This window comes from Streptomyces poriticola (genome assembly GCF_036689765.1).
Classification (GTDB): Bacteria; Actinomycetota; Actinomycetes; order Streptomycetales; family Streptomycetaceae; genus Streptomyces; species Streptomyces poriticola.
Map to the genome: position 1 here is coordinate 171983 of NZ_JBAGKH010000001.1, position 113449 is coordinate 285431.

Annotated in this window: 107 protein-coding genes and 2 riboswitches (2 of these 109 cut by a window edge); of the genes, 44 read left to right on the forward strand and 63 right to left on the reverse strand. The window is 72.8% G+C overall.

The genetic code is table 11. The features are described from left to right. The 14 genes from V5O46_RS00730 to rsmH form a co-directional block, all read right to left on the reverse strand. Positions 1 to 382 carry the 5' portion of a cell division protein SepF gene (locus tag V5O46_RS00730; RefSeq protein WP_332882370.1) on the reverse strand. 269 nt of this gene lie to the left of the window's left edge, so the window shows 382 of its 651 coding nt (coding positions 1-382); it begins with the start codon at positions 380 to 382; its stop codon lies beyond the left edge, outside the window. A 129-nt stretch (positions 383 to 511) separates the two neighbouring features. Further along, positions 512 to 1231 (reverse strand): YggS family pyridoxal phosphate-dependent enzyme, encoded by a 720-nt coding sequence (locus V5O46_RS00735; RefSeq protein WP_332882371.1) that lies wholly within the window; start codon positions 1229 to 1231, stop codon positions 512 to 514. Positions 1232 to 1237: 6 nt separating this feature from the next. Continuing rightward, positions 1238 to 1966, reverse strand: a complete 729-nt coding sequence (pgeF, locus tag V5O46_RS00740; RefSeq protein ID WP_332882372.1) for a peptidoglycan editing factor PgeF — start codon at positions 1964 to 1966, stop codon at positions 1238 to 1240. Beyond that, positions 1963 to 3168 (reverse strand): cell division protein FtsZ, encoded by a 1206-nt coding sequence (gene ftsZ / locus V5O46_RS00745; protein ID WP_332882373.1) that lies wholly within the window; start codon positions 3166 to 3168, stop codon positions 1963 to 1965. Before ftsZ ends, pgeF begins: the two co-directional genes overlap by 4 nt. Positions 3169 to 3455: 287 nt before the next feature. Beyond that, positions 3456 to 4253: a cell division protein FtsQ/DivIB gene (locus V5O46_RS00750; protein ID WP_332882374.1), complete on the reverse strand. Its 798-nt coding sequence runs from the start codon at positions 4251 to 4253 to the stop codon at positions 3456 to 3458. Between the two features lie 25 nt (positions 4254 to 4278). Further along, the gene (gene murG, locus V5O46_RS00755) at positions 4279 to 5376 is read right to left on the reverse strand and encodes an undecaprenyldiphospho-muramoylpentapeptide beta-N-acetylglucosaminyltransferase (protein ID WP_332882375.1); all 1098 of its coding nucleotides are present in this window, start codon (positions 5374 to 5376) and stop codon (positions 4279 to 4281) included. 6 nt (positions 5377 to 5382) lie between these two features. Then, a complete protein-coding gene (ftsW, locus tag V5O46_RS00760) occupies positions 5383 to 6744 on the reverse strand; it encodes a putative lipid II flippase FtsW (RefSeq protein WP_332882376.1) in 1362 nt (453 codons plus the stop codon). Positions 6745 to 6813: 69 nt separating this feature from the next. Continuing rightward, positions 6814 to 8253: a UDP-N-acetylmuramoyl-L-alanine--D-glutamate ligase gene (murD, locus tag V5O46_RS00765; protein ID WP_332882377.1), complete on the reverse strand. Its 1440-nt coding sequence runs from the start codon at positions 8251 to 8253 to the stop codon at positions 6814 to 6816. Further along, on the reverse strand, positions 8235 to 9326 hold the full coding sequence (gene mraY, locus V5O46_RS00770; RefSeq protein WP_332882734.1) for a phospho-N-acetylmuramoyl-pentapeptide-transferase: 1092 nt from the start codon (positions 9324 to 9326) through the stop codon (positions 8235 to 8237). The genes murD and mraY overlap by 19 nt, the downstream gene beginning before the upstream one ends. After that, positions 9326 to 10741, reverse strand: a complete 1416-nt coding sequence (locus tag V5O46_RS00775; protein ID WP_332882378.1) for a UDP-N-acetylmuramoyl-tripeptide--D-alanyl-D-alanine ligase — start codon at positions 10739 to 10741, stop codon at positions 9326 to 9328. The genes mraY and V5O46_RS00775 overlap by 1 nt, the downstream gene beginning before the upstream one ends. A gap of 28 nt (positions 10742 to 10769) precedes the next feature. Continuing rightward, complete coding sequence (locus V5O46_RS00780) at positions 10770 to 12290, reverse strand: UDP-N-acetylmuramoyl-L-alanyl-D-glutamate--2,6-diaminopimelate ligase (RefSeq protein ID WP_332882735.1); 1521 nt, start codon at positions 12288 to 12290, stop codon at positions 10770 to 10772. Between the two features lie 183 nt (positions 12291 to 12473). After that, positions 12474 to 14444: a peptidoglycan D,D-transpeptidase FtsI family protein gene (locus tag V5O46_RS00785; protein WP_332882379.1), complete on the reverse strand. Its 1971-nt coding sequence runs from the start codon at positions 14442 to 14444 to the stop codon at positions 12474 to 12476. Then, the gene (locus V5O46_RS00790) at positions 14441 to 15049 is read right to left on the reverse strand and encodes a septum formation initiator family protein (protein ID WP_332882380.1); all 609 of its coding nucleotides are present in this window, start codon (positions 15047 to 15049) and stop codon (positions 14441 to 14443) included. The genes V5O46_RS00785 and V5O46_RS00790 overlap by 4 nt, the downstream gene beginning before the upstream one ends. A gap of 90 nt (positions 15050 to 15139) precedes the next feature. Further along, positions 15140 to 16096 (reverse strand): 16S rRNA (cytosine(1402)-N(4))-methyltransferase RsmH, encoded by a 957-nt coding sequence (rsmH, locus tag V5O46_RS00795; protein ID WP_332882381.1) that lies wholly within the window; start codon positions 16094 to 16096, stop codon positions 15140 to 15142. 479 nt (positions 16097 to 16575) lie between these two features. Between rsmH and V5O46_RS00800 the strand changes: the two genes are divergently transcribed. From V5O46_RS00800 to V5O46_RS00815, 4 genes are all read left to right on the forward strand, one after another. After that, complete coding sequence (locus V5O46_RS00800) at positions 16576 to 17124, forward strand: beta-class carbonic anhydrase (protein ID WP_332882382.1); 549 nt, start codon at positions 16576 to 16578, stop codon at positions 17122 to 17124. 214 nt (positions 17125 to 17338) lie between these two features. Then, positions 17339 to 18409: an AAA family ATPase gene (locus V5O46_RS00805; protein WP_408648846.1), complete on the forward strand. Its 1071-nt coding sequence runs from the start codon at positions 17339 to 17341 to the stop codon at positions 18407 to 18409. After that, positions 18409 to 19776 (forward strand): DUF58 domain-containing protein, encoded by a 1368-nt coding sequence (locus tag V5O46_RS00810; RefSeq protein WP_332882383.1) that lies wholly within the window; start codon positions 18409 to 18411, stop codon positions 19774 to 19776. The genes V5O46_RS00805 and V5O46_RS00810 overlap by 1 nt, the downstream gene beginning before the upstream one ends. Positions 19777 to 19820: 44 nt before the next feature. Beyond that, the gene (locus V5O46_RS00815; RefSeq protein WP_332882737.1) at positions 19821 to 22163 is read left to right on the forward strand and encodes a transglutaminase family protein; all 2343 of its coding nucleotides are present in this window, start codon (positions 19821 to 19823) and stop codon (positions 22161 to 22163) included. Positions 22164 to 22306: 143 nt separating this feature from the next. Here the strand turns inward: V5O46_RS00815 and V5O46_RS00820 are convergent, their stop codons facing one another. The 3 genes from V5O46_RS00820 to V5O46_RS00830 form a co-directional block, all read right to left on the reverse strand. Further along, entirely contained in the window at positions 22307 to 22714 is a 408-nt protein-coding gene (locus tag V5O46_RS00820) for a DUF3040 domain-containing protein (protein ID WP_332882384.1), read from the reverse strand. Between the two features lie 310 nt (positions 22715 to 23024). Further along, entirely contained in the window at positions 23025 to 23843 is an 819-nt protein-coding gene (locus V5O46_RS00825; RefSeq protein WP_332882385.1) for a methyltransferase, read from the reverse strand. A gap of 145 nt (positions 23844 to 23988) precedes the next feature. Then, positions 23989 to 24576 carry an SAV_6107 family HEPN domain-containing protein gene (locus V5O46_RS00830; protein ID WP_332882386.1) on the reverse strand — a complete coding sequence of 196 codons (588 nt, stop codon included), beginning with the start codon at positions 24574 to 24576 and terminating at the stop codon, positions 23989 to 23991. A gap of 181 nt (positions 24577 to 24757) precedes the next feature. On the opposite strand from V5O46_RS00830, the gene V5O46_RS00835 reads away from it, so the two are divergent. The 4 genes from V5O46_RS00835 (at position 24758) to V5O46_RS00850 (ending at position 30348) form a co-directional block, all read left to right on the forward strand. After that, the gene (locus tag V5O46_RS00835) at positions 24758 to 25660 is read left to right on the forward strand and encodes an ATP-binding cassette domain-containing protein (protein ID WP_408648863.1); all 903 of its coding nucleotides are present in this window, start codon (positions 24758 to 24760) and stop codon (positions 25658 to 25660) included. Then, complete coding sequence (locus tag V5O46_RS00840; protein WP_332882388.1) at positions 25632 to 27716, forward strand: YhgE/Pip domain-containing protein; 2085 nt, start codon at positions 25632 to 25634, stop codon at positions 27714 to 27716. The genes V5O46_RS00835 and V5O46_RS00840 overlap by 29 nt, the downstream gene beginning before the upstream one ends. Before the next feature lie 47 nt (positions 27717 to 27763). Beyond that, the gene (locus V5O46_RS00845) at positions 27764 to 28420 is read left to right on the forward strand and encodes a TetR/AcrR family transcriptional regulator (RefSeq protein WP_332882389.1); all 657 of its coding nucleotides are present in this window, start codon (positions 27764 to 27766) and stop codon (positions 28418 to 28420) included. Positions 28421 to 28833: 413 nt separating this feature from the next. Next, positions 28834 to 30348, forward strand: coding sequence for a phytoene desaturase family protein (locus V5O46_RS00850; protein ID WP_332882390.1), 1515 nt, complete (start codon positions 28834 to 28836; stop codon positions 30346 to 30348). A 31-nt stretch (positions 30349 to 30379) separates the two neighbouring features. On the opposite strand, the gene V5O46_RS00855 is transcribed toward V5O46_RS00850, so the two are convergent. The 6 genes from V5O46_RS00855 to V5O46_RS00880 all read right to left on the reverse strand — a co-directional run bounded on the left by V5O46_RS00855 (position 30380) and on the right by V5O46_RS00880 (position 35492). Continuing rightward, entirely contained in the window at positions 30380 to 31345 is a 966-nt protein-coding gene (locus V5O46_RS00855; protein WP_332882391.1) for an SCO2102 family sporulation regulator, read from the reverse strand. A gap of 56 nt (positions 31346 to 31401) precedes the next feature. Beyond that, a complete protein-coding gene (gene metF / locus V5O46_RS00860) occupies positions 31402 to 32325 on the reverse strand; it encodes a methylenetetrahydrofolate reductase [NAD(P)H] (protein WP_332882392.1) in 924 nt (307 codons plus the stop codon). Positions 32326 to 32517: 192 nt separating this feature from the next. Next, positions 32518 to 33174 (reverse strand): thiamine phosphate synthase, encoded by a 657-nt coding sequence (gene thiE / locus V5O46_RS00865; protein ID WP_332882393.1) that lies wholly within the window; start codon positions 33172 to 33174, stop codon positions 32518 to 32520. A gap of 159 nt (positions 33175 to 33333) precedes the next feature. Then, positions 33334 to 33699, reverse strand: coding sequence for an Rv2175c family DNA-binding protein (locus tag V5O46_RS00870; protein ID WP_332882394.1), 366 nt, complete (start codon positions 33697 to 33699; stop codon positions 33334 to 33336). Positions 33700 to 33846: 147 nt separating this feature from the next. Then, positions 33847 to 35097, reverse strand: coding sequence for an NAD(P)/FAD-dependent oxidoreductase (locus V5O46_RS00875; protein WP_408648848.1), 1251 nt, complete (start codon positions 35095 to 35097; stop codon positions 33847 to 33849). A gap of 32 nt (positions 35098 to 35129) precedes the next feature. Then, positions 35130 to 35492, reverse strand: coding sequence for a hypothetical protein (locus tag V5O46_RS00880; protein WP_332882395.1), 363 nt, complete (start codon positions 35490 to 35492; stop codon positions 35130 to 35132). Between the two features lie 52 nt (positions 35493 to 35544). Continuing rightward, positions 35545 to 35656, forward strand: a riboswitch (TPP riboswitch). On the opposite strand from V5O46_RS00880, the gene thiO reads away from it, so the two are divergent. The 5 genes from thiO (at position 35654) to V5O46_RS00905 (ending at position 40820) form a co-directional block, all read left to right on the forward strand. Then, complete coding sequence (gene thiO, locus V5O46_RS00885) at positions 35654 to 36832, forward strand: glycine oxidase ThiO (RefSeq protein ID WP_332882396.1); 1179 nt, start codon at positions 35654 to 35656, stop codon at positions 36830 to 36832. It overlaps the preceding riboswitch by 3 nt. After that, positions 36829 to 37056: a sulfur carrier protein ThiS gene (thiS, locus tag V5O46_RS00890; protein WP_332882397.1), complete on the forward strand. Its 228-nt coding sequence runs from the start codon at positions 36829 to 36831 to the stop codon at positions 37054 to 37056. The genes thiO and thiS overlap by 4 nt, the downstream gene beginning before the upstream one ends. 3 nt (positions 37057 to 37059) lie before the next feature. Further along, entirely contained in the window at positions 37060 to 37854 is a 795-nt protein-coding gene (locus tag V5O46_RS00895; protein ID WP_332882398.1) for a thiazole synthase, read from the forward strand. 115 nt (positions 37855 to 37969) lie between these two features. After that, complete coding sequence (pknB, locus tag V5O46_RS00900) at positions 37970 to 39907, forward strand: Stk1 family PASTA domain-containing Ser/Thr kinase (protein ID WP_332882399.1); 1938 nt, start codon at positions 37970 to 37972, stop codon at positions 39905 to 39907. 34 nt (positions 39908 to 39941) lie between these two features. Next, positions 39942 to 40820, forward strand: coding sequence for a deoxyribonuclease IV (locus tag V5O46_RS00905; RefSeq protein WP_332882400.1), 879 nt, complete (start codon positions 39942 to 39944; stop codon positions 40818 to 40820). Positions 40821 to 40857: 37 nt separating this feature from the next. Here V5O46_RS00905 and V5O46_RS00910 read toward each other — a convergent pair whose 3' ends face one another. Next, positions 40858 to 41505, reverse strand: coding sequence for a sulfite oxidase-like oxidoreductase (locus V5O46_RS00910; protein ID WP_332882401.1), 648 nt, complete (start codon positions 41503 to 41505; stop codon positions 40858 to 40860). A 183-nt stretch (positions 41506 to 41688) separates the two neighbouring features. Between V5O46_RS00910 and bfr the strand changes: the two genes are divergently transcribed. Continuing rightward, entirely contained in the window at positions 41689 to 42168 is a 480-nt protein-coding gene (bfr, locus tag V5O46_RS00915; RefSeq protein WP_332882402.1) for a bacterioferritin, read from the forward strand. Positions 42169 to 42189: 21 nt separating this feature from the next. On the opposite strand, the gene V5O46_RS00920 is transcribed toward bfr, so the two are convergent. Both V5O46_RS00920 and V5O46_RS00925 read right to left on the reverse strand, forming a co-directional pair. Further along, the gene (locus V5O46_RS00920) at positions 42190 to 42423 is read right to left on the reverse strand and encodes a (2Fe-2S)-binding protein (protein WP_332882403.1); all 234 of its coding nucleotides are present in this window, start codon (positions 42421 to 42423) and stop codon (positions 42190 to 42192) included. 146 nt (positions 42424 to 42569) lie between these two features. Beyond that, positions 42570 to 43922, reverse strand: coding sequence for a class II 3-deoxy-7-phosphoheptulonate synthase (locus tag V5O46_RS00925; RefSeq protein WP_332882404.1), 1353 nt, complete (start codon positions 43920 to 43922; stop codon positions 42570 to 42572). 119 nt (positions 43923 to 44041) lie between these two features. Here V5O46_RS00925 and V5O46_RS31790 point away from each other — a divergent pair, with 119 nt between their 5' ends. Together V5O46_RS31790 and V5O46_RS00930 are read left to right on the forward strand one after the other, a co-directional pair. Continuing rightward, the gene (locus V5O46_RS31790; protein WP_362754581.1) at positions 44042 to 44098 is read left to right on the forward strand and encodes a trp operon leader peptide; all 57 of its coding nucleotides are present in this window, start codon (positions 44042 to 44044) and stop codon (positions 44096 to 44098) included. A 103-nt stretch (positions 44099 to 44201) separates the two neighbouring features. Then, positions 44202 to 46169, forward strand: a complete 1968-nt coding sequence (locus V5O46_RS00930) for an anthranilate synthase family protein (RefSeq protein WP_332882405.1) — start codon at positions 44202 to 44204, stop codon at positions 46167 to 46169. Here V5O46_RS00930 and V5O46_RS00935 read toward each other — a convergent pair. The 5 genes from V5O46_RS00935 to V5O46_RS00955 all read right to left on the reverse strand — a co-directional run bounded on the left by V5O46_RS00935 (position 46121) and on the right by V5O46_RS00955 (position 51150). Further along, positions 46121 to 47116, reverse strand: a complete 996-nt coding sequence (locus V5O46_RS00935; RefSeq protein ID WP_332882406.1) for a 2-hydroxyacid dehydrogenase — start codon at positions 47114 to 47116, stop codon at positions 46121 to 46123. The genes V5O46_RS00930 and V5O46_RS00935 overlap by 49 nt on opposite strands. A gap of 123 nt (positions 47117 to 47239) precedes the next feature. Further along, positions 47240 to 48268: a 6-phosphofructokinase gene (locus tag V5O46_RS00940; protein ID WP_332882407.1), complete on the reverse strand. Its 1029-nt coding sequence runs from the start codon at positions 48266 to 48268 to the stop codon at positions 47240 to 47242. 176 nt (positions 48269 to 48444) lie between these two features. Next, complete coding sequence (locus tag V5O46_RS00945) at positions 48445 to 49122, reverse strand: response regulator transcription factor (RefSeq protein WP_332882408.1); 678 nt, start codon at positions 49120 to 49122, stop codon at positions 48445 to 48447. After that, positions 49115 to 50353, reverse strand: a complete 1239-nt coding sequence (macS, locus tag V5O46_RS00950; RefSeq protein WP_332882409.1) for a MacS family sensor histidine kinase — start codon at positions 50351 to 50353, stop codon at positions 49115 to 49117. Before macS ends, V5O46_RS00945 begins: the two co-directional genes overlap by 8 nt. Before the next feature lie 50 nt (positions 50354 to 50403). After that, positions 50404 to 51150, reverse strand: coding sequence for a lysophospholipid acyltransferase family protein (locus tag V5O46_RS00955; protein ID WP_332882739.1), 747 nt, complete (start codon positions 51148 to 51150; stop codon positions 50404 to 50406). A gap of 164 nt (positions 51151 to 51314) precedes the next feature. Here V5O46_RS00955 and V5O46_RS00960 point away from each other — a divergent pair, with 164 nt between their 5' ends. Together V5O46_RS00960 and V5O46_RS00965 are read left to right on the forward strand one after the other, a co-directional pair. Continuing rightward, a complete protein-coding gene (locus V5O46_RS00960; RefSeq protein ID WP_332882410.1) occupies positions 51315 to 52121 on the forward strand; it encodes an alpha/beta hydrolase in 807 nt (268 codons plus the stop codon). Beyond that, on the forward strand, positions 52114 to 52830 hold the full coding sequence (locus V5O46_RS00965; RefSeq protein ID WP_332882411.1) for a hypothetical protein: 717 nt from the start codon (positions 52114 to 52116) through the stop codon (positions 52828 to 52830). Before V5O46_RS00960 ends, V5O46_RS00965 begins: the two co-directional genes overlap by 8 nt. Positions 52831 to 52916: 86 nt before the next feature. Here V5O46_RS00965 and V5O46_RS00970 read toward each other — a convergent pair whose 3' ends face one another. The 6 genes from V5O46_RS00970 to V5O46_RS00995 all read right to left on the reverse strand — a co-directional run bounded on the left by V5O46_RS00970 (position 52917) and on the right by V5O46_RS00995 (position 58243). Next, entirely contained in the window at positions 52917 to 53672 is a 756-nt protein-coding gene (locus V5O46_RS00970) for an endonuclease/exonuclease/phosphatase family protein (protein ID WP_332882412.1), read from the reverse strand. A gap of 170 nt (positions 53673 to 53842) precedes the next feature. Beyond that, positions 53843 to 54796 carry an ROK family glucokinase gene (locus V5O46_RS00975; RefSeq protein ID WP_332882413.1) on the reverse strand — a complete coding sequence of 318 codons (954 nt, stop codon included), beginning with the start codon at positions 54794 to 54796 and terminating at the stop codon, positions 53843 to 53845. A 67-nt stretch (positions 54797 to 54863) separates the two neighbouring features. Further along, entirely contained in the window at positions 54864 to 55421 is a 558-nt protein-coding gene (locus V5O46_RS00980; RefSeq protein WP_332882414.1) for a DUF5304 domain-containing protein, read from the reverse strand. A gap of 57 nt (positions 55422 to 55478) precedes the next feature. Then, positions 55479 to 56651, reverse strand: a complete 1173-nt coding sequence (locus V5O46_RS00985; protein WP_332882415.1) for an ArsA family ATPase — start codon at positions 56649 to 56651, stop codon at positions 55479 to 55481. Between the two features lie 209 nt (positions 56652 to 56860). Then, the gene (locus tag V5O46_RS00990; protein ID WP_332882416.1) at positions 56861 to 57301 is read right to left on the reverse strand and encodes an SRPBCC family protein; all 441 of its coding nucleotides are present in this window, start codon (positions 57299 to 57301) and stop codon (positions 56861 to 56863) included. A gap of 144 nt (positions 57302 to 57445) precedes the next feature. Beyond that, the gene (locus V5O46_RS00995) at positions 57446 to 58243 is read right to left on the reverse strand and encodes a metallophosphoesterase family protein (protein WP_332882417.1); all 798 of its coding nucleotides are present in this window, start codon (positions 58241 to 58243) and stop codon (positions 57446 to 57448) included. 295 nt (positions 58244 to 58538) lie between these two features. Between V5O46_RS00995 and V5O46_RS01000 the strand changes: the two genes are divergently transcribed. After that, on the forward strand, positions 58539 to 60335 hold the full coding sequence (locus tag V5O46_RS01000; protein ID WP_332882418.1) for an AMP-dependent synthetase/ligase: 1797 nt from the start codon (positions 58539 to 58541) through the stop codon (positions 60333 to 60335). Positions 60336 to 60478: 143 nt separating this feature from the next. Here the strand turns inward: V5O46_RS01000 and V5O46_RS01005 are convergent, their stop codons facing one another. Beyond that, entirely contained in the window at positions 60479 to 61621 is a 1143-nt protein-coding gene (locus V5O46_RS01005; RefSeq protein WP_332882419.1) for a glycosyltransferase family 4 protein, read from the reverse strand. Between the two features lie 100 nt (positions 61622 to 61721). Between V5O46_RS01005 and V5O46_RS01010 the strand changes: the two genes are divergently transcribed. Next, the gene (locus V5O46_RS01010; RefSeq protein ID WP_332882420.1) at positions 61722 to 62963 is read left to right on the forward strand and encodes a glycosyltransferase 87 family protein; all 1242 of its coding nucleotides are present in this window, start codon (positions 61722 to 61724) and stop codon (positions 62961 to 62963) included. A gap of 1 nt (position 62964) precedes the next feature. Here the strand turns inward: V5O46_RS01010 and V5O46_RS01015 are convergent, their stop codons facing one another. From V5O46_RS01015 to V5O46_RS01035, 5 genes are all read right to left on the reverse strand, one after another. Further along, positions 62965 to 64155, reverse strand: coding sequence for a hypothetical protein (locus tag V5O46_RS01015; protein ID WP_332882421.1), 1191 nt, complete (start codon positions 64153 to 64155; stop codon positions 62965 to 62967). Positions 64156 to 64185: 30 nt separating this feature from the next. After that, positions 64186 to 65202 (reverse strand): C40 family peptidase, encoded by a 1017-nt coding sequence (locus V5O46_RS01020; RefSeq protein ID WP_332882422.1) that lies wholly within the window; start codon positions 65200 to 65202, stop codon positions 64186 to 64188. A gap of 226 nt (positions 65203 to 65428) precedes the next feature. After that, a complete protein-coding gene (locus V5O46_RS01025; protein ID WP_332882423.1) occupies positions 65429 to 66469 on the reverse strand; it encodes a C40 family peptidase in 1041 nt (346 codons plus the stop codon). 232 nt (positions 66470 to 66701) lie between these two features. Then, entirely contained in the window at positions 66702 to 68045 is a 1344-nt protein-coding gene (locus V5O46_RS01030) for an NYN domain-containing protein (RefSeq protein ID WP_332882424.1), read from the reverse strand. 77 nt (positions 68046 to 68122) lie between these two features. Beyond that, complete coding sequence (locus tag V5O46_RS01035; protein ID WP_030679496.1) at positions 68123 to 68362, reverse strand: hypothetical protein; 240 nt, start codon at positions 68360 to 68362, stop codon at positions 68123 to 68125. 158 nt (positions 68363 to 68520) lie between these two features. Between V5O46_RS01035 and V5O46_RS01040 the strand changes: the two genes are divergently transcribed. From V5O46_RS01040 to V5O46_RS01070, 7 genes are all read left to right on the forward strand, one after another. Next, positions 68521 to 69303, forward strand: coding sequence for a rhomboid family intramembrane serine protease (locus V5O46_RS01040; protein WP_332882425.1), 783 nt, complete (start codon positions 68521 to 68523; stop codon positions 69301 to 69303). After that, on the forward strand, positions 69300 to 69581 hold the full coding sequence (locus tag V5O46_RS01045) for an Lrp/AsnC family transcriptional regulator (protein WP_332882426.1): 282 nt from the start codon (positions 69300 to 69302) through the stop codon (positions 69579 to 69581). Before V5O46_RS01040 ends, V5O46_RS01045 begins: the two co-directional genes overlap by 4 nt. Before the next feature lie 138 nt (positions 69582 to 69719). Then, positions 69720 to 70034: a small secreted hydrophilic protein gene (locus V5O46_RS01050; RefSeq protein WP_332882427.1), complete on the forward strand. Its 315-nt coding sequence runs from the start codon at positions 69720 to 69722 to the stop codon at positions 70032 to 70034. Between the two features lie 70 nt (positions 70035 to 70104). Beyond that, positions 70105 to 71469: a sensor histidine kinase gene (locus V5O46_RS01055; RefSeq protein WP_332882740.1), complete on the forward strand. Its 1365-nt coding sequence runs from the start codon at positions 70105 to 70107 to the stop codon at positions 71467 to 71469. Beyond that, on the forward strand, positions 71466 to 72131 hold the full coding sequence (locus V5O46_RS01060; protein WP_332882428.1) for a response regulator transcription factor: 666 nt from the start codon (positions 71466 to 71468) through the stop codon (positions 72129 to 72131). Before V5O46_RS01055 ends, V5O46_RS01060 begins: the two co-directional genes overlap by 4 nt. A 57-nt stretch (positions 72132 to 72188) precedes the next feature. After that, on the forward strand, positions 72189 to 73604 hold the full coding sequence (locus tag V5O46_RS01065; protein ID WP_332882429.1) for an SLC13 family permease: 1416 nt from the start codon (positions 72189 to 72191) through the stop codon (positions 73602 to 73604). Positions 73605 to 73626: 22 nt separating this feature from the next. Next, a complete protein-coding gene (locus V5O46_RS01070; RefSeq protein ID WP_332882430.1) occupies positions 73627 to 74823 on the forward strand; it encodes a glycerate kinase in 1197 nt (398 codons plus the stop codon). Here V5O46_RS01070 and V5O46_RS01075 read toward each other — a convergent pair. The 6 genes from V5O46_RS01075 to ctaE form a co-directional block, all read right to left on the reverse strand. Further along, positions 74775 to 76145 (reverse strand): aminotransferase class V-fold PLP-dependent enzyme, encoded by a 1371-nt coding sequence (locus V5O46_RS01075; RefSeq protein ID WP_332882431.1) that lies wholly within the window; start codon positions 76143 to 76145, stop codon positions 74775 to 74777. The genes V5O46_RS01070 and V5O46_RS01075 overlap by 49 nt on opposite strands. Positions 76146 to 76330: 185 nt before the next feature. Continuing rightward, positions 76331 to 76447, reverse strand: a riboswitch (SAM riboswitch). A gap of 83 nt (positions 76448 to 76530) precedes the next feature. Then, positions 76531 to 77595 carry an anthranilate phosphoribosyltransferase gene (gene trpD, locus V5O46_RS01080; protein WP_332882432.1) on the reverse strand — a complete coding sequence of 355 codons (1065 nt, stop codon included), beginning with the start codon at positions 77593 to 77595 and terminating at the stop codon, positions 76531 to 76533. A 140-nt stretch (positions 77596 to 77735) separates the two neighbouring features. Continuing rightward, positions 77736 to 79373 carry a cytochrome bc1 complex cytochrome b subunit gene (gene qcrB / locus V5O46_RS01085; RefSeq protein ID WP_332882433.1) on the reverse strand — a complete coding sequence of 546 codons (1638 nt, stop codon included), beginning with the start codon at positions 79371 to 79373 and terminating at the stop codon, positions 77736 to 77738. Further along, the gene (qcrA, locus tag V5O46_RS01090; RefSeq protein ID WP_332882434.1) at positions 79370 to 80443 is read right to left on the reverse strand and encodes a cytochrome bc1 complex Rieske iron-sulfur subunit; all 1074 of its coding nucleotides are present in this window, start codon (positions 80441 to 80443) and stop codon (positions 79370 to 79372) included. The genes qcrB and qcrA overlap by 4 nt, the downstream gene beginning before the upstream one ends. Next, positions 80440 to 81249, reverse strand: coding sequence for a cytochrome bc1 complex diheme cytochrome c subunit (qcrC, locus tag V5O46_RS01095; protein ID WP_332882435.1), 810 nt, complete (start codon positions 81247 to 81249; stop codon positions 80440 to 80442). The genes qcrA and qcrC overlap by 4 nt, the downstream gene beginning before the upstream one ends. 66 nt (positions 81250 to 81315) lie before the next feature. Beyond that, positions 81316 to 81936, reverse strand: coding sequence for an aa3-type cytochrome oxidase subunit III (gene ctaE, locus V5O46_RS01100; RefSeq protein ID WP_332882436.1), 621 nt, complete (start codon positions 81934 to 81936; stop codon positions 81316 to 81318). A 144-nt stretch (positions 81937 to 82080) separates the two neighbouring features. Here ctaE and V5O46_RS01105 point away from each other — a divergent pair, with 144 nt between their 5' ends. Continuing rightward, positions 82081 to 82482: a response regulator gene (locus V5O46_RS01105; RefSeq protein ID WP_332882437.1), complete on the forward strand. Its 402-nt coding sequence runs from the start codon at positions 82081 to 82083 to the stop codon at positions 82480 to 82482. A gap of 34 nt (positions 82483 to 82516) precedes the next feature. On the opposite strand, the gene V5O46_RS01110 is transcribed toward V5O46_RS01105, so the two are convergent. The 4 genes from V5O46_RS01110 to ctaC all read right to left on the reverse strand — a co-directional run bounded on the left by V5O46_RS01110 (position 82517) and on the right by ctaC (position 87022). Next, the gene (locus tag V5O46_RS01110; protein WP_332882438.1) at positions 82517 to 83794 is read right to left on the reverse strand and encodes a L,D-transpeptidase; all 1278 of its coding nucleotides are present in this window, start codon (positions 83792 to 83794) and stop codon (positions 82517 to 82519) included. Between the two features lie 128 nt (positions 83795 to 83922). Then, positions 83923 to 84321 carry a cytochrome c oxidase subunit 4 gene (locus tag V5O46_RS01115; RefSeq protein ID WP_332882439.1) on the reverse strand — a complete coding sequence of 133 codons (399 nt, stop codon included), beginning with the start codon at positions 84319 to 84321 and terminating at the stop codon, positions 83923 to 83925. Next, the gene (gene ctaD, locus V5O46_RS01120; protein ID WP_332882440.1) at positions 84318 to 86066 is read right to left on the reverse strand and encodes an aa3-type cytochrome oxidase subunit I; all 1749 of its coding nucleotides are present in this window, start codon (positions 86064 to 86066) and stop codon (positions 84318 to 84320) included. The genes V5O46_RS01115 and ctaD overlap by 4 nt, the downstream gene beginning before the upstream one ends. After that, positions 86063 to 87022 carry an aa3-type cytochrome oxidase subunit II gene (gene ctaC / locus V5O46_RS01125; protein ID WP_332882441.1) on the reverse strand — a complete coding sequence of 320 codons (960 nt, stop codon included), beginning with the start codon at positions 87020 to 87022 and terminating at the stop codon, positions 86063 to 86065. Before ctaC ends, ctaD begins: the two co-directional genes overlap by 4 nt. Before the next feature lie 259 nt (positions 87023 to 87281). Between ctaC and V5O46_RS01130 the strand changes: the two genes are divergently transcribed. Continuing rightward, positions 87282 to 88661 (forward strand): cysteine desulfurase/sulfurtransferase TusA family protein, encoded by a 1380-nt coding sequence (locus V5O46_RS01130; RefSeq protein ID WP_332882442.1) that lies wholly within the window; start codon positions 87282 to 87284, stop codon positions 88659 to 88661. 34 nt (positions 88662 to 88695) lie between these two features. Here V5O46_RS01130 and V5O46_RS01135 read toward each other — a convergent pair whose 3' ends face one another. Next, complete coding sequence (locus V5O46_RS01135) at positions 88696 to 89670, reverse strand: carbohydrate kinase family protein (RefSeq protein ID WP_332882443.1); 975 nt, start codon at positions 89668 to 89670, stop codon at positions 88696 to 88698. 130 nt (positions 89671 to 89800) lie between these two features. Between V5O46_RS01135 and V5O46_RS01140 the strand changes: the two genes are divergently transcribed. Both V5O46_RS01140 and V5O46_RS01145 read left to right on the forward strand, forming a co-directional pair. Then, positions 89801 to 90010 (forward strand): hypothetical protein, encoded by a 210-nt coding sequence (locus V5O46_RS01140; RefSeq protein ID WP_332882444.1) that lies wholly within the window; start codon positions 89801 to 89803, stop codon positions 90008 to 90010. Between the two features lie 96 nt (positions 90011 to 90106). Continuing rightward, positions 90107 to 91906, forward strand: coding sequence for a hypothetical protein (locus tag V5O46_RS01145; RefSeq protein WP_408648851.1), 1800 nt, complete (start codon positions 90107 to 90109; stop codon positions 91904 to 91906). Between the two features lie 129 nt (positions 91907 to 92035). Here the strand turns inward: V5O46_RS01145 and V5O46_RS01150 are convergent, their stop codons facing one another. Further along, positions 92036 to 92392 carry an iron-sulfur cluster assembly accessory protein gene (locus tag V5O46_RS01150; RefSeq protein WP_332882445.1) on the reverse strand — a complete coding sequence of 119 codons (357 nt, stop codon included), beginning with the start codon at positions 92390 to 92392 and terminating at the stop codon, positions 92036 to 92038. 261 nt (positions 92393 to 92653) lie between these two features. Here V5O46_RS01150 and nadA point away from each other — a divergent pair, with 261 nt between their 5' ends. Continuing rightward, complete coding sequence (gene nadA, locus V5O46_RS01155; protein WP_332882446.1) at positions 92654 to 93850, forward strand: quinolinate synthase NadA; 1197 nt, start codon at positions 92654 to 92656, stop codon at positions 93848 to 93850. Positions 93851 to 93933: 83 nt separating this feature from the next. Here nadA and V5O46_RS01160 read toward each other — a convergent pair whose 3' ends face one another. The 4 genes from V5O46_RS01160 to V5O46_RS01175 all read right to left on the reverse strand — a co-directional run bounded on the left by V5O46_RS01160 (position 93934) and on the right by V5O46_RS01175 (position 97147). Next, positions 93934 to 94617, reverse strand: a complete 684-nt coding sequence (locus tag V5O46_RS01160) for a response regulator transcription factor (RefSeq protein ID WP_332882447.1) — start codon at positions 94615 to 94617, stop codon at positions 93934 to 93936. Then, positions 94614 to 95885, reverse strand: coding sequence for a sensor histidine kinase (locus tag V5O46_RS01165; RefSeq protein ID WP_332882448.1), 1272 nt, complete (start codon positions 95883 to 95885; stop codon positions 94614 to 94616). The genes V5O46_RS01160 and V5O46_RS01165 overlap by 4 nt, the downstream gene beginning before the upstream one ends. A 150-nt stretch (positions 95886 to 96035) precedes the next feature. Continuing rightward, the gene (pspAA, locus tag V5O46_RS01170; protein WP_332882449.1) at positions 96036 to 96317 is read right to left on the reverse strand and encodes a PspA-associated protein PspAA; all 282 of its coding nucleotides are present in this window, start codon (positions 96315 to 96317) and stop codon (positions 96036 to 96038) included. A 20-nt stretch (positions 96318 to 96337) separates the two neighbouring features. Next, entirely contained in the window at positions 96338 to 97147 is an 810-nt protein-coding gene (locus V5O46_RS01175) for a PspA/IM30 family protein (protein WP_332882450.1), read from the reverse strand. 154 nt (positions 97148 to 97301) lie between these two features. Here V5O46_RS01175 and V5O46_RS01180 point away from each other — a divergent pair, with 154 nt between their 5' ends. Then, positions 97302 to 98018 (forward strand): DUF3043 domain-containing protein, encoded by a 717-nt coding sequence (locus V5O46_RS01180; protein ID WP_332882451.1) that lies wholly within the window; start codon positions 97302 to 97304, stop codon positions 98016 to 98018. Between the two features lie 17 nt (positions 98019 to 98035). On the opposite strand, the gene V5O46_RS01185 is transcribed toward V5O46_RS01180, so the two are convergent. After that, a complete protein-coding gene (locus V5O46_RS01185) occupies positions 98036 to 98236 on the reverse strand; it encodes a hypothetical protein (protein ID WP_332882758.1) in 201 nt (66 codons plus the stop codon). On the opposite strand from V5O46_RS01185, the gene V5O46_RS01190 reads away from it, so the two are divergent. Together V5O46_RS01190 and V5O46_RS01195 are read left to right on the forward strand one after the other, a co-directional pair. After that, positions 98141 to 98863, forward strand: a complete 723-nt coding sequence (locus V5O46_RS01190; RefSeq protein ID WP_332882742.1) for a class I SAM-dependent methyltransferase — start codon at positions 98141 to 98143, stop codon at positions 98861 to 98863. The two genes, V5O46_RS01185 and V5O46_RS01190, sit on opposite strands and share 96 nt — an antisense overlap. A gap of 56 nt (positions 98864 to 98919) precedes the next feature. Further along, entirely contained in the window at positions 98920 to 100005 is a 1086-nt protein-coding gene (locus tag V5O46_RS01195) for a S1C family serine protease (protein ID WP_332882452.1), read from the forward strand. Between the two features lie 163 nt (positions 100006 to 100168). Here V5O46_RS01195 and V5O46_RS01200 read toward each other — a convergent pair whose 3' ends face one another. Then, complete coding sequence (locus tag V5O46_RS01200) at positions 100169 to 100381, reverse strand: hypothetical protein (protein ID WP_332882453.1); 213 nt, start codon at positions 100379 to 100381, stop codon at positions 100169 to 100171. Between the two features lie 181 nt (positions 100382 to 100562). On the opposite strand from V5O46_RS01200, the gene V5O46_RS01205 reads away from it, so the two are divergent. Continuing rightward, complete coding sequence (locus tag V5O46_RS01205; protein ID WP_332882454.1) at positions 100563 to 101762, forward strand: bifunctional adenosylcobinamide kinase/adenosylcobinamide-phosphate guanylyltransferase; 1200 nt, start codon at positions 100563 to 100565, stop codon at positions 101760 to 101762. Here the strand turns inward: V5O46_RS01205 and V5O46_RS01210 are convergent. After that, positions 101751 to 102542, reverse strand: coding sequence for a class I SAM-dependent methyltransferase (locus V5O46_RS01210; RefSeq protein ID WP_332882455.1), 792 nt, complete (start codon positions 102540 to 102542; stop codon positions 101751 to 101753). The genes V5O46_RS01205 and V5O46_RS01210 overlap by 12 nt on opposite strands. 200 nt (positions 102543 to 102742) lie before the next feature. Here V5O46_RS01210 and cobT point away from each other — a divergent pair, with 200 nt between their 5' ends. From cobT to V5O46_RS01225, 3 genes are all read left to right on the forward strand, one after another. After that, positions 102743 to 103963 carry a nicotinate-nucleotide--dimethylbenzimidazole phosphoribosyltransferase gene (gene cobT / locus V5O46_RS01215; RefSeq protein ID WP_332882456.1) on the forward strand — a complete coding sequence of 407 codons (1221 nt, stop codon included), beginning with the start codon at positions 102743 to 102745 and terminating at the stop codon, positions 103961 to 103963. A gap of 673 nt (positions 103964 to 104636) precedes the next feature. Further along, positions 104637 to 105473 carry a CAP domain-containing protein gene (locus V5O46_RS01220; protein WP_332882457.1) on the forward strand — a complete coding sequence of 279 codons (837 nt, stop codon included), beginning with the start codon at positions 104637 to 104639 and terminating at the stop codon, positions 105471 to 105473. Positions 105474 to 105611: 138 nt separating this feature from the next. Next, complete coding sequence (locus V5O46_RS01225; RefSeq protein WP_332882458.1) at positions 105612 to 106352, forward strand: hypothetical protein; 741 nt, start codon at positions 105612 to 105614, stop codon at positions 106350 to 106352. On the opposite strand, the gene V5O46_RS01230 is transcribed toward V5O46_RS01225, so the two are convergent. Beyond that, entirely contained in the window at positions 106253 to 107017 is a 765-nt protein-coding gene (locus V5O46_RS01230) for a hypothetical protein (RefSeq protein ID WP_332882459.1), read from the reverse strand. The genes V5O46_RS01225 and V5O46_RS01230 overlap by 100 nt on opposite strands. Before the next feature lie 78 nt (positions 107018 to 107095). Between V5O46_RS01230 and V5O46_RS01235 the strand changes: the two genes are divergently transcribed. From V5O46_RS01235 to V5O46_RS01255, 5 genes are all read left to right on the forward strand, one after another. Then, positions 107096 to 107878: an adenosylcobinamide-GDP ribazoletransferase gene (locus tag V5O46_RS01235; protein WP_332882460.1), complete on the forward strand. Its 783-nt coding sequence runs from the start codon at positions 107096 to 107098 to the stop codon at positions 107876 to 107878. A 259-nt stretch (positions 107879 to 108137) separates the two neighbouring features. Further along, on the forward strand, positions 108138 to 109691 hold the full coding sequence (locus V5O46_RS01240; RefSeq protein ID WP_332882461.1) for a leucyl aminopeptidase: 1554 nt from the start codon (positions 108138 to 108140) through the stop codon (positions 109689 to 109691). A gap of 286 nt (positions 109692 to 109977) precedes the next feature. After that, entirely contained in the window at positions 109978 to 111366 is a 1389-nt protein-coding gene (gene lpdA, locus V5O46_RS01245) for a dihydrolipoyl dehydrogenase (RefSeq protein ID WP_332882462.1), read from the forward strand. A 62-nt stretch (positions 111367 to 111428) separates the two neighbouring features. Then, positions 111429 to 113204 carry a 2-oxoglutarate dehydrogenase, E2 component, dihydrolipoamide succinyltransferase gene (gene sucB / locus V5O46_RS01250; RefSeq protein ID WP_332882463.1) on the forward strand — a complete coding sequence of 592 codons (1776 nt, stop codon included), beginning with the start codon at positions 111429 to 111431 and terminating at the stop codon, positions 113202 to 113204. A gap of 219 nt (positions 113205 to 113423) precedes the next feature. Then, on the forward strand, positions 113424 to 113449 hold the 5' portion of the coding sequence (locus V5O46_RS01255; RefSeq protein WP_332882464.1) for a GntR family transcriptional regulator. It continues 598 nt past the right edge of the window; the window shows 26 of its 624 coding nt (coding positions 1-26); its start codon is at positions 113424 to 113426; the stop codon falls past the right edge of the window.

Here is a 113449-nt window from a genome sequence, read left to right on the forward strand (position 1 = left end):
TCCGGTAGGGCTCTCGTTCGGACACGACCTTGGGCATGATGACCGGTGCGCTCTTTTCCAGGCTTGCGCGTTCTTGTGTGATGGATGCCACGGGTGCGATACGCGCCGGACGCCCGGGTTCCGCGGTCAGCGACGCGGATCGGGACACCGGCTCGCGCGGTGCGTGAGAGGGCATGACCCGTACCTCTTCGTCCCTTTGGGACTGATGTGCACCATGTGCACCGTGGGACTGATGCGGCGGCTCGTGACGGCGGTGGTCCCGCTCGGGCTCCGGGTCCAGCTCCGGTTCGAAGTCGTCGTCGGGGTCGAACCCCCGGCCGTCGTACCCATCGTCCTCCACGAGGCCGAGGTAGACCGCCATCTTGCGCATCGCGCCGGCCATGCTCTGAGTCCTCCGCTCTGTGGTGGATCGGCTGACGACTGCCAACTGCCTGCGATCCACGAGGTCGTTGCGTCCGCCTTTCGACGGTAATGACCATATTTTCTGCTGTGGTCCGACTTCTTGGCGACGTTACCCGAGCCTGGGGCGGACTCCGAGTACCGCGGTGCCGACGCGCACATGTGTCGCTCCGGCCGCCACGGCCTGTTCGAGGTCCGTACTCATCCCTGCAGAGACCATGTTCGCAGCAGGATGGGTTCGGCGCAGGTCGGTCGACAAATCCACGAGGTGCTCGAACGCCGCCTGTTGGCGCCCCGCGTACTCCCCGCTCAGCGGAGCCACTGTCATCAGTCCGCCGAGCCGCAGCCCCGGCGATCCGGCGACGAGGTCGGCCAGCTCTTCGATTCCGCCGGGCGCCACGCCTCCGCGCTCCCCCCGGCCGCTCACCGAGGCGTCGAGGGCGACCTGGATCAGGCAGCCGACCTCGCGTCCGGCCCGCACGGCCTCCTTGGACAGAGTTGTGACAAGCCTGGAACGATCCACGGACTGCACGACATCGGCATAACCGACCACACTGCGCACCTTGTTGGTCTGCAACTGACCGACAAAATGCCAGGAAAGGGGCAGATCCGAGCAGGCTGCGGCTTTGGGGGCGGCGTCCTGGTCCCGGTTCTCGGCGACGTGCCGCACCCCGAGCTCGGCGAGCATCCGCACGTCGTCGGCCGGGTAGGTCTTGGTGACCACGATCAGGGTCACGTCCTCGCGGGCGCGTCCCGCCGCCGCACAGGCGGCGGTGATCCGCTCCTCCACCTTCGCCAGGTTTCCGGCGAGTTCGTCCTTACGGTCCGTCATGCCCCATCAGTCCAGCCAGACATAGCCCGCGAGCCGCCCGGTGGTGCGGTCGCGGCGGTACGAGAAGTGGTCCTCCGACTCCAGCGTGCACACCGGGGAATGCGCCCGGTCGCGCACGCCGAGGCGCATCAGCTGCGCGTGCACCCCGGCGGTCACATCGACCGCGGGTGTGCCCCAGCTCGTCTCCGCGTACGCCGCCGGCTCGACGGCGGCCACCTCGGCGCGCATCCGCTCCGGCACCTCGTAGCACCGGCCGCACACGGCGGGTCCGGTGCGGGCGGTGATCCGGGCGGGGTCGGCGCCGAGTTCCACCATGGTGCGTACGGCGGCGGGGACGACGCCGGCGGCCATGCCGGGCCGGCCCGCGTGGGCCGCCGCGGCGATGCCGGCGACGGGGTCGGCGAGCAGGACGGGTACGCAGTCCGCGGTGAGCACCGCGAGGGCGAGCCCCCGCTCGGCGGTGACGACCGCGTCGACCCGCGGGGCCGGGCGCTCGCCCCAGGGTCCGTCGACCACGGCGGCATCCGCTCCGTGCACCTGGTTCATCCAGACCACCCGGGCCGGGTCGAGACCGAGGGACTTGGCCGTCAGCTCGCGGTTGGTCCGGACGGCCCCGGGGTCGTCGCCGACCGCGCCGCCGAGGTTGAGCTCCTCGTACGGAACGGCGCTCACCCCGCCCCACCGGTCGGTGAAGGCGAAGTGCGCGCCGCTCACGGTGTCGCGCTGTCCTATCACTTCAGGAAGTCCGGCACATCCAGTTCCTCGGCCGCGCTGTCCGAGTAGCTCCGCGACGACGGGACCGGGGGCGGCGGGGCGACCGGCGGCAGATCGGCGGCGGGCTCCGGCGCCGGCGGCTCGGCCTGCTCCTCCTTGGGCTTGACGCTGCCGAGCGAGCCGAAGGACGGGCGGCTCTCGGTCTGGCGGGCCGGGGTGGACTCCTCACGCTTGGCCGAGGAGGCGCCGAGGACGTTGTCCCGCTTGGCCGGCGGCTGGCCCCCGTCGAAGCCGGCCGCGATCACCGTGACCCGGACCTCGTCGCCGAGGGCGTCGTCGATGACCGCGCCGAAGATGATGTTGGCCTCGGGGTGGGCGGCCTCGCTGACCAGCTGGGCGGCCTCGTTGATCTCGAACAGGCCGAGGTCGGAACCGCCGGAGATGGAGAGCAGCACCCCGCGGGCGCCGTCGATGGACGCCTCCAGGAGCGGCGAGGAGATGGCCATCTCGGCCGCGGCCACGGCGCGGTCGTCGCCACGGGCCGAGCCGATGCCCATCAGTGCCGAACCGGCCTCGGACATGACCGACTTGACGTCGGCGAAGTCGAGGTTGATCAGGCCCGGGGTGGTGATCAGGTCGGTGATGCCCTGCACACCCGAGAGCAGCACCTGGTCGGCGGACTTGAACGCGTCCAGCACGCTGACCTGGCGGTCCGAGATGGACAGCAGCCGGTCGTTGGGGATGACGATGAGGGTGTCGACCTCGTCGCGGAGCTCGGCGATGCCGTCCTCGGCCTGGTTCGCGCGGCGCCGCCCCTCGAAGGTGAACGGGCGCGTGACCACGCCGATGGTGAGGGCACCGAGCGAGCGGGCGATGTTGGCCACGACGGGTGCGCCGCCGGTGCCGGTGCCGCCGCCTTCACCGGCTGTCACGAAGACCATGTCGGCCCCCTTGAGGACCTCCTCGATCTCCTCGCGGTGGTCCTCGGCGGCCTTGCGGCCGACGGCCGGGTTGGCTCCGGCGCCGAGTCCGCGGGTGAGTTCGCGGCCGACGTCCAGCTTGACGTCGGCGTCGCTCATCAACAGTGCCTGTGCGTCCGTGTTGATGGCGATGAACTCGACACCCTTGAGACCGACCTCGATCATCCGGTTGATGGCATTGACACCACCGCCGCCGACACCGATGACTTTGATGACTGCGAGGTAGTTCTGCGGTGCTGCCACGTCGAAGGCCTCTCGCCTCGAGTTACGTGTCGCCGGACCGTCGGGGCACTGCTGCCTCGCGAACCGACGACTGATGCCGAATGGGACGGTCCGTAGCGCCGACCCGAACCCTAACGCTGAAGTTTAGGGTTACCAGTGTGTCTGTTCCTTGGAGTCTTCTGAACAGGACACTAAGTCGACACGTGGCGCGCGTTCAACGAACACGCCGAACCTCCCGTTTTTCTTTTCACCCTATGTGATCAGCCGTAGCGCTGCCCAACCAGGGTGCTGGCCTGCGCGGATGTGCGTCAACTCCCCGATGACGCGGGCGCGCTGGGAACGCTGACATCGAAGTGCCGTGCGTCGGGTGCGGCTTTCATCAGCGCGGTGAGCGCACGGGCCTTGGCGGGGCCGTTCTCGCTGCTGCCCCAGGCGACGGTGCGTCCACCGCTCAGCGACAGCGAGATGTCGTCGTACGAACGGACCTTGACGGTCCGCGTGGCCCGGGCGACCGCGGCGGGGATCCGGCCGGCGACCCGGACCGCCTCGAGCACCAGCCGGTCCGCGCCGAAGCGGCGCAGACTGGCGGCGGCCGTGCCCGAACGGGAGGGGGTCAGGTCCAGCACGGGGACACCCTCGGGGGTGCGGGAAACCGTGGCATACCGGATACCTTCGTCGTCCACCTCCACATATTCCCGGCCTTCTCGCATCACCAGAACCGGGGTGCGCTCCGTCACTTCCAGGTCGATTCCCCGGGGCCAGGAACGCACCACGTCGACCGAGTCGATCCGGCGCAGTTCCCTGCGCAGCCGGGCCTCGATGCCGTCGGTGTCGACGGAGACCAGCGGGGCTCCCACGGGGACCTCGGCGGCCTCGCGGACCTGGGCGGGGGTCAGGACGCGGGTCCCGGAGACCGAGACGCGTTCCACCCGCAGCCAGTTCGAGCCGTAGAGGAGCCAGACCGTCCCGGAGGAGAGGAGCACCAGAGCGACGGCCAGGATGACGATCACACGAAGGCGGGGCGGCCGGAACCGCCGGCGGCGGGGCGGGCCGGACGACTCCTGCTGGCGTGCACCGCGCTCGGCGGCGGCGGTCGGTCCGGCCACGCTCCCTGCCTTCCGTCATATGGTCCTAGCGGTGTGCACGCTGGGCGTTGATCGCCTCGTACACCATGCCGACGAGCAGATCGTCGGCGTCCCGGCGGCCGAACTCGGAGGCGGCACGGGACATCTCGTACAGCCGGTGCGGATCGGCGAGCACGGGCAGGACGTTCTGCTGCACCCACTCGGGCGTCAGTTCCGCGTCGTCGACCAGCAGGCCGCCGCCGGCCTTGACCACCGGCTGGGCGTTGAGCCGCTGTTCGCCGTTGCCGATGGGCAGCGGGACGTAGGCGGCCGGGAGTCCGACGGCGGAGAGTTCGGCGACGGTCATCGCGCCGGCGCGGCAGAGCATCATGTCGGCCGCGGCGTACGCGAGATCCATCCGGTCCAGGTAACTTACCGGGATGTACGGGGGCATCCCCGGCATCTGCTGCACCTGCGGCAGTTCGTTCTTCGGGCCGACCGCGTGCAGGATCTGGATGCCGGCCTGCTGGAGCCACGGGGCGACCTGCTGCACGACCTCGTTGAGCCGGCGGGCACCCTGCGAACCGCCGGAGACCAGCAGCGTCGGCAGATTGGGGTCCAGCCCGAACATCGCGCGGGCCTCGGGGCGTGCGGCGGCCCGGTCCAGGGTGGCGATGGCGCGGCGCAGCGGAATGCCGATGTAGCGGGAATTGCGCAGCTTGCTGTCGGGAGTGGAGACGGCGACCTGGCTGGCGTAGCGGGAGCCGATCTTGTTGGCGAGTCCGGGACGGGCGTTGGCCTCGTGGATCACGATCGGCACGCCGAGCCGCTTGGCGGCGAGGTAGCCGGGCAGCGCCACATAGCCGCCGAAGCCGACCACGGCGTCGGCCTTGGTGCGCTCCAGGATCTGCTCGGACGCCTTGATCGTACCGCGCAGCCGGCCCGGGACGGTGATCAGCTCAGGCGTCGGCTTGCGCGGCAGCGGTACGGCGGGGATCAGCGCGAGTTCGTACCCACGCTCGGGTACGAGACGTGTCTCGAGGCCGCGCTCCGTGCCCAGGGCCGTGATGCCCACGGTCGGATCCTGCCTGCGCAGGGCGTCCGCGAGGGCGAGCGCGGGCTCGATGTGGCCCGCGGTTCCTCCGCCGGCAAGTACGACATGCACCGAAATTCACCGCTCTCCGGACGTACGCGCCGCCGAGGCGCGCCGTCGCATCGTGTTCCAACTCCGGGGACGCCGGTCGGACCCGGTGCCCCCGGTCCCCCGCTTTCTACCAAAGCGAGGTTGCCGCATCGCAAGCGCTGCCCGCGCACCGGGCTCGTCGCGCGCGAAGGCGATCAGCAGCCCGATGGCGAACATGGTCGGCAGCAGGGCGGACCCTCCGTAGGAGAACAGCGGGAGCGGGACGCCGGCGATCGGCAGCAGCCCGAGGACCGCACCGATGTTGATCACGGCCTGGGCCGTGATCCAGGTGGTCACGCCTCCCGCGGCATACCTCACGAAGGGGTCCTCCGTGCGTCCGGCCACGCGGATACCCGCATAGCCTAGAGCCGCGAAGAGGGCGAGTACCGACAGCGTCCCCGCCAGGCCCAGTTCCTCACCGGTGACGGCGAAGATGAAGTCGGTGTGCGCTTCGGGGAGTTGGCCCCATTTCTCCACACTGGCACCGAGCCCGGATCCGAAGAGTCCGCCGGAGGCCAGCGCGTAGATCCCGTGCACCGCCTGCCAGCACGCGTCGTCGGGACCGGGGTCGGTGGCGCCGATGCAGGCGAGCCGGGCCATACGGTTGGGGTTGGTCCTGATGAGGACCGCACCGAGCAGCGCGGCGATCCCCAGCACCCCGGCGAACAGCCGGGTGGGCGCGCCCGCCAGCCACAGCAGGCCGAACAGGATCGCGGTCAGGATGATCGCGGTGCCCATGTCCCCGCCGAGCATGATCAGCCCGAGCAGCAGGAAGGCGACCGGCACCAGCGGCACCAGCATGTGCTTCCACTGGGTCAGCAGCCGCTTGTCCTGCTTGCGGGCGAGCAGGTCGGCGCCCCACAGCACCAGGGCGAGCTTGCCGAACTCGCTGGGCTGGAGCTGGAAGGGTCCGCCGACGGAGATCCAGTTCTGGTTGCCGTTGACCGACATCCCTATCCCCGGCACCTGCACCAGGGCCATCAGGAACACGGCACCGGCCAGGATCGGGTAGGCCAGCGCCCGGTGCAGCTTCACCGGCATCCGCATGGCGAGCAGCAGCAGCCCGGCGCCGATCAGGGCGGCCAGAGCCTGCTTGCGGAAGAAGTACGACCCGGGCAGCGACAGCTGCAGCGCGGTGATCTGGGAGGCCGAGTAGACCATCACCAGCCCCAGTACGGTGATCAGCGCGCTGCCGCCGAGGATCAGGTAGTACGCGGTGAGCGGCCGGTCCCAGGCCCGGCGGGCCCGGGTGACCAGGCGCTGGGCGGGGTTCTCGCGCGGGGGCCGCGGGGCGGCGGGACGCCGGGGCGCCCGCTGGGCGGGCGGGCTGCCGGTACGGCTAACGGGCATCGGCGCCTCCGCTGTGACTCGCGCGTCCCACGCGTCCCTCCCGAGGTCGCCCGGCACAGGCGGCCGGGGCTACTGCGCGCCGAGTTCGCGGACGGCCCGGGCGAATGCGTCGCCGCGCTGGTTGTAGTTGGTGAACATGTCCATGGAGGCGCAGGCCGGGGCGAGCAGCACCGTGTCGCCGGGCCGGGCGAGCCGCCGCGCCTCCTGGACGGCCTGGAGCATCGCCCCAGTGTCGGTCCGGTCGAGGTCGACGACGGGTACTTCCGGGGCGTGTCGCGCCAGGGCTTCGCGGATCAGGGCGCGGTCGGCGCCGATGAGCACCACGCCGCGCAGCCGCTTCGCGGCGCCCGCGACCAGGTCGTCGAAGACCGCTCCCTTGGCGAGCCCGCCTGCGATCCAGACGATCGAGTCGTAGGCCGCCAAGGACGCCTCGGTGGCGTGGGTGTTGGTGGCCTTGGAGTCGTCGACATAGGCCACCCCGTCCACGTCGGCGACGTGCGCGATGCGGTGGGCGTCCGGGGTGAAGGCGCGCAGCCCGTCCCGTACGGCCTCGGCCGGCACGCCGAAGGCGCGGGCGAGGGCCGCCGCGGCGAGGGCGTTGGCGATGTTGTGCGGGGCGGGCGGGTCGACGTCGGAGACCTCGGCCAGCTCCTGGGCGTTCTTGTGCCGGTCCGCCACGAAGGCGCGGTCGACCAGGATGCCCTCCACGACCCCGAGTTGGGAGGGGGCCGGCGTGCCGAGGGTGAAGCCGATCGCCCGGCAGCCCTCCTCGACGTCGGCGTCGCGGACCAGGTCCTCGGTGGAAGGCTTGCCGGTTTCATCGGCGTTGTAGACGCAGGCGATGCGGTTGCCCTCGTAGACGCGGCCCTTGTCGCGCGCGTAGGCCTCCATGGAGCCGTGCCAGTCGAGGTGATCGGGGGCGAGGTTGAGCACCGCCGCCGAGTGGGCGCGCAGCGAGGGCGCCCAGTGCAGCTGGTAGCTGGACAGCTCCACGGCGAGGACGTCGTACTGTTCCTCGCCGAGGACGACGTCCAGCAGGGAGACGCCGATGTTCCCCACGGCGGCGGTGCGCAGGCCGGCGGCCTCGAGGATCGACGCCAGCATCCGGACGGTGGTGGTCTTCCCGTTGGTGCCGGTCACGCAGAGCCAGGGAGTCGCTTCCCCGCCGTCCCGGCCGCGCAGCCGCCAGGCCAGTTCGACATCGCCCCAGACCGGCACACCGGCCCGCTCGGCCGCCGCGAACAGCGGCTTGTCCGGCTTCCAGCCGGGCGTGGTGACGATCAGCCCGGTGCCCTCGGGGAGGGTGTCGCCGTCGCCGAGGCGCACGGTGACGCCGAGCGCCTCCAGTTCGGCGGCCTGCGCCCGCGCGCGCTCGTCGGCGCCGTCGTTGACGACGGTGACCCGGGCGCCGAGGCCGTGCAGGACCTTGGCCGCCGGGACGCCGGAGACGCCGAGCCCGGCGACGGTGACGTGCAAGCCCTGCCAGTCGGTCACTTGTCTGCTGCCCATCCCGCGTAGAAGAGTCCCAGTCCGACGATCACACAGATGCCCTGGATGATCCAGAAGCGGACCACGACCAGGACCTCGGACCAGCCCTTGAGTTCGAAGTGATGCTGGAGCGGGGCCATCCGGAAGACCCGCTTCCCGGTGAGCCGGAAGGAGCCGACCTGGATGACCACCGACATGGTGATGAGGACGAACAGACCGCCGAGGATGGCGAGCAGCAGCTCGGTGCGGGAGCAGATCGCCAGACCGGCGAGCACACCGCCGAGCGCCAGCGAACCGGTGTCGCCCATGAAGATCTTGGCCGGCGAGGTGTTCCACCACAGGAAGCCGAGGCAGGCGCCCATCAGCGCGGAGGCGACCACCGCCAGGTCGAGCGGGTCGCGCACCTCGTAGCAGGCGCCCGGGTTGGTCAGGGTCTGCGCGTTGGCGCAGGACTCCTGGAACTGCCAGACGCCGATGAACGTGTAGGCGCCGAAGACCAGGACGGAGGCGCCGGTGGCCAGGCCGTCGAGGCCGTCGGTGAGGTTCACGCCGTTCGACATCGCGAGGATCATGAACAGCGCCCAGACCACGAACAGTACCGGGCCGATCGACCAGCCGAAGTCGGTGATGAAGGACAGCTTGGTGGAGGCCGGGGTGTTGCCGCTGTCGTCCGCGAACTGGAGCGAGAGCACGGCGAAGGCGATGCCGACGATCAGCTGGCCTGCCATCTTCGCCTTGGCCCGCAGACCCAGCGAACGCCGCTTGACGATCTTGATGTAGTCGTCGAGGAAGCCGACCAGGCCCATGCCGACCATCAGGCCGAGCACCAGCAGGCCCGAGAACGTCGGCGTCGCGTCGGCCTCGGAGTCGAGGGAACTGGTGATCACCTTGGCGAGGAAGTAGGCGATGACCGTCGCCAGGATGAAGGCGATACCACCCATGGTCGGCGTACCGCGCTTGCTGGCGTGCTCGCGCGGGCCGTCGTCGCGGATGTACTGGCCGTAGCCCTTGCGGGCCAGCAGCTTGATCAGCAGCGGGGTGCCGATCAGCGTGAGGAAGAGGCCAATGACTCCTGAGAACAGGATCTGCTTCATCATCGGGCGGCAACCTCACCCTCGGCGCCGGTCTCGAGCAGCGCCGAGGCGACGCTCTCCAGCCCCACCGAACGGGACGCCTTCACGAGTACGACGTCACCCGGGCGCAGCTCGCTGCGCAGCAGGTCGACCGCCGCCTGTGCGTCGGACACGTGCACCGACTCCTCACCCCACGAACCCTCGTTATATGCGCCCAGTTGCAGCCAGGCGGCCTCCTGGCCCCCCACCGCGACGAGCTTGCTGACGTTGAGCCGGACGGCGAGCCGTCCGACCGCGTCGTGCTCGGCGAGCGATTCGTCCCCGAGCTCGGCCATCCTGCCGAGCACCGCCCACGTACGGCGCCCCTTGCCGATGGCCGCCAGCGCACGCAGAGCGGCCTTCATGGACTCGGGGTTCGCGTTGTAGGCGTCGTTGACGACCGTCACGCCGTCCGGGCGCTCGGTGACCTCCATCCGCCAGCGGGAGAGGGAGTCCGCCTCGGAGAGCGCGACGGCGATCTCGTCTGCGGACATGCCCAGCTCGTGGGCGACGGCGGCCGCGGCGAGCGCGTTCGACACGTGGTGCTCACCGTACAGGCGCATGGTCACATCGCTTGCACCGGAGGGTGTGTGAAGTCTGAAGGAGGGCTGTCCGGTGTCCGTGAGTCGTACGTTCTCGGCGCGAACGTCCGCTTCGCCGGACTCTCCGAAAAGGACCACCCTCGCCTTCGTACGGGCGGCCATGGCGCGGACATAGGGGTCGTCGGCATTGAGGATCGCGGCGCCGCCGTCTTCGGCGGAGGGCAGGGACTCGACGAGTTCGCCCTTGGCCTGCGCGATCTGCTCCCGGCCGCCGAACTCGCCGATGTGCGCCGAGCCGACGTTGAGCACCAGGCCGATCCGCGGTGGGGTCAGTTCGGTGAGGTAGCGGATGTGGCCGATGCCGCGGGCGCCCATCTCCAGCACCAGGAAGCGGGTCTCCTCGGTGGCGCTGAGCGCGGTGAGCGGGAGCCCGATCTCGTTGTTGAGCGAGCCCGGGGTGAAGACCGTCGGGGCCTTGCGCCGGAGCACCTGGGCGATCAGGTCCTTGGTGCTGGTCTTGCCGGCGGAGCCGGTGAGGGCCACCAGGGTGGCCCCCAGGCGCCGTACGACATGGCGGGCGAGGGCGCCGAGGGCGGCCTGGACGTCGTCCACGACGATCGCGGGCACACCGACGGGGCGGGAGCCGAGCACGGCCGCGGCGCCGGCCCGGACGACCGCCGGGGCGAAGTCGTGGCCGTCCGCGCGCTCGCCGACGAAGGCCACGAAGAGGCTGCCGGGTCCCGCCTCGCGGGAGTCCCGGACGACCGGTCCGGTGACCTCGGCCGACGGATCCGGTATGTCGTGCATCTGCCCGCCGACGACTTCTGCGATCTCGGCGAGAGAGAGGGCGATCACAAGTTCATCCCCTGGGTCTTCCGGGTTTTCATCCCTGGGTCTTCCGGATGGCTTCGAAGAGCACCTGGCGGTCGTCGAAGGGACGGACCACCCCGGCGATGTCCTGGCCCTGCTCATGGCCCTTGCCGGCGACCAGCACGGTGTCGCCGGGTTCGGCGCGGGCGACGGCGGCGGCGATGGCCGCGGCCCGGTCCTCGAAGACCTGCACCTCGCCGCGCTCGTGCGCGGGCACGGAGGCCGCGCCCTGGAGCATGGTGGCGAGGATCGCGAGGGGGTCCTCGGAGCGGGGGTTGTCGGAGGTCAGTACGGCGATGTCGGCGTGCCGGGCCGCGGCGGCGCCCATCGGTTCGCGCTTGGTGGCGTCGCGGTCGCCGCCGCAGCCGAGCACGACGTGCAGCCGGCCCTCGGTGACCTTGCGCAGCGCCTTGAGCACGGACTCGACCGCGTCGGTCTTGTGCGCGTAGTCGACCACCGCGAGGTACTGCTGTCCGGCGTCCACCCGCTCCAGGCGGCCCGGTACACCGGGCACCGCGGCGACGCCGTCGGCGGCGGTCTGCGCATCGAGTCCGGCGGCGGCCAGGGCGACGATCGCGGCGAGGGTGTTCGCCACGTTGAAGGGCCCGGCGAGCGGGGACCTGGCGGCGATGCGCTCGCCCTCGGGGCCGACCGCGGTGAACGTCGAGTCCAGCGGGCCGACCGCGACGTCCTCGGCGCGCCAGTCGGCGTCCGGGTGGCCCTCGGCCGAGTAGGTGACCACCGGGACGGTGGCCTCCTTGGCGAGCCGCCTGCCGTACTCGTCGTCGACGTTGACCACGCCGAGCCTGCTGCGGTCCGGGGTGAACAGCTGCCCCTTGGCCCCGAAGTAGTCCTCCATGTCGGAGTGGAACTCCATGTGCTCCGGGCTGAGGTTGGTGAAGACGGCGATGTCGAAGACGCAGCCGTCGACCCGGCCGAGCACGAGGGCGTGGCTGGAGACCTCCATGGCGACCGCCTCGGTGCCCCGCTCGCGCATCACCGCGAACAGCGCCTGCAGGTCGGTGGCCTCGGGTGTGGTGCGCTCGGACTTGATCCGCTCGTCGCCGATGCGCATCTCCACCGTGCCGATCAGGCCGGTGCTCCTCGCCGTGCGCAGGCCGCCCTCGACCAGGTAGGCGGTGGTGGTCTTGCCTGAGGTGCCGGTGATGCCGATCTGCAGCAGGGCGCGCCCGGGGTGGCCGTAGATGGTGGCGGCCAGTTCGCCCATGTGTCCGCGCGGGCCCTCGACGGCCAGCACCGGGAGCCCGGTGGCGGCGGCGCGCTCCACGCCGGCCGGGTCGGTCAGCACGGCGGCGGCACCGAGTCCGGCGGCCTGGTCGACGAAGTCGGCGCCGTGGGCGCGGGCTCCGGGGAGGGCGGCGTACAGGTCGCCGGGGCGGACGGCGCGCGAGTCATGGGTGATGCCCGTGACGTCGGCGGGGCTGTCCGGCGCGGCGACACCCAGCTGCTCGGCGAGGTCCGCGAGGGGTGTGGCGGAGACCTGCGCCGGCCGGGGCGGTCCCGGATATGTCACGGGGTGGCCCTTCTGGGCGGTTTGGGACTGATCAGGCTGTGGCACGGCGGTGAGCGTACCGGGCGTACCCGCTTCCGAGCGAAGTGAGGTGTGGGAGGAGGGACGGGGGGAGCTCTGGTTCCCGGGGTCGGGGGTGATCGTCGTCACGGGTGGTTCCTGGTGGCTCGGTACGGGAGGAACGGGTCAGGGTTTGAAGGTGACGGGGATGTTCGCGGGGTCGGCCCCGGTGGGCGGGACCTGGAGGGTCTTCAGGGCGAACTCCATGACCTGCTTGTAGATGGGTCCGCAGATCTGGCCGCCGAAGTAGCTGCCCTTCGTCGCGTTCTGGATGGCGCAGTAGACGGTGACGCGGGGCTGGTCGGCAGGGGCGAAGCCGGCAAAGGACGAGGTGTAGCCCTTGTACTTGCCGGTGGCCGGATCCACGCGGTTGGCCGTGCCGGTCTTGCCCGCCACCCGGTAGCCCGGGATGCGGGCCCTGGTGCCGGTGCCCTCCTCGTCGTCCACCACGGACTCCAGCATCCGGGCGAGGGTCTTCGCCGTCCTCTCACTGATCACCCGGCTCTTCTCGGGCTCGGAGGCGGGAGTGAAGCGTCCGTCGGGGCCCTTGGTACCGCGGACCAGCGTGGGTTCGATCCGGACGCCGCCGTTGGCGATCGTGGAGTAGACGGACGCCGCCTGCATCGCGTTGATGGACACGCCCTGGCCGAAAGGGATCGTGTACTGCTGCGAGGTGGACCACTGGTCCGGCGGCGCGAGGATGCCCTTGGTCTCCCCGGGGAAGCCGAGCCCGGTGTGGCTGCCGAGGCCGAACTTGCGCAGGTAGGAGTAGAGCACCCGGTTGGTCTCCCGCTGCGTCTTGCCCAGCTCGCCGGTGGCCAGGATGGTGCCGATGTTGCTGGACTTGGCGAGCACGCCGTTGAGCGTGAGGTACCAGGTGGGGTGGTCGACGTCGTCCTTGAACAGCCGGTCCCCGCGGTGCAGCCGGTTGGGCACGGTGACGTGCGTCGTCGGGGTGGCGGCGTTCTCCTCCAGGACCGCGGCCATCGACATCACCTTGGCGGTGGAGCCGGGCTCGTAGGCGTCCTGCAGGGCCGGATTGCCGAGGGCATCGGGGTCGGCGTGCGCCAGGTCGCCGGGGTCGAAGCCGGGCGAGTTGGCCATGGCGAGGATCTCGCCGGTCCGGGTGTCCTGCACGACGACGTAGCCGCCGTCCGCCTCGGACTTCTCCACCTGCTCGCTGATGGCGTGCTGGGCAGCCCACTGGATGTCGCGGTCGAGGGTCAGCTCCACGTCGCTGCCGGGCACCGCGGGGGTCTCGGTGGAGCCGACGGTGGGCACGCGCAGGCCGCCGGACTGGGCGTAGCGGATCTTGCCGTCCTCGCCGGCCAGCGTCGCGTCCAGCTTGCGCTCCAGGCCGCCGCCGCCCTCGCCCTCCGCATTGACCCAGCCGAGGACGCCGGCGGCCAGGGTGCCGCCCGGGTACACGCGCTTGCTGCTGGGGTCGGCGAAGACCCCGGCCAGCACGTTGACCGTGGACCTGTCCGACTTCGCCTTGGTGGCCAGCGCGGTCCTCAGGTCCTTGATCTGGTTCCAGACCTGCGGGGTGCGGCTGCGGGCGAGCCGGACGTAGCGCAGCTCCTTGTTCTTCGGGCGGAGCTCGCCGACCAGGTCCTCCTGGTCGGCGCCGAGGATCGGGGCGAGCAGGGCGGCGGCCTGCTCGGGGCCGTCGCCGACCCCGAGCTGCTCGCGGGTGAACATCGTGGGGTCGGCCGTGATGTCGTACGCGTCCACGGTGGTCGCCAGCGACACGCCGTTGCGGTCGGTGATGCCGCCGCGTTCGGCGGACAGGGTGTGCACGACGTAGCGGTTCTGTTCGGCCCGGGAGGCATAGGTGCCGGCGTCGACGGCCTGTACCTGGAACAGCCGTACGACGAAGGCGATGAGCACCAGAGTGAGGGCCAGGCCGATCAGGCGCAGCCGGGGCCGTGGGCTGCCCAGCCTCAGCGGGCGGGGCGGGCCGGGGTGGCGCGCCGGGCGGGCGCCGGGGCCGGGCCGCCGGCCGCTGCCGGGGCGGGCGGGCCGGGCGGGTCTCGCGGGACCGGGCACGCGTCGGCGCGGTGGCTGCCTGCCGTGGTCGTCATCCACTTCCGTCACCTGCCGGGGGTCGGGGTGGGCGTGGGCGTGGGCACCGGGGCCGGTGGGGCCTGCGTCCGTGGACCGGGCACGGACGTCCCGGCGGGGGCGGCTGCGGGGCTCGGCGGCGCGGTGGCGGGGGGCAGGGTGGCCCGGTTCTCGGTGGCGGGGGTCCCGATGGCCTGGTCACCGGTGGAGGGGTGGCCGGCCGCCGGGGCCCCGGTGAGCGCCTCGGGGGCGACGACGAGCGGGGTGACCGGGCCGGAGGCGGGGCGCGGGGAGCCCTTGACGGTGCCGTCGGGGACCAGGAAGGCGGGGTCGCCGCCGGGCACCATGCCCAGCTCGCGGGCCCGGCGCTGCAGCGCCTCGGGGGCGGAGTAGGCGTCGACGTCCCGCTGGAGGGCCTGCTCCTGGTCGGTGAGGCTCTTGGTCTCCCGCTTCAGGTCGTCGAGCTGGAACGAGCCCTCGCTGAGCGCGGAGTTCAGCACCAGCAGCCCGATGAGCCCGCCGCCGAGCAGCAGCACGACGAGGAGTATGAACGGCGTCCGGGCGGCCTGCCGGCCGCTCGCCGGGAGGAGCCGGGCGAGCCGGGCGGCCCGCCCCTTCAGTTCGGGATTCCTACCCACACACCCTCCCCGGTGTCCGGGCCGCGGTCCGGTCGGTACGGACCACCGTCCCGTCGGTACGGGCGGCATCGCACCGCCGCCTCGGCCGGCTCACTCGACGTCCTCCCTGATGCGCTGGGCGCCACGCAGCCGGGCCGGCGCCGCCCGCCGGTTCTCGGCGATCTCCTGCTCGGTGGGAAGTTCGGCACCACGGGTGAGCAGCTTGAGCCGGGGCTCGTACCGCTCGGGCACCACCGGGAGTCCGGGCGGCGCGGTGTTGGCGGCACCGGCCGCGAACACCTGCTTGACCAGCCGGTCCTCCAGCGAGTGGTACGACAGCACGGCGATCCGCCCGCCCACCGCGAGCGCCTTGACGGCGGCCGGGACCGCCCGCTCCAGCACCGACAGCTCGCCGTTGACCTCGATGCGCAGCGCCTGGAAGGTGCGCTTGGCCGGGTTGCCGCCGGTGCGCTTGGCGGCCTGCGGCAGCGCGTCCCGGATCAGCTCCACCAGCCGGGCGCTGGTGGTGAACGGCTCCTTCGCACGCTCCCGCACGATCGCGGCCACGATCCGCTTGGCCTGCTTCTCCTCGCCGTACGCCCGCAGGATGCGCACCAGCTCGCCCGGCGGGTAGGTGTTGAGGACCTCGGCCGCGCTGACGCCGGTCGTCTGGTCCATGCGCATGTCGAGCGGCGCGTCCTGGGCGTAGGCGAAGCCGCGGCCGGCCTCGTCGAGCTGCATGGAGGAGACGCCGAGGTCGAACAGGACGCCCTGGACGCGCGGGAGGCCGATCCGGTCCAGGACGTCGGGCAGCTCGTCATAGACGGCGTGCACCAGGGTGGCGCGCTCTCCGTACGGTGCGAGCCGCTCGCCGGACAGGCGCAGGGCCTCCTTGTCCCGGTCGAGGGCGACCAGCCGCGCCTCGGTGAACCGCTCCAGCAGCGCCTCGCTGTGGCCGCCCAGCCCGAGCGTGCAGTCGACGACCACGGACCCCGGCTCCTGAAGGGCGGGCGCCAGCAGGTCCAGACACCGCTGGAGCATCACCGGGACATGTCGACTCTGGCTCACGGGAGAAGGGCCTCTCAGGTGCGGCGCGGCAGCACGCACCGCCGGGTCCCCGCCCTTCCCCGGCAAGCCGGGAACCCCCGGAGGAGGGGAGGCCTGCCGGCGCCGGAAGCGTCAGCCGACCGGGAGCGGGAGGAGGCCGAGCCGTACGTACGCGCCGCGCACGTGAGGAGATCCGGGGTACGGCGCCCAGGTCTCCGGATCGTTCAGTCCAGCAGGGAGATCGCAGGGAGAACCTCGCCTCCCGCTTCGCGTCACTTTAGTCCACGGCGCCTCCCGGTCAATCAACCGGCCTGCGCGTCGCGGGCCGGGGCGGCGCGAAGCGGTACGCGTGGCGGAATCACCCGGACGGGGCCGGTCCGCCACTCCTGTGGGTTAGCTCACAGCCGAGTGCGCCCACGTGCGCGCTCCGGTGCTTTTGTCCCCACTCTTCACCCGTTCCCGGCGGGCCGCGGCCCTCGGTGGCCAGTAACGTCATGGCTATGACGACTTCTGCATCGGTTCCCACAGGCCCGGAGTCCGCCATAGCCGACGGCGGCTCCGTCACCGACCACCTCGTCGCGGCCAACGCACGGTACGCCGCCGAGTTCTCCGACCCGGGGATGGACGCCCGGCCCGTCCGGCAGGTCGCCGTGGTGGCCTGTATGGACGCACGGCTGGATCTGCACGCCGCGCTCGGACTGCGGCTGGGCGACTGCCACACGATCCGCAACGCCGGCGGTGTCGTCACCGACGACGTCATCCGCTCCCTGACCATCAGCCAGCGGGCGCTCGGCACCCGCAGCGTGGTCCTGATCCACCACACCGGCTGCGGCCTGGAGTCCCTCACCGAGGAGTTCCGGCACGAGCTGGAGATGGAGGTCGGACAGCGCCCGTCCTGGGCGGTGGAGTCGTTCCGGGACGTCGACCAGGACGTGCGGCAGTCGATGCGGCGGGTGCGCACCTCGCCGTTCCTGGTGCACACCGATGACGTGCGCGGGTTCGTCTTCGATGTGAAGACCGGCCTGCTGCGGGAGGTCGAGGCGGCCTGACGCCCGACCGGCCGCCGAGCGGCCAGTTGTCCACAGTCGAGTGACACGAATCCGTCACGGCGGCAAGAATGCGGGAGGGGCGTCCCACGGAGTTCTCCCGTGTGGTGTCCGTGTTTTCGGGGAGGGCCGGTCCGCAGTGCTGGGGCATCGGTCCGGAAAGTTGGGGTGAACCCTTGCTGCTCTGCACGCGTGGGGATGGGCCGAGGAGGGCCGGGTGACGACCTATGAGGACCGAGCGAGCCATGGGGGCGCCCCCGCCCGGGCGTATTCGGGGGTGGGGGACGATCTGACCGCCGTCGTCGAGCGCGTGCGGGAGTCGGTGGAGAGCGTGATCGAGGGCAAGCCCGAGGTCGTACGGCTCTCGCTGACCGTACTGCTCGCCGAGGGCCACCTGCTGATCGAGGACGTCCCCGGGGTCGGCAAGACCATGCTGGCCAAGGCGCTGGCCCGGTCGATCGACTGTTCCGTGCGGCGCATCCAGTTCACTCCCGACCTGCTGCCGTCGGACATCACCGGTGTCTCCATCTGGGACCAGCAGCGCCGGGACTTCGAGTTCAAGCCGGGCGCGATCTTCGCCCAGGTGGTGATCGGCGACGAGATCAACCGCGCCTCCCCCAAGACGCAGTCCGCCCTGCTGGAGTCGATGGAGGAGCGTCAGGTCACCATCGACGGCCAGACCCACGAGCTGCCCAGCCCGTTCCTGGTGGTGGCGACGCAGAACCCGGTCGAGATGGAGGGCACCTACCCGCTGCCGGAGGCCCAGCGCGACCGGTTCATGGCCCGGGTCTCCATCGGCTACCCCTCCGCGGAGGCCGAGCTGCAGATGCTCGACGTGCACGGCGGGGTGAGCCCGCTGGACGATCTGCAGCCGGTGGCCCACGCGCACGAGATCGTGAAGCTGATCGAGGCGGTGCGCGGCGTGTACGTGGCCGAGCCGGTCCGGCGGTACGCCGTGGACCTGGTCGCCGCCACCCGCACCCACCCCGATCTCAGACTCGGTGCCTCGCCGCGCGCCACCCTGCATCTGCTGCGCGCGGCGAAGGCGTCCGCCGCTCTGAACGGCCGGGACTACGCGCTGCCGGACGATCTGCAGGCCCTGGCCGTCGCCGTGCTGGCGCACCGTCTGCTGCCCACCGCGCAGGCGCAGCTCAACCGACGCACCGCGGAGCAGGTCGTCCAGGAGATCCTGCAGCGCACGCCGGTGCCCGCCGCGCCCCAGCAGGCGGGGGCCCTCGGGCTGGGCCACGGCCCGGCGTACGGCCAGCAGCCGCCGCGGAGGCTCTGATGGCCGGCGGGGGGACGGGACCGGCGGAGGCCGACGACCGGGGCGACAGCGGCGGCATCCGCACCGCCCTCGCCGGTCTGACCACCCGCGGGCGGTCCTTCCTCGCCGCCGGCATCGCCGCCGGGGTCTGCGCCTACGTCCTGGGCCAGAGCGACCTGCTCCGGGTGGGTCTGCTGCTGGCGGTGCTGCCGCCGGTGTGCGCCACCGTGCTGTACCGCACCCGGCACCGGGTCGCGGGCAGCCGCCGGCTCTCCCCCGGGCGGGTTCCCGCGGGCAGCGAGGCCCGGGTCCATCTGCGCGTCGAGAACATCTCGCGGCTGCCCACGGGTCTGCTGATGCTCCAGGACCGGGTGCCCTACGTGCTCGGGCCGCGCCCCCGCTTCGTCCTCGACCGGGTGGAGGCGGGCGGCCGGCGCGAGGTGTCCTACCGGGTCCGGTCCGATCTGCGCGGCCGCTACCCGCTGGGGCCGCTGCAGCTGCGGCTGACCGACCCGTTCGGCATGTGCGAACTGACCCGGTCCTTCTCCAGCTACGACACCCTCACCGTGATCCCGCGGGTCGAGCCGCTGCCGCCGGTGCGGTTCGGCGGCGAGGCGAAGGGGTACGGCGAGGGGCGGCAGCGCTCGCCGGCCGTGGCGGGCGAGGACGACGTGATCCCGCGCGGCTACCGCCACGGCGACGACCTGCGCCGCGTGCACTGGCGTTCCACCGCGCGCCACGGTGAGCTGATGGTGCGCCGCGAGGAGCAGCCGCAGCGCTCCCGCTGCACGGTGCTGCTGGACACCCGCGGCGTCGCCTTCGCCGGCGCGGGCCCCGGCTCGGCCTTCGAGTGGGCGGTGTCGGGCGCGGCGTCGGTGCTGGTGCACATGCTGGAGCGGGGCTTCTCCGTGCGGCTGCTCACGGACACCGGCAGTGCGGTGCCCGGGGAGGGCGCCGACGGTTTCACCGGCGCCGGCCAGGAGACGGCGGACACGGCCGGACTGCTGATGGACACCCTCGCGGTCATCGACCACTCCGACGGCACGGATCTGTCCCGGGCGTACGACGTGCTGCGCGGCGGCGGCGACGGGCTGCTGGTGGCGTTCTTCGGCGACCTCGACGAGGAACAGGCCGCGGTGGCCGCCAGGATGCGGCGGCGCAGCGGCGGCGCGCTGGCCTTCGTCCTCGGCAGCGATGTCTGGCTGCGGGAACCGACCGATGTGCCCGGCCCGTTGGACGGAGGTGACGAGCGGTTGCAGTTGCTGCGCGAGGCCGGCTGGACGGTCGTGAGCGTGCCGCGCGCCGCCTCCGTGGAGGAGATGTGGCGCCGGGCGGACCGGGAGCGTTCGGGCGTGGTCGCGGCGAGCGGTGGGGAGGGCACGTGGTGAGCGGGCAGGCACGGCTTGCGGTGTCCGCGTGGGCGGCCACGCTGATGGCGGCGTGTGCGCTGCTGCCCCTGGTCGACCCGTTCCTCTGGATCCTGCAGGCGGCGTTCCTGCTGGCCGTCCAGTCCGTGGTGGGGGCGGTGGCCCGGCGGGTGCCGCTGGCCCGGCCGCTGACGGTGGCGGCCCAGGCCCTGGCCGGGCTGGTCCTGCTCACCCTGGTCTTCGCCCGCGGCCAGGCCCTGGCCGGGCTGATACCGGGCCCGGAGGTGTTCGGCCGCTTCGCCGAGCTGCTGCGGCAGGGCGGCGACGACATCGCGCGGTACGCGATCCCGGCGCCGCTGGAGTCCGACGGCATCCGGCTGATGCTGATCGGCGGGGTCCTGGTGATCGGGCTGCTCGTGGACGCCCTCGCGGTGACCTTCCGCAGCGCTGCCCCGGCCGGGCTGCCGCTGCTCGCGCTGTACTCGGTGGCCGCGGGGCTCAACGACGGGTCCGGCGGCTGGGTGTGGTTCCTGATCGCGGCGGCCGGCTATCTGATGCTGCTGCTGGCCGAGGGGCGGGACCGGCTCGCCCAGTGGGGCCGGGTCTTCGGCGGTGCGTCCCGCTCACCGGACGGTGGGCAGAGTGCTGCCGTGGCACCCGCACGCGCCGGGCGGCGGATCGGCGCGCTGGCGCTGGGCGTCGCCCTGGTGGTGCCGCTCGCCCTGCCGGCGATGAACGGCGGGCTGCTGGACGGCACCGGCTCGGGGGTGGGCTCCGGCAGCGGCGGCGGGGGCACGATCTCGGCGGTGAACCCGCTGGTCTCGCTGCGCGACAGCCTGAACGTGGACGAGAACCGCGAGGTGCTCACGCTGCGCACCGACACCGACGACGTGTCCGGTCTGTATCTGCGGATCGTGTCCCTGGACGACTTCGACGGCACCACCTGGAAGCCGTCCAAGCGCAAGATCACCGCGGTGCCGGGGGGCACGTTCCCGGCCCCGGCCGGCCTCGGCCCGGACATCCCGCGCCGGGAGATCTCGACGACCGTCTCGGCGGCCGACTGGTACGCCCAGACCTGGCTGCCGATGCCGTACCCGCCCAGCGGGGTGCGGGTCGAGGGCAACTGGCGGTACGAGCCGGTCGGGATGACGCTGGTCGGCGACCACGGCCAGAACACCCGCGGGCTGACCTACCGGGTGCGCAGCCTGGAGGTGCAGCCGACGCCCGAGCAGCTCGCCTCGGCGCCCCGGCCGGCACCGGCGACGGCCGAGGAGTACACCAAGCTGCCGGACTCCCTCCCGGCGGTGGTGGCGCAGACCGCCCGCGAGGTCACGGCGGGCGCACCGAGCGCCTACGACCAGGCGGTGATGCTCCAGGAGTACTTCGCGGTCAACGGCCGTTTCGAGTACGACACCGAGGTGGCGGTCGGCAGCGGCTCCCAGGCGATCGCCCGCTTCCTGCGGGACAAGGAGGGCTTCTGCATCCACTTCTCCTTCGCGATGGCGGCGATGGCCCGGTCCCTGGACATACCCGCCCGGGTGGCCGTGGGCTTCGCGCCCGGCACTCCGCAGGCGGACGGCACGGTGTCGGTCGGGCTGCGGGACGCGCACGCCTGGCCCGAGCTGTACTTCGAGGGGGTGGGCTGGACCCGCTTCGAGCCGACCCCGACCCGCGGCAGCATCCCGTCCTACACGGTGCCGGACGCGCCCGGCAGCACCACTCCGGACGTGCCGCGACCGTCTCAGGAGGCCTCGCAGGCCCCGTCGGCGCAGCCCTCGGCCGACGAGAGCTGCTCGGCGGAGCGCAGGCAGCTCGGCGGCTGCGCGAGCGAGTCCCCGCAGGCCGCCCTGGCCTCGGACGACGACGGTCCGCGGTGGTACGTGGCGCTGGCCTGGGCGCTGGGCGGGCTCGCGGCCCTCGCGGTTCCGCTGGCCCCGATGCTGTGGCGGATGCGGGTCCGGACGGTGCGGCTGGGGTCGCACGGGCGAGGCGAGGCGGAGGTGGTGCCGGACACCCTGGCGGCCTGGCAGGAGCTGACGGACACTGCCTGGGACTTCGGGATCGCTCCGGACGAGTCGCAGACCCCGCGCAGGGCGGCGGCCCGGATCGCCCGGCTCGGCGGGCTCGATGCGGCGGCCGAGGCCTCGGTGCACCGCGTCGCGGACGCCGTGGAGCGGGCGCTGTACGCACCCCGGCCGCGGCCGGTGGCCGGTCTGGCGGACGATGTCCGCCGGGTGGACTCGGGGCTGCGGGCCGCGGCCGGCCGTGGCCCGCGGCTCCGGGCCCGCTTCGCGCCCCGCTCGACCGTACGAGTGGCCTGGGCGGTGTCGGCCCGGTGGACCGGTGTGCGTACCCGGCTGGCGGCGGCCCGCCCGGCGTGGCGCGGGACCTCGGGGCAGCGCGGCTGAGCCTGTCCCGGGCGCGTCCCGGGCACCGGGCCCGGGCATGTGTGAGGGGTGGCCACCGGCTGGGTGGCCACCCCTCACACATGTCGGATTCTGTTGTCCGTGTCTGCGGTGTCCGTGTCTGCGGATGATCCGCCGGAGCGGCCCTAGTGGCCGCCCTGCTGCTCGTCACGCCGTCGCTGCCAGCGCTCTTCGATGCGCTCCATCATGGAGCGTTTCTGCCGTCCCTGACGGTGTCCGGGGGGTTGGGGTGCGGCCCCGGCGGCGGGCTGCTCGCCCGGCTTGGGGGCCTTGCGCCAGCCGGTCACGGCGAGGACCGCGCAGCCCAGCATGACGAGGAATCCCACGACGCTGAGCCAGACCTGCTGGGCGACCATACCGGCCATGAGGAGCGCAATACCTACGAGGAAGCCCGCGACCGCCTGGTAGACCCGTCGCCGGGTGTACGTACGCAGCCCGCTTCCCTCAAGCGCTGTCGCGAACTTGGGATCTTCGGCGTACAGCGCTCGCTCCATCTGCTCGAGCATGCGCTGCTCGTGCTCCGAGAGCGGCACGGAGTCCTCCTCATCGTGCAGTCGCCGGGGCGACCCGGGGGGTCCCTTCAGGATAGGCAGGGAATCGCCCCCGTGAAACCCGCCCCTCTGCGCCAATTGGCCAACCGGTCTCCGCCATGACGTCCCGGCTCGCTGAGATTCCCATTCCCCAGCGGCCGACCCCTCATGCCGGGCGGTCTCCCTCGATCATACGGCGACGGGCCCCCGTTCGGGGGGCCTGTGGCGTACTCCATGTGCAGCAGCGCTGCTGATCAACGGACGAGTCCGTCGCTGATCAGCGACGGGTCCCGGGTGAACAGCCCGGGCCTCTTCAAACCTCCCGCGTCTCACCGAGCACGTGGAGCTGGGTGGCCACGGAGTGGAAGGCCGCCAGCTCGGCGGCCGCCGCCTCGAGCCGCAGCAGCGCGTCCATGGCTCCGGGCTCGGTGTCCACCAGCACACCGGGTACGAGGTCGGCGAAGACCCGCACACCGTGCACGGCGCCGACCCGCAGGCCGGCGCTCTCGACCAGGGCGGTGAGCTGCTCGGCGGTGAAGCGGCGCGGCATCGGGTCGCCGGTGCCCCAGCGTCCGTCAGGGTCGTCCAAGGCCTGCCGGGCCTCGGTGAAGTGGCCGGCCAGGGCGCGGGCCAGCACGGCGCCGCCCAGCCCGGCGGCGAGCAGGCTGAGCACGCCCCCGCTGCGCAGCGCGGCGACCGCGTTGCGGACGCCCTCGGCAGGGTCGTCGACGTACTCCAGGACGCCGTGGCAGAGCACGGCGTCGTACCCGCCGCGCTCGACCACGTCGAAGAGGCCGTGGGCGTCACCCTGGACGCCCCGCACCCGGTCGGCGACCTCGGCCTCGGCGGCCCGGCGCTCCAGGGCGAACAGCGCGTTGGGGCTGGGGTCGACGACGGTGACGCGGTGGCCGAGGCGGGCCAGGGGCACCGCGAAGTTGCCGCTGCCGCCGCCGGTGTCGAGGACGTCCAGCGCCTGGCGTCCGGTGGCCTTGGCCCGGCGGTCGAGGGCGTCCTGGAGGACCTCCCAGACCACGGCGGTCCGCAGCGCGGCGCGGGGACGGGACGGGTCGGAGCGCAGCGACGTCGGGTGCGGATGGTGGTGGGAGGCGGGCGGGCGCATCGGGTCCGACACGGCAGTTGTCTCCTCGGCGCGGCACCGCCTCTGGCGCGGCGGAGCGAACGGGCTGCCCGGCCCGGCCCGGGTGCGGGCGGGGCGGGCTTCATGCGCTTCCCACCCTATTGCCTCCCGGGCCGGCGGCTTCCGGTGGCCTGCCCGGTCAGCCCGCGTCCGGCAGGGGCCGCTCCCCCGCCTGCCTCACCTCCCGCGCGCCGGTCTGCCGCCCCGGCCGGCCGGCGTCCTGGCGCGGCTGCGGCAGCACCGGCTGGAGCACCAGCATCCGCTCCACCAGGCGCAGGAACACCGCCACGTCCCGTATCAGGTCGTCGGCGTCGCGGCTGCCGACGGCGCCCTGGATGCCCGCCTCGGCGCGGGCGCGGCGCCCGGCACCCGAGGCGAACAGGGCGCTCCACTCGGAGAGCTCGGGTGCGACCTCCCGGAGCACCTCCCAGGCGCTGCGGATGCGGGCCCGGCCCCGCGGGGTGGTCTCCGGGCGGCCCCGGGCGGCGAGCACGGCCGCGGCGGTGCGCAGGGCGGCGAGGTGGGCTCGGGCGTACCGCTCGTTCGGCGAGTCGAGAACGGCGGCCTCGTCCAGGACCGAGCGGGCCCGGGCGAGCAGGTCGAGGGCGGCAGGCGGGGCCGTGGCCCGGCGGAGCACGGGGTGCACATCGCTCGCCGGGCCGGTCAGTGAGGGGGCAGGGCCGGCGGCGCGGCGCCGGCGGGCGGCGGCTGCGGACGGGTGGGCCATGACGAACCTCCTGTCGTCTGCGTGACGGCGCCCTCACACGGGGTGCCGTATGTGTCCATCGTGGGGTATGGCACTGACAATCCGTTCTGACCTGGGCTTTTGCTTCGACCGGGAGTTCGGGCTAACTTTTGAACTGACCAGTCAGTTCAAAACGCTGTATCAAGCTCAGGGGGTGGGAGCCGTGGACGGTCCGTGCGGACTGGACGTCAGGGCCCGCGACTTCGGACTGCGCGGGCCGCGCGGCTGGGCGTTCCGCGGGGTCACCGTGGACGCCGGGCCGGGCTCGCTGATCGCGGTGGAGGGGCCGTCGGGGTCGGGCCGCACCTGCCTGCTGCTCGCCCTGACCGGGCGGATGAAGCCGACGGAGGGGACGGCCGTCGTGGGCGGGCTGGGCCTGCCCCGGCAGATGGCCGCACTGCGCCGGGCCAGCGCACTCGCGCACGTGCCCGGGGTGACCGATCTCGATCCGGCGCTGACCGTCGCCGAGCATCTGCGCGAGCGGGCGCTGCTGCAGCGCCGCTTCGGCGACTCGCTGCGCGGACTGCTGCGGCCGCGCGCCCGGCGGGCGGCGGAGGCGGCGCTGCGCATCGACCGCGCGCTGGCGGCGGCCGGGCTGGACCGTGCGGCCCTGCCCAAGGGTTCCCGCACGGCCGTACGGGACCTGGAGCGTCCGGAGGCGCTGCGGCTGTCCGTCGCGCTGGCCCTGCTGGGTCGGCCACGGCTGCTCGGCGTGGACGACGCCGACCTGAAGCTGTCCGCCGCCGAGCGGGGGGAGCTGTGGTCACTGCTGGGGTCGATCGCCGAGTCCGGCACGACGGTCGTGGCCGTCTGCACCGAGGCTCCGGAGCACGCGGTGACGGTGTCCACCCGCCCCGACGACACCCCCGGCACGGGCTCCCCCGCCCCGGGCTCACCCGACGAGGGCGCACCCGGGACCGGCACCCCCGACGGCACTCCGCCGGACAACGACACCCCGGACGACGACACCCCGGACGACGACACCCCGGACGACCGCCCGCACGGCGGCTCCGACGACGCACCGAAGGAGGCCGGCGATGCGCTCGCCGAGGCTGGCCGCGCTTGAGCTCAGGCGATTCGGGCGCGGACGCCTGCCGCGCGCCGCTCTGGTCGCACTGCTGGTGCTGCCCCTGCTGTACGGCGCGCTGTACCTGTGGTCCTTCTGGGACCCGTACGGGCGTCTGGACCGGATCCCCGTCGCCCTGGTCAACGAGGACCGGGGGGCGACCACCGACGGCCGGAGGCTGACCGCGGGCGACGACATCACCGAGCGGCTGCACGAGAGCGAGACCTTCGACTGGCACGAGGTGAGCGCCGACGAGGCCCGCAGGGGCGTGGAGGACGGCACGTACTACCTGTCGCTGACCATGCCCGGCGACTTCAGCCGGCGCATCGCCTCCAGCGAGGGCGACTCCCCGGAGACCGGCGCACTGCAGGTGCGCACCAACGACGCCAACAACTACATCGTGGGGCAGATCTCCCGGACGGTGTTCGGGGAGGTGCGCCAGGCGGCGTCCACGAAGGCCTCGCGCACCTTCCTGGACCGGATCTTCATCTCGTTCTCCGACATCCACGGCAAGACGGTGGAGGCCGCCGAGGGCGCGGACGACCTCAAGGGCGGCATCGGGAAGGCGAAGAAGGGCTCCGAGGATCTCGCCGACGGCCTGAAGGACGCCCAGGACGGCAGCGGCGACCTGTCCAAGGGCCTGAAGAAGCTGCACAAGGGCGCTCGCGACCTGGACGACGGCGCCCGGCAGGTCTCCGAGGGCACCCAGGAGCTCGCCGACCGGGTCAACGGGGTCTCCGGGAAGGTGTCCCCCTTCCTGAAGGACAACGAGAAGACCATCGGGGACACCGCACAGCTCGTGGCGGACTCCTCCGAGGTGATCCGCAAGCACCTCGGCACCCTGGTGAAGCGCACTCCCGCCGCGGCCGAGGGCGCCCACGCGGCCGAGGACACCCTGAGCGGCATCCACGAGCGGCGCTGCACGGACCCCGTGCTGTCCGACGCCGCCTGCGCCGACCTGGAGAAGGCCAGGGACGCCGCGGCGGACGTGGCGGTCATCGCCGACGACCTCGACACCCTGGTCGCGGACCACGACGGCGACCTGAAGAAGCTGGACGGGAACCTCGCCACGCTGCAGAAGCAGGCCGAGGATCTCGCCGAGCGCGCGCCGCACCTCTCCGAGGACCTCGACGACGCGGTCAAGCGGATCAACAAGCTGAACACGGGCGCCGGGAAGGTCGCTGCAGGCGCCGAGGACCTGCGCAGGGGGCTGGGCACGGCCAGGACCGGTGCCGTGGACCTGGACGAGGGCGTCGGGCGGCTGAAGACCGGCGCGGACGATCTGGACGGCGGCATGTTCAAGCTGGTGGACGGCTCGAGCGAGCTGGCCGGCGGGCTGCACGACGGCGCCGAGCGGATCCCCGACTACGACGAGCCCGAGCGCGACCGGCGCACCGGCGTGATGGCCGACCCGGTCAAGCTGGTCGCCGACAACCTGCACAAGGCACCCAACTACGGCACCGGGTTCGCCCCGTACTTCATCCCGCTGTCCCTGTGGGTGGGCGCCATGGTCGCGTACATGGTGATCGCGCCGATGAACCGGCGCGCCCTCGCCGCAGGCGCCTCGGCCTGGCGTATCGCGCTGGCCGGCTGGCTGCCGGTGGTGGCGATCGGGGTGCTGCAGACGGTGGCGCTGATGTCGGTGCTGCACTGGCTGGTCGGCCTGGAGATGGCCCGGGCGGCCGGGACGGTCGGCTTCCTGTTCCTGGTCACGGCCTGCTTCACCGCGATCATCCAGTGGCTGAACGCCCGGTTCGGCGCGGCCGGCCGGATCCTGGTCCTGGCTCTGCTGATGCTGCAGCTGACGTCGGCGGGCGGCACGTACCCCGTGCAGACCAGTCCGGACTTCTTCAACGCGCTGCACCCGTTCCTGCCGATGAGCCATGTGGTGGAGGCGCTCCGCAGGCTGATCACGGGCGGCGGTCTCGAACCGGTGTGGCTGGCGTGCGGGGTTCTCCTGCTCTTCACGCTGGGCGCGCTGGCCCTGACCGCGCTGTCGGCCCGCCGCCGGCAGGTGTGGACGCTGGACCGCCTGCACCCGGAGCTGACCCTGTGAGCCCATCGGTGCGATCTTCCGGGAGGGTTCCTGTGACAATCAGGGCCATGGAAAGCAGCAGCGCCACCTCCGCGCCTGGAGCGGGCTCCTCGCCCTCCGGCGGCCGGAGCCGCCGCGAGGCCACCCGGCAGAAGCTCTACGAGGCTGCCGTCACCCTCATCGCCGAGCAGGGCTTCTCCGCCACCACGGTGGACGAGATCGCCGAACGCGCGGGGGTGGCCAAGGGCACGGTCTACTACAACTTCGCCAGCAAGTCCGTGCTCTTCGAGGAGTTGCTCCGGCACGGCGTGGGACTCCTGACCGCCTCTCTGAAGGAGGCGGCGGAGGACACCGCGCGCGCGGGCGGCAGCAAGGTCGACGCCCTGGACGCGATGATCCGCGCCGGCCTGGTCTTCATCGACCGCTACCCGGCCTTCACCCAGCTGTACGTGGCCGAGCTGTGGCGCACCAACCGGGCCTGGCAGGCCACGCTGATGGTGGTCCGGCAGCAGGCGGTGGCGGTCGTGGAGGGGGTGCTGCGCGAAGGGGTGGCGGGCGGCGAGCTGAGCGAGGAGATCGACATCCCGCTGACGGCCGCCGCGCTCGTCGGCATGGTGCTGGTGGCCGCGCTGGACTGGAAGTCGTTCCAGCCGGAGCGCTCGCTGGACGACGTCCATGCGGCGTTGTCCCGGCTGCTGCAGGGACGGGTGTCCGGCCGCCCCTGAGCGGGGGCCGGACGGCAGAAGCGCCGGTCCGGGCCGACCGCGTCCCCCGCGGGCCGGCGCCGGACCGGCGCTTCCTTGCGCACCCCCGTACGTCCCCCCTGGGAACCCCCGTTCCTCTCGGTCGTCCCCCGGGTCTCCCCCGTGTCTCGCTCCCGCCGGCCTCGGCCGGCGGAAGGAGCGGATCGCGGGCCGGTCCGTTCCGGCGCCCCGTGCCGCCGGTACCGGGCCCGTGCCCCTTTCCGTGTCTCCACTGTCCCGTCCGGGCCGGTCCGGTCCCATCCGCCCGGGTACTCATCTCGCCGGCTGGGTACGGGTACTCAGTCCTGCGTACCGGGGCCCACGGCGTGTGTGTGCCGGGCCCGCTGCGGCCGTGCCGCCGGGGAGTGTCAGTGCCGGTCGGTAGAGTCCCTGGCATGGCACGGATTGCGGTGATCGGCGCCGGGATGGGCGCGATGGCGGCGGCGGCCCGGCTGTCCGTCGCGGGCCACCGGGTGACGGTGTACGAGCGCACGGAGACGTACGGCGGAGCGGTGCGCCGTGTCGAGCGCGACGGCTTCCGCTTCGACGCCGGCCCCGGTCTGCTGCCGCTGCCCGCGGTCTGGCGCGATCTGTTCGTCAAGACCGGCAAGGAGCCGCTGGAGCGGTGCGTCGAGCTGGTCCAGGTCGACCCGTCCGCGCGGCACGTGTTCGCGGACGGCACCGGGGCCGCCCTGCCGAACGCCTCGCGCGCGGGTGTGGTGGCCGCCCTGGACGCGGCGCTCGGCCCGGCGGCCGGCCGGCGCTGGGGCGACTTCCTGGTGCGGGCCCGCGAGGCCTGGGACCGCACCCGCCGTCCGCTGCTGGAGGAGCCGCTGTGGCCCGACTGGCAGGTGCTCGGCGAGCGCGAGCCCTACCCCGCGGTTCCGCACAAGCGACTGCTGCGCACCCGGCGGGCACAGACGCTCGCCGAGGTGGGCGCCTGGGAGCTGCGCGACGCCCGGCTCACCGCCCTGCTGGAGAGCCACGCCCTGGCCTGGGGCCTGGATCCGCGCAGCACTCCTGCGAGCGCGGCCGTGCTGCCGTACCTGGAGCACGCGTTCGGCACCTGGTACGTGCGCGGGGGGCTGCGCGAGCTGGCCCGTGCGGTGTACGAGCGCTGTCTGGCCCGCAGGGTCGATTTCCGCTTCGGTGCGGAAGTCACGGCGATCCTCGAGAAGGACGGCCGTGCGGCGGGGGTGCAGCTGGCCGACGGCGGCGTGGCCGAGGCCGCGTTCGTGGTGGCAGGAGTCGCGCCGGGGGTTCTGGACCGGATCGCCGGGGGGATGGGTGCGCGCGGGGGCGGCGAGGTCCCGCCGCACGGGCCGGCGGCGAGCAGGATCACCGTGCTGCTGGCGCTGCGGGGCGGTCGCCCGGAGGGCACCGCGCAGCGCACGGTGGTTCATGCCGTGGACCGGGAAGCGGAGCTGGACGCTCTGTTCGGGTCCGCGCCCGGCCCGGCCGCGCGGCCGACGGTGACGGTGCTGCGGCCGGCCGATCCGCAGCTGGTCCCGGACAGCGGCCACGAGGCGGTGACCCTGACCGCGGTGGTGCCCGTCCGGCCCGACCGGGGTCGGGCGGAATCAGAGACGTTCGGTCTGCACACGCAGAACCTGATCACTGCCGCCGAGCGCGCGATACCCGACCTGCGCGAGCGCCTCCTGTGGCACGAGGCGCGCACCCCGGCCGATGTCGCCGAGGCGACCGGTGCGGAGGGCGGGGCGGTGCCGGCACCCGCGCTGGCCGCGGCGGGGGGCCGGCTGCTGCATCCGTCCAACAGCACGCGCACCGGCGGCCTGTTCACCGTGGGCGGCTGGTCACATCCCGGCGGCGGGCTGCCGCACGCGGGCATGTCGGGCGCGCTGGTCGCCGGTCTGATCGTGGAGGGGCCGGAGTTCCGGGGCTCTCAGTGAGCCCCTTCGCGCCGTCTCCGGCCGTCCGCCGTCAGAATCGGTACTGCTCGTCGAACCCCTGCTGCTGCCCCTGCGGTTGACCGTTGCCCTGGTAGGGGTAGGCCTGCTCGGGCGGGAGTTCGCCGCCGTAGGGGTCGTCGGTGCTGCGCTGCTGGGGGACCCACACCCCGCCGGCCGGGGTCTCGCCGCCGTAGCCGCCGGTGGCGTAGGGGTCCTGACCATAGGTCTGCTGGCCGGTGGTGTCGTAGCCGGTGTCGTACCCGGCACCGCCGTAGGTGTGGGTGCCGATGTACGGGTCGGAGTAGGCGGCGTACTGCTGTTCGCCGCCGGTGTCGTAGCCGTAGCCCTGCTGGCCGTAGCCGGAGTAGTCGTAGGCGTAGGACGCGTCGGCGGTCTGGGTGGCCGCCGCGGCATGCTGGTCCTGGCCGTAGCCGGCGTCCCGGTAGACGCCGTAGGAGCCGGTGTCGTCCGGCATGGGCTGCGGCTCGTAGACGGCGGTGGTCTCCGCGGCCGTGGGGTCGACCGGGCGCGCGGGCGCGAAGACGTCGTCACGGTCGTGGTCGTCACGGTCGTGGCCGTTGTGGCCGTAGCCGTCGGGTCCGTAGCCGTAGGCGACGCCGTCGCGGTCGTGAGTGCCGTCGTCGTCGCCGTAGTCGGCCCCGGTCGGCTCCAGTCCGGAGACCTCCAGCGTCGGGTCCCGGTGGACCGGCTCGGGCCGGCCGCGCCGGCCGGCCAGGGCAGCCGGGGCGGAGACCGCCCACCCGGCCGCGAAGCCGCGGCGGAACGACAGGGTCACATAGGTCTGGCCGACCGCGAAGGCGGCCGCACCCAGCCCGATGACGATCACCGACGGGATCAGGACGCCGACCACCACGCCGAGGAAGCCGGCGAACGCGAGCAACCGCCAGCGCAACCGCGCCTTGTACTGCAGCAGCACCTCTCCGAGCAGCCACAACGCGACGATGCCGAACGCGATGTAGAGGACCGTCCAGCCCATGTACGCCCCTCTCCCAGTGACCGCTACGCAGTGTGTCGTATGTACGTGCGGCCGGTCTAGGCCTGCGGGGGGTGGTGCAGGCCCAGGTTCTCGTAGATTTCCAGCGTCGCCGTGGAGTTGTTGAGCGTGATGAAGTGCAGTCCGGGCACACCCTCGGCCAGCAGCCGCGCGCAGAACTCCGTGGCGAACTCGATCCCAAGGGAGCGTACAGCCGCCGGATCGTCCTTGGCTGTGAGGAGTCGCTCTTTCAGCTCGGCAGGGAACGAGGCGTTACTGAGCTTTGGCAACCGTTCCAGCATCTTCACGCTGGTCACCGGCATGACCTCGGGGATGACGGGGGTCTCGCAGCCGGCCGCGGCGACCTTGTCGCGCAGACGCAGGTACGACTCGGGGTGGAAGAACATCTGGGTGATCGCGTAGTCGGCGCCGGCCCGGCACTTGTCGACGAAGTGCGCCACGTCCGTGTCCCAGTCGCTGGAGCGCGGGTGCATCTCCGGGAAGGCCGCCACACCGACGCAGAAGTCGCCCGACTCCTTGATGAGCCGGACCAGCTCTGCGGCGTAGGTCAGGCCCTGCGGGTGCGGGACCCAGTCGGCCAGCGGGTCGCCGGGCGGGTCGCCGCGCACGGCGAGCATGTTGCGGATCCCGGCGTCGGCGTACTGGCCGATGATGTTGCGCAGCTCGGCGATGGAGTGGTTGACGGCGGTGAGGTGGGCGACGGGGGTGAGGGTGGTGTCGGCGGCGATCTGCTCGGTCGCGCGGACCGTGCCGGAGCGGGTGGAGCCGCCCGCTCCGTACGTCACGGAGACGAAGCTGGGGGCCACCGCCTCGACCCTGCGGAGCGCGTTCCACAGGTTCCGCTCGCCCTTCTCCGTCTTGGGCGCCCAGAACTCGAAGGAATACGTAGTGCGTCCGGCGGTGAGCATGTCGCGGACGGTGCGCGCGCGATCAGTCCTGGTGGATGCGGTTCCGAGGGCCATACGGGCAGGTTAGCCAGGGGCGGGCGGTCCCCCAACCGGAGGCAGATCTTTTGTCCGAATTGTCGGTTTACTGTCCACGTTTTGGACATACATGGACGCCAAGGGGTCTGCAGACGGCCGGACTGTCCGCATCCTGGACATCGCCGGGTCCATCGGCCCGATGACGGCCCTCCATCGCCCGCCCCGGTCCTCCTACGCCGCGCGGAGCCGCCCGGCGAGCTCCGCCGCCGCCGCGCCGGGATCGTCCGCCTCGGTGATCGCGCGGACCACGACGGCCCGCCGGGCACCCGCTTCGAGGATCTGGTCGAGGTTGCCGAGATCGATGCCGCCGATGGCGAACCACGGCCGGTCCGTACCCAGCGCGGCGGTGTACCGCACCAGGTCGAGGCCGGGGGCGTGCCGGCCGGGCTTGGTGGGGGTCGGCCAGCAGGGGCCGGTGCAGAAGTAGTCCACGCCGTCCTGGGCGACCGCCGCGGCTGCCTCGGACTCGGCGTGCGTGGACCGGCCGATCAGCACACCGGCGCCGAGAACGGCGCGTGCGGCGGGCACGGGCAGGTCGCCCTGGCCCAGATGCAGCACGTCGGCACGGGCGGCGTGGGCCACGTCCGCGCGGTCGTTGACCGCGAGGAGCTTGCCGTGCCGGGCGCAGGCCTCGGCGAAGACCTCCAGGTGGGCCAGCTCCGCGGCCGCCTCCATGCCCTTGTCGCGCAGCTGGACGATGTCGACGCCCCCGGCCAGCACTGCATCCAGGAACTCGGGCAGGTCACCCTGGCGCTCGCGCGCGTCCGTGCAGAGGTAGAGCCGGGCGTCGGCGAGCCGGGCGCGGGCGGTGACTGCGGTGTCGGCCATGCGTGGGGATCCCCCTGGTGTCGGTTCCGGTGTCGGCGGGGCGCCCCCGCCGTCGCTCTCGGGCGGGATGCGACCCCGCCGTTCGGCGGCGTGCGGCCGCGGCTCACCCGGGCCGCGGCTGCGGCCTGCCGCGGCCCGCACGGTGGGCGGTGGGTCCGGTCAGACGGCCAGCGCCTGGGCGCGGCGCTTCACCTCCGTGCCGCGATTCTCGCTCAGGGCCTGCGCGGGGGTGCCGGGCAGGGTGTCGTCGGGCGTGAAGAGCCACTCCAGCATCTCTTCCACCGTGAAGCCGTCGTCCCGCAGCAGTGTCAGGGTGCCGGACAGGCCCTTGACCACCTTGTCCCCGTCGATGAAGGCCGCGGGGACGTGCAGCGCGCGGTTCTCACCACGGCGTACGGCGATGAGCTGGCCCTCCTTGACCAGCTGCCGCACGCGGGTCACCTCGACGCCGAGCATCTCGGCGATGTCGGGGAGGGTGAGCCAGGCAGGGACGAGAGCATCGATCTTCGTGTCAATCTCGGTCACCCTTCCAGCCTGCCATCCGGCACTGACAGCCGGAAGCCGGGCCCGTCCGCCGGGCCGCGTCCGACCCTCGCCCGGCCCCGTCCGGGACCCCTCCGGACCCGTCCGGGACCCGTCCGGCCCGGACCCCTCCGGCCCGGGGCGGCCGGATCACGCCGTGGCCGCCTTCAGCGGCCTCGCCGGGTCGGCGAGCAGCCGCGGGTCCATCAGGGCGCCGGACTCGATCAGCCGCCTGCCCTGGGTCAGGTCCCGGGGACGGCCCACGGCCAGCAGGGCGATCAGCCGGTCCTCGCGCAGCCAGCACACCGTCCATGCGGGGCCGGACGGATCGCCGCGCCACAGGGTGGTGTCGGCGGACGTGTGGTGACCGGCGTACTGCACGAAACGGCCGAACTGCTCGGACCAGAAGTACGGCACCGGGTCGTACACCGGCCCGGACTCACCGGCGGCCGCCCCGAGAATGCCCGCGGCCACGGTGCGCGGCCCCTGGAGGGCGTTGTCCCAGTGATGCACCAGCAGCCGCTCGCCGTAGCGGCCGGAGGGGAAGGAGGCGCAGTCGCCGACCGCGTACACGTCCGGGGCGGAGGTGCGCAGCCGGTCGTCGGCGAGCACCTCGCCGTGCTCGCCCAGCGCGATCCCGGATCCGGCGAGCCAGGCGGTGGCGGGCCGGGCGCCGATGCCGACGACGACCGCGCCGGCCGGCACACGCGTGCCGTCCTCGAGCACCACGGCGCCGGGCTCGACGCGCTCCACACGCGCGTGGGTACGCAGTACGGCTCCGGCGTCGGCGTACCAGGCGGCCATCGGCGCGGCCACCTCGGCGGGCAACGCGCCCGTGAGCGGCCGGTCGGCGGCCTCCACGACGGTCACCGCGCAGCCCGCCTCGCGCGCGGCGGTGGCGAACTCGGCGCCGATCCAGCCGGCGCCGACCACCACGATGTCGTGCTGCCGGGCGAGCACCGGGCGCAGCCGCTCGGCGTCGTCCAGGGTGCGCAGCAGATGGACGCCGGGAACGCCCTCGGCGCCGGGCAGCGAGACCGGTTCGGCGCCGGTGGCGAGGACCAGGACGTCGTACGGGACGGGCCCCGCGGAGGTGTCCAGGGTGTGCTCGCCGGGCCGGACGCCGAGCGCCTCGCAGCCCAGCCGGAGCTCGATGCCGAGCCCCTCGAAGTCGACGTCGAAGGCGGACCCCTCGGCGGTGCCCAGCAGGACGGCCTTGGACAGCGGGGGCCGGTCGTAGGGCTGGTGCGGCTCCGCGCCGATCAGTGTCAGGGCGCCGGTGAAGCCCTGCTCGCGGAGGGTCACCGCGGTCTGTACACCGGCCATGCCCGCGCCGGCCACGACCACGCGGTCCGGAGGTCCACCGCGTCCGGGCGTCCCTTGCTGCGTCTGCTCGCTCACCTGATCACCTTAGACACCTGACATCGCGTCAGTCAGTGGCCGTGCGCCGTGACCTGCTCCACCAGGCTCTCGACCACGCTCGTCCCGCTGCCCGGCCGCGACTCCCACTCCCAGGTCTCCTCCAGGCGCACCCGCCCGTCCGGCAGGTCGCGGACCGTCGACACGCAGTGCCCGGACGCCGTGGTGCCGTCGGTCCCGAGCTGTACGTAGCGGAAGTCGAGCCGGTCGCCGTCCCGGGTGCCCACCAGGTGGCCGCGCACGACGTCGCCACCGGCGTACTCGGCCCAGACCGCGCCGTCCTGCTCGTGGTACGCGAACCGGGTGCGGGTGCCCACCTGACCGGCGGCCTGGTCGGCCACGGGGGCGAGGACGAGTCCGTCGAGCGAACGGGCCACGGCGGGATGCTCCCTTACAGACGCGCGGAACCAAGAGCTAGGGTGGCCACCGTAGAGCACTCGCGGGAGCCCGGACGCACCGGGCTGAGAGGGAGGCTGGCGGCCTCCGACCGTACGAACCTGATCCGGGTCATGCCGGCGAAGGGAGGGGCTGGACGCCCATGTCGTCCACAGGTACCTCGGGTACGTCAGACGTCCTCGTGATCGGGGGCGGGATCATCGGTCTGGTCACGGCCTGGCGGGCCGCGCAGCGCGGACTGGCCACCACCGTGGTCGACCCCGAGCCGGGCGGCGGGGCCGCCCGGGTGGCGGCGGGGATGCTGGCCGCCGTCACCGAACTGCACTACGGCGAGCAGACCCTGCTCGCCCTGAACCTCGCGTCGGCCCGCCGCTATCCGGAGTTCACGACCGAGCTGACCGACGCCACCGGCGAGGATCTCGGTTACCGCCGGTGCGGCACCCTGGCCGTCGCCCTCGACGCCGACGACCGGGCCCACCTGCGAGAACTGCACGCCTTCCAGGAGCAGTGCGGACTGCGGTCGGAGTGGCTCTCGGGGCGCGACTGCCGGCGCCTCGAGCCGATGCTCGCACCGGGCGTGCGGGGCGGGCTCCGGGTGGACGGCGATCACCAGGTCGACCCGCGGCGCCTCGCGCGTGCGCTGGTGACCGCCTGTGAGCGGGCGGGGGTGGTCCTCCGCCGACAGCGGGCGGAGCGGATCACGCTCGCCGGGGACCGGGCCACCGGGGTCGTCACGGCCGACGGCACCCGGCTCGCGGCCGGGCAGACCGTCCTGGCCGCGGGCAGCCTCTGCGGGCGGCTGGCGGGGATCCCGGACGACGTCCTGCCGCCGGTGCGGCCGGTGAAGGGGCAGGTGGTCCGGCTGACCATGCCGGGGGACCGGCCTCCGCTGCTGCACCGGAACGTGCGCGCGGTGGTCCGCGGCAACCACGTCTACCTGGTCCCCCGGGAGAACGGCGAGCTGGTGATCGGCGCGACCAGCGAGGAGACGGGCTGGGACACGACCGTCACCGCGGGCGGTGTGTACGAGCTGCTGCGCGACGCCCACGAACTGGTTCCGGGCGTCACGGAACTGGCCCTGGCGGAGACCGGCGCGGGGCTGCGGCCCGGCTCCCCGGACAACGCGCCGATGCTCGGCCCGAGCACCCTGGACGGCCTGCTGCTGGCCACCGGGCACTACCGCAACGGCGTGCTGCTCACGCCCCTCACCGGTGACGCCATGGCGCACGTGCTGACCACGGGCGACCTCCCTCAGGAGGTCCGCCCCTTCACCCCGCGGCGCTTCGCCGCCGTCCCCGCCCTCACGGAGCCGTCCGCATGAACACCCCGGTCACGAAGCCCCCGGTCACCGTCTCGGTCAACGGGGAGCCGCGCCAGGTGGCTCCCGGCACCGCGCTGGACACGCTGGTGGGCACGCTCACCGAGGCGCCGTCCGGTGTCGCCGCCGCCCTCAACGAAACCGTCGTTCCGCGCGCACAGTGGCCGTCGACCCTGCTGGCCCAGGGCGACCGCGTCGAAGTCCTCACCGCCGTCCAAGGAGGCTGACCCATGGCCGACGATCCCTTCGTCCTCGGCGGTACGTCGTTCACGTCCCGTCTGATCATGGGCACGGGCGGGGCACCCAGCCTCGACGTGCTGGAGCGGTCGCTGGTGGCGTCCGGGACCGAGCTGACCACGGTCGCCATGCGGCGCGTGGACCCCACCGTGCACGGTTCGGTGCTGTCGGTGCTGGAGCGGCTGGGCATCCGGGTGCTGCCGAACACGGCGGGCTGCTACACCGCCGGGGAGGCCGTGCTCACCGCCCGCCTCGCGCGCGAGGCCCTCGGCACCGACCTGGTCAAACTGGAGGTCATCGCCGACGAGCGGACACTGCTGCCGGATCCGATCGAGTTGCTGGAGGCCGCGGAGACGCTGGTCGACGACGGGTTCACGGTGCTGCCGTACACCAACGACGACCCGGTTCTGGCGCGGAAGCTGGAGGATGCCGGGTGTGCCGCGGTCATGCCGCTGGGCTCGCCGATCGGGTCCGGGCTCGGGATCCGCAACCCGCACAACTTCCAGCTGATCGTGGAGCACGCGCGCGTGCCGGTGATCCTGGACGCGGGCGCCGGGACGGCGTCGGACGCGGCGCTGGCGATGGAGCTGGGCTGCGCGGGCGTGATGCTCGCCTCCGCGGTCACCCGGGCCCAGGAGCCGGTGCTGATGGCCGAGGCGATGCGGCACGCGGTGGAGGCGGGGCGGCTGGCCCGGCTGGCGGGCCGGATCCCGCGGCGGCATTTCGCGGCGGCCTCCTCGCCGGAGGAGGGGCTCGCGGCGCTGGATCCCGAGCGCCCCGCGTTCTGACCGGCGCCCCTCCCGCGGGGCTCCTGCGTGGAGTGCGTCACAGGTCCGCTGCAGTACCGGCACCGATCGTCGGCGAGGCGGCGGGGTGTCGGTGTCGGCTCGTACACTCACCTGCGTGGACACGACCCTTCAGGACCCTCTGGTCGGGCAGGTGCTCGACGGCCGGTACCGCATCGACGCGCGGATCGCGGTCGGCGGGATGGCCACGGTCTACCGGGCCGTGGACACCCGTCTGGACCGGGTGCTCGCGCTCAAGGTGATGCATCCGGCGCTCGCGGCCGACGCCTCCTTCGTCGAGCGGTTCATCCGTGAGGCGAAGTCGGTGGCCCGGCTCGCCCACCCCAATGTCGTCCAGGTCTTCGACCAGGGCACCGACGGGGCGTACGTCTATCTGGCGATGGAGTACGTCTCCGGCTGCACCCTGCGCGACGTGCTGCGCGAGCGCGGCGCGCTGCAGCCCAGGGCCGCGCTGGACATCCTGGAGCCGGTGCTGGCAGCCCTGGGCGCCGCGCACCGCGCGGGGTTCGTGCACCGGGACATGAAGCCGGAGAACGTCCTCATCGGGGACGACGGCCGGGTCAAGGTCGCCGACTTCGGTCTGGTCCGCGCCGTGGACACGGTCACCAGCACCACAGGTGCCGTTCTGGGCACCGTCTCGTACCTGGCCCCCGAGCAGATCGAGCACGGCACCGCGGACCCGCGCGTCGACGTCTACGCATGCGGCGTGGTCCTGTACGAGATGCTGACCGGCGGCAAGCCGCACGGCGGCGACTCCCCCGCCCAGGTGCTCTACCGGCATCTGCACGAGGACGTGCCGCCGCCGTCGGCCGCCGTGCCGGGGACGGCGTACGAGCTGGACGAGCTGGTCGCCTCGGCGACCGCCCGCACCGCCGGGATCCGCCCGCACGACGCGGTGGCCATGCTCGCGCGGGTCCGTGAGGCCCGCGCGCGGCTCACCGCGGAGCAGCTGGACGCGGTGCCGCCGCAGGCGCTGACGGAGGAGCACGACAACGCCCGGGACCGCACCAGCGTGATCCCGCGCGCGCTGGGCCTGCCCCGGCCGCTGCCGGTCGACGACGAAGAGCCGGGCGGCGGGCACGGCGACGACGGGATCAGCCGCACCAGCCGCTTCCGGACCCCGCCGCCGCTGCCGCCCCGCCGGAGGGGCATCCGGCGCGGCCCGATGGCGGTCGTGGTCGCCGTGCTGCTGGTGTTCGGCGTCGGCGCGGGCGTCTGGTACATCAACTCGGGCCAGTTCACCAAGGTCCCGCCGCTGCTGGGGAAGACCGAGGCCGAGGCCCGGGACCGGCTGGCCGGCGCGGGGCTGAAGGTCGGCGGCGTGGAGCAGGCCCACAGCGACACGGTGCAGCGCGGCGACGTGATGCGCACCGACCCGGCCGTGGGCACCCGGATCCGCAGCAGCGGCTCGGTGTCGCTCACCGTCTCCGCGGGCCCGGAGACGGTGAAGCTGGCCGACCTGGGGGGCTACAAGCTGGACCGGGCCAGATCCGTCCTGAAGGAGGACGGGCTGGAGCCGGGCATGGTCACCCGGGCGTTCAGCGAGGACGTCCCCAAGGGCTTCGTGATCTCCACCGACCCGAGGGCGGGTACCGAGGTGCGCGGGGGCACGGCGATCGCGCTCACCGTCAGCAAGGGCCGGCCGATCGACGTGCCCGATGTCACCGGCGACGACCTCGACGACGCCAGGGCCGAGCTGACCGAGGCCGGCCTGAAGGTGGAGGTCGCTCCCGAGCGGGTCAACTCCGAGCACGACGCGGGCCGGGTGGCCCGGCAGACCCCGGACAGCGGCGGCCGGGCCGCCGAGGGCGACACCGTGACGCTGACGGTGTCCAAGGGCCCGCAGCTGATCGAGGTCCCGGACGTGGTCGGCGACAGCGTCGACGACGCCCGGCGGAAGCTGGAGGACGCCGGGTTCCGGGTCGAGGAGGACCGCGGGCTGCTCGGGCTGTTCGGCGACACCGTCAGGAAGCAGTCCGTGCCGGGCGGCGACACCGCGCCCGAGGGCTCGACGATCACCCTCACGATCCGCTGACCGGACGGGGCCGTTCGCATGACACCCTGAACGGGTGAAGACCGAGCAGCCCGGCCCCGTCCGCAACCCCGTCGGCGCCCATGTCCCCGTCGCCGGCGGCCTGCATTCCGTGGGGCTGTCCTACGCCCGTGAGCTGAAGGCGGAGGCCGTGCAGGTCTTCGTCGCCAACCCGCGCGGCTGGGCCACTCCGGCGGGCAGTCCGAGGCAGGACGAGGCGTTCCGCGCGGCCTGCGCCGCCGAGTCCCTCCCGGCGTACGTCCACGCCCCGTACCTGATCAACTTCGGCTCGCACACCGAGGCGACCGTGGAGCGCTCGGTGGAGTCGCTGCGGCACTCGCTGCGGCGGGCCCGGGCGATCGGTGCGCTCGGTGTGGTGGTGCACACCGGCAGCGCCACCGGCGGCCGGGAGCGTGCGGTGGCGCTGCGGCAGGTCCGGGAGCACATGCTGCCGCTGCTGGACGAGCTGACTCACGACGACGACCCGTATCTGCTGCTGGAGTCCACCGCCGGGCAGGGCTCCTCCCTCTGCTCGCGCACCTGGGACTTCGGGCCGTACTTCGAGGCGCTGGACGCCCATCCGATGCTCGGCGTCTGCCTGGACACCTGCCATGTCTTCGCCGCCGGGCACGACCTGACCGGCCCCGTCGGCATGCATCAGACGCTGGACCTGCTGGTGGACACCGTCGGCCCCGGCCGCCTGAAGCTGATCCACGCCAACGACTCCGAGGACGTGGCCGGGGCGCACAAGGACCGGCACGCGAACATCGGTGCCGGCCACATCGGCGAGGACCCGTTCCGGGAGCTGATGACGCACCCGGCGACCGCGGGCGTACCGCTGGTCATCGAGACGCCGGGCGGCAAGGAGGGGCACGCGGGGGACGTGGAGCGGCTGAAGAAGCTCCGCGAGGGCTGACGACGCCGGCCGACGAACCGGCGGGCGGCAGCGCGGCTCAGAGCTCGGGGCCGTCCCCGGGCTCCTCCTGGTACGAGTAGCGCTGCTCCCGCCAGGGGTCGCCGATGTTGTGGTAGCCGCGCTCCTCCCAGAAGCCGCGGCGGTCGGCCGTCATGTACTCGACGCCGCGGACCCACTTGGGGCCCTTCCACGCGTACAGGTGCGGCACGATCAGCCGGAGCGGGAAGCCGTGCTCGGCGGTGAGCAGCTCGCCGTCCTTGTGGGTGGCGAACAGGGTGCGCGCGGCGGCGAAGTCGGACAGCCGGAGGTTGGAGCTGAACCCGTACTCGGCCCACACCATCACATGGGTGACGGCGGGCTCGGGCGGGGCGAGGTCGAGGACGGTGGTGGCGGGGATCCCGCCCCACTCGGAACCGAGCATGCTGAACTTGGTGACGCAGTGCAGGTCGGCCACGACGGTGGCGTACGGCAGGGCCGTGAACTCCTCGTGGGTCCAGCTGTGCTTCTCGCCGTCGGCGGTGGCGCCGAAGACCCGGAACTCCCAGCGCTCCGGCCGGAACTTGGGCACCGGCCCGTAGTGCGTCACCGGCCAGCCGCGCTGCAGCCGCTGCCCCGGCGGGAGCTCGGGCTGTACCGCTCCTCCTGCACCGCCTTCTCCCGCTCCGCGTCCCACCGGCTGACCCATGCCCCCATCCTGACAGACCAGGGGCGATGCTCCCGAACGCGCCCGCACAGGCTCGGACATTCAGTGGCAACTCCGACTAAGCATGTACTTACTTACTAAGTCAACACTTACTGGACGATCTTCATTGCCGGTGCAATCATGCGGCGCAAGCTGCCAGTTCCCCGTGCGGAAGGACCCCATGCCATGCAGGGCGACCCCGAGGTCATCGAGTTCCTCAACGAACAGCTCACCGGTGAGCTGACCGCGATCAACCAGTACTTCCTGCACGCGAAGATGCAGGAGAACTTCGGCTGGACGAAGCTCGCGAAGTACACGCGGCACGAGTCGTTCGACGAGATGAAGCACGCCGAGGTGCTCACCGACCGGATCCTGTTCCTGGACGGGCTGCCCAACTACCAGCGGCTGTTCCACGTCCGCGTGGGGCAGACCGTGAAGGAGATGTTCGAGGCGGACCGGCAGATCGAGGTGGAGGCGATCGACCGGCTCAAGCGCGGTATCAAGGTGATGCGCGAGAAGGGCGACATCACGTCCGCCAACATCTTCGAGTCGATCCTGGAGGACGAGGAGCACCACATCGACTACCTCGACACCCAGCTTGACCTGATCGAGAAGCTCGGCGAGGCGCTCTACATCGCCCAGGTGATCGAACAGCCGGACAGCTAGACCGCCCGGCCGGGCCGCCCGCTAGGCCGCCTCGTCCAGCCCGGTGAGAACCGGCCGGCCCTGGTCGGCGAGCTCGCGGCGGGGGCAGGCACTCCGGCCGAGGAGCGCCTGGATCCGGCGTACGCACGAGCCGCAGTCCGTGCCGGCCTTGCAGGCGGAGGCGATCTGGCGGGGCGTGCAGGCGCCGTTCTCCGCGTGTTGCTTGACCTGCTGCTCGGTGATGCCGAAGCAACTGCAGACGTACACGCGGTTCACCTCCTGCCGGGATCGATCAGTGGCGCCGTCCCGACTACTCGGTGAGGCTAACCTAACCTTACCCACGGCACGGGGGGCGCAAAAGAGGAGGGGGCGCGGATCGAGTGTGACCCGCGCCCCATTTCCCGCCCGGCAAGGGCGTGACCTCACTGGTCCCGGTACATCTCCGCCACCAGGAACGCCAGGTCGAGCGACTGGCTGCGGTTGAGCCGCGGGTCGCAGGCCGTCTCGTAGCGCTGGTGCAGGTCGTCGACGAAGATCTCGTCGCCGCCGCCCACGCACTCGGTGACGTCGTCGCCGGTCAGCTCCACATGGATGCCGCCCGGGTGGGTGCCGAGCGCCTTGTGGACCTCGAAGAAGCCCTTGACCTCGTCCAGCACGTCGTCGAAGCGGCGCGTCTTGTGCCCGGAGGCGGCCTCGAAGGTGTTGCCGTGCATCGGGTCGGTCACCCAGGCCACGGTGGCACCGGAGGCGGTGACCTTCTCCACCAGCTCGGGGAGCCGGTCGCGGATCTTGTCGGCGCCCATCCGGACGATGAAGGTCAGCCGGCCCGGCTCGCGCTCCGGGTCCAGGCGCTCGATGTACTGCAGCGCCTCCTCGGCCGACGTCGTCGGGCCCAGCTTGATCCCGATCGGGTTGCGGATCTTCGAGGCGAACTCGATGTGCGCGTGGTCCAGCTGCCGGGTGCGCTCACCGATCCACACCATGTGCCCGGAGACGTCGTACAGCATCCCGGTGCGCGAGTCGACCCGGGTCAGCGCCGACTCGTAGTCGAGCAGCAGTGCCTCGTGCGAGGCGTAGAACTCGACCGTCTTGAACTCCTCCGGGTCGGCCCCGCAGGCGTGCATGAAGTTCAGCGCGTTGTCGATCTCCCGCGCGAGCTGCTCGTAGCGCTGGCCGGACGGGGAGGACTTCACGAAGTCCTGGTTCCAGGCGTGCACCTGACGCAGGTCGGCGTAGCCGCCGGTGGTGAAGGCGCGCACCAGGTTCAGCGTGGAGGCCGAGGCGTGGTACATGCGCTTGAGCCGCTCCGGGTCCGGGACCCGGGCCTCCTCGGTGAACTCGAAGCCGTTGACGGAGTCGCCCCGGTAGGTCGGCAGGGTCACCCCGTCGCGGGTCTCGGTCGGCTTGGAGCGCGGCTTGGAGTACTGGCCGGCGATCCGGCCCACCTTCACCACGGGCACCGACGCCGCGTAGGTGAGCACCGCACCCATCTGGAGCAGCGTCTTGAGCTTGTTGCGGATGTGGTCGGCGGACACCGCGTCGAAGGCCTCGGCGCAGTCGCCGCCCTGGAGGAGGAACGCCTCTCCCCTGGCGACGGCCGCCATCCGGGCGCGCAGCTGGTCGCACTCGCCCGCGAAGACGAGCGGCGGATACGACTCGAGGTCCGCGATCACTGCGCGCAGAGCCTCGGCGTCGGGGTACTCGGGCTGCTGCGCCGCGGGCAGGTTTCGCCAGGTGTTGCCAGCACTCGCGCTGGTCTTAGCGTTCACGGTCACGCTCTCAACACTACGGGGTCGGATGCCCCGTCCATCCCACCGCTCACGAAGTGAGACGAAGACCGCCTCTCCCGTCCTCTTCCGCCCGCCCCCCGCGGCGATGCGCTAGGGTCGGCGGCATGTTCGCGCACTCGACCAGGAACTGGTGGTGGACCGCTTCTCCGGCGGCCCACTGATCGCGCGTACACAGGACTCCGCGAAGGCCGCCCGAGGGGCGGCCTTCGGTGTGTGTGCATCCGGGCCGGTCCCTCTCCCACCGACGAGAAGGACGCAGATCCCGTGACATCGACACCGCTCGACGGCCTCCTGGCCGCCTCCGGCCCGTTCGCCCTGCTGCGCCGCCGCGCCCCGGGCCACGACCACGACGTGGTGGAGCTGCTGCTCGGCCCGGTGACGGAGCACGACCGCCTCGCCGACCTGCCCGACGAGTGTCTGGCGCTGGTTCCCTTCCGGCAGATCCGGGAGCGGGGCTTCGACGTCCGCGACGACGGCACCCCGCTGCTGGCGCTGACCTGCGAGGAGCGGTACGAGCTTCCGCTCGCCGAGGTGCTCGAGCGGCTGCCCGGCCACGACGTCCGGGTCGAGGGCGGCGGGTTCGACGTCGGCGACGAGGAGTACGCCGGGATCGTCGGGCAGGTGCTGCGCGAGGAGATCGGACGGGGCGAGGGCGCCAACTTCGTGATCCGGCGGACGTACGAGGGGGAGATCCCCGGGTTCGGCCGGGCCGACGCGCTGGCGCTGTTCCGGCGGCTGCTGGAGGGCGAGCGGGGGGCGTACTGGACGTTCGTCGTGCACACCGGGGACCAGGGGGGCCAGGAGGGGCCCCGGGAGTCCTCCCCGGACGGGCGCGGGCGGGAGACGGGCGGGCGCACGCTGGTGGGGGCCAGCCCCGAGGTGCATGTGCGGATGTCCGGCGGGACGGTGGTGATGAACCCGATCAGCGGGACCTACCGCTATCCGGCCGAGGGCCCGAGCCCCGAGCACCTGCTGCGGTTCCTCGCCGACGGCAAGGAGATCGAGGAGCTGTCGATGGTCGTCGACGAGGAGCTCAAGATGATGTGCACCGTCGGCGACATGGGCGGGGTGGTCGTCGGGCCCCGGCTGAAGGAGATGGCGCACCTGGCGCACACCGAGTACGAGCTGCGCGGACGGTCCTCGCTGGACGTGCGGGAGGTGCTGAAGGAGACGATGTTCGCGGCGACGGTGACCGGCTCGCCGGTGCAGAACGCCTGCCGGGTGATCGAGCGCCACGAGCCCGCCGGGCGGGACGGCTCCGCGCGCGGCTACTACGCGGGGGCGCTGGCGCTGATCGGGCGCGACGCCGGCGGGATGCAGACCCTCGACTCCCCCATCCTCATCCGCACCGCCGACGTCACCGCGGGCGGGCGGCTGCGGGTGCCGGTCGGTGCCACCCTGGTGCGCGGCTCGGACCCGGCCGGTGAGGTCGCCGAGACGCATGCGAAGGCGGCGGGGGTGCTGGCCGCGCTGGGCGTCCGTGCGGCCCGGCCGCGCGAGGAGGCGGCCCGGCCCCGGCTGGCCGACGATCCGCGGGTGCGGGCAGCGCTGGACGGGCGCCGGGCCTCGCTGGCGCCGTTCTGGCTGCGGATGCAGCAGCGGTCGGCCGTGCTGGAGGGGCATGCCCTGGTCGTCGACGGGGAGGACACCTTCACCGCGATGCTCGCGCATGTGCTGCGGGCCGGCGGCCTCGACGTCACCGTCCGGCCGTACGGCGAGCCGGGGCTGCGCGAGGCGGTGCTCGCACACACCGGACCGGTGGTGCTGGGGCCCGGTCCCGGCGACCCGGCGGATGCGGCCGACCCGAAGATGCGGCTGCTGCGCGGGCTGACCGCCGAGGTGCTGGGACAGCGGCGGCACGGTGTCCTCGGCGTCTGTCTCGGGCACGAGCTGATCGCGGCGGAGCTGGGACTGGACATCGTGCGCAAGGAGGTGCCGTACCAGGGGGCACAGGTGGAGATCGACCTGTTCGGGCGGCGGGAGACCGTCGGCTTCTACAACAGTTTCGTGGCCCGCTGCGACGAGGACGCCGCCGGGGAGCTGGCCGCGCACGGCATCGAGGTGAGCCGCGCCGGGAACGGCGAGGTGCATGCGCTGCGCGGGCCCGGCTTCGCCTCGGTGCAGTTCCACCCCGAGTCGGTGCTGAGCCTGAACGGCGCCGCCGTGGTGCGGGAGCTGATCGGTCAGCTCCGTGGCACCAGCACGTTCTCCGAGCGGCGGCCGGCCCGGTAGTCGGCGACGTTGCGTGCCGTGGTGCCGACGATCTGCCGGACGGCGTCCTCGGTGTAGTACGCCTGGTGCGAGGTGACCAGGACGTTGGGGAAGGTGACGAGGCGGGCCAGGGTGTCGTCCGCGACGGGTTCCAGGGACTTGTCCAGGAAGAACAGGCCCGCCTCCGCCTCGTACACGTCCAGGCCGACACCGGTGAAGCGGCCCTCGCGCACCTCCGTGACCAGGGCGGCGGTGTCGATCAGGCCGCCCCGGCTGGAGTTGACCAGGATCGCGTCGTCCTGCATCGCTCGCAGGGCGGCCGCGTCGATGAGGTGCCGGGTCTCGGGCATCAGCGGGACGTGCAGGCTGACCAGGTCGGACTCGGCGAGCAGCTCCTCCTTGGGTACGTACCTCATGCCCAGCTCCATGCAGGCCGGGTTCTCGGCGATGTCCCAGCCCAGCAGGCGCATGCCGAAGCCGTGGGCGATCCGCGCGAAGGCCTCGCCGATCCTGCCGGTGCCGAGGACGCCGGCGGTGCGGCCGTGCATGTCGCGGCCCATCAGCCCGTCCAGCCGGAAGTCGAAGTCACGGGTCCGGGTGGAGGCGCGCACGATCCGCCGGTTCACGGCCATGGCGAGTGTCCAGGCGAACTCGGCGACGGAGTGGGGCGAGTAGTACGAGACACGGGCGATGGTGATGCCGAGCCGCTCGGCCGTCGTCAGGTCGATGTTGTTGAAGCCGGTGGAGCGCTGGGCGACCATCCGGGTGCCGCCGGCCGCGAGGATCTCCAGGACGCCCGCGCCGAGGTCGGCGTTGACGGACGTGGAGACGATCTCGTGGCCGGCGGCGATGGGGGCGGTGTCCGAGGTGAGGAAGACGTCCAGGCAGCGGACCGGGGGCAGGTCCCGGAAGGCCTGCTCGATCAGCGGCTTCTCGTCGGCCTGCACGCCGAACGCCAGGATCTCCACGGGGCCCTCCCGGGGTTGTGCCGGTTCATCGCGCCATGTCCGCTCCGGCGAATATACGGCGGCCGACCGCGCGGCGGCCCGCCGACCGCGATCGGCCGGCCGCGATCGACCGGTGTGCCGTGATCAGCCGAAGAACACCCCGACCTCGTCGTACAGCTCCGGGTCGACGGTCTTCAGCCGGGCGGTGGCCTCGGCGATGGGCACCCGGACGATGTCCGTGCCGCGCAGCGCGACCATGGTGCCGAAGTCGGCGTCGCGGACGCAGTCGATGGCGTGCAGCCCGAACCGGGTGGCCAGCCAGCGGTCGAAGGCGCTGGGCGTGCCGCCCCGCTGGACGTGGCCGAGGACGGTGGTGCGGGCCTCGTTGCCGGTGCGCTTCTCGATCTCCTTGGCGAGCCACTCGCCCACCCCGGACAGCCGCACATGCCCGAAGGAGTCCAGCGACCGGTCCTTGAGCACCATGTCGCCGTCCTCCGGCATCGCCCCCTCGGCGACGACCACGATCGGGGCGTACGAGGCACGGAACCGGGAGGTCACCCAGTCGCACACCCGGTCGACGTCGAAGCGCTGCTCGGGGATGAGGATGGCGTTGGCGCCGCCGGCCAGGCCGGAGTGGAGTGCGATCCAGCCGGCGTGCCGGCCCATGACCTCCACGACGAGGACGCGCATGTGCGACTCGGCGGTGGTGTGCAGCCGGTCGATCGCCTCCGTGGCGATGGAGACCGCCGTGTCGAAGCCGAAGGTGTAGTCGGTGGCCGACAGGTCGTTGTCGATGGTCTTGGGTACGCCGACACAGGGCACACCGTGCTCGTCGGCGAGCCGCCCGGCGACGCCCAGGGTGTCCTCGCCGCCGATGGTGATCAGCGCCGTGACGTCCAGTTCGGCGAGGGTCTGCCGGATGCGCGGGATGCCGTTGCCGGTCTTGAGCGGGTTGGTGCGCGAGGAGCCGAGGATGGTGCCGCCGCGCGGCAGGATGCCGCGGACGGCGGGGATGTCGAGGCGGACGGTGTCGCCCTCCAGCGGACCGCGCCAGCCGTCCCGGAAGCCGACGAAGTCATAGCCGTACTCCTGGACGCCCTTGCGGACGATGGCCCGGATGACGGCGTTGAGCCCGGGGCAGTCGCCGCCTCCGGTCAGTACTCCGACCCGCATGGAATTGTCCCTTCGCCGCGGTTGCCGTGTCCTGACCCCCGACGCTACGGGTGACGCAGGTCACTTCGGCAGGGGGCGGAGGGTCAATTCCGGTGCGGGGGCGGGCGGTCGGGCCGTGCCGCGTCGGGGCGCCCCGCGCGGCCCCCGTCGGGTCCGCCGCGCGGCAGCAGAGGGCGCTACCCCTCGTCGAGTCCGCGCTCGATGGCGTACCGCACCAGCTCCACGCGGTTGTGCAACTGGAGCTTGCCCAGGGTGTTCTGGACGTGGTTCTGCACCGTGCGGTGGGAGATGACGAGACGAGAGGCGATCTGCTTGTAGCTCAGGCCCTTGGCGACCAGGCGCAGCACCTCCGTCTCGCGGTCGGTCAGCCGGGGCGCGTCCGGCCGGCCGGTGTCCTGGGCGGGGGCCGGCTCGGAGGCGAGGCGGCGGTACTCACCGAGCACCAGACCGGCCAGGCCCGGGGTGAACACCGGGTCACCGGCGGCCGTGCGGCGCACCGCGTCCTGGAGTTCCCCGGTCGAGGCCGACTTCAGCAGATAGCCGGTGGCACCCGACTTCACGGCCTCCAGGACGTCGGCGTGCTCCCCGCTCGCCGAGAGCACCAGGACCCGCACGGCTCCGTCGGCGCCGACGACCTCCTTGCAGACCTGGACCCCGGGCTTGCCGGGCAGGTTGAGGTCGAGCACCAGGACGTCCGGGGCGGTGGCCCGGGCCCGGCGCACGGCCTGGTCGCCGTCGCCGGCGGTGGCGACCACCTCGAAGCCGGACTCGGCCAGGTCCCGCGCGACCGCGTCGCGCCACATCGGGTGGTCGTCGACCACCATCACCCGGATCGGTTCCCGCGGTTCACTCATCTGCTGCCGCCCTCCCCGGTGCGGTACGGGTGTTCTTCGGTGCCCTCAGCTCCACCTCGGTGCCCTGGCCCGGCACCGAGACCAGCTCGGCCGTGCCGCCGAGCTCGCGCAGCCGGCCCCGGATCGACAGGGCCACGCCGAGCCTGCCCTCGCCCTCGGCCTCGGCGAGCCGCCCCTCGGGGATGCCGGGTCCGTCGTCGCGGACGGTGACGATCACCTCGTCCGGCTCGTCCTCGACCAGGATCCACGCGCGCGCGTGCGCACCCGCGTGCTTGCGGACGTTGTCCAGGGCCGCCCCGACGGCCGCGGCCAGCTCCCGGGCCTCGGCGGGCGGCAACGGGACGGGCGCGCCGGGCTCGGCGAGGTTCACGCGGGCGCCGGCGTAGGGGGCGAGCAGTGTCCGCAGATCGACCGGACCACCGGCCGCGCCCTCCGTCTCCGGTTCCTCCACCGCTCGTACGACCGCTCCCTCGGCGGCGTCCTCCGACACCCGGGAGACGGGCACCATGCCGCCGGAGACCAGGGTGCGCAGGGCCACCTCCTGCTCACCGGCGAGCCGGCCCAGCTCGGCCGCCTCGCCGCCGAGGACGGCGCCGCGCCGCTGCACCATCGCCAGCACCTGGAGCACGCTGTCGTGGATGTCCCGGGCGAGCCGCTCCCGCTCCCGGGTCGCCGCCTCGATCTCCAGGGCACGGGCGAGGGTGCGCTCGGAGGCTCGGGCGACCTCGACGACGTAGCCGATGGCGATGGAGGCGACCCAGACCAGGATCACGTTGTGCACGGTGTCCCGGGCGGGGGTGCCGCGCTCCACCAGGTTGGCGGCGGCGACGAGGCTGGAGGCGAGCGCCGCCCAGCGCCAGCCGCCCTTGATCGCGAAGGCCAGCACGGAGCCGGCGGTCCATATCGACGGCATGGTCGGACCGCCCTCCGCGACCCGCTGGTGGGCGTCGGCGACGGGGGTGAGCAGGATGCCGGTGAGCGCGACGGTGAGGTCGGCGGCGAGGAAGCGCTTGGTGCAGGCGGCGGCGTTCGCGACCCTGGGGAGGGTGGCCAGGGTCCAGACGGCCAGGAGGGCGAAGTAGCCGATCGCGAGCCAGGGGCGGGCGAACTCGTCGTGGGCGGTGACGAACAGGCCGATGGCGTAGACCATGGTGAGCACGCGGTACGCCGTGAGCGCGCGCCACAGCGGCTGCTCGACGGACATCCTCATGACTCGCTCGCGTCTGGCCATCTCCCCCACCCCGGCCGGCGGTGTCGCCCCGGTCGGTCCGCCCCCGTCTGCTACTTCTCGGCCTGTTCCTTCTCCGAGCGGGCGAGCGCGGCCCTGGCCGCCCTGCCCGCCTCCTTCTCGGCCTTCGCCGCCTCCGCGAGCTGCCGCTTCATGGCGGTCGCGTACATGTCGACGTACTCCTGGCCGGAGAGCTTCATGATCTCGTACATGACCTCGTCGGTCACCGCGCGGAGCACGAACCGGTCGTGCTCCATGCCCTGGTAGCGGCGGAAGTCCAGGGGCTCGCCGATACGGATGCCCGGCCGCATCAGCTTCGGGACGACCTTGCCGGGCGGCTGGATCTTCTCGGTGTCGATCATGGCGACCGGGATGACCGGCGCCCCGGTGGCGAGCGCCACGCGCGCGAGGCCGCCGGGCTTGCCACGGTAGAGCCGCCCGTCCGGCGAGCGGGTGCCCTCGGGGTAGATCCCGAACAGCTCACCGCGCTCCAGGACCTCCATACCGCTCCTGATCGCGGCCTCGCCGGCGCCGCGCACGCCGGAGCGGTCCACCGGGAGCTGCCCGACGCCCTTGAAGAACGCGGCGGTGAGCCGGCCCTTCACCCCGGGTGTGTTGAAGTACTCGGCCTTGGCGATGAAGGTCACCTTGCGGTCGAGGACGGCCGGCAGGAAGAACGAGTCGGAGAACGACAGGTGGTTGCTGGCCAGGATCGCCGGGCCCGCGGCGGGGATGTGCTCCAGCCCCTCCACCCAGGGGCGGAAGGCGAGCTTCAACGAGCCCCCGACGGTGACCTTCATCGCGCCGTACAACAACCGAGTGCCTCCTGTGTCTGTCGAACCCGACCTTATCCCGGCCCGACGGCAAAGGCGCCTGCGACCCTGGTCGGTGTCAGTACGGTCGCGTACGGTGAAGTGTCTGCAGTCCCGACGGGCCATCCCTTTCACGAACAGGAGACCGAAACGTGCCGGTCCTCCCCGGAGCCGAGCCGTTCCGCCATGAGGGCGGGGAGGCGGGCGTCCTCCTCTGCCACGGCTTCACCGGTTCCCCCCAGTCACTGCGCCCCTGGGCGGAGCACCTCGCCGAGCGCGGTCTGACCGTGTCCCTGCCGCTGCTGCCCGGCCACGGCACCCGCTGGGAGGACATGCAGCTCACCGGCTGGCAGGACTGGTACGCGGAGGTGGACCGCGAGCTGCGTCTGCTGCGCGAGCGCTGCGCGCGCGTGTTCGTGGCCGGCATGTCCATGGGCGGCGCGCTCGCCCTGCGGCTGGCGGCCCGGCACGGGGACGCGGTCCGCGGCGTGGTGGTCGTCAACCCGGCCAACCGGATGCACGGAGTGGCGCAGCACGCGCTGCCGGTGGTCCGCCACTTCGTGCGGACGACGCGCGGCATCGCCAGCGACATCGCCAAGCCGGCCACCGCGGAGCTGGGGTACGACAAGGTGCCCCTGCACGCGGCGCACAGCCTGCGGTCCTTCTTCCGGCTGGTCGACGGCGAGCTGCCGCAGGTCACCCAGCCGCTGCTGCTGCTGCGCAGCCCGCAGGACCACGTGGTGCCGCCGGCCGACTCCGCCCGTGTCCTGAGCCGGGTCTCCTCCACCGACGTCACCGAGATCCTGCTGGAACAGAGCTACCACGTGGCGACGTTGGACTACGACGCGGACCGGATCTTCGCGGAGAGCACCGCGTTCATCTCCCGGCTCGCGCCCGGTCTCGTCAAGGAGGAGCCGGAGCCCGGTCTCGGCAAGGAAGGGACGACCGCAGGTGGCTGAGCACGACGCCGACCGCGAGGACCGTGAGGAGCGGGAGGAGCGGGAGGAGCGGGAGCGGGTGGCCGGCGAGCGCCCGCAGGACAGTACGGGACGTACCGACACCCCGGCCGCCCCGGCCTCCGCGGACCGGGACCGTGACGGGCACGAGGGCCGGGATCCCGGCGGAGCCGGGGAGCAGACCGTGCCGGTCGACGAGGACGCCGCCTGGGCGGCGATCATCGCCGGGTACGGGGAGGAGCCGCCGGACCCGCCGGGCGCGAAGCCCTTCAAGTCGGTCGAGGACCTGGCCCTGCTGGAGGCCGCGCCGGGCGACGACGGGCCCGAGCCCGAAGAGGGCCGGCCCGCGGCCGCCCCGGCCCGGCCGCTCGGCAGCTCCGTCGCATTCGCCCCCGGCGTCGGCCCCGGTCCGCGGGACTACAGCCCGCCCGAGCCCGCCGACGACGACCTGGGCGAGGACGACGAGGGCCACTTCGTGCCGCCGGAGCCGCCGCCGCTTCCCGAGGCGGACGTGACCGCCAAGTTCGCCTGGCTCGCGGTCATCGGCGGTCCCGTTCTGCTGCTGCTCGCGGTGCTGCTCGGCTGGCACATGACCTGGTGGCTGACGACGCTGAGCATCGGCGGCTTCCTCGGCGGCTTCGCCACGCTGGTGATGCGGCTGCGGACGGACGACGAGGACGACGACGATCCCGGCCGGGGCGCCGTCGTCTGACCCGGGCGGCGGGCAGCGCCCCGTCCCGGGTGCCGGGCACCATGCCTCAGATCCGGGCCCCGGGTGCCCGAGGCCCGGATTCCGGGCTACGCGGGCACTTTGAGGGCGGCCAGGACCGGAAGGTGGTCCGTGGCGGCCCTCAGGTCGTCCTCGGTCACCCCCGGCAGCCCCAGCGGCACCCCGCAGCCCAGCACCTCGATGCCCTGGGTGGCGAGGACGGCGTCGATGCGCTGGTGCGGGTCGGCGGCGGTGGAGGTGTGCTCGCCGCCCCAGGGCGCGGTGGCCCGGCAGTCCTGGAGGTTCTCGGCGAGCCGCCGGAAGGTGCGGCCCTCGGGACGTTCGTTCAGGTCGCCGCCCGCGACCGCATGGTCCACGCCCATGCCGGCGAGCCGGTCCAGGAGCATGCCGCCCTGCTCGTACCGCTCGTCCTTCTGCAGCGACAGATGGCAGCTGACCACGCCGAGCCGGGCCCCGCCGAAGCGGACCACGGCGGTGGCGAAGCCGCGCCGGTGCAGCCCCGGGGTGAGCGGGAGCAGCACGTCCTCGGTGCGCTCCACGGTGGTCCGCAGCGAGCAGAGCAGCGCGGGTCCGGCGGCGGTGCCGCCGCCGGAGAGGGTCACCAGGTCGGCGGCGCGGGCCAGCCGGGCCAGCTTCTTGCGCCAGCGGAAGAAGCGGGGGGCTTCCTGCACCAGGACGAGATCCGGGGTGCAGGACCGGATGACGCGGGCGAGGGCGGCGGTGTCGTCGCGCATCGAGCGGATGTTGTAGCTGAGGATGCGGACGACGGCGGAACCGTCGCGTTCTGTGCGGGAGTTGGGGAGCGGCGACAGGGGCGTTGCCATGCGGCCAATCTACGCCGCGGCCGGGGGGCGGCGCGCCCGGCAGCCCGGGACGCGAGGGCTGTGCGCGGCCGTCGGTGATCCGTGGTCGGTCGCACCCACGCGGCGGAGCCGCATGTACACAGCCCCGCGCCCCTTGCGGACGTGCGGGCCCCGTGCCGAAGGACGGCCCGCTACATGATCGGGTCCGGCTCCCGGGCCAGGTCGGCCGCGCCGACCAGGCCGGCCTTGTTGCCGAGCTGGGCGGCGAGGACCTCGGCGACCGGGCGCCAGTTGCCGCCGACCAGCCAGCGCTTGTAGGACTTGCGGATGGGGCCGAGGACCAGCTCGCCCTCGTCGGAGAGGCCGCCGCCGACGATGAACGCCGACGGGTCGAAGAGCGAGGCCAGATCGGCGAGACCGGCGCCGACCCAGCGGGCCAGCTCACGGTAGGAGTCGACGGCGACCGGGCAGCCCTGCCGGGCGGCCACGGAGATGTGCTTTCCCTCGATGCCGTCGGGGGTGCCGTCGCCGAGGCGGAGCAGGATCTCGGCCTGCTCGGGGGTGGCGTTGGCGCGCTGCTTGGCGTACCGCACGAGGGCCCGGCCGGAGGCGTACTGCTCCCAGCAGCCCTGGGAGCCGCAGCCGCACAGCAGGCCGTCCGGCACCATGCGGATGTGGCCGAACTCGGCGGCCACGCCGAAGTGACCGCGGCGCAGCTTGTTGCCGATGACGATGCCGCCGCCGAGGCCGGTGCCGAGGGTGATGCAGATGACGTTGCGGTGGCCCTTGCCGGCACCGAACCGGTACTCGCCCCAGGCGGCGGCGTTGGCGTCGTTCTCCACGACGACCGGGAGGCCGACGCGGGCCTCGACCTTCTCCTCGAGCGGCTCGTTGCGCCAGTCGATGTTGGGGGCGAAGTAGACCGTGGAGCGCTGGCGGTTGACGTAGCCGGCGGCACCGATGCCCACGCCGACGATCTCGTGTCCGGCGCGTGCGCCCTCCACCGCCGAGGCGATGGCGTCCACGATGCCCGCAGGCGTGCCCGGGGTCGGCACCTTGTGGGTCGAGAGGATGTTGCCGTCCTCGTCTACCACGCCGGCCGCGATCTTCGTGCCGCCGATGTCGACGCCGATGGTGAGTCCCATGAATCCCTCAGTTTCGGTCGAGCCCCGCTACGGCCAACCGTACCCGAGGCCCTGCCGCGAGGGGTCGTCAGTCCAGGTCGATGCGCTGGCCGCCATCGGTGCCCGGGTCGCCGTCGTCACCGGGTTCGTCCAGGTCGCGCGCGTCCCGGGGGCGGGACGGGTCGTCGGTCCCGCCGGTGGTCCAGCGGCGCTCCTGGCCCTGGACCGCGGAGCGGTAGGCGGCGAGCAGCTCGCCGCCGGCCGCGGCGAGGTGGTCGAAGACGTCGGGGTTGCGCTCGATGACCGGGTCGACGGCGGCCTTGGCCTGCTGCACCACCTGCCGGACCATCTGCTGGGCGGCGGGCCCGGCGACCGTCCCGAGCAGCGGGGACTGCAGGCCGGACAGCTTGTCGGCGACGGTGTCGACGAGGCGGCGCAGCTCTTCGGCGGCGGAGCCGGGGGGCGGCCCGTACTGCGCGTGGCGGCGGGCCTTCTCCTCCTCCAGGTCCTCCGCGCACGCCGTCGCCCAGGCGTCGGCGTCCGCCGGCGGCGCCTCGTCGGCCGCGTCGCTCGCCGCGGCCCGGTCGGGGGCGTCGTCGCGGCCGTCGTCGCGGGCGGCGCCGGGCGGGGGGAGCTCTTCGCTCATGACGGACTCCTGACTACGGTTCGTCCCTACGACGTTACCCGAACGGGCGTATCCGGTTCACCGGCTCCGGGGCCACAGCGCCGGGTCGGGAGCGAACCGCACCCGCAGCTCGCCCTCCCGCAGGGCGGCGCCCTCGACGGTGCAGCGGCGCAGCGCGGACGGCAGCGGCACGATCCGGCGGAACCGTCCGGCGGTGACGACGAGTTCGTCGCCGCGCCGGACCAGGTCCAGTCCGTCCCGTACGGCGCCGGGCAGCGGAAGGTGCCAGACGAGTACCCCGGCTTCGGCGAGCCGGTCGGTCACCGGCCACTCGACCGGGCGTGCCGTCGGGTTGACGCCGGGCGCGGTGAGCGCCGCGAGGTCGTCGGTGCCGCGCGGGTCCCGGCCGAGGTGCGGTACCCGGTGCACCTCGTAGGACTCCTGCCACTCCTCCGCCGTCTTGCGCTGCTGGGCGACGGGGCCGGCCAGCCAGCTGTCGGCGGGGGCGTCCTCGGGCAGCACCCGGTTGGCGATCAGCAGCTCCACGGGCAGTCCGCGCAGGGCGAGGCCGAGGGCGGCGGTGCGGACCGCGTCGGCGCCGGACGGGCCGGGCTCGGCGACCAGCCGGACCGCGGTGCCGCGGTCGGTGAGGACGGCCTCGGCGGCGGCGAGCTCCAGGTCCCAGCGGGCGGCGGTCTCGTACAGCGACTCGGCGGGCAGCGGGACGCCCGCGAGCCGGCCGAGGACGGGCCGCAGGGCACGGGCGGCCTGCCGCTCCGGCGGGAGCAGCCGGCGCAGACAGCGGCGCAGCTCCTCGGGCAGGGCGAGCAGGGCGAGGGCGCGCGGGGCGGGCGGGAGGTCGACGACCAGCAGGTCGTGGGCATCGGTGAGGGCGGCGTCGCGCAGGGCGCGCAGCAGGGAGAGCTCCTCGGCGCCGGGCAGCGGGGTGAGCTCCTCGGGGTCGAGGCGGGCGGCCCCGAGCAGGTCGAGGGCGGTGGAGGCACGGTCCTGCAGGGCCGCGAGGTCGTCGCGGAAGCCCTGGGCGGGGTCGGGCCGCCAGACGGTGAGCCGGTCCTCGACCCGGGCCGGCTCCGGGCCGGTCGGGGTGCCGAGGGCGGCGCCGAGGGTGTCGTCGCGGTCGGCGCCGAGGAGCAGGGTGCGGGTGCCCGCACGGGCGGCGGCCAGCGCGGTGGCCGCGGCGACGGTGGTCCGGCCGCTGCCGCCGGGGCCCGTGATCAGGATGGTGCGCATGAGGCTGAACGGTACCTGTGCGCACCGGGGGCAACACCGCGCGGACGGCGGCCGTTCACGTTCCCGCACGGCCGTACGGGAACCCAAGCAGGCCGGGCGAGGTCCCCTGCGGTTCGGCAGCGCCCCGAAGGGGCGCGGGGAACTGCGCGACCAGCCATGACGGCGCCGCGGACGAGCGCCGGCACAGCGTGGCGCTTCCAGCGGGGCGCTCAGCTCCCGTTCGACTCCACCCGCTGCTTCAGTCCCGCGAGCGCCCGGTCGATGATGACCTTCTCGGCCTTGCGCTTGATCATGCCGAGCATCGGGATCTTGACGTCGACGGTGAGCCGGTAGGTGACCTCGGTGGCGGGGCCCGCGGGCTTCAGCACGTACGTGCCGTCCAGGGAACGCAGCATCTGGGACTTCACCAGCGTCCAGGACACCTCGTGCGCACCGGTCCAGGTGTAGGCGAGGGTCTGGTCGTCCTTGATCGCGCCGGCGTCCATGACCAGCCGGACCTGCTCGGCGCGGCCCTCGGCGTCGGTCGCGAGCACCTCGGCCTCCTTCACCTCGCCCGTCCACTCCGGGTAGCGGGCGAAGTCGGCGATCACTCCCATGACATCGGCCGGTGCCGCCTCGATGGTGATGCTCGAGCTGGTGTGTTCCGCCATCGCCGTGGCTCCTCCAGGTGCGGGCCGGTAGGACGTAAGAAGCTGAAGGTTGCAGAGAGGTTCGTGTACGCACGCGGGTGCAGCGTGAAGGCTACCGCGCATGACCCGCGCCACTGCCCAGGGCCACCCCTGCAGCGCACCGGGTCACCACTGCAGTGCCCACGGCCTGCCGGTCGAGGCGAAGTGACCCACGTTGACACACTCGGTGGCCCCGATCCGCATCCGGTGCACCAGCGGCTGGTGCACATGACCGAAAAGCGCGTACCGGGGCCGGGTTCGGCGGATCGCCGTCAGCAGCGCCCGGCTGCCGCGCTCGAAGCGCCGCGCCACCGTGTCGTAGACCAGCTCCGGCACCTCCGGCGGGATGTGGGTGCACAGCACGTCCACCTCGCCGACGGCCTCGACCTTCGCGGCGTACTCCTCGTCGCTGATCTCGTACGGCGTGCGCATGGGGGTGCGCAGTCCGCCGCCGACGAAGCCGAAGATCCGGCCGCCGATCTCCACCCGCTCGCCGTCGAGCACGGTGACGCCCGGCCCGGCGTACTCCTGCCACAGGGGCGGCATGTCGACATTGCCGTAGGTGGCGTACGTCGGGGTGGGGAACGCGGCGAACAGTTCGGCGTACTGCTTGCGCACCGCCGTCTCGATCACCGCGGCCCGGTCGCCGCCGAGCCCCGCCCACAGCCGGGCGCCGAACTCGCGGGCCTCGGTGAAGCGCCGCGCGGTGCGCAGCTCGACGATCCGGTGGGCGTTCTCGGTGCCGAAGAGGTCGGGGAAGATGCCGCGCGAGTGATCGGCGTAGTCGAGGAAGAGGACCAGGTCGCCGAGGCAGATCAGGGCATCGGCGCCCTCCCCCGCCCGGGCCAGGTCACGGGCGTTGCCGTGTACGTCGCTGACCACATGGACGCGGGTCGTCGGGTTTCCGGCCGGTACGGGTGTCATGGCGATCAAGGGTAGGAAGCGCACGGCACTTGTGAACAGTGGCGGGCGGACCTGCGGTTACTGGCTGGTTCGTTGCGCTGTCGACTACTGTGCGCGAGGGAAACACCAGCGTGTGACGCAGCGAACATCTCGCGGGGACCCCTGTCGGGAAAGCCATACCGGCGGGTAACGTCCGGGCAGTCCAGACGTGCTCTGGTTTTCAACAGCTGAATCCCCGAGCACTTGCCCGAGCCTTGGACCGCACCGTCGCATCGCACAATGTCGTGGCGCCGGCGCCCTATGAGGAGCAGCAGTCTTGCGCGAGTTCAGCCTTCCGGCCCTGTACGAGGTCCCTGCGGACGGGAACCTGACCGACATCGTCCGCAGAAACGCCGCGCAGCATCCGGACGTCGCCGTGATCGCCCGCAAGGACGGCGGAGTCTGGCAGGACGTGACCGCCCGGGACTTCCTCGCCGAGGTGCAGGCCGCGGCCAAGGGTCTGATCGCCTCGGGCGTCCAGCCGGGCGACCGGGTGGGGCTGATGTCGCGGACCCGGTACGAGTGGACGCTGCTGGACTTCGCGATCTGGAGCACGGGCGCGGTCACCGTGCCGGTGTACGAGACCAGCTCGCCGGAGCAGGTGCAGTGGATCCTCGGCGACTCGGGCGCCACGGCGCTGGTGGTGGAGTCGGCCGGTCATGCCGCCGCCGTCGAGTCGGTGCGCGAGCAGCTGCCCGCGCTCAAGCACGTCTGGCAGATCGACGGCGGGGCGGTGGCCGAGCTGGGGCGGCTGGGCGCGGACGTCACGGACGCTGCGGTCGAGGAGCGCAGCACCATCGCCCGGGCCGACGACCCGGCGACCATCGTCTACACCTCCGGCACCACCGGACGCCCCAAGGGCTGTGTGCTCACCCACCGCAGCTTCTTCGCCGAGTGCGGCAACATCGTCGAGCGGCTCCGCCCGCTGTTCCGCACCGGCGAGTGCAGTGTGCTGCTGTTCCTGCCGCTCGCGCACGTCTTCGGGCGCATGGTGCAGATCGCCCCGATGGTGGCGCCGATCAAGCTGGGCCTGGTCCCGGACATCAAGAACCTCACCGACGAGCTGGCCTCCTTCCGGCCGACGCTGATCCTGGGCGTGCCCCGGGTCTTCGAGAAGGTCTACAACTCCGCCCGGGCCAAGGCGCAGGCGGACGGCAAGGGCAGGATCTTCGACCGGGCCGCGGACACGGCGATCGCCTACAGCAAGGCGCTGGACGCCCCGTCGGGCCCCTCCCTCGGGCTGCGGATCAAACACAAGGTCTTCGACAAACTGGTCTTCAGCAAGCTGCGCGCGGTCCTCGGCGGCCGCGGCGAGTACGCCATCTCGGGCGGCGCCCCGCTGGGCGAGCGACTGGGCCACTTCTTCCGCGGGATCGGCTTCACGGTGCTGGAGGGCTACGGCCTGACCGAGACCTGTGCGGCGACCGCGTTCAACCCGTGGGACCGGCAGAAGATCGGCACCGTCGGGCAGCCGCTGCCGGGCTCGGTGGTACGCATCGCCGACGACGGCGAGGTGCTGTTGCACGGCGAGCACCTGTTCCGGGAGTACTGGAACAACCCGGGCGCGACGACGGAGGCGCTGGCCGACGGCTGGTTCCACACCGGGGACATCGGCACCCTCGACGAGGACGGCTATCTGCGGATCACCGGGCGGAAGAAGGAGATCCTGGTGACCGCGGGCGGCAAGAACGTCGCCCCGGCCGTGATCGAGGACCGGATCCGGGCACACGCGCTGGTCGCCGAGTGCATGGTGGTCGGCGACGGGCGGCCGTTCGTGGGCGCGCTGGTCACCATCGACGAGGAGTTCCTCGGCCGCTGGTGCGCCGACCACGGCAAGCCGGCCGGCGCCACGGCGGCGTCGCTGCGGGAGGACCCGGATCTGCTCGCCGCGATCCAGTCGGCGATCGACGACGGGAACGCGGCGGTGTCCAAGGCGGAGTCGGTGCGGAAGTTCCGGGTGCTGGGTTCCCAGTTCACGGAGGAGTCGGGGTATCTGACGCCGTCGCTGAAGCTGAAGCGGAACGTGGTGGCGCGGGACTACGCCGACGAGATCGAGGCGATCTACTCGGCGTAGCGCGCCGTTCTCCTCCTCGGCGCGGACGCCGTCCGGGGTGCCCCCTGTCCGCCGGCGGCGGGTGCGGGTCCGTTGCGGTTTCTCCCGCGCATGCGGCGGCGCCGCAGATCGGCACGGCCCCACGCCCCGTCGGTGCGCCTCTCCTACAGCAGGGCCTTCAGGTGCTCCGCGAGGTGGTCCCAGCGCCACTTCTCCTCGACCCAGGCTCGGCCTCGCTCTCCCATCCGCCGGCGGAGTTCGGCGTCGCCGAGGAGGGTGGTGATCCGGTCGGCGGTCTGGTCGGTGGAGTCACCGCGGACGACCCAGCCCGTCTCTCCGTCCAGTACGGCGTCCGGCGCGCCGCCGGAGTCCCCGGCCACGACCGGCAGGCCCGTGGCGGACGCCTCCAGGTAGACGATGCCGAGTCCCTCGACGTCCAGGCCGCCCCGCCGGGTCCGGCACGGCATGGCGAAGACGTCGCCGGCGCCGTAGTGCGCGGGCAGCTCGGACCAGGGCACGGCGCCGGTGAAGCGGACGGAGCCGGCGACGCCGGTCTCCCGGGCGAGCCGGTGCAGACCCCTCTCGTAGGGTCCGCCGCCGACGATCAGCAGCACCGTGTCGGGTTCGGCGGCCAGGATCCGCGGCATGGCCCGGATCAGCGTGTCCTGTCCCTTGCGCGGCACCAGCCGGGAGACGCACACGACCACCGGCCGCTCGGTCAGTCCGAGCCGCGCCCGCAGCTCGTCGCCGCCGCTGTCGGGGTGGAAGGTCTTCTCGTCCACCCCGGGCGGCAGCTGCACCATCCGCGCCGCGGCCTGCGGCGTCAGCGCCCCGGCGATCCGGGCCCGGGTGTATTCGCCGAGGTGGGTCAGCGCGTCGGTCGACTCCCCGATCCGGCGCAGCAGCTGCCGGGCGGCCGGCAGCTGGGCCCAGCCGGCCTCGTGCCCGTGGGTGGTGGCCACCAGCCGCTCGGCGCCCGCACCGCGCAGCGCCGGCGCCATCAGTCCGAGCGGCGCCGCCGCACCGAACCACACCGACGTGCACCCGTGCTCGCGCAGCAGTCCGACGGCCCGCCGGGTCGCCCTCGGCGTCGGCAGCAGCATCGTCGTCCGGTCGCGTACGACGGTGAAGGCCTGCTCTGCGTCGAAGGCGGCGGTCGCCTCGACGCCCTCGCGGGTCCGCTTCCAGGTGGAGGCGTAGACGACCAGCCGGTCCGGGTCCAGGCGCAGGGCCATGTTGTGCAGGAAGGCCTGGATACCGCCGGGCCGGGGCGGGAAGTCGTTCGTGACGATCAGGGTCTTGTGCATCTCGTCGCCGACCCTACAGGGCTGTGCGTGTGGCACACCGACAGCTGTTCGGGACATCATGTTCCCGGCGAACGGCAGGCGAACGGGCGGCAGGGGACACGTGGAGACGACGAGCGCGGGGCGGTCCCCGGCATGGCTTGCGGCGGCCTGGGGCGCGACCCGGTTGATGCTGCTGCTGTTCGTGCTCAAGGTGTACGTGTTCCCGGGCCCGGACGTCACCAGCGACGTGTCCGTGATCTACCAGGGCTGGTTCGAGGTGCTGCGCACCGGAACGTTCCCGCTGGACGACGTCACCTGGCAGTACCCGCCGGCCGCCGCGCTGGCGATCCTCTCGCCCGGGATGCTGCCGTTCCTCGACTATCCGACGGCGTTCTACGTGCTGGCCTGCGTCGCCGACCTGACCGTGCTCGCCCTGCTGCTGCGCGGTGGCGCCCGCCCCGGCCGCACGCTCGCCGGCGCCTGGGTGTGGGTGGTGGGCGTTCCGCTGCTCGGCCCCACGGTGTACGCCCGCTACGACGTGATGGTCACCGCGGTCGCGGTGGCGGCACTGCTCGCCGCCGGGCGGCACCCCCGGCTGGCCGGGGCGCTGGCGGCGTTCGGGGCGCTGCTGAAGGTGTGGCCCGCGCTGGTGCTGCTCGGCGTCCGCAGGCGCGCCTCCTGGGCCGCCGCGGCGGTCACCGGGGCGGTGGTGGCGGGGGCGTTCGCGGTGGCGATGCCGGGGGCGTTCGCGTTCCTGACCTTCCAGCGCGACCGGGGCACCGAGGTGGAGTCGCTGGGGGCGCTGGTCTTCCATGTCGCCCGGCAGTTCGGCTGGGAGGGGCAGGTGCTCCTGAACTACGGCTCGGTGGAGTTCCTCGGCCCGTACGTGGACGTGGTGAGCACCGCCGCGCTCGCCCTGACCGGCATGGCGCTGGGCTGGCTGCTGCTGTGGCGGCTGCGGGCCACCCGGTTCGAGGCGCACACCGCCGCGGACGCCGCGTTCACGGGCGTCCTGCTGTTCACCACCACCAGCCGGGTGATCAGCCCGCAGTACCTGGTGTGGCTGGTCGGCCTCGCCGCCGTCTGCCTGTGCTTCCGGGACAGCCGGATGCGGCTGCCGGTGGCCCTGGTGCTGGCGGCGAGCCTGGTGACGGTCCTGGAGTTCCCGGTCTGGTTCGGCCACGTCGTCGCCAGCGACGCCCTGGGCGTCACCCTGCTCTTCCTCCGCAACGGCCTGCTGGTCGCGGCGGCGATCACCGCGTCCCGCCTCCTGTGGCGCGACACGGTCCCCCGCCGTACCCCCGTGGCCACCGCCCCGGCCCGTCCCGCCGCCCGGGCCTCCGGCTCGCCGGTCTCCTCCTGACTCAGCCGAACTCGGCGCGCAGGTGGCTGTGCCAGTCGGCGGTGAACCGGGCCGGGGTGGTGTGCAGCACCGTGGTCAGGGCGTGCTCGACCGCTCCCTCGCGCCGGTCGTGGGCTCCCACCGCACGGTAGAAGGCGGTGAGACGGTCCTCGCCCCAGCGGTCGGCGATCATCCTGCAGGCCGTCCAGCCGCTCTCGTAGGCGAGGGCCAGTTCGGCGGCGTCGCCGGTGAAGGCGAAGTCGTCGTCGGTGGGCAGGGCGTCCGGCAGCCGGCCGTCGGCGACCGCACGGGCCAGTTCGGGGGCCGCCTGGCGTGGGGTGCGGTCGCCGTCGCGGTAGCCGACCCAGTCGGCGAATCCCTCGGACAGCCACAGCGGGGTGGCGGGGGTGGTGTGGGCGCGGGTGGCGACGTGGGTGGTCTCGTGGGTCAGCACCACCTGCCGGCCGTGGCTGCCGAGGAGGGCGTACGCGTCCGGGTTGACGATGATCCGGTCCGCGGGGGCGTCGGCCGGGCCGCCGGTCTCGCCGGTCGTGACCGCCGCGATCCCGCGGTAGGAGGAGGCGGGCGAGCCGAGCAGTGCGGCCATGTCCCGGAGCGAGCCGGGGACCAGCACCACCACGCTCCGGGACCAGTCGGCGTCCCAGGCGTCCGACACCGCCGGCACCGCGCGGTCGGCGAGCTCCGCGAAGGGGCGCAGGGCGGCGGTGGACCGGCCGGCGCCCAGGACCAGGCTGTGGGTGCCGTTCACCACCCGGACGGTGCCCTGGTCCCAGGGCTGCTCGGCGGACTCGGGCGCGGGCCGGTCGGAGTCGACCCGCCAGCCCCCGTCGCCCTCGCGGCTCAGCTGCACCGTACGGGCGGTGCTGACCGGACCCCGGTCGTGGCCGGTGAGCCGGTACCGCAGGTCGACCTCGGCGGTGGCGGAGCCGGCGGCGGTGGACACCGCCCGGACGCGGTACGACCAGGCGTCCAGCGGGACGGAGCGCAGTTCCGAGTAACCGGCCCGGGTGCCGGTGGCGGCGTAGGCGCCGGCGTCGCGGTCGAGGACGGCGGCGGCGCGCCGGTCGAGCAGCCGCTGCACCTCGGCGGTGGCGGAGTCGGTGACCGGTCCGCCCCCGCAGGCGACCAGGGAGACCAGCAGCAGGCACAGCGCGATCACCGAGGAACCCGACACCCGCCTTCGACCAGCCACCTTTCCGATCGTACGGGCGCGGCGGCGGAATCAGACCCGGGTGACGGAGGAGATCGGCATCATCCCGACCGGGTCGTAGCGGACCGGGGCACCGGGGTAGGGCGCGTGGACCACCTGGCCGTTGCCGACGTACATGCCGATGTGGCTGGCGTCGTCGCGGTAGGTGACCAGGTCGCCGGGCTGCGCCTGGGCGAGGGAGACCCGCTGCCCGGCACCGGCCTGCGCCTGCGAGGTGCGCGGCAGCGCGACCCCGGCCTGGGCGTAGGACCACTGTGTCAGGCCGGAGCAGTCGAAGCCGCCGGGGCCGTTGGCGCCCCAGATGTAGGGCTTGCCGACGGCGGACCGGGCGGCGGCGAGGGCGGCGGCGGCACGGCCCGAGGAGGGGGCGGCCCCGCCGGGGTCGGGAAGGTCGGTGCGGCCGGAGCGGGAGGCGCGGTGGAAGGCGTCGCGCTCCTCGTCGGGCAGGGAGTTCAGCAGCCGCCGGGCCTCGGCGAGCTTGCGCTCGACCTTCTTCTTGTGGGCGGCGACCGCCTTGCGGCTGCGGTCCAGCTCGTCGAGTTTCCGGGTGGCCTCGGCACGGTCCTGGGCGAGCTCCCGCAGGGCCTCCTGGAGCTGCCTGAGCTCGCCGGCCTGCCGGCCGCTGATCCGGTCGAGCACGGCGGCCTTGTCGAGGTAGTCGTCCGGGTCGTCGGAGAACAGCAGTGCGAGGGCGGGGTCCAGACCCCCGGAGCGGTACTGGGCACCGGCCAGCGAACCGAGCGCGTCCCGCATGGAGTTGATGCGCTGCTGCTGCCGGGCGATGGTCTCCTGCGCGGCACCGACCTCCTCGCGCAGGGCGTCGGTGCGCTCGTCGGCCCTGTTGTAGGCCTCGGTGGCCCTCTCGGCCTCCTCGTGCAGGCGGTCGACCTCGGCGCGGGTGTCGTCGTGCGGCGCGGCCACCGCGGCCGGTGCCGCGCCCAGGGCCGCGGCGGCGACGGAGAGGAGCCCGATGGCCACACGGGTGCGCCGGTCGGACCCGGACGCTGCAGGACGACGATGGGACCCCACGGGAAGCCGCGCTCCTTCCGCTGACGGACAGGGAAACGCGGCAGACAGTAGCCCCGTGGCGGGGCGGCCACCAACGACCTCTGCGGGCGCGCGCGGCTGCACCAGGCCGCCGACGCAGGTCAGCGGCAGCGTGCGGGGTCAGGGCACGGCCCGGTGATTCGCCCGTTCGGGCGGCATGTCGGGTTGATCGGCGAGGGCGGTCCGGACGCCGGTCCGCCGGGGCGCGTCAGACGCGGACGCCCCACATGAACGGGCCGCCGATGGTGTTCATCGACTCGTAGCGGACGACCGTGCCGGAGCGCGGGGCGTGCAGCACCTGGCCGTTGCCGGCGTAGAGGCCGACGTGGTGCAGGTCGTTGAAGAAGAAGACCAGGTCGCCGACCTGCAGGTCGTTGACCGAGGAGATACGGGTGCCGTACGAGGACTGGGCCTCGGAGGTGCGGGGTATGGAGACGCCGGCCTGGGCGTAGGCCCAGGAGGTCAGGCCCGAGCAGTCGAAGGAGGAGGGGCCGGTGGCGCCGTAGACGTACGGCGTGCCGATCTTGCTCTGGGCGGCGGAGAACGCGGCGCCGGCCCGGCCGGAGGCGGACGCCGGCGAGCCGGAGAGGGCCTGGCGCTCGCTGGTGCGGGTGGCGCGCTGCTCCTCGGCGGCGAGGGCGGCCTTCTCCGCGGCGGTGAGGCTGTTGAGCAGCTTCTGCGCGGCCGAGAGCTTGCCCTGCACCTCCTTCTTCTTCTTGCCCAGCTCGGTGCGGGTGGCGGAGAGGTCCTTGAGCTTCTCGGACGCCTCGGCGCGCTGCTGGGCCAGGTCGCGCTGCTTCTCCTGGATCTTCTTCAGCGAGTCGACCTGCTGGCTGCTCAACTGGTCGAGCGTGGAGGCCTTGTCGAGGTAGTCGTCCGGGTCCGCGGAGAGGAACAGCTGCACGGAGGGGTCGATGCCGCCGGAGCGGTACTGGGCGCTGGCCAGCGAACCGAGGCCGTCGCGCAGCTCGTTGAGCTCCTCCTGGCCGCGGGCGACGTTGTCCTGAATGGTGGAGATCTCCTTCTGGAGCTTCTCCTGCTTCTCCTTGGCGCCGTTGTACTTCTCGGTGGCCTGCTCCGCCTCCTGGTAGAGCTTGTCGACCTTGGCCTTGACCTCGTCCTTGCTCGGCTTCTCGCCGGGCGCGGCGTTGGCGGCCTGCGAGCTGAGGGCGACAGCGGCGGCGGCGGCCGTGGTGAGCACGGTGACGCGCGCGCGGCTGGGCTGCTTGGGTCGACGGTGGGACGCCACGGAGGCGAACTCCTTCGTGTGAGTGATCACCCGTTCGCGGGTTCGAGGCCAGACCCTAGTGACCCACTCGTGATCAGTTCAAATCCTCCGCCGAAAAATCCCGGTTACCCACCGCATTCTTTACCCGCAACTCACCTGGTGTGTTCCCGGATTGACGCTACGTTGCGTGACGGAACCGTCAATTCGGGCATAGCTGCCGTACGTTGCCGTTGGGGCGGATGCGAACCAGGGGTCAGGAAAGCCGCTTGAGGAGCACCGCAGAGGCGACCGGCCGGGCGCCGGCGCGAGCCACGCCGTCGGCGACCTCGCGGTCGGTGGAGGCGACGACCACCGGGCGGCCGGGCGGCTCGGCCCGGACCAGCCGGCGGATCAGCTCGTCGGCGGTGACGCCCGGCTTGGAGAACAGCACCCGCACCCCGCGCGGCGGCGCGAGGAGCACCGGCGCGGCCAGCTCGGCCCCGTCGAAGACGCAGGTGACCTCGGCGCCGGTCTGCGCGGCGAGCTGGGAGAGCTGGCCGAGCAGCCGCAGCCGCTGCTTCTCCAGCGGCATCTGCGGATAGCCGGTCTTGGTGACGTTGTAGCCGTCGACGACCAGATGGGCCTGGGGCAGCGCCAGCAGCTGGTCCAGGATGGCCGGATCGTGCTCGGACAGCGCACGCGCGGCGATGTCCTTCGGCGTCATCCGGCCCGGCTCCACGGCGTCCACGGTCTCCGCCGGCCGCACCGACACCGGCGGCAGCGCCAGCTCCCGGCGCAGCCCCTGGGTGGCGTCGAGCAGGGTGTCGAGCAGCAGCCGCACCCGCATGTCCTCGATGCTGCGGCCCTCGCGGGCGGCCCGGCGCGCCGCCTCCAGGGCGGCCTCCGTCTCCCCGAGCCGCGCCTTGAGCCGGCGGGTCTCGCTCTCCGCGGCCGAGATCTGTGCCTGCCCCTCGGTGCGGACGGCCTCCGTCTCGGCGTGCGCCTTGCGCAGCGCCGCCTCGCCGCGCTTGACGTCGCTGAGCGCGGAACGCAGCTTGCGGTGAAGCGATTCGGCTTCCTTCTTCGCCGCCTCCAGCTCGCCGCGCAGCCGCTCGGCCTCCGTCCGGGTGTGCTCCCGGGCACGGGCCAGTTCCGCACGGAGCCGCTCCAGCTCGGCGCGGCTCTCCTCGTCGGCGCGCTCGGCGTCCGCCCGCTGCGCCTCCTCACCGGCGGCGGCCACCAGCTTCACCCAGCCGGCCGGGCGCAGCACGTAGGCCGCGGCCGCCACGTCCAGCGGGTCCGCGGCCGGGGGCGGCGAGCCGGATTCCAGGGCGCCGGACAGCTCCGGCTGGGCGTCTCTGAGCCGGTCGCCGATGCGCTGGCGGAACAGCGGGTCGGTCTCCAGCGCGGCGGCCATCGCATTGCCCGCGAACTTGGCCCGGCGATTCGGGGCGAACCGGGCGTACTGTCGCAGCTGGGCGGGCAGTTCGGCAACGGTCAGACCGCCGAACCCGTCGGACACGATCTGGACGACGCGGCGGCGCACGCCGTCGGGCAGTGGACGGTCGAGCACCTCAGCGGTGCCGTCGTCCGGCCCCCCGCCGTGTGTCTCCACCATCCGTCACCCCAATAACGTCACGTCCGTGCGCGGTCCCGGTACCGTACGCCCGTCGGCCGCGCTGGGGCACCGCTCCGTCAGGAACCGGCGCCCGGCCTGTCCACCAGCTCCACCTGGTCCACGGCATTGCACCAGCGGCACCGCACCGACTCGATGGTCTCACTGACCACCTCGCGCTCCTCGACCTTCGGCTCACCGGCCAGGTCCAGGTGGACGTACTCGACGACCTTCGACGAGCGGGTCACGTCGAAGCGGGTGAGGTTGCCGCAGAGCGTGCAGCGCCACCGCGTCGTGTCGGTCGGCAGGGGAACCGTCATCGTGACTGTGTTCGCTTTCTTCCAGTGTCCGTGACACACCGGCCTCCCCGGTGCGCGTGGCACGTAACCCTACGGCCTGGCGGGCACCGGGCGCCCGTCCGTCCACGGCGGCGAGGCGGTCCGGTCGGATGCGCCCCGTTACGCCATGCTCTGTACCCATGATCCGCAACTGGAGCACGGCCGTCGGCCGGACGGTCCGGTCGGCCGGCTCGGGCCGCACCGGCGGCGGGGCGGCCACGCCGGTGACCTACGGGCTGATCGCCGTGTGCTGCCTGGTGTTCCTGGTCGGCCCGGTCTCCGGCGTCGGCCCGGCGTACGGCTCCGGCGAGGAACTGCTGGCGGCCCAGCACACCTGGTTCCGGCGCTGGGGCGTGATCCCGGCAGAACTGTTCGAGGACTCACCCCGGGCCGCGCTCACCCCGGCCACCGCGCTGTTCGTGCACGGCAGCTGGGTGCATCTGCTCGGCAACATGCTGTTCCTCCACGTCTTCGGGGCGATGACCGAGGAACGGATGGGCCGGCTGCAGTTCCTGCTGTTCTACGTCGGCTGCGGCTTTCTGGCGCTGCTGGCCTACGCGGCGGCCCATGCCGACGCCCAGCAGGCCCTGGTGGGCGCCTCCGGGGCGATCTCGGCGGTCCTCGGCGCGTTTCTGTACCTGTTCCCCCGGGCCCGGGTGACCAGTCTGCTGCCGTTCCTGTTCTTCCTGCCGCTGCGCTTCCCGGCCTGGGTGGTGCTGCCGTTCTGGGCGGCCGTGCAGTGGCTCGCGGCGGGCCGGGCCGGTGACGGGCCGGGGGTGGCGTACCTGGCCCACCTGGTCGGCTTCGGCCTGGGTTTCGGCTACGCCTGGCTGCGCTTCGGGCGCGGGGCCGCGGACGCAGGGCCTGCGACTAGAGTGAGGCACGCCCCCAGTGCCCGTTCCGAGGGAGAGAACCAGCCGTGATCACCGCGATCGTCCTGATCAAGACCAGCGTGGACCGGATCCCCGAGATCGCGGAGCGGATCGCCGCGCTGGAGAACGTCAGCGAGGTCTTCTCCGTCACCGGCACGTACGACCTGATCGCCATGGTGCGGGTCACGGAGCACGAGGAGCTGGCGGAGGTCATCCCCGGGCGGATCAGCAAGATCCCCGGGGTCGAGGGCACGGACACGCATGTCGCCTTCCGCACGTATTCGCAGCACGATCTGGAGGCCGCGTTCTCGATCGGGCTCGACAACTAGCGCCCCGAGGGGGCGCGGGGAACCGCGCGACCGGCCGCCGACGGCCCCGCAGACAACCGAGAACCACCAGGGGCAGATGAAAGCTCTCTCATCCGGGCCTCATCCGGGCCACCGGATGTGCCGCGCAGGATGTGCCGCATGGTCTTCTCACGCCGGATGGCGGCCCTCGCCGCCGTCGTCCTGATCCCGCTCGGCATCGCCGCGACCAGCTTCGCGCTCACCGACAGTCCACCGGATCCCAGGGTCCCGGCCCGGGTGGAGCTCGAGAGCGGCTCGCCCGAGCCGACGCCCACCCGGCCCGGGCCGACCCCCAGCGACCAGGTGGTGTCCCGGCCACCGGTGACCGACAGCCCCCCGGATGACGACGATGACGACGACCGCGGACGGACCACCGGGAACACGGCGACCGGCGACGGAGCCGACGACGACGGACCGGGCGGCGACGACGGCTGACCGTGGCGGCTGGGGTGAGCGGCGGCGGGTCTCCGCGCGGGTCCGCATCCTGCTCTGGCTGCTGCTGGTGATGGCGGTCGCGCTGGCCTCGGTGGCCGCGACCACCCGGTCGATCCTGCTGCGCGACACCGACCAGCGGATCAACAACCTGCTGGCGCAGGAGGCCGCCGAGTTCGCCAACTTCGAGGGGCAGGGCTTCGACCCGGAGACCGGCCGCCCGTTCACCGACCCGGGCCGCCTGCTGAAGGTGTTCCTGCAGCGGCAGTACGCCGACCTGGACGAGGAACTCGTCGGTCTGGTGGGCGAGCCCGGCGGCGACCCGGCGCAGATCATCCAGCAGCGCGAGATCCCGGCCCCGCTGCCCCTGCACCGGGACCCCGACGCCCGGCGCCGTATCCACGCCTCACCGCACTCCACCGGCACCCTGGACCGGCCGGAGGGCGAGATCCGCTGGGCCAAGGTCGACGTGGCCCGGTACGGCGGCGAGCCGGAGGCGGCGTTCGTGGTCGCCTTCCACCCGGGGCGGGAGCAGGCCCGCGCCGACGAGGTGTTCCGGGTGCTGCTCGCCATCTCCGGCGTGGCGCTGCTGATGACGATCGGCATCGCCTGGGTGGTCGCCGGCCGGATCCTCAAACCCGTGCGGCTGGTGCGCACCACGGCGGCGCAGCTCACCGAGCAGGACCTGACCCGGCGGATCCCGGTGCACGGCCATGACGACGTGGCCGCCCTCGCCGAGACGTTCAACGCGATGCTCGACCGGCTGGAGCGCGCCTTCGCCACCCAGCGGCAGTTCGTCGACGACGCCGGTCACGAGCTGCGCACCCCGATCACCATCGTCCGGGGCCATCTGGAGCTGATGGGCGACGACCCCGCCGAGCGCGAGGAGACGGTCCGGCTGGTCACCGACGAACTGGACCGGATGAGCCGGATCGTCGAGGACCTGCTGCTGCTGGCCAAGGCCGAGCGCCCCGACTTCGTCGCCCCGGAGCCGGTGCAGCTCGCCGAGCTCACCGCCGACGTCTTCGTCAAGGCCCGCACCCTGGGCGACCGGGACTGGGTGCTGGACGAGGTCGCCGACCGCGAGGTCCGGCTGGATCCGCAGCGGATCACCCAGGCCATGGTGCAGCTGGCGCAGAACGCCGTGCAGCACACCGCGCCCGGCCAGACGGTCCGCATAGGGTCCCGGGCCGGGTCCGGGACCGTCTCCCTCTACGTCGCCGACTCGGGCCCCGGTGTCCGGGCCTCCGACGCCGAGGTGATCTTCGAACGGTTCCGGCGCGGCACGACCCGCCGCGGGGCGCGCGGCCAGGGCGCCGGGCTAGGGCTGGCCATCGTCCGGGCGATCGCCGAGGGACACGGCGGCCGGGTCCGGCTGCACGGCACCGAGGGCGGCGGCGCCACCTTCGTACTCACCCTGGAAGAGACGGGACCATGAACCGCATCCTCATCGTGGAGGACGAGGAACGCATCGCCTCCTTCGTCGAGAAGGGCCTGCGCGCCAACGGCTTCACCACCACCGTCGTCGCCGACGGCGAGGCGGGCCACGCCTACGCGCTCACCGGCGGCTTCGATCTGGTCGTCCTGGACATCGGGCTGCCCGGCCGGGACGGGTTCACGGTGCTGCGCGCGCTGCGCGAGGCCCGGGTGAGCACCCCGGTGATCGTGCTGACCGCGCGGGACTCGGTCCGGGACACGGTGGCCGGTCTGGAGGGCGGCGCCGACGACTGGATGACCAAGCCGTTCCGGTTCGAGGAGCTGCTCGCCCGCATCCGGCTGCGGCTGCGCACGGCGGCCCGGGCGCCGGAGGTGACGGTGCTGAGGTCGGGTGCGCTCAGCCTGGACCTGCGCACCCGCCGGGCCCGGGCCGGGGAGCGCACCGTCGATCTGACGGCGCGTGAGTTCGTCCTGCTGGAGCTGTTCCTGCGCCACCCGGGGCAGGTGCTCTCCCGCGAGCAGATCCTCTCCCATGTGTGGGGCTACGACTTCGACCCGGGCTCCAACATCGTGGACGTGTACGTACGGGCGCTGCGCAAGAAGCTCGGGGCGCACGCGGTGGAGACGGTGCGCGGGATGGGGTACCGGCTCCCGGCCTGGTGAAGTTTCCTTCATGTGCGGCTCATCGACGGCTCACGGCACCGGTGAACCCTCGATGACGTGACGCCGAACCTCCGCCTGACCACGGCCCTGTGCACGGCGCTGTCGCTGTGTGCGCTGCTGGCGGTCCCCGCCGGCTTCCCCGGCCTGAGCGGCGACGCGCGCCTGACCCTGGCCGTGTTCGCCCTGGCCACCTGCGCCTGGATCGGCACGCCGGTCGACGACACCTACATCGCACTGGGCGCCGGGCTGGCGCTGACCGCCACCGGCGTGATCAGCAGCGACACCCTGTTCGGCACTCTCGGCGACTCCACGGTGTGGCTGCTGATCTGCGCCTTCGTGCTGGCCGCGGCGGTGACCGGGACCGGGCTCGCGGGCCGGGCGGCGGCGTTCCTGGTCGGCGGGGCGCGCACGGTACGGCAGTTGGTGCATCTGACCACCGCCGCGCTGGTCGTCACGGCGTTCGCGGTGCCGGCCACCTCGGGCCGGGCGGCGCTTGCGCTGCCGGTGTTCCTGGCGCTGGCCAGGGCGCTCGCCGACCGCAGGCGGCTGGTGGTGATGCTGGCGCTGCTGTTCCCGACGGTGATCCTGCTGTCGGCGGTGGCGACGCTGATCGGCGCCGGCGCCCATCTGATCACGGTGTCGGTGCTGTGGGAGGCGACCGGGCACCGGATCGGCTTCACCGAATGGCTGCTGCTGGGCCTGCCGCTGGCCGCGGCCTCATCGCACCTCGCCGCGGAGACGGTGCTGTGGACCACGACCCGGCGCGCGGATCGCAGGGGTCCGGTGCGGATCACGGCGGAGGAGATCCAGCGGCACAGCGAGAACCCGGTCACCGGCTGCTGGACACAGCCCGAGAAGCGCTGCGCCCTGCTGCTGGCCACCGTCGTCGCCCTGTGGTGCAGTGAGCCGCTGCACCGGGTGCCGCCCGCGGTCGTCGCCCTGATCGGCGCGGTCGTCGCGGCCTCCCCCGCCCTGGGCACGGTCCGGCTGAAGGACGCGCTGCGGACGGTGCCCTGGTCGCTGCTGCTGTTCATGGCGGCGACGATGGCGATGGGCGTCGCGCTCGCCGACTCCGGCGCCGCGACATGGCTGGTGTCCGGACTGCCCGTGGACATCGGGCCGGGCGTCTTCCTCGCCGTGGTGGTCACGGTCAGCACCGCGGCCCATCTGGTGCTGCAGTCCCGGTCGGCCCGTGCCTCGGTGCTGGTCCCGCTGGTGGTCGCCGCGGCCGTCGGCGCGGGCGTCAACCCGGTCGCCGCGGCACTGGCGTCCACGGCCGCCGCCGGGTTCTGCCACACCCTTCCGGCCTCCGCCAAGCCGGTCACCCTCTTCGCGGAGCTGCCCGGCACCCCCACCTACACCCCGCGCGACCTGCTGCGGCTGTCCGCCGTGCTGGCCCCGCTGACCGCCGCGCTCGTGCTGCTCTTCGCCACCGCCGTCTGGCCGCTGCTCGGCGTGCCCGTGACCCGCTGACGCAGTCCGAAGGAGTCCCGCCATGCTCAACCGTGTCGTCGTCGCCCCCAGCGGCTTCAAGGAGTCCCTGTCCGCCCAGGCCGCCGCCGACGCCATCGCCGCCGGGGTGCGCCGTGTCCTGCCGGTCGCCGAGATCGACCGTGTCCCGCTGGTGGACGGCGGCGAGGGCACCGCGGTCGCACTGGCCGCCGCGACCGGCGGACGGCTGGTGGCGCTGGCCGCGACCGGCCCGGTCGGCGAGCGGGTCGGCACCCACTTCGCGCTGCTCGGCTCCCGGGACACGGCGGTGGTGGAGATGGCGGCGGTGGCGGGCCTCGCCCTGGTGCCGCGTGCCCTGCGCGACCCGGGCGCCACCACCACGTACGGCGTCGGCGAACTGATCCGCGCCGCGCTGGACACCGGGGTGCGGCGCATCCTGGTCGGCTGCGGTGACTCGGGCACCTCGGACGGGGGCGCCGGAGCGCTCCAGGCCCTCGGCGCCCGGCTGCTGGACGCGGACGGCTTCGAACTGCCGCCCGGCGGGCGGGAGCTGACCCGCCTGGCGCGGATCGACCGGACCGGTCTGGACCCCCGGCTGCGCGACGTCGAGCTGGTCGTGGCCTGCAACCCGTTCAACGTGCTGTGCGGCGAGCGGGGTGTGGCCCGGGTGTTCGGCCCGCAGAAGGGCGCCACCCCGGCGCAGGTCGAGCAGCTCTCGGCCGGGCTGGAGAACTGGGCGTACGTCCTCACCCGGGACCTGGCCGGGACCGGCACCGATCTGCGCTCCGGCCCCGGCACCGGCGCCTCCGGCGGGCTGGGCGCGGGCCTGGCGGCCCTGGGCGGCACGCTGCTGCCCCGCTTCGAGGTGCTGCTGGACCAGCTGGACCTGGACGAGCGCCTGGCCCGCGCCGACCTGGTGCTGACCGCCGAGGGCGCCCTGGACCACCAGACGCCGCGCGGCAAGGTACCGGCCGAGGTCGCCCGCCGGGCCAAGCGCTACGGGCGTCCGGTGCTGGCCCTGGCCGGCACCCTCGGCGAGGGCGCGCAGGAGGTGCCGGGGGTGGACGCCTGCCACGGCATCCTGCCCGCGCCGATGGCCCTGGCGGAGGCGCTGGTGCGGGGCGCGGAACTGCTCACGGACGCCACGGAGCGGGCTCTGCGGATGATCCTGCTGGGCGCGCGGCTGCCGGCTCACGCGCCCGAGGTGTCAGGGACGCAACGGCCGTCCTCGGTGCGGTAGTTCCACCGGGCACCGTTGCGCACCAGCTCCCGTGCGGCGGTCACGAACCGCTCGACGTGCTCGTCCGGGGTGCCCGCGCCGAAGCTGACCCGGATGGCGTTGAGGGACTTCTCGCCGGGCGCGGCCTCGGGCGACCCGCACTCGCCCTGCGTCTGCGGGTCGCTGCCGAGCAGGGTGCGCACCAGCGGGTGGGCGCAGAACAGCCCGTCGCGCACCCCGATGCCGTACTCGGCGGACAGCGCGGCGGCGAAGTGGGAGCTGTTCCAGCCGTCGACGACGAAGGAGAGCACTCCGACCCTGGGCGCGTCGTCGCCGAAGAGGGACAGGAACCGCACCTCAGGGACGTCGGCGAGGCCTTCCCGGACGGTGTCGATCAGCCGGCCCTCGCGGGCGACCAGCGTGTCGAACCCGGCCTCGGTGAGCGCCCGGCAGGCGGAGGCGATGGCGTAGGCACCGATCACGTTGGGCGAGCCGGCCTCGTGCCGGGCGGCACTGTCGTGCCACTCGACGTCCACTCCCCCGTCGGCGCGCCGGCCGACCCTGCGGCTGGCGCCGCCGCCCGCCAGGTACGGCTCGGCCGCGCGCAGCCAGTCGGCGCGGCCGGCCAGCACCCCGGAGCCGAAGGGGGCGTACAGCTTGTGTCCGGAGAAAGCGACCCAGTCGACGTCCAGGTCGGTCACGCTCACCGGGTGGTGCGGGGCGAGCTGCGCGGCGTCCAGGACGATACGGGCACCGTGGGCGTGCGCGGCGGCGGTCAGCTCGCGCACCGGCCACAGCTCGCCGGTGACGTTGGAGGCGCCGGTGACACAGACCAGTGCGGGGCCGTACGGTTCGCGGTCGGCGAGGGCGCGCTCCAGGGTCTCCACCGCCCGGCGGGGGGTGCGCGGGGCGTCCAGGTAGGTGACGTCGGCGTCCCGCCAGGGCAGCAGCGAGGCGTGGTGCTCGGTCTCGAAGACGAACACCCGGCAGCCGGCCGGGAGTGCGGCGGCGAGCAGGTTGAGGGAGTCGGTGGTGGACCGGGTGAAGACCACCTGGTCCCCGTCGCGGCAGTCGAGGAACCCGGCGACGGCCCGGCGGGCGTTCTCGAACAGGTCGGTGGAGAGCTGCGACAGGTATCCGGCGCCGCGGTGCACGCTGCCGTAGTACGGCGCGTAGGCCGCGACGTCGTCCCAGACCCGCTGCAGCGCGGGCGCGCTGGCCGCGTAGTCGAGGGCGGCGTAGCCGACCTCGCCGCCGGTGACGAGCGGGACGGTGACATCCCGGCCCAGCACGGGCAGCGGGGTACGGACGGACCGGTCGGCGGCAGCGGTGGTGACAGACATGGGGGTACTCCCGTACAGGCAGGCGGAACCCACCACGCGAGCGCGCACGGCTCGAGCGTGGAAGGGAATGGCGAAAGGGGTGCGGAGGCGGGGCTCGGCGGCCCTAGCGCATTCGCTGATTCACGGAAGGCTCCCTCGAACGACCAGGACCCCTGGCCCCACGCCCCGATCAGCGGCGTGTGAGGGGTCCGCGCTTGCCGCAGACCCTGCTGTCCGCGACCTGGTCCTCACCCGGGGCACCCCGCCACGGACGGAGGGTTGCCGGACAGTCGGCCGGGGCCGCATGACTGTCGCTCATGACCTGGGAGGAAAGTACGCGACACGATCGACGTCCCGCAACCCGGGTCCGGATCGCGGGACGTACGGCTCGTCCACGGGGCGGTGTTCAGGCGTTGCTGGCCGCCACCCAGTGCTCCAGAATCCGCTTGGCGGACCCCGAGTCGATGGATTCGGCGGCCTTGGCCATCCCGGCGCGGATCCGGTCGGTCAGCGGGCCGGTGCCCGGCCGGAGCGCCACCAGGGCCGCCGCCGAGTTCAGCAGCACCGCGTCGCGCACCGGGCCCTGCTCGCCGTCGAGCAGCCGCCGGGCCACGTCCGCGTTGTACGAGGCGTCGGCGCCGCGCAGCGCCTCCACCGGGACCAGCTCGATGCCGACGTCGCGCGGGTCGAAGGTCTCCTCGGCGACCTTGCCGTCGCGGACCTCCCACACCCGGGAGGTGGCGGTGGTGGTCAGCTCGTCGAGGCCGTCGTCGCCGCGGAACACCAGCGAGGAGTTGCCGCGCTCGGCGAAGACACCGGCGATGATCGGCGCCATCCGGGCGTCGGCGACGCCGATGGCCTGGGCGCGCACCTTGGCGGGGTTGGTCAGCGGACCGAGGAAGTTGAACACGGTCCGGATGCCGAGCTGGCCGCGGGCGGCGGCCACATGCCGCAGCGACGGATGGAACTTCACGGCGAAGCAGAAGGTGATCCCGGCCTCCTCGGCGACCTCCGCCACCCGCTGCGGTGTCAGCTCCAGGTTGACGCCGAGCTTCTCCAGCACGTCGGAGGCGCCGGAGGCCGAGGACGCGGCGCGGTTGCCGTGCTTGACGACCTTGGCGCCGGTGCCTGCCACGACGATCGCGGACATGGTGGAGATGTTGACGGTCCTGGCGCCGTCGCCGCCGGTGCCGACGATGTCGACGGTGTCCCCCGGCACCTCGATCACCCTGGCGTGGTCGTACATCGTGCGGACCAGACCGGTGATCTCCTCGACGGTCTCGCCCTTGGCGCGCAGCGCCACCGCGAACCCGGCGATCTGCGCGTCGGTGGCCTCGCCGCGCATGATCAGGTCCATCGCCCAGGCGGTGTCGTCCGCCGTCAGGTCACGGCCGCCGAGCAGACCGTTCAGCAGGGCGGGCCAGGTGCGGCCCGCCGCGGTGTCGCCTCCAGCGGGGGTCACAGCGCTCATCAGCCGCTCCTGGGTCGTAGACGGGAATCCGGCGGGCCGGAGTCCGGGGACAGGCTCCACCCTATCGACCCCGCGGCACGGCCAGGGGCCCCGTCCGAACACCGGACGGGGCCCCTGGCGGATGTGGCGACGCGGGAGGATCAGTGGTGGCCGTGGCCGCTGGTGATCTCCTGGTACTCCTCGACGGTCGGCTTGGGAATCTGGTTCCCCTCGCCGTAGTAGGCGTTGCTGAGCTTGGCGCGGAGCTTCTCGGAGCCCTTCACCTTGCGGCGGACGCCGTTCTCGTCGACCTCCGGGCCGATCTCGGCCGGCTGGTACTGGTCGTGCGCCGTGAGGTTGTGCAGCGCCTCCTGGCTGAGCGGCTCGTGCACCTCGATGAACTCACCGTGCGGCAGGCGCTTGATGATGCCGGTCTCGCGACCGTGCAGCACCTTCTCCTTGTCCCGGCGCTGCAGGCCGAGGCAGATCCGCTTGGTGATCACGAACGCGATGACCGGACCGGCGAAGAAGCCGATGCGGACGAACCAGGTGACCGCGTTGATCGACAGGTCGAAGTGCGTGGCCACGATGTCGTTGCCACCGCCGATCAGCATGATCATGTACGCGGTGATCCAGGCGACACCGAAGCCGGTGCGGGTCGGGGCGTTGCGCGGGCGGTCCAGGATGTGGTGCTCACGCTTGTCCCCGGTGACCCAGGACTCGATGAACGGGTACAGGGCGATCGCGCCGAGGAACAGGCCGAAGATCACCAGTGGCACGAACACGCCGAGCACCAGCGTGTGGCCCCAGAAGTTGACCTCCCAGCCGGGCATGGCGCGGACCAGGCCCTCGGCGAAGCCCATGTACCAGTCGGGCTGGGCGCCGGTGGACACCAGGTCCGGCCGGTAGGGGCCCAGGTTCCAGATCGGGTTGACCGACGCGACGGCGGACAGGGCCGCGATGAGGCCGAAGACCAGGAAGAAGAAGCCGCCGGCCTTGGCCATGTACACCGGCAGCAGCGGCATGCCGACGACGTTCTTGTTGTTCTTGCCGGGGCCCGCGAACTGCGTGTGCTTGTGGTAGAAGACCAGGATCAGGTGGCCCACCACCAGGCCGAGCATGATGCCCGGCAGCAGCAGGATGTGGATCGAGTAGAACCGGGCGATGAAGTCGTCGCCGGGGAACTCGCCGCCGAACAGGAACATCGAGATGTACGTGCCGACGATCGGCACGGACAGGATCGCGCCCTGGGTGAAGCGGACACCGGTACCGGAGAGCAGGTCGTCCGGGAGCGAGTAGCCGGTGAAACCGGTGAACATGCCCAGGACGAACAGCAGGAAGCCGAACAGCCAGTTGATCTCACGCGGCTTGCGGAACGCGCCGGTGAAGAAGACGCGCATCATGTGCACGAACATGCCGGCGAGGAAGATGATCGCCGCCCAGTGGTGGATCTGCCGGATCAGCAGACCGCCGCGCACGTCGAAGCTGATGTCGAGCGTCGACTTGTAGGCCTCGCTCATCAGCTGGCCCTGCATCGGGATGTAGCTGCCGTGGTACTCCACCTCGTTCATCGACGGGTGGAAGAACAGCGTCAGGTACACACCCGTGAGGATGATGATGATGAAGCTGTAGAGGCAGATCTCGCCCAGCATGAAGGACCAGTGGTCCGGGAAGATCTTGCGCATGTTGGCCTTGGCCAGGGAGTAGATCCCGAGCCGGCCGTCGGCCCAGTCGGCGACGCGCTCGCCGGCCGGTGCCTTCCCGCGAGAGCGGGGCTGTTCATTGGATGTAGTGCTCATCCGCGCTCCCAGAAGGAAGGACCGACGGGCTCTTCGAAGTCGCCGAGCGCTTCGAGGTAGCCCTCGTCGTTCACGCCGATACGCAGCTGCGGCAGAGCGTGACCGGCGGGACCGAAGATCACCCGGGCGCCGTCGGAGAGGTCGAAGGTGGACTGGTGGCAGGGGCACAGGACGTGGTGCGTCTGCTGCTCGTACAGGGAGATCGGGCAACCGACGTGGGTGCAGATCTTCGAGTAGGCGACGATGCCCTCGTGCGACCACTCGAGCTCGCGCTTGTCCTTGATGTCCTCCGGCTGGATCCGGACGATCATCAGGGCGGCCTTGGCGATCTCGTTCATGAACCCGTGGTCGTGCTCGTCCAGACCCTCCGGCATGGCGAAGGTCAGCGAGCCCACCGCGATGTCGGAGGGACGCAGCGGCTCGTGCGTGTTCTGGTTGATGAGCAGCTTGCCCCTGGACCACAGGGTGTGGCGCAGCTTGTCCTCGGGCAGCGGGCCGAGGTCGCGCAGCAGCACGACACCGGAGAGCGGCACCAGCGTCAGGGCGCCGAACATGGTGTTGCGGATCAGCTTGCGACGGCCGATCCCGGACTCCTTGGAGCCCTGCTTGAAGTCGGCGAAGACCTTCTCGCGGACCTCGGGGGATGCCTCGATCGGGTGACGCTCGTCGGCGATCTCCACATCGGACATCAGGGTGCGCGCCCAGTGGACGGCACCGGCACCGATGCAGAACAGCGCCACGCCCAGGGTCAGGCCCAGCGCGAAGTTGAGCGCGTTGAGGTGCCCGATCGGCCAGACGTAGATCGACTTGTCGTGCGGGATCGCCACGAACGCGGCGATGAAGCCGACGGTCGCCAGCATGGACACCGTGAACATCAGGGCGACGGAGCGCTCGGAGCGCTTGGCGGCCCGCTCGTCGACGTCCTGGATCCGGTGCTCGTGGGGCGGCAGCCCCGGGTCCGCGAACGGGTTCCGGTCGTCCGCGACGCCCAGCTCGCCGTGCGCGTTGTCGTCGTGTCCTGCGGACCGCTCTGCGGGCAGGTTCTCTTCGGGAATGTCTTGGCTACTCATGACTTCTTGGCCTTTGCGGTCCGAGCGGCGACCCACACAGCGACGGCGATGCAGCTACCGAGGCCGAAGATCCAGCCGAAGAGGCCCTCGCTGACCGGCCCGAGGCCGCCCAGGGAGAGGCCGCCGGGGGAGACGGTCTCACCGCTGTTGACCGCGTTCAGGTACGCGATGATGTCCTTCTTGTTCTGCTCGGTGAGCACGGTGTCGGGGAAGGACGGCATGTTCTGCGGGCCGGTCTGCATGGCCTCGTAGAGGTGCTTCGGGTCGACGCCCTCGAGGTCGGGTGCGTACTTGCCGTGCGTCAGGGCACCGCCCTTGCCGGTGAAGTTGTGGCACTGCGCGCAGTTGGTGCGGAACAGCAGGCCGCCCTCGGCGATGTCCGCGCCCTCGGCGCCGTACTGCTCCTCGGTCGGGATGGCCGGGCCGGCGCCCAGCGAGGCGACGTACGCCGCGAGCTGGTCGATCTCGGCCTGCGAGTAGATGACCTTCTTGCGCGGAACCTGCGCGCCCGGCTGCTGCGCCGGCATGCGGCCGGTGCCCACCTGGAAGTCCACGGCCGCGGCGCCCACGCCCACCAGGCTGGGGCCGTCGGTGGTGCCCTGACCATCGGTGCCGTGACAGCTGGCGCAGCCGACGGCATAGAGCTTCTTGCCCTCGTCGATGGCGAGGGACTGGGCCGTTACGTCGGCCTGCGCCTTGTCCGCTGGTGCGGCCACGGCGTAGAGCCCCCCGGTGCATGCCAGCGCGAGGAGTAGGACGACGAGTGCCGCCAGCGGATGGCGTCGTCGTGCGGAGAGCTTTTTCACGGATTACCCCGGTGTCAGGATCTTCTGCGTCGATGCTTCTGGGATGTGCGCGGGAGCGGACCGCGGCTACTTGATCATGTAGATCGTGGCGAAGAGGCCGATCCAGACGACATCGACGAAGTGCCAGTAGTAGGACACGACGATGGCGGCGGTCGCCTGCTCGTGGGTGAACCTCCGGGCCGCGTAGGTGCGGCCGAGGACCAGCAGGAAGGCGATGAGACCGCCCGTCACGTGCAGGCCGTGGAAGCCGGTGGTCAGGTAGAAGACCGAGCCGTAGGGGTCCGACGAGAGCGACAGGCCCTCGTGCTTGACCAGCTCGGTGTACTCGAACACCTGACCGCCGATGAAGATCGCACCCATGATGAAGGTGACGATGAACCAGCCCCGGAGCTTCTTCACGTCACCGCGCTCGGCGGCGAACACGCCGAGCTGGCAGGTGAGGGAGGAGAGCACCAGGATCGTGGTGTTCGTCGCGGAGAACGGGAAGTTCAGCGCGTCGGCCTTCTCGGACCAGAAGTCCGGGCCGGTCACCGATCGCAGGGTGAAGTACATCGCGAAGAGGGCCGCGAAGAACATCAGCTCGGAACTCAGCCAGATGATGGTTCCGACGCTGGTGAGGTTCGGCCGGTTGACCGACGGGTGCGCGTGCCCGGTATCTACTGTCGTTGCTGTCGCCACGACCGACATTATGTCGGTCGCTTATCCCGCCCTCACTCCGGGGGGTGCCGTTCGGAGTGTCTCCCTGTTCCGGACCGGTGTTGACGTGATGTTCCAGGGAGTAGCATCCCGCCCAACGGCCCGTCCTTACGACGCTGACGTCACGGAGGAAGCATGCAGCCGACCGCCACGGTGCTGGTCTACAGCGACGACTCCAACACCCGCGAACAGGTGCGGCTCGCGACGGGCCGGCGGCCCGCTCCGGACGCACCCGTGGTCGAGTTCGTGGAGTGCGCGACCCCGGCCGCCGTCGTACGGGAGCTGGAGAAGGGCGGCGTCGACGTCTGCGTGCTCGACGGCGAGGCGGTGCCGATGGGCGGCATGGGCGTGTGCCGGCAGATCAAGGACGAGATCTTCCGCTGTCCGCCGGTGCTGTTGCTCATCGGGCGTCCGCAGGACGCCTGGCTGGCGACCTGGAGCCGGGCCGACGCCGCGGTCACCCTGCCGGTGGAGCCGGTGGAGTTCGCGTCGGCGCTGGCGGCGCTGCTCCGGCAGAAGCGGCTGCAGAGCGCATAGGAGTCCGCCTCGTCCTCCGGTCCCGCGCCCTTCGTCACACCGCCCTCGGACGGAGACGTGCCGCCTCGTCCGGTCCGGGGGCGTTCGGGTTGCCGCCCGTAAGGGCGCTGCCGGTCTGCCACTTCCTCCAGTCGAGGTTCCAGTCGCCGAAGCCGTTGCCGAACGGCTCCATCGAGTCGCCGTAGGAGTTGACGACCTGGACCAGGTCGCCCTCCCGGACGGTGTCGAAGAACCACTCCGCGTTGGAGGTGCTCATGCCGACGCAGCCGTGGCTGACGTTGGCGTAGCCGTGGGAGCCCGCCGACCAGGGGGCGGCGTGCACGTACTCGCCGCTCCAGGTGACCCGGGTCGCGTAGTAGACGGGCAGGTCGTACGACTCCGAGGAGCCCTCGGCGATACCGACGGTGCTGCTGCGCATCCGGACGAAGGGCTCCTTGCCGAGCACCACCTTGATGCCGTTGCGGGTCTCGAATCCGGGCTTGCCCGCCGTGACCGCGATCCGCCGGATCGCCTCGCCGTTGCGGTAGACCGTCATCTCGTGCGCGGAGGCGTCCGTGACGGCGATGAGGCGGTCCCCGATGCCGATCTTCAGCGGCTTGGCGGGGGCGCCCCACAACCGGTCGCCGATCTTGATGCCGTGCAGGGTGCTGCGGGCCCGTACGGTGGCGTGGGCGGGCCAGTAGTCCTTGGGGCGGTAGTGCAGCTTCTTGTCGTCCACCCAGTGCCAGGCGCCCTCCACGGCCGGCGTGGACTCCACCTTCAGGGCCCGCTCGACCACCTTGCGCTGTGCCGGGTCCTTGACGGGCAGGCTCAGTTCGGCGGTGATGGGCTGGCCGACGCCGTAGGTGCCCGCCTCGGGGCCGAAGGAGATGTTCAGCCGCTTCTTCGTGGCGGGCCGGCCCGTCTCGAAGGTGAGCACCTTGCGGCCGGGCTGCCCGTCGCCGTTCTCGGTGCTCACCCGGACCGTGTACTGGGCTCCCGCGGCCAGCGGGGAGGTGCTGTGCCACCGGGAGCCGTCGGCGGAGAGCTCGCCCGCCACACGCCGTCCTGCGGCGTCCATGGCGGTGACGTCGGTGATCCGTCCGTCGTCGTCCTCGGCCACGACCTCCAGCGGCTTGTCGGGGTCGGCCTTCTTCCCCGCGCCGACGGGGCCGCTGAAGGAGATCTGGTCGGCCGCGTCGTACGGCGCCGCGGCCAGCGGGTTGTCGTCGCCGCTGCAGCCGGCCGCGCCCGCGCCCAGGGCGACCACCAGCAGCGTGCAGCCGACGGCGGTACGCCGCCCCCGCGCCTGGAAGTATGGGTTGTGGCTCATGACCTCACGCTAGGAAGGTCCGTCAGCGGCTGCGCGGTGGGTCGTCCGGACGGGGGACGGGCCCGCGCAGAAGAAGGGCCCGGACGCTCCTGACGGAGTGTCCGGGCCCTTCGGGCCTGCGGCCTGTGCTACTGCGTGCGGTTCTCACCGCGGTAGTACTCGAAGACCCAGCCCCAGACGCCGATGAGGATCAGCGGCGCCGAGAAGTACATCAGCCACCAGCCGATGGCGATGCTCAGGAAGGCGAAGGCGCCACCGATGGCCAGGGACAGCGGCTGCCAGCTGTGCGGGCTGAAGAACCCGAGCTCGCCGGCGTCGTCCGCGACATCCGCGTCCCTGTTGTCCTGCGCACCCACGTCGACCCGCTTGGCCGTGAAGCCGAGGTAGAAGCCGATCATGATGGCGAGCCCGAAGGCCAGGAAGAGGGCCGTGGTACCGGCCGGCTCCTTCGACCACACGCCATAGACCACCGCCATGACGAGGATGAAGGCGCTCAGCCACATGAACATCTTGCCCTGGATCTTCACTTCCCGGCCTCCTTGCCGCCGGCGAGGGCCTTGTCACCCTGGGGGACGTTCTCCAGCTGGTCCATGGCCGAGATCTGGGGGTAGTGCAGATCGAACGCCGGGGATTCGCTGCGGATCCGCGGCAGGGTGAGGAAGTTGTGCCGCGGCGGCGGGCAGGTGGTCGCCCACTCCAGCGAACGGCCGTAGCCCCACGGGTCGTCCACGCCGACCGGCTTGCCGTACTTGGCCGTCTTCCAGATGTTGTAGAAGAACGGCAGCAGCGACATGCCGAGCAGGAACGAGCTGATCGTCGAGACCGTGTTCAGGGCGGTGAAGCCGTCCGCGGCGAGGTAGTCCGCGTAGCGCCGCGGCATGCCCTCGGCACCGAGCCAGTGCTGGACCAGGAAGGTGCCGTGGAAGCCGATGAACAGCGTCCAGAAGGTGATCTTGCCCAGGCGCTCGTCGAGGAGCTTGCCGGTGAACTTCGGCCACCAGAAGTGGAAGCCGGCGAACATCGCGAAGACCACGGTGCCGAACACCACGTAGTGGAAGTGGGCCACCACGAAGTACGAGTCCGAGACGTGGAAGTCCATCGGCGGCGAAGCCAGGATCACACCGGTCAGACCGCCGAAGACGAAGGTGATGAGGAAGCCCATCGACCACAGCATCGGAGTCTCGAAGGACAGCGAGCCCTTCCACATGGTGCCGATCCAGTTGAAGAACTTCACGCCCGTCGGTACCGCGATCAGGAACGTCATGAACGAGAAGAACGGCAGCAGCACACCGCCCGTGACGTACATGTGGTGGGCCCACACCGTCACCGACAGACCCGCGATCGAGATCGTGGCGCCGATCAGACCCATGTAGCCGAACATCGGCTTGCGGGAGAAGACCGGGATGATCTCACTGACGATGCCGAAGAACGGCAGCGCGATGATGTACACCTCTGGGTGCCCGAAGAACCAGAACAGGTGCTGCCACAGCAGCGCACCGCCGTTGGCCGAGTCGAAGATGTGCGCGCCGAACTTGCGGTCCGCCTCCAGCGCGAACAGCGCCGCCGCCAGCACCGGGAAGGCCAGCAGGACCAGCACACCGGTCAGCAGCACGTTCCAGGTGAAGATCGGCATGCGGAACATGGTCATGCCCGGGGCGCGCATGCAGATGATCGTGGTGATGAAGTTGACCGAGCCGAGGATGGTGCCGAAGCCGGAGAAGGCCAGACCCATGATCCACAGGTCGCCGCCGATACCCGGCGAGTGCACCGCGTCGGACAGCGGCGAGTAGGCGAACCAGCCGAAGTCGGCCGCGCCCTGCGGGGTCAGGAACCCGCCCACCGCGATCAGCGAGCCGAACAGGTACAGCCAGTAGGCGAACATGTTCAGCCGCGGGAAGGCCACGTCCGGCGCGCCGATCTGCAGCGGCATGATCCAGTTCGCGAAGCCGGCGAACAGCGGCGTCGCGAACATCAGCAGCATGATCGTGCCGTGCATCGTGAACGCCTGGTTGAACTGCTCGTTCGACATGATCTGCATGCCCGGCCGGGCGAGCTCGGCGCGCATGAACAGCGCCATGACGCCACCGATGCAGAAGAACGCGAACGAGGTGACCAGATACAGCGTGCCGATCGTCTTGTGGTCGGTGGTGGTGAGCCACTTGACCACGACGTTGCCGGGCTGCTTGCGCCGTACCGGCAGCTCGTTCTCGTACCCCTCTTCGGGTGCGGCCCCTGCTGCCGCGGCACCCTGGGGTTCGTTGAGGATGCTCACAGTTGGTTCGTCTCCCGGTTCTTCTCGTGGCTCGTCTGCGCGATGCCGGCGGGAACGTAACCGGTCTGCCCCTTCTTCACGAGGTCCTGGAGGTGCTGCTCGTAGCGCTCAGGGGAGACGACCTTCACGTTGAACAGCATCCGGGAGTGGTCCACGCCGCACAGCTCGGCGCACTTGCCCAGGAAGGTGCCCTGCTTGTTGGGGGTCACCTCGAAGGCGTTGGTGTGGCCCGGGATGACGTCCTGCTTCATCAGGAACGGCACCACCCAGAAGGAGTGGATGACGTCCCGGGAGGTCAGGACGAAGCGGACCCGCTTGCCCTCGGGGAGCCACAGGGTCGGGCCCGGGTTGTTGGTCTGCGGGTTCCGGGTGCCGGGGACACCGCAGTCGTAGACACCGCCGGCGTCGGCCGGGAAGTCCTCCCTGAAGCGGTCCGGGATCGCGTTCAGTTCCTCGGACTGCTTGGCGTCACCGGTGGAGCCTTCGACGTTCTCGACGTAGTTGAAGCACCAGCTCCACTGGAAGCCGACGACGTTGACGGTGACGTCGGGCTTGTCCTCCAGCCGGAGCAGCTCCGACTCGTCGCGGGCCGTGAAGTAGAAGAGCACCGAGACGATGACGAGCGGAACCACCGTGTACAGCGCCTCGAGGGGCATGTTGTACCGGGTCTGCGGAGGAACCTCGACCTTGGTGCGGCTGCGCCGGTGGAAGAAGATGCTCCACAGGATCAGGCCCCACACCAGCACGCCGACGGCGAGCGCGGCGGCCCAGGAGCCCTGCCACAGGGAGAGGATCCGCGGAGCCTCTTCCGTGGTCGGAGTGGGCATGCCGAGGCGGGGGAAGTCCTCGTATGTGCAACCGGTGGCGGTCGCCAGGACCAGGCCCGCGGTCAGTGCCTGCAGCAGCTTCCGCCGCATCGGGCGCCGCGGCGAGCGGTCGGAGCCGTTGGGACTCACGTAGCGCCTTCCCGAGAGTCTCGCCCGCGCGGTCGGCTGCGGCCTTCTCGCTGGTCGGTCGCGGCCCTGCGTCGGGCAGGGGTTTGGATGTTTATGCGGACCAAACCCTAGCCCACCCTCTTCGAGGGTTCGCGGGGAGGGGTACCTAGTAGCCCGGGGTGTTCGCTGGTTTGGCGGCTGCGGGTGTGCGGCGGCTTCGGTACGCAGTTCAGCACGCCCCTTGCGGCCGTCGTCCGGCCCCGCGTTCTAGCGTTGTCGTATGGCATATTTCGACGCCGCGTCCGCGGCCCCGCTGCATCCCGTCGCCCGGCAGGCCCTGCAGGCTTCGCTGGACGAAGGGTGGGCCGATCCCGCGCGGTTGTACCGGGAGGGGCGGCGGGCCCGGATGCTGCTCGACGCGGCGCGGGAGGCTGCCGCCGAGGCGGTGGGGTGCCGGGCGGACGAGCTGGTGTTCACCTCCTCCGGGACACGTGCCGTGCACACGGGGGTCGCGGGGGCGTTGGCGGGGCGGCGGCGCACCGGACGCCACCTGATCGTGTCAGCGGTCGAACACTCCTCGGTGCTCCATGCGGCCGAGGTGCACGAGGCCGACGGCGGCACGGTCACCCGGGTGGCGGTCGACCGGGCGGGGTCGGTGGACCCCGCGGCCTACGCGGCGGCGCTGCGTGCGGACACCGCGCTGGCCTGTCTGCAGTCGGCCAACCACGAGGTGGGTACCGAGCAGCCGGTGGCCGAGGTGGCGGAGGCGTACCGGGCGGCCGGGGTACCGCTGCTGGTGGACGCGGCGCAGTCGCTGGGCTGGGGGCCGGTGTCCGGCGGCTGGTCCGTGCTGACGGGGAGCGCCCACAAGTGGGGCGGGCCGTCCGGGGTCGGGCTGCTCGTGGTCCGCAAGGGCGTGCGGTTCGCTCCGCAAGGGCCGGTGGACGAGCGGGAGTCGGGGCGGGCGGCCGGCTTCGAGAACATTCCGGCGATCGTGGCGGCCGCGGCGTCACTGCGGGCGGTGCGGGCGGAGGCGGCCCGGGAGGGTGCACGGCTGCGGGAACTGACGGAGCGCATCCGGGCGCGGGTGCCGGAACTGGTGCCGGATGTGGAGGTGGTCGGCGATCCGGTGCGACGGCTGCCCGGTGTCGTCACCTTCTCGTGTCTCTATGTCGACGGGGAGACTCTGCTGCACGAGCTGGACCGGGCGGGTTTCTCGGTCTCGTCCGGATCGTCCTGCACGAGCAGCACGCTGACACCGAGCCATGTACTGAAGGCGATGGGGGTGCTGAGCGAGGGCAACGTCCGGGTCTCGCTGCCGCCGGGGACGGCCACCGACGACGTCGTACGGTTCCTGGAGGTGCTGCCGGGGGCGGTGGCCGGGGTGCGCGAGAAGCTGGGGGCGCCGAGCGCGGTCTCGATCGTGCGTGAGGAGGACGTCCTCGTCGTGGACGCGCTCGGCAAGCTGTGCCCGCTCCCGGTGATCGAGCTGGCCAAGGTCATCGGCGAGGTCCCGGTGGGCGGCAGGGTGCGGGTGCTCGCCGACGACGAGGCCGCACGGCTGGACATCCCGGCGTGGTGCGCGATGCGGGGCCAGGAGTACCTGGGCGAGGAGCCGGCGGACCGGGGAACGGCGTACGTGGTCCGCCGGACGGCCTGACCGCCCGACCGGGGGCGCGGGGCCGGGTCGCGGTTCAGGCCAGGTGGGCCCGGACCTCCGCCGCGGCGTCGTGCCCGTACGCCTTGGTGAACCGGTCCATGAAATGCGCCCGGCGCAGCTGGTACTCCTGCGTGCCGACCGTCTCGATGACGAGCGTCGCCAGCATGCAGCCGACCTGCGCCGCACGCTCCAGGGAGACACCCCAGGCGAGTCCCGACAGGAATCCCGCGCGGAAGGCGTCGCCGACGCCGGTGGGGTCGGCCTTGCGCTCCTCCTCGGCGCAGCCGACCTCGATCCGGGTCCCGCCCGCCCGCTCGATGCGCACGCCCTGCGCGCCGAGGGTGGTGACGCGGTGGCCGACCCGGCCGAGGATCTCCTCGTCCGTCCAGCCGGTCTTGGACTCGATCAGACCCTTCTCGTACTCGTTGGAGAAGAGGTACGTCGCCCCGTCCAGCAGTATCCGGATCTCCTCGCCCTCCATCCGGGCGATCTGCTGGGAGAAGTCGGCGGCGAACGGGATGGACCGCGAGCGGCACTCCTCGGTGTGCCGGAGCATCGCCTCCGGGTCGTCCGCGCCGATCAGGACGAGGTCGAGGCCGCCGACCCGGTCGGCGACGGTCTTCAGTTCGATCAGGCGGGCCTCGCTCATGGCACCGGTGTAGAAGGAGCCGATCTGGTTGTGGTCGGCGTCGGTGGTGCAGACGAAGCGGGCGGTGTGCAGGGTCTCGGAGATGCGGACGGAGCCGGTGTCGACGCCGTGCCGGTCCAGCCAGGCGCGGTACTCGTCGAAGTCCGCGCCCGCGGCGCCGACCAGCACCGGCCGGGTGCCGAGCTGGCCCATGCCGAAGGCGATGTTCGCGGCGACTCCGCCGCGGCGCACATCGAGCTTGTCGACCAGGAAGGAGAGCGAGACCGTGTGCAGCTGGTCCGCGACGAACTGGTCGGCGAAACGGCCGGGGAAGGTCATGAGGTGGTCGGTGGCGATGGAGCCGGTGACTGCGATGCGCACGGCGTGGACTCTCCTGGAAGAGGCGGATTGACAGTTCACGCTACCCGGTCTGCGGGGTGGCACTGAAGGAGGCAAAACTACCCGATAGTAGATCTTTCTTCGCAGGCCGCGGCGTGTCTACGGTCGGGTCATGACGAACCTCGAGTTCCACTCCCCCGCCCCGGCCGACCCGGACGGCGACCTGGCGTCGCTGCGCGGCGACTGCGCCCGGATGGTGCCGCACTGGCCGCCCGGCGAGCGGGCAGCCGCACCGCACGTCTCCCCGTCGCGGATCCACGGGATCACCGTGCCGCCGGCCTCGGCACGGCTGCTGGACGCGATGTCCGACTACGGCGACTGAGGCCGGCCGGGCGACCCGCTCCGCCGGTACGGGAACCGGATGTTCCCCCGCCGCGTCCCATCGCTGTCCCCCAGTAACAGCTGAAGGAGCGATGCGGTGAACACCGAGCGACCCGACCACGACGACGCCGAGGCCGGTGCCGGTGCCGCCGGGCCCGCCGGCTCCGCGCGGGACGCCGAGGAGACCGCGGGCGCCGCGGCGGACGCGCAGGACGGCGCGCCGGAGCCGACCGGCGAGGAACCGCGCGAGGAGACCCGCGAGGAGATTCCCGAGGAACCGCGCGAGGAGACCCGCGAGGAGACCCCCGAGGAAGCCGCTCACCCCGCCGGAGAGGCAGCCGGCGGAGAGGCAACCGGCGGAGAAGAGGCCCCGGGGGTGGTGGCCCCCGGGGCCACCGGAGAGCGGCGCCCGAGGGTGCGGCGCCCGTCGGTGGTGGCCGCCTCGGTGGCGGCTGCCGTGCTGCTGGTCGGGGGCGGCGGCGCCTACCTCGCCACGACCGCGTCCGGCGGCTCCGGCGGCGGTACGACGTCCGGGGCCTCCGGCGACGACACTCCCCCGCCGCTCGCCCTGGACGGCTACGCCGAGCCCGCCGACCCGGCGGAGAGCGGCTCGAACGGCATCGCACCCGGCGAGCCCGACCCGTACGGCGTCGTCTACCGGGCCGAAGGACCACTCCCGGACGGCCCGGACTCGGCACCCGTGTACCGGACGAAGGGGAAGGTCACCGAGGAGGAGGTGGCCCGGCTCGCGGAGGCCCTCGGCGTGGAGGGCGCACCGGTGGCCCGGGGGGAGTCCTGGACGGTCGGGTCCGCCAAGGACGGCGCGGGGCCGCTGCTGCGGGTGACCATGGAGGCGCCGGGCACCTGGACGTTCCACCGGTCGGTGCCGGGCAGCGACAACTGCAGGATGGGCCCGTCCTGCCCCGTTCCGCCGGCCGACGCCGAGCCGGTGAGCGAGGCGGCGGCGAAGAAGGCGGCGGCGCCGGTGCTGAAGGCGGTGGGCCAGGACGACACCAAGCTGGACGCCACCCAGGTGATGGGTGCCCAGCGGGTGGTGAACGCCGAGCCGGTGGTCGGTGGGCTGCCCACGTACGGCTGGACGACCGGGGTGAACGTGGGCGCGGACGGTGAGCCGGCCGGCGGCAGCGGTCAGCTCAAGACACCGGTGAAGGGGGACGCCTACCCCGTCCTGGACGCGGAGCGCACCCTCGCACTGATGAACGCGGCGCCGGGCACGGGGCCGCGGGCCGGCATCGGCGGCTGCGCCACGTCCGTGCCGCTGGAGGAGGACGCCCCGGTCGGTGACGTTCCGGACGGTGATGTGCCGGACGGTGCGGTGGCGCCGTGCGATCCGGCGGCGTCGACGGGTGTGCCGAAGCAGGAGACGATCACGGTCGAGCGCGCGGTGTTCGGACTGGCCGCGCATCCGGTGCAGGGGCGGCAGACGCTGGTGCCGTCCTGGCTGTTCGAGGTGCGCGCCCCCGGCGCGACGGACGGCTACACGGTGACGTATCCGGCGGTGGACCCGGTGTATCTGACCTCCGCCGCTCCGTCGCCGGCGCCGCGCCCGTCGGACGAGCCGACGTCGGCCCCCGAGACGCGGAACGTGGAGATCTCCGGCTACACGGCCGCGGGGGAGGAGCTGACCGTGCACTTCACCGGCGGTGTCTGCGCCGGCTACACGGCCGAGGCGGACGAGGGGCCGGACCGGGTGACGGTCCGGGTGACCGAGTCCAGCCGGCCTGGCGAGGTGTGCATCCTGATCGCCAAGGAGTACGAGCTGACCGTGCAGCTGGACGGGCCGCTGGGCGACCGGACCGTGGTGGGTGCCGACGGCGAACCGATCCCGGTGGCCAAGCCGGGGGCGCGGCTTCCGGCGCCGTCCGACGCCGGCTGACCGTGAGGCCCTCCGCGCGGGGTCCGCTGCACGGGGTCCTCGGCACGAGGTCCGCTGCACGAGTCGGGGCCCCGGGGAAGACTCCCCGGGGCCCCGCGCTCGCAGGCACGTGCACGGTCGGGCCGCGGCTCAGCTGAAGGAGTCGCCGCAGGCGCAGGAGCCGGTCGCGTTCGGGTTGTCGATCGTGAAGCCCTGCTTCTCGATCGTGTCCACGAAGTCGATGGTCGCGCCGCCCAGGTACGGGGCGCTCATGCGGTCGGTGACGACCTTGACCCCGTCGAAGTCCTTCTCCACGTCGCCGTCGAGGGACCGCTCGTCGAAGAAGAGCTGGTAGCGCAGACCGGAGCAGCCGCCGGGCTGGACGGCGACGCGCAGCGCCAGGTCCTCACGGCCTTCCTGGTCGAGCAGCGCCTTGACCTTGGCCGCGGCGGCGTCGGTCACGATGATGCCGTCGGTGACGGTGAGCTTCTCGTCCGATACGGACATCTACATCTCTCCCGGGTTGTACGGAGACTGCTTGCCGACGGTTGCAACCGGCTGGGCCCCGGATTCATTCCGGGCGGGCCCGGCTTTCTCCGCCGTTTCCCTCCTCATGCTCGCACATGGGCCGGGCCGCGGACAGCGCCCCGGGACCGGGCCCGGCGATGGGGATTCACGTCACATCGACACTATGGACGTCGTCAAACTGACGTTAACCGGTTATGATATATAGCGTCAGTTCGACGAAAAGTAGAAAGGGTGCGTGTCGTGACCACCGCCCAAACCCAGGAGCTCGACGTACAGCCGACGCCCCTCGCCCTGCTGCTGCTCGGCCGCGAGGCCGACCCGAAGAGCGAGCGGGGCGTGGAGTGCCCCGGCGACCTGCCCTCGCCCTCCGACCCGGACCTGGTCGAGCGCGCCCGCGCGGCCAAGGAGAAGCTCGGGGACAAGGTCTTCGTGCTCGGTCACCACTACCAGCGCGACGAGGTCATCCAGTTCGCCGATGTCACGGGCGACTCCTTCAAGCTGGCCCGGGAGGCCGCCGCGCGCCCCGAGGCGGAGTACATCGTCTTCTGCGGCGTGCACTTCATGGCGGAGTCCGCGGACATCCTGACCTCCGACGACCAGAAGGTCGTCCTGCCCGACCTCGCGGCCGGCTGCTCCATGGCCGACATGGCGACGGCCGAGCAGGTCGCCGAGTGCTGGGACGTGCTGACCGAGGCCGGCATAGCCGAGCAGGTCGTGCCGGTGTCGTACATGAACTCCTCGGCCGACATCAAGGCGTTCACGGGCAAGCACGGCGGCACCATCTGCACGTCGTCGAACGCCGAGCGGGCCCTGGAATGGGCCTTCGAGCAGGTGGACACCTCGACCGGCAAGGTGCTCTTCCTGCCCGACCAGCACCTCGGCCGCAACACCGCGGTGCGGGACATGGGCATGTCCCTGGACGACTGCGTGGTCTACAACCCGCACCGGCCCAACGGCGGGCTGACCACCGAGGAACTACGGGGCGCCAGGATGATCCTGTGGCGCGGCCACTGCTCCGTGCACGGCCGCTTCAGCCTCGACTCGGTCGACGACGTGCGCGAGCGCATCCCGGGCGTGAACGTCCTGGTGCACCCCGAGTGCAAGCACGAGGTGGTGGCCGCGGCCGATCACGTCGGCTCGACCGAGTACATCATCAAGACCCTGGAGGCCGCCCCGGCCGGCTCGAAGTGGGCCATCGGGACGGAGCTGAACCTCGTACGGCGGCTGGCGAACCGGTTCGCGCCCGAGGGCAAGGAGATCGTGTTCCTCGACAAGACGGTCTGCTTCTGCTCCACGATGAACCGCATCGACCTGCCGCACCTCGTCTGGGCCCTGGAGTCGCTGGCAGAGGGCGCACTGGTCAACCGCATCGAGGTGGACAAGGAGACGGAGGCGTTCGCCAAGCTGGCGCTGGAGCGGATGCTGGCGCTGCCGTAGCCTCCGGCGGAGCACTGTGCCCAGGGGGGCCGCACCTGACGGTGCGGCCCCCTCCACATGGGGTCACTCGGCTCTGCACCGGGTCACTCGGCCCTCGGACGTACCAGCCCCGACTCGTAGGCGATGACCACCAACTGCGCCCGATCGCGCGCCCCCAGCTTGGCCATGGCCCGGTTGACATGGGTCTTCACGGTGAGCGGGCTGACCTCGAGACGCTCGGCGATCTCGTCGTTGGAGTGCCCGCCGGCGACCTGTACCAGCACCTCGCGCTCCCGGCCGGTGAGGGAGTCCAGGCGCTCGGAGCGGGCGGGGTCGCGGTCCTCGTCGACGGTGGTCTCGTGGGCGAGGAAGCGGGCGATCAGGCCCTTGGTGGCGGCCGGTGACAGCAGCGCCTCGCCGCCGGAGGCGATCCGGATGGCGCTGAGCAGCTCGTCGGGCTCGGAGCCCTTGCCCAGGAAGCCGGAGGCGCCGGCACGCAGCGACTGCACCACGTAGTCGTCGACCTCGAAGGTGGTCAGGATGACCACCCGGACCCCGGCCAGTTCCGGGTCGGCGCTGATCATGCGGGTGGCGGCGAGCCCGTCGGTGCCGGGCATCCGGATGTCCATCAGGACGACGTCGGCCCGCCGCTCGCGGGCCAGCCGCACCGCCTCGGCACCGTCGGAGGCCTCGCCCACCACCTCCATGTCGGGCTCGGAGTCGACCAGCACCCGGAAGGCGCTGCGCAGGAGGGCCTGGTCGTCGGCGAGCAGGACACGGATCGTCATACGGGGTCCTCCGCGGCGTCGGTACGGTTGCCGGACGGCCTGTTCAGCGACCGGTTCTCGGCCGGCACGTGGTCGACCGGCAGGATCGCATGGACCCGGAACCCGGCCCCGTAGCGGGGGCCGGTGGTGAGGGTGCCGCGCACCGCGGTGACCCGCTCGCGCATGCCCAGCAGCCCGTGGCCGCCGCCCGCCGCGGGAGCGGTGTCCACACCGCCGGGGCCGGTGCCGTCGTCGAGCACGGTGATCTCGATGTGCGGCCCGACCCGGACGACGCTGACCTCGGCCCTGGCCCCGGACCCGGCGTGCTTCTGCACGTTGGTGAGGGCCTCCTGGATGATCCGGTACCCGGCCACGTCGACGGCCGTGGGCAGGGCGGTGCCCTGGTCCGCGCGGGCGACCTCGACCTGCAGTCCGGCGTTGCGGAAGGTGCCGGCGAGTTCGTCGAGCCGGTCCAGGCCGGGGGCCGGTTCGGTCGGGGCCCTCGGGTCGTCGGACTGGCGCAGCAGACCCACGGTGGCGCGCAGCTCGTCGAGCGCGGAGCGGCTGGCCTCGCGTACGTGGGCCAGGGCCTCCTTCGCCTGGTCGGGCCGTCTGTCCATGACGTGGGCGGCGACCCCGGCCTGCACGTTGACCAGCGCGATGTGGTGGGCGACCACGTCGTGCAGGTCGCGGGCGATGCGCAGGCGTTCCTCGGCGACCCGGCGCCGGGCTTCCTCCTCCCGGGTGCGCTCGGCCTTCTCGGCCCGCTCCCGGATGGCCTGCACGAAGGCACGGCGGCTGCGCACGGCGTCCCCGGCGGTGGCGCCGATGCCGGTCCAGGCGAACACGGCGAGGTTCTCCTGGGCGTACCAGGGCAGCGGTCCGGCGAGCATGGCGGCGCCGGTGAGCACGGTCGTGGTGAGCAGGCCGACCCGCCAGGTGGTGGGCCGGTCGGTGGAGGCCGCAACGGTGTAGAGGGCGACCACCGCCGACATCACCACGGGGGCGCGCGGGTCGCCGCTGACGCTCTCCACCAGGGAGAACGCGCCGGTGAGCGCGAGGACCACCTTGGGGGCGCGGCGCCGGAAGGCGAGCGCCGCCGCGCCGAGCGTCATCAGCAGCAGGCTGGAGGGTTCGGGGGTGCGCAGGCCCCAGGCGACGCCGTCGGGGCCGTGGGGGTCGGCGAAGGAGCCGACCACCATGCAGGCAAGGACGGCGGCGGCCAGGGCCGTGTCCAGCGCGAATGGGTGGGCGCCGAGTCTGCACCGGGCGCGGTCCAGGGTGCTCACGGGGGATTACGGTAGCCGGGGTGGGCGCCGGTGGATACGGCACTCGGCACCTGTGCGGACCTGCGCCGAGGGCGGCGGCCCCGACCCCGCTTCGGCCGGCGCCGGCCGCGTGTCCGCACGCCCGGACGGGCCGACGGTCGCCCGAGCCGGTCAGCCGCCCGGGATCAGGCCGTCGTCGCTCAGCAGTTCCTGGACGTCCTGCAGGGTGGCGCCCGGGGCCGGGAGGATCAGGTCCGACGGCTCCAGGGAGTCGTCGGGGAGCGGCTCGCCCAGCTGGCGCACCTTGTCCAGCAGCGCCTGGAGGGTGTTGCGGAAGCCGGGCCCGTCGCCGTTCTCCATCTCGGCCTGGAGCTCGTCGTCCAGTTTGTTCAGTTCGGCGAGGTGGCTGTCGGCCAGCCTCACCTGCCCCTCCCCCATGATCCGTACGATCATGTCGCCCTCCTAGGCGTGGGCTACTGCTTGTCGAAGCGCGGTGTGTCCTGCGGCTGCTGCTGGGACTGCGACGAGGACTGCTGCGACTCGCCGCCGCCCTCGATGGCCTGCTGCCCGCCACCCGGGCCCCCGGCGAGCTCGGCCTTCATCCGCTGCAGCTCCAGCTCTACATCCGTACCACCGGAGAGCCGGTCCAGCTCGGCCTGGATGTCGTCCTTGTGCATGCCGGAGGGGTCGTCCAGGGCGCCGGAGGCGAGCAGCTCGTCGATCGCGCCGGCCCGGGCCTGCAGCTGGGCGGTCTTGTCCTCGGCCCGCTGGATGGCCAGGCCCACGTCGCCCATCTCCTCGGAGATGCCGGAGAACGCCTCACCGATCCGGGTCTGCGCCTGGGCCGCGGTGTACGTGGCCTTGATCGTCTCCTTCTTGGTGCGGAAGGCGTCGACCTTGGCCTGGAGGCGCTGGGCCGCAAGGGTGAGCTTCTCCTCCTCGCCCTGCAGCGTGGCGTGCTGCGTCTCCAGGTCGGTCACCTGCTGCTGGAGGGCGGCGCGGCGGGAGAGCGCCTCGCGGGCAAGGTCCTCTCGGCCCAGCGCGAGCGCCTTGCGGCCCTGGTCCTCCAGCTTGGTCGACTGCGTCTGCAGCTGGTTGAGCTGGAGCTCCAGGCGCTTGCGGCTGGTGGCCACGTCGGCGACACCGCGGCGCACCTTCTGCAGCAGCTCCAGCTGCTTCTGATACGAGTAATCGAGGGTCTCGCGCGGATCCTCGGCCCGGTCCAGGGCCTTGTTCGCCTTCGCGCGGAAGAGCATCCCCATACGCTTCATGACACCGCTCATGGGCTTCGCGCGCCCCCTTCTGACCGACTCCAGCTCCAGCAACTGCAACAGAACCCACAGTACGGGCCCTGCATCCATTACCGCACTGTTCGGGGACGGATGTGCTCATCCCCAAGGACGACTGCCGACGCTCCCGATCCGGCCCAGGGAGTAGATGACGGTCGGGGGTGTACGCATCGTCCCCTCTGTCCTCTTACAGACGACCGGTGTTGCCGGATCGTTCCCCGCGGGGCTGGGGACTAAGCCTGCCGAGGCCGTACCCTTGGGTTTTGTGTTCCGTAGCCGTGCCAAGGAAGAGAAGGCACCGGCCGCCGCGAAGGCGCCGGTGACCGACTCCAGTCAGCCCCGTGACCCGCAGGCCCCGAAGGGCCGCCCCACGCCCAAGCGCAGTGAGGCCCGAACGCAGCGCCGCAGCGTGGCCAACACGCCGACGACGCGCAAGGAGGCGGCCAAGCGGGCCCGCGAGGAGCGCCGTACCGCGCTGGCGCGCCAGCGCGAGGCGCTGGCCAGCGGCGACGAGCGGTACCTGCCCGCCCGGGACAAGGGGCCGGTGCGCCGTTTCGCCCGCGACTTCATCGACTCGCGGTTCAACATCGCGGAGTACTTCCTGCCGATGGCCGTGCTCATCCTGGTGCTGAGCATGGTCCGGGTGGCGTCACTGCAGAACGTCGCGCTGCTGCTGTGGCTGTTCGTGATCGTGCTGATCGTGTTCGACTCGTTCGTCACCGCCTTCCGGCTGAAGAAGGCCCTGCGCGAGCGGTTCCCGGACGACAACAAGCGCGGCGCGGTGGCCTACGCGCTGATGCGCTCCCTCCAGATGCGCCGGCTCCGGCTGCCAAAGCCGCAGGTCAAGCGCGGGGAGCGGCCCTGACCACGACGCAGCCGTGGTCAGGGGGTGCGTCCGGGGGTGCGGCGCAGGCCCGGCCGGCCGGCCCCGGTGGGCTGTCTGAGCTCGTACGGCAGGAGCTGGTCGCCCGGCAGCTGGACGAGCAGCTGGCCGGGCGGTTCGCGGTCGGCCGTCGGCTGCGGGTGCTCGACGTCGGTATGGGGCGCGGCGCCCAGGCGCTGCGCCTGGCGCGCGCCGGGCATCAGGTGACCGGTCTGGAGGACGATCCGGCGCTGGTCGCCGCGGCGCGCGAGGCGCTCGCCGGGCAGCCCGAGGGCATCCGGGAGCGGATGCGGATCGTCCTGGGCGACGGCCGGGACACCGGTGTGCACTTCCTGCCGGGCAGTTTCGACGTGGTGCTGTGCCACCGGGTGCTCATGCAGGCCGTGGAGCCCGACCCGGTGCTGGCCGGGCTGGGGCGGATGCTGGCCCCCGGCGGGCTGCTGTCGCTGCTGGTGCGCAACGGCGACGCCCCGGCGATGCGGCCCGGTCTGCTCGGTGACTGGGCGGGCGCGCTGGCCGCCCTCGACACCACCGCCTCGCTCCCGCACCCCCGGCCCCGCCCGGACGGGGAGGACGGAACCCGGGTCCGGGGGCCGGGGCCGGGGGGACGGGCGGACCGGCGGGCGGCGCTGACCGCCACCCTGGCCGGCATCGGCGCGCCGCTGCACGGCTGGTACGGCGTCGGCGTGTTCACCGGCACCGCCGGCGACGGCACCCCGCCCCCGCCCGACGTGGACACTCTCCTTGCGGCGGAGGAACGCGCCGGCCGGACGGACCCGTACCGGGGCGTGGCGGCGCTGCTGCATCTGTGCGGGGTCCGCGGCTGAGCCCGTTCGGGGGCTCACCGGGGGCCCGGGGAGCGCCGGGCGGTGAGACTGCGGGCATGGATGCCTCGCCCCGCCGTCCGGTACGGTTCACCGCTCCCGTGACCGCCCTCGTGTGCTCGCTGTTCCTCGTCGCCGGGTGTACGAGCAGCCCGGACGCCCCGCGGGCGGCGCCGGACCGGGAGCGGGAGGGGACGACCGGTCGGGCCGCGCTGCGGCAGACCGTCGAGCTGCAGGAGGCGTACCAGCGGGTGATCGACGACGTGCTGCCGTCGGTCGTGCAGATCCAGGCCCGCGACGACCTGGGGTCCGGCGTGGTGTACGACGACCAGGGGCATATCGTCACCAACGCGCACGTGGTCGGGGACGACAGGTCCTTCCGGGTGACCACCGCCAACAGCGAGGACCCGCTCTCCGCGACGCTGGTCTCCTCCTACCCGGAGCAGGATCTCGCCGTGATCAGGCTGGACCGGGTGCCCGACGGGATGCGGGCGGCCCGCCTCGGGGACTCCGGCGGGGTCGAGGTCGGGCAGATCGTGCTGGCGATGGGCTCGCCGCTCGGGCTGTCGTCGAGCGTCACCCAGGGCATCGTGTCGGCGACCGGGCGGACCGTCACCGAGAGCCGGGGCGGCGGCGGCACCGGCGCGACCATCGCCAACATGATCCAGACGTCCGCCGACATCAACCCCGGCAACAGCGGCGGCGCCCTGGTCGACCTCGACGGGCGGGTCATCGGCATCCCGACACTCGCCGCGACCGACCCCGACCTCGGCGAGGGCCAGGCGGCCGGCATCGGGTTCGCCATCCCGTCGTCGACGGTGCGGACCATCGCCGACCAGATCATCGAGCACGGCCGGGTCACCGACTCCGGCCGGGCGGCGCTCGGCATCGTCGGCCGCACCGTCGTGAACGCCGACTACCGGGCCACCGGTGTGGCCGTCGTCGAGGTGCAGGGCGGCGGCGCGGCCGACGAGGCGGGCATCGAGGCCGGGGACGTCATCACCAGGCTCGGCGACACGGACATCACCACCATCACCTCCCTCGCCGAGGCGCTGGCGGCGCTGCAGCCGGGCGACCGGACGACGGTCACCTTCACCCGCAACGGTGACGAGCAGACCGCCGAGGTGACACTGGGCGAGCAGTGAGCCCGGCCGACCCGGCCGACCCGGACCCGGGTCGGGCGAAGCCCGGTGCGGCTCGGCAGCGCCCTGAAGGACTCTGTCCTGCAGGGGCGTGGGGAACCGCGCGACCAGCCACGACGGCACCGCAGACGAGCGACGCCGCAGCGCGGCGCTTCCAGCGGCGCGCTCAGGCCTGCTCGGCGTGCAGGCTCATCGGCCCGTAGATCTCCGTGGCGTCCTCGAAGAGCCGCACCTGATCCGCGCCGCCCTCCTGGAGGGCCTTCCAGTGCTCCCCGACCCAGGACTCCGCATCGCCCTGCGTGGTGAACTCCTCCGGCTGCACCGCGGGCTGGACCTCCGTCCCGTCGGCCGTCTCGAACCGCCACGTCCATGCCGCCATGTACGCCTCCCAGATGTGAGCACCTGCTGCAGTGGCCCCGGATCTTGGTCCGGTCCCGCCCGCAGCCTATGCGGTCGGCCGGCCGCGCCGTACCGGACCGCGGGACGCGGCCGGAAGCGCTCGGCGCCCCATAGGGGGCCTCGGGCGCGCGGGCCCCGGGGTGACCGGGGAAAATCGGGGCGTGGACGTGACTCTGCTCGGCACCGGTGCCCCCGCGGGACTCCCCCGCCCCGACTGCCCCTGCGCGGCCTGCGCCGTCGCGCTCGGCGAGGATGCGCGTGCGGCGACGTCGCTGGTCGTGGACGGGGCGCTGCTGCTCGACCTCACCCCGGGTGCCGCGTTCGCCGCCGCACGGGCGGGCCGTTCGCTGGGCGGTGTCGCCCAGGTGCTGCTGTCGCATCCGCACGACGGCCCGGCGGTGGAGGTCCCGGCCGGGCTGCCGCAGCCGGGGCGGGTGCCGGACGGGCGGGAGCTGGCGCTGCTGACCGGGCACCGGGTGCAGGCGGTGGCCCTGGACGCGCCGGGCACCGGCTACGCGGTGACCGGGCCGGACGGGCACCGGCTGCTCTATCTGCCGCCGGGCGGCGCCCCGGCCGGACTCGGGGAACCGGCCGAGCCCTACGACATGGTCCTCACGGACGTGGTGGGCCGGCCGGACGCGCTGGCCCGGCTGCGCGCGGTGGGCGCGGCGGGCCCGACCACCGACGTCGTCGCCGTCCATCTCGGGCACGAGGTGCCGCCGGGCCCCGAGCTGCACCGGAGGCTCGCGGCGGCTGGGGCACGGGCGGTGCCGGACGGCACGACGCTGACGGTCGGCGTGTACGAGGACGTGCCGGACGTACCGCGCCGCACGCTGGTGCTGGGCGGGGCGCGGTCCGGCAAGTCGGTGGAGGCGGAGCGGCGGCTGGAGTCCTTCCCGGACGTGCTGTACGTGGCGACGGGCGGGACCCGCGGCGGGGACACCGAGTGGGCCGCGCGGGTCTGTGCGCACCGGGAGCGGCGGCCTGGGTCCTGGCGGACGGCGGAGACCTGCGATCTGGTGCCGCTGCTGAAGGACGACGGGCCGCCGTTGCTCGTCGACTGCCTGTCGCTGTGGCTGACGGATGCGATGGACGCGGTCGGCGCGTGGGACGACGCGGAGTGGGCGGACGGCGGGGAGCGGGCGCTGCGCGGCCGGGTGCACGAGCTGACGGAGGCGGTGCGCGCCACCCGGCGGACCCTGGTCGCGGTGTCGAACGAGGTGGGTTCCGGAATCGTCCCGGCCACCGCGTCCGGACGCCGGTACCGGGACGAACTGGGCCGGCTGAACACGGCGTTCGCCGCGGAGTGCGAGCAGGTGCTGCTGGTGGTGGCGGGCCAGGCGCTGGTGCTACGGGGCTGAGGGCCCCCTCGGTCCGGGCGGTACCGGGGGTGCGGGCGGCGCCGGAGGCCTGCGGGCGATGACCCGGGGGGATCCGGCCGGGGTGAGGACCGCGCAGCCCAGGGCGCACAGCTCGGCGCGCAGCCGGGCCGAGGGCCGGGTCGCGAGCGGGTAGGAGGACAGCCCGCGCGGGTCGGTGACGTCGACGAGCAGATGGCCGCCGGGCCGCAGCATCCGCAGGGCGGCGCGCAGCGCTGCGCGCGGGTCGGGGGCGCTCTCCAGCTGGTGGAAGAGGCTGACCACGTCGTAGCGGGCGCGCAGCCGGGCCGCGATGTGCGGGTCCGTCGGCCGGCCGACGTAGGCCTCCTCGACCCGCTCGGCGGCGCGGGCCCGCAGCACCCGGTGGGTGGGGTCCAGCCCGTCGAAGGAGGTGTACGGGAACAGGCGGCGCGCGGTCAGCGGGAAGTCGGCGTCGCCGGTGCCCACGTCCAGCCAGCCCTCCGGCTCGGGGCAGTGGGAGAGCATCGCGCGGGCGGCGAGCAGTTGCCGGACGCGGATCCCGGCCCGCACCACGGGTCCGCCGGGGCGCTCGCGTCCCGGCGCGACCAGGGGGTTGTGGAAGGTGTGACGGCAGTCCCGGCACTGGGCGAGGGCGGAGCGGCCCCCGGGGACGGGCCGGCGCGGGTCGCCGCCGCGCCGCCGGGTGATCAGCCGCCGCGACCCGCACCAGGGGCAGTCCTCGCGGCGCGGCTCGTGCAGGGGGGCGGGGGGTGCGGAGGGCGGTGGCGGCGGCTGGGCCATACGTGCTCCCGGGCGGGACGGGCGGAGGTGCGGCGGGACGTTCGGGATGTTCTCGGACGTATGGCTGTCCATATCCCTTCACCAACATTCCGCTGCAAAACGGAACGTATGGGATACCGATCTTGGGTGCAACGACGCCGCCCTGTCGACGTCGTACTGTGGCGCCGTGGTGTTCGATGCGGGCCGGTACTGTTCGGCGAATGAGCTCGCTGAATCTCGACGACTTCACGGATCTGATCGAGCGCCCCGACGGCGGGGTGCGCCGCGACGCGGAGGCGCGCCGGGAGCGTCTGGTCGTGGCGCCCGGGTCGCTGGGCCGCCTGGACGACCTGGGTGAGTGGCTGGCCGCGGCACAGCACGCCGTCCCCGTGCGGCCGGTGGAACGACCGCGGGTGGTGCTCTTCGCCGGTGACCACCGGATCGCCGAGCTGGGCGTCTCGGCCCGGCCCGCGGGCGGCGCCGGTGAGCTGGTGCGCGAGGTGCTGGAGGGCGGCCGCCCGGTCTCGGTGCTGGCACGGCGGCTCGGCGTCCCGGTGCGGGTGGTGGACATGGCGCTGGACTGCGACCCGGAGTCGCTGCCGGCCGAGGTGGTCCGGCACCGGGTGCGGCGCGGCGGCGGCCGGATCGACATCGAGGACGCGCTGACCGCCGAGGAGGCGGAGGCGGCGTTCAGGGCGGGGGTCGCGGTCGCCGACGAGGAGGCCGACTCCGGTACGGATCTGGTGGTGCTCGGCGATGTGAGCGTGGGCGGCACGACGGCGGCGGGCGTGCTGGTCGCGGCGCTGTGCGGAACGGACGCCTCGGTGGTCACCGGGCGGGGCGGGCTGGCCATCGACGATCTCGCGTGGATGCGCAAGTGCGCGGCCGTCCGGGACGCGCTGCGCCGGGCCCGTCCGGTACTCGGGGACCAGCTGAGGCTGCTGGCCACGGTGGGCGGCGCGGACCTGACCGCGATGACCGGGTTCCTGCTGCAGGCCGCGGTGCGGAAGATGCCGGTCATCCTGGACGGCGTGGTGTCGGCCGCCTGTGCGCTGGTCGGGCAGCGGATCGCGTTCCGGGCGCCCGACTGGTGGCTGGCGGCGCACGACAGCGGTGAGCCCGGCCAGGCCAAGGCGCTGGACCGGATGGCCCTGGAGCCCCTGCTGTCGCACGGCGTCACCGTCGGCGAGGGCACCGGCGGCCTGCTGGCACTCCCCCTGGTCCAGGCCGCGGCGGCACTGTCGGCCGAGCTCCCGGAGCGCCGGGAGGAGCCGACGCCGGAGGTCTGGGCTCCGGCCGGGCCCGCGGAGACGGCGGAGGGGCCCGGGGGGACACCGGGGTCCGGCGGAACACCGGAGGGCGCCGGGGACGAGTCCGAGCCGGAGCCCGTCCGGGACATGACCGCCGACCGGGCGGAGGCCGGGACCACGGAACGCGGCTGAGCGCTCCGCTGGAAGTGCCGCGGCATGCCGTCGCTCGTCTGCGGCACCGTCGTGGCCGGTCGCGCAGTTCCCCGCGCCCCTTCAGGGCGCTGCCGCCCCGCGGTCGTCGCCGGCAGCCGTCCGTACGGCTCACCGTGCTGCTCGCGATGTCGTCCGGCGGGCGCCGGACGACATCGCCGCCCTGCCTGGTGCCCGCCGCCGCCTGCGCCCTGGCACAGCCGCTGCCGCACTCGGTCCCCGGCGCCCGCCGTGGACCGCGCGGCCCGCGGGCGTGACATCCGTCATGCCCGACGACGCAGTCAGGCGTCCTGCTTAGTAGAGAGCCCACGACCGAACAATCGGGACTTGTCCGTCTTGAGGAAGACATGTTCCGCGGCGGCCGTGCAGGGTCCGGCCGGCTCGCCGGGTCCGCCCGTCTGCCGGGCGGTCAGGGGTCTCTGACGGGACGGCAGCAGTCCGGGGCCTACCGGGGACCCGAGGGCTATCACGGCCGCGGGCGCCCTTCAAGAGGTGCCCTGTCCTACGACCGCGGATAGTAGCGGCGCTCGTTGCTCCGGCCTCGCCGCGCTCCTAAGAATTGCCGCCCGCACAGGCGTCTCCGCAGCTCAGCACAGGACCAGTGCCGGGTCGGCCGTTCCCGGGGGCGCTCCGCGACAACCGAGTGAGGCCGTGCATGAGCAAGCACCGCAAGAAGACGCACCATCGGAAGATAACGATCGCCGCCGTCGCCCTGGGTGCCGTGGCCGTGCCCTCCGCCGCCATGGCCTGTCTGAGCCCGCAGGAGGGCCACGACCGCCAGGAGAGCCGTGACAGCCGGCCCTGGGAGGACTGGCGGAACGCCGCGGGCGGGAGTCCGTGGCAGCAGAGCGGCTGGGACGGCAGGAGGCAGCAGGGTGGCGAGCCCGGCGGTGCCGAGCAGCCCGGTGCGCAGCCGGGCACCGGCGAGCCCGGCTCCGCGGCCCCGGCCTCACCGGCCCCCACCCCCGCCCGGCCGACCGCGCCGAACGCGCCCGAACCCGCCTCCGCCGAGCCCACGACGCCCCGGCCCGCCGCGCCCGAACCCGCATCCCCGGAGCCCGCAGCCCCCCAGCCCACGGCCGCCCCGAGCACGCCCGCGCCCTCCGCTCCCTCCTCCGACGCCGTCACCCGCGTCGTGCAGCTGGTCAACAGCGAGCGCAGCAAGGCCGGATGCTCCCCCGTGACCGCCGACGCCGAGCTGACCAAGGCCGCCCAGGACCACAGCAAGGACATGGCCGACCACGGGAACATGTCCCACACCGGCTCCGACGGCTCGGACCCCGGCACCCGGATCACCCGCGCCGGGTACAGCTGGAGCACGTACGGCGAGAACGTCGCCTACGGCTACGAGACCCCCGAGAAGGTCATGGCGGGCTGGATGAACAGCCCGGGCCACAGGGAGAACATCCTGAACTGCGAGTTCAAGGAGATCGGCGTCGGCCTCGCGCAGCCCGGGAACTACTGGACCCAGGTCTTCGGCACCGCCCGCTGACCCGTCGTCGGCCGCGTCACGAGACGGGCGCGAGACGGGCGTCACCCCCGGGCCGCTCAACGTCCCCGGCGCTCCTGCCGTCTGTGTGCAGGGCGGGCCCCTGCACCCGCCGTTGCCGTCGCACGGAGGGACCGCCGGATGAACACGCTCGCCCGCTGGGCCCGCACCGAATGGGGCCCGCTGTGGGCGGCGGTGCACGGCCCGCTGCTGCGGCGGCGGCTGCGGGCCGTGCCGATGACCCTCGGGGCCGTGGCGCTGACGGCCGTGCTGCACGCCGTGCACCAGCAGCCGTGGGGCTACGACTTCGTCCAGGACGTCGGAGCGGTGCGCGCCGGGGACCCGCTGTGGACCGCGCTGCTGCGCACCCCGCTGTCGGTGTGGGTGCCCGCCCTCGACCTGCCGGCGTGGGGCGCGCTGGCGCAGATCCTGCTGGTGTTCGGGCTCGCCGAGATCTGTCTGGGCCGGCGGTGCACGCTCGCCGTCGGCGCCCTGGCCACGCTCGCCGGGACGCTCTACGCCCGGCTGGGCGTCGCGCTGGGCCCCGACGTGCCGCTGCTGGGCCTGCCGGCCTCGGACGCGCGGGTGGTGGACACCGGCCCGTCGGCGGCGGTGGTGGGCCTGGCGGTGTATCTGGGGTGGCGGCTGCGTGCCCGGGTCACCGCGGCGCTGGTGGTGCTGGCGATGGTGGTCGAGGTGCTGGTGAAGCCCAACCTGGCCGGCAAGGAGCATCTCGCGGCCATCGCCGCCGTACTGGTGCTGTGCGCCGGGACCGCCCTGCGTCAGCGGTGGTCGGGGGGCCGGACGGGCAGGGGGTCCGGACGGCCGCCGATCCAGTCCTGGACGATGCGGCTGGGCCGGGCCCAGCGCCGGTCGTGGTGATAGGCGCGCAGCGCCGCCCTGGCGCGGGCGCGCGGACGGCGGCGGTAGAAACGCCGGGCCCAGGGTGATCCGGGCCGGGCCAGCCGGACCGCTCCGACCAGGGCGATGACGGGGATGATCACGCCGAAGAGCGCCAGGCGTACCTTGCCCTTGGCCAGCGAGACGAGGGCGAAGAGGAAGCTCGTCGACACCGTCGCGACGACGGTCATGCGGTCCTGCATCTCGTCCTGGTCGAGGTTGTCGACACCGAACGGCGTGAAGCCGGCCAGCATCAGGCCGACCAGGGCCGCGGTGACCACCACGACCTCCACGCTCCGCCGGCCCGCCTCGGTCCAGTACACGTCGTCGAGGTGCAGGATCAGCGCGAACTCGTCCAGGACCAGGCCCGCCCCGATCCCGAAGACCGCCGCGCCTGCGGCGGTGCCGACGGCGTGCCCGGCCGCGACGAAGGCTCCGAAGCCGCCGAGGACGGTCAGGATCACGCCGGGCACCACATGGTGGATGTGCATCCCGCCCGCCTCGACGTTGCCGAACGGGCCCTTGCCCGCCCGGATGCGACGGGTGATCACACGGGTGACGACGAAGGTCAGGATGAAGGCGGTGAGGGCGAGAAGCAGTGGCAGCTTGCCCGGTTCGATGATGTTCCGGTACCACCAATCTCCCATACGGGAACTTTATCCCCAATGAGAGCTTCGCCTCCTGCTGTCGTGGGTGCGCCGCCGGCCGCGGGGTAGTCTGCGCCGATGTTCAGGACCCCCGCCGCGGACGGCCTCCGCTTCGCCTTCGGCACGCTGACCGTGCTCCCGGTCCGGGTGACCCGCTGGGACCGGCCGGCCGCGCGCGGCGGCATGCTGTGCGCCCCGGTGGCCGGGCTGGTGGTCGGAGCCGCCGCCGCGGTGGCCGGGCTGGTACTGCTGTCCCTGGGCGCCGGTCCGCTGCTCGCCGCGGTCGGCACGGCCGCTGTACCGGCGGTGCTGACCCGGGGACTGCATCTGGACGGGCTGGCCGACACCGCGGACGGGCTCGGCAGCGGCAGGCCCGCCGAGGACGCGCTGCGGATCATGAAGCAGTCGGACATCGGCCCGTTCGGTGTGCTCACGCTGGTGCTGGTGCTGCTCGCCCAGGTCGCCGCGCTCACCGAGGTCTACGACGGCTCCTGGGCGCAGGGCGCGCTCGCCGCCGTCGTCTCGGCGACCGCCGCCCGCCTCGCCCTGACCCTCGCCGCCCGCGCCCGGGTGCCGGCGGCGCGACCGGAGGGGCTGGGCGCGGCGGTCGCCGGGGTGGTCCCGGCGGGCGGGGCGGTGGCGGTCGCGGTGGCCGTGACGGTGGGCTCCGCCGCGGCGGGCGCGGCCTTCGGGCCGTACGCCATGGTCCGTACGGCGCTGGCGGTGCTGATCGCCCTGGCCGTCGCCGAGCTGCTGCTGCGCCGCTGTGTACGCCGCTTCGGCGGGGTCACCGGCGATGTGTTCGGCGGACTCGCGGAGACGGCGGCCACTGCGGCGCTGGTGGTACTGGCCCTCGGCTGAGGTTCCGCGAGGGGTGCGCGGCGGCAGTCCGGGCGGGAGATGACCATGACGCCACCGTGAGGTGAACGGCCTCCTGAGTGAGCGAACGCGGGGGCGAGCGTAGGCTCGTGCCGGGTGTTTGCCTGGCCAGGTGAGGACCGCATCGCAGGAGGGCTCCGATCCTGCCGTCGGCGACAGGATCTAGGGTCGGTCGTCGGGCCCGGTCGACCCACCCGCATTCGGCCACGACAGACTTATACGGAAGCGAGATTTCACCACCGTGACTGCTCTCACTCTCTCCGCCGCCGCGGCGTCCGGCCTGCGGGCCGACGCCATCGTGATCGGTGTCGCCAAGAGCTCCGCGTCCAGGACCGGAGGGCTGGTCGTCGCCCCCGGCGCCGAGGCCGTGGACTCGGCGTACGACGGCAAGCTGGCCGGTGTCCTGGAGACCCTCGGGGCCTCCGGCGGCGAGGGCGAGGTGACGAAGCTGCCCGCCCCGGCCGGCTTCAAGGCGCCGCTCGTGGTGGCGGTGGGCCTGGGCGCCGAGCCCGGGAAGGACGCCGGGTACGACGGCGAGGCGCTGCGCAGAGCCGCGGGGGTCGCCGCCCGCGCGCTCACCGGCTCCAAGAAGGCCGCCTTCGCCCTGCCCCTCGCCGACGCCGCGGACGCCGGTGCCGTGGGCGAGGGCGTGCTGCTCGGTGCGTACTCCTTCGACGCGTACAAGGACGACGGCAGGAACGCCGGCGGCAAGGACAAGGGCAAGGGCAAGGGCAAGGCTCCGCTGGCCGAGGCCGCACTGCTGGGCGGCAAGCCCCGCGACAAGGCCTACAAGGCGGCGATCGAGCGGGCCGCCGCCGTCGCCGAGGAGCTGAACCGCGCCCGCGACCTGGTCAACACCCCGCCGAACGACCTCAACCCCGAGGCGTTCGCCGCCGTCGCACAGGCCGCGGCCAAGGAGCACGGCATCAAGGTGCAGGTGCTCGACGAGAAGGCCCTGGCCAAGGGTGGCTACGGCGGCATCCTCGGCGTCGGCTCCGGCTCGGCGTCGGCCCCGCGGCTGGTGAAGCTGTCGTACACCTCTCCCAAGGCGAAGAAGCACCTCGCCTTCGTGGGCAAGGGCATCACCTACGACTCGGGCGGCATCTCGCTGAAGCCGGCCGGGCACAACGAGACGATGAAGTGCGACATGAGCGGCGCCGCCGCCGTGTTCGCCGCGGTGGTCGCCGCCGCGCGGCTGGGCCTGGAGGTCAAGGTGACCGGCTGGCTGGCGCTGGCCGAGAACATGCCCTCCGGTTCCGCGACCCGCCCGGGCGATGTGCTGCGCATGTACAGCGGCAGGACGGTGGAGGTGCTCAACACCGACGCCGAGGGCCGGCTGGTGCTGGCCGACGCGCTGTGGGCCGCCTCGCAGGAGAAGCCGGACGCGATCGTCGACGTGGCGACCCTGACCGGCGCGATGATGCTGGCACTGGGCAACCGGACGTTCGGCGTCATGGCCAACGACGACGCGTTCCGCACCGCGGTGCACGAGGCGGCGGAGGAGGTCGGCGAACCGGCCTGGCCGATGCCGCTGCCGGAGCATCTGCGCAAGGGCATGGACTCGGCCACCGCGGACATCGCGAACATGGGCGACCGGATGGGCGGCGGACTGGTCGCCGGGCTCTTCCTGCGCGAGTTCGTCGGCGAGGGAATCACCTGGGCGCACCTGGACATCGCCGGTCCGGCGTTCAACGAGGGCGGGCCGTTCGGGTACACGCCGAAGGGCGGGACGGGGTCCGCGGTGCGGACGCTGGTGCGGCTGGCCGAGCTGACTGCCGACGGCGATCTCGGCTGAGGTTCGCCCGAGAGCCCGGGGGCGGCGGGAGCGCGGGCGACTGCGTGCGGTCTGTGCTGATCGCGCAGTTCTCCGCGCCCCTGCGGCGCCGCCCGGCCGCTGCCTCCGGGGGAACGTGGGACGTCTCACACACCGGCCCGGCGTCTCGATCGGCGACGACAAGTGCAAAGATGGAGCCCGGCAGGACAGGGCCCCCACCTGAGGGCCGAAGAACGAGCGGCCGGACACCAGCCGCCTGCCGGTCGTCGACGACCGGCGTACGGCGCACATGCATGGAGGACGTGACGTGGCGAACGACGCCAGCACCGTTTTCGACCTAGTGATCCTCGGCGGTGGCAGCGGCGGCTACGCCGCTGCCCTGCGCGGAGCGCAGCTGGGCCTGGACGTCGCCCTGATCGAGAAGGACAAGGTCGGCGGTACCTGCCTGCACCGGGGATGCATCCCCACCAAGGCCCTGCTGCATGCGGGCGAGATCGCCGACCAGGCCCGCGAGAGCGAGCAGTTCGGCGTCAGGGCCACGTTCGAGGGCATCGACGTGGCCGCCGTCCACAAGTACAAGGACGACGTGATCTCGGGCCTGTACAAGGGCCTGCAGGGTCTGGTCGCGTCCCGCAAGGTGACCTACATCGAGGGTGAGGGCCGTCTGTCCTCCCCGACCTCCGTCGATGTGAACGGTCAGCGGATCCAGGGCCGCCACATCCTGCTGGCGACCGGTTCCGTGCCGAAGTCGCTGCCGGGCCTGGAGATCGACGGCAACCGCATCATCTCCTCGGACCACGCCCTCGTCCTGGACCGCGTGCCGAAGTCCGCGATCGTGCTGGGCGGCGGTGTCATCGGCGTCGAGTTCGCCTCCGCATGGAAGTCCTTCGGCTCGGACGTCACGGTCATCGAGGGCCTGAAGCACCTCGTCCCGGTCGAGGACGAGAACAGCTCCAAGCTGCTGGAGCGCGCGTTCCGCAAGCGGGGCATCAAGTTCAACCTGGGCACCTTCTTCGAGAAGGCCGAGTACACCCAGGACGGGGTCAAGGTCACCCTCGCCGACGGCAAGGAGTTCGAGGCCGAGGTCCTCCTCGTCGCCGTCGGCCGCGGCCCGGTCTCGCAGGGCCTGGGCTACGAGGAGGCCGGGGTCGCCATGGACCGCGGCTACGTCCTCGTCGACGAGTACATGCGCACCAACGTCCCGACCGTCTCCGCGGTCGGCGACCTGGTGCCCACGCTCCAGCTCGCGCACGTCGGCTTCGCCGAGGGCATCCTGGTGGCGGAGCGGCTGGCCGGTCTGAAGCCGGTGCCGGTCGACTACGACGGCGTGCCGCGGGTGACGTACTGCCACCCGGAGGTCGCCTCCGTCGGCATCACCGAGGCCAAGGCCAAGGAGATCTACGGTGCGGACAAGGTCGTCGCTCTGAAGTACAACCTGGCGGGCAACGGCAAGAGCAAGATCCTCAAGACCGCGGGCGAGATCAAGCTCGTCCAGGTCAAGGACGGTGCCGTGGTCGGCGTCCACATGGTCGGCGACCGCATGGGCGAGCAGGTCGGCGAGGCCCAGCTGATCTACAACTGGGAGGCGCTGCCGGCCGAGGTCGCCCAGCTCGTCCACGCCCACCCGACGCAGAACGAGGCGCTCGGCGAGGCCCACCTGGCGCTCGCGGGCAAGCCCCTCCACTCCCACGACTGACGCCTTCAGTCACCGGGCGCGACGACACAGACTTCCGTAATTCGTTAGGAGCAACCGAAACCATGGCGGTTTCCGTAACCCTTCCGGCGCTCGGCGAGAGCGTCACCGAGGGCACTGTCACCCGCTGGCTGAAGGCCGAGGGCGAGCGCGTCGAGGCCGACGAGCCGCTGCTCGAGGTGTCCACCGACAAGGTCGACACCGAGATCCCGGCCCCCGCCTCCGGCACGCTGTCCTCCATCAAGGTCGCCGAGGACGAGACCGTCGAGGTCGGCGCCGAACTGGCGCTGATCGACGACGGCTCCGGCGCCCCCGCCGAGGCCCCCGCCCCGGCCGCCGAGCCCGCCCAGGCCGCCGAGCCCGCCCAGGCGCCCGCCGCCGAGGCTCCGGCCGCCCCGGCCCCCGAGGCCCCGGCCGCCGCCTCCGCCGCGGCGCCCTCCGGTGCCGCCGAGGGCACGGACGTGGTGCTGCCCGCGCTCGGCGAGTCCGTCACCGAGGGCACCGTCACCCGATGGCTGAAGTCGGTCGGTGACAGCGTCGAGGCCGACGAGCCGCTGCTCGAGGTCTCCACCGACAAGGTCGACACCGAGATCCCGGCCCCGGCCTCCGGCACGCTGCTGGAGATCGTGGTCGGCGAGGACGAGACCGCCGAGGTCGGCGCCAAGCTCGCGGTCATCGGCGAGGCCGGTGCCGCTCCGGCCCCGGCCGCCCCCGCGGCTCCGGCCGAGCCCGAGCCCACCCAGGCCCCGGCGCCGCAGGCCGCACCGGCCCAGCAGGCCCCGGCCCCGCAGGCGCCGACGGCCCCGGTCCCGCCGCAGGCCGCACCGGCGCCCGCACCGGCCGCCCCGGCTCCGGCACCCGCCCCGGCCCAGGCCCCGGCCGCCCCGGCCGCCGCCAAGCCGGTCGACGAGGGTGCCTACGTCACCCCGCTGGTGCGCAAGCTCGCCGCCGAGAACGGCGTCGACCTGTCCACCGTCCAGGGCACCGGCGTCGGCGGCCGGATCCGCAAGCAGGACGTCATCGCCGCCGCCGAGGCCGCGAAGGCCGCCCCGGCCCCGGCCGCTGCCGCCGCCCCGGCCGCGCCCGCCGCGAAGAAGGCCCCCGTCCTGGAGGCCTCCCCGCTGCGCGGCCAGACCGTCAAGATGCCCCGCATCCGCAAGGTCATCGGCGACAACATGGTCAAGGCGCTGCACGAGCAGGCCCAGCTGTCGTCGGTCGTCGAGGTGGACGTCACCCGCCTGATGAAGCTGCGCGGCCGGGCCAAGGACTCCTTCGCGGCGCGCGAGGGCGTCAAGCTCTCCCCGATGCCGTTCTTCGTCAAGGCGGCGGCGCAGGCACTGAAGGCCCACCCGGCCGTCAACGCCAAGATCAACGAGTCCGAGGGCACCATCACCTACTTCGACACCGAGAGCATCGGTATCGCGGTGGACTCCGAGAAGGGCCTGATGACCCCGGTCATCAAGAACGCCGGCGATCTCAACCTGGCGGGCATCGCCAAGGCCACGGCCGACCTGGCGGGCAAGGTCCGCGCCAACAAGATCACTCCGGACGAGCTGTCCGGCGCGACCTTCACCATCAGCAACACCGGTTCGCGCGGCGCGCTGTTCGACACGATCATCGTGCCGCCGGGTCAGGTGGCGATCCTGGGCATCGGCGCCACCGTGAAGCGCCCGGCCGTCATCGAGACGGAGGAGGGCACGGTCATCGGCGTCCGCGACATGACGTACCTGACCCTGTCCTACGACCACCGTCTGGTGGACGGCGCCGACGCGGCCCGCTACCTGACGGCCGTCAAGGCGGTCCTGGAGGCGGGCGAGTTCGAGGTCGAGCTCGGCCTCTGAGCCTCGTCCCCCGTCGTACCGCGGCGCCCCCGACCGGAAGCATCCGGGCGGGGGCGCCGTCGTGTGCACCCGACCGTCGGTGTGCGAGCCTGGTCGTGTAAGCCTCGTCTCACCTGCGCGAAAGCGCCCGTATGCCCCCTTGAGCCGAGGGCTCGCGGCCGTATTGTCTAAACGTCAACGCCCCAGGGGCCGAACGCGGCCCCCCGCGAAGGAGCCCTCATGACCGCGCCCGTCATCCACTCGCT

Excerpts from the sequence above, each read along its gene's own strand:
- pspAA (WP_332882449.1), bottom strand. The coding sequence starts at position 96,317 with ATGATCGTACGGATCATGGGGGAGGGGCAGGTGAGGCTGGCCGACAGC.
- macS (WP_332882409.1), bottom strand. The coding sequence starts at position 50,353 with ATGGCCAGACGCGAGCGAGTCATGAGGATGTCCGTCGAGCAGCCGCTG.
- bfr (WP_332882402.1), top strand. The coding sequence starts at position 41,689 with ATGCAGGGCGACCCCGAGGTCATCGAGTTCCTCAACGAACAGCTCACC.
- thiO (WP_332882396.1), top strand. The coding sequence starts at position 35,654 with ATGTCGTCCACAGGTACCTCGGGTACGTCAGACGTCCTCGTGATCGGG.
- trpD (WP_332882432.1), bottom strand. The coding sequence starts at position 77,595 with ATGAGCGCTGTGACCCCCGCTGGAGGCGACACCGCGGCGGGCCGCACC.
- V5O46_RS00845 (WP_332882389.1), top strand. The coding sequence starts at position 27,764 with ATGGAAAGCAGCAGCGCCACCTCCGCGCCTGGAGCGGGCTCCTCGCCC.
- V5O46_RS01050 (WP_332882427.1), top strand. The coding sequence starts at position 69,720 with ATGGTCTTCTCACGCCGGATGGCGGCCCTCGCCGCCGTCGTCCTGATC.
- cobT (WP_332882456.1), top strand. The coding sequence starts at position 102,743 with ATGAGCTCGCTGAATCTCGACGACTTCACGGATCTGATCGAGCGCCCC.
- V5O46_RS01070 (WP_332882430.1), top strand. The coding sequence starts at position 73,627 with ATGCTCAACCGTGTCGTCGTCGCCCCCAGCGGCTTCAAGGAGTCCCTG.
- V5O46_RS01035 (WP_030679496.1), bottom strand. The coding sequence starts at position 68,362 with ATGACGGTTCCCCTGCCGACCGACACGACGCGGTGGCGCTGCACGCTC.
- V5O46_RS01030 (WP_332882424.1), bottom strand. The coding sequence starts at position 68,045 with ATGGTGGAGACACACGGCGGGGGGCCGGACGACGGCACCGCTGAGGTG.
- V5O46_RS01160 (WP_332882447.1), bottom strand. The coding sequence starts at position 94,617 with ATGACGATCCGTGTCCTGCTCGCCGACGACCAGGCCCTCCTGCGCAGC.
- V5O46_RS00815 (WP_332882737.1), top strand. The coding sequence starts at position 19,821 with ATGGCGGCGTGTGCGCTGCTGCCCCTGGTCGACCCGTTCCTCTGGATC.
- metF (WP_332882392.1), bottom strand. The coding sequence starts at position 32,325 with ATGGCCCTCGGAACCGCATCCACCAGGACTGATCGCGCGCGCACCGTC.
- V5O46_RS00910 (WP_332882401.1), bottom strand. The coding sequence starts at position 41,505 with ATGGGTCAGCCGGTGGGACGCGGAGCGGGAGAAGGCGGTGCAGGAGGA.
- V5O46_RS00955 (WP_332882739.1), bottom strand. The coding sequence starts at position 51,150 with ATGAAGGTCACCGTCGGGGGCTCGTTGAAGCTCGCCTTCCGCCCCTGG.
- V5O46_RS01180 (WP_332882451.1), top strand. The coding sequence starts at position 97,302 with ATGACGGTCGGGGGTGTACGCATCGTCCCCTCTGTCCTCTTACAGACG.
- V5O46_RS00850 (WP_332882390.1), top strand. The coding sequence starts at position 28,834 with ATGGCACGGATTGCGGTGATCGGCGCCGGGATGGGCGCGATGGCGGCG.
- V5O46_RS01185 (WP_332882758.1), bottom strand. The coding sequence starts at position 98,236 with ATGCCCGGCGCGCGCCAGGCGCAGCGCCTGGGCGCCGCGCCCCATACC.
- V5O46_RS01040 (WP_332882425.1), top strand. The coding sequence starts at position 68,521 with ATGATCCGCAACTGGAGCACGGCCGTCGGCCGGACGGTCCGGTCGGCC.
- thiE (WP_332882393.1), bottom strand. The coding sequence starts at position 33,174 with ATGGCCGACACCGCAGTCACCGCCCGCGCCCGGCTCGCCGACGCCCGG.
- ftsW (WP_332882376.1), bottom strand. The coding sequence starts at position 6,744 with ATGCCCGTTAGCCGTACCGGCAGCCCGCCCGCCCAGCGGGCGCCCCGG.
- V5O46_RS01195 (WP_332882452.1), top strand. The coding sequence starts at position 98,920 with ATGGATGCCTCGCCCCGCCGTCCGGTACGGTTCACCGCTCCCGTGACC.
- thiS (WP_332882397.1), top strand. The coding sequence starts at position 36,829 with ATGAACACCCCGGTCACGAAGCCCCCGGTCACCGTCTCGGTCAACGGG.
- qcrA (WP_332882434.1), bottom strand. The coding sequence starts at position 80,443 with ATGAGTAGCCAAGACATTCCCGAAGAGAACCTGCCCGCAGAGCGGTCC.
- V5O46_RS00945 (WP_332882408.1), bottom strand. The coding sequence starts at position 49,122 with ATGAGTGAACCGCGGGAACCGATCCGGGTGATGGTGGTCGACGACCAC.
- V5O46_RS01140 (WP_332882444.1), top strand. The coding sequence starts at position 89,801 with ATGACGAACCTCGAGTTCCACTCCCCCGCCCCGGCCGACCCGGACGGC.
- V5O46_RS01110 (WP_332882438.1), bottom strand. The coding sequence starts at position 83,794 with ATGAGCCACAACCCATACTTCCAGGCGCGGGGGCGGCGTACCGCCGTC.
- V5O46_RS01210 (WP_332882455.1), bottom strand. The coding sequence starts at position 102,542 with ATGGCCCAGCCGCCGCCACCGCCCTCCGCACCCCCCGCCCCCCTGCAC.
- V5O46_RS00810 (WP_332882383.1), top strand. The coding sequence starts at position 18,409 with ATGGCCGGCGGGGGGACGGGACCGGCGGAGGCCGACGACCGGGGCGAC.
- V5O46_RS01130 (WP_332882442.1), top strand. The coding sequence starts at position 87,282 with ATGGCATATTTCGACGCCGCGTCCGCGGCCCCGCTGCATCCCGTCGCC.
- V5O46_RS00995 (WP_332882417.1), bottom strand. The coding sequence starts at position 58,243 with ATGACACCCGTACCGGCCGGAAACCCGACGACCCGCGTCCATGTGGTC.
- qcrB (WP_332882433.1), bottom strand. The coding sequence starts at position 79,373 with ATGAGCACTACATCCAATGAACAGCCCCGCTCTCGCGGGAAGGCACCG.
- V5O46_RS01200 (WP_332882453.1), bottom strand. The coding sequence starts at position 100,381 with ATGGCGGCATGGACGTGGCGGTTCGAGACGGCCGACGGGACGGAGGTC.
- V5O46_RS00975 (WP_332882413.1), bottom strand. The coding sequence starts at position 54,796 with ATGGGACTCACCATCGGCGTCGACATCGGCGGCACGAAGATCGCGGCC.
- mraY (WP_332882734.1), bottom strand. The coding sequence starts at position 9,326 with ATGAAGCAGATCCTGTTCTCAGGAGTCATTGGCCTCTTCCTCACGCTG.
- V5O46_RS00735 (WP_332882371.1), bottom strand. The coding sequence starts at position 1,231 with ATGACGGACCGTAAGGACGAACTCGCCGGAAACCTGGCGAAGGTGGAG.
- V5O46_RS01075 (WP_332882431.1), bottom strand. The coding sequence starts at position 76,145 with ATGTCTGTCACCACCGCTGCCGCCGACCGGTCCGTCCGTACCCCGCTG.
- V5O46_RS01005 (WP_332882419.1), bottom strand. The coding sequence starts at position 61,621 with ATGCACAAGACCCTGATCGTCACGAACGACTTCCCGCCCCGGCCCGGC.
- V5O46_RS01230 (WP_332882459.1), bottom strand. The coding sequence starts at position 107,017 with ATGGGAGATTGGTGGTACCGGAACATCATCGAACCGGGCAAGCTGCCA.
- V5O46_RS01060 (WP_332882428.1), top strand. The coding sequence starts at position 71,466 with ATGAACCGCATCCTCATCGTGGAGGACGAGGAACGCATCGCCTCCTTC.
- murD (WP_332882377.1), bottom strand. The coding sequence starts at position 8,253 with ATGGGCAGCAGACAAGTGACCGACTGGCAGGGCTTGCACGTCACCGTC.
- V5O46_RS01105 (WP_332882437.1), top strand. The coding sequence starts at position 82,081 with ATGCAGCCGACCGCCACGGTGCTGGTCTACAGCGACGACTCCAACACC.
- V5O46_RS00985 (WP_332882415.1), bottom strand. The coding sequence starts at position 56,651 with ATGCGCACCATCCTGATCACGGGCCCCGGCGGCAGCGGCCGGACCACC.
- V5O46_RS01220 (WP_332882457.1), top strand. The coding sequence starts at position 104,637 with ATGAGCAAGCACCGCAAGAAGACGCACCATCGGAAGATAACGATCGCC.
- ctaE (WP_332882436.1), bottom strand. The coding sequence starts at position 81,936 with ATGTCGGTCGTGGCGACAGCAACGACAGTAGATACCGGGCACGCGCAC.
- V5O46_RS00840 (WP_332882388.1), top strand. The coding sequence starts at position 25,632 with ATGCGCTCGCCGAGGCTGGCCGCGCTTGAGCTCAGGCGATTCGGGCGC.
- V5O46_RS00980 (WP_332882414.1), bottom strand. The coding sequence starts at position 55,421 with ATGAGCGAAGAGCTCCCCCCGCCCGGCGCCGCCCGCGACGACGGCCGC.
- V5O46_RS01055 (WP_332882740.1), top strand. The coding sequence starts at position 70,105 with ATGGCGGTCGCGCTGGCCTCGGTGGCCGCGACCACCCGGTCGATCCTG.
- V5O46_RS00940 (WP_332882407.1), bottom strand. The coding sequence starts at position 48,268 with ATGCGGGTCGGAGTACTGACCGGAGGCGGCGACTGCCCCGGGCTCAAC.
- sucB (WP_332882463.1), top strand. The coding sequence starts at position 111,429 with ATGGCGGTTTCCGTAACCCTTCCGGCGCTCGGCGAGAGCGTCACCGAG.
- V5O46_RS01235 (WP_332882460.1), top strand. The coding sequence starts at position 107,096 with ATGTTCAGGACCCCCGCCGCGGACGGCCTCCGCTTCGCCTTCGGCACG.
- V5O46_RS00830 (WP_332882386.1), bottom strand. The coding sequence starts at position 24,576 with ATGGCCCACCCGTCCGCAGCCGCCGCCCGCCGGCGCCGCGCCGCCGGC.
- V5O46_RS00970 (WP_332882412.1), bottom strand. The coding sequence starts at position 53,672 with ATGGCAACGCCCCTGTCGCCGCTCCCCAACTCCCGCACAGAACGCGAC.
- V5O46_RS01225 (WP_332882458.1), top strand. The coding sequence starts at position 105,612 with ATGAACACGCTCGCCCGCTGGGCCCGCACCGAATGGGGCCCGCTGTGG.
- V5O46_RS00895 (WP_332882398.1), top strand. The coding sequence starts at position 37,060 with ATGGCCGACGATCCCTTCGTCCTCGGCGGTACGTCGTTCACGTCCCGT.
- V5O46_RS00800 (WP_332882382.1), top strand. The coding sequence starts at position 16,576 with ATGACGACTTCTGCATCGGTTCCCACAGGCCCGGAGTCCGCCATAGCC.
- V5O46_RS00990 (WP_332882416.1), bottom strand. The coding sequence starts at position 57,301 with ATGGCGGAACACACCAGCTCGAGCATCACCATCGAGGCGGCACCGGCC.
- V5O46_RS01150 (WP_332882445.1), bottom strand. The coding sequence starts at position 92,392 with ATGTCCGTATCGGACGAGAAGCTCACCGTCACCGACGGCATCATCGTG.
- V5O46_RS00855 (WP_332882391.1), bottom strand. The coding sequence starts at position 31,345 with ATGGGCTGGACGGTCCTCTACATCGCGTTCGGCATCGTCGCGTTGTGG.
- V5O46_RS01175 (WP_332882450.1), bottom strand. The coding sequence starts at position 97,147 with ATGAGCGGTGTCATGAAGCGTATGGGGATGCTCTTCCGCGCGAAGGCG.